Raw genomic sequence first — 115,343 nt, 5'->3', positions numbered from 1 at the left:
GTGAAGATTTAAATCACACCGGCGCACATAAAATTAACCATTGCTTAGGCGAAGCTTTACTTGCCAAATATATGGGAAAAACCAAAGTCATTGCAGAAACGGGCGCAGGACAGCATGGTGTTGCACTGGCAACGGCGTGTGCATTAGTTGGTATTCCATGTGAAATTCATATGGGGCAAGTGGACATTGAGAAAGAACATCCCAATGTGGTCAAAATGAAAATTTTGGGTGCAAATCTAATTTCAGTGACGCGTGGAACTGCCACGCTGAAAGATGCGGTAGATAGTGCTTTTGAGGAATATCTCAAAAATCCAAAAGACTATATTTACGCGATTGGTTCAGTGGTCGGTCCACATCCATTCCCAATGATGGTACGTGATTTCCAATCTATTATTGGTGATGAAATTAAAGTGCAGACGCATGAGCGTTTTGGTGCAAATCCTGATTATATCGTGGCATGTGTCGGTGGTGGATCAAATGCTTTAGGTGCATTTACTGCATTTTTAAATGAACCAAATGTAAAATTGGTGGGCGTTGAGCCAGCGGGTTTAGGTTTAGATACTGATATGCACTCCGCAACATTAACTTTAGGTAAGCCAAGCCAGATTCATGGTATGGCATGCTATGTCCTTGAAGATGAGAAGGGCGAACCACTTCCTGTACATTCAATTGCTTCAGGTTTGGATTATCCTGGCGTCGGTCCTCAGCACAGTTTGCTCAAAGATTTGGGACGTGTGGAATACAGCACGGCAACCGATCAAGAATGTTTAGATGCATTTATGACGTTATCACGTGTTGAAGGGATTGTGCCTGCTTTAGAAAGCTCACACGCAGTGGCATGGGCGATTCGTGAAGCGGCTCAACTTCCGAAAGATACCAAAATTGTGGTCAATTTATCTGGACGTGGCGATAAAGATGCAGACTATGTTGCAGCTAAGTTAGGACTGAACTAGTTTTCAATATACAAAAATCCCGAATTCGTTCGGGATTTTTGATTAAAATGCTAAAAATGTGATGTTTAAATCATTTCATTGTCATTACAATTTAAAAATAAGTGTGAAATTTTATTCAATTTTTACCCTGAAATATACTGCTGTAGCTGTTCAATCAATTTGTGTTGATCCTCCATCGCGGCTTTGACTAAATCACCAATCGAAATGAAACCGACCAGTTTATCTTGATCAATGACGGGTAAATGTCGTAAATGACGATCTGTCATCAATTCCAAACATTGATCTACAGTATGGCTTGAACTTACCGTAATGACATTGGAGGTCATAATTTCATTGACCGTGGTGTTAAATGAGGTTCTTTCCATGAGGGTGATTTTACGCGTGTAATCGCGCTCAGATAAAATCCCGACAACACGATCTTCATGCATGACAACAAGCGCGCCGATGCCTTTTTCAGCCATTAAGGTAATGGCTTCTAAAACAGTCGCATCTGGGCGAATACGATAAATCTCTTGGTGTAATTTTTCTTTTAAAACTTGGGCAACAGTCGTCATGGGTCTGGTTTCCTTATGTTTATTATTGGTCCATAGTGCATCTGTCAGGTGTTGGGATGCTTCATATTATAAATACCACGATCTTTAACTAAAGTGCAGTCTTGGCGTTGAAAAAAAGAAGTGTGTCATTTGTAAAGGGGTGAGTTTGAGTTTTTGATGCTTTGATGTATACAGTGCGGGAATAACATCTAAGCGTTCTAGCGTGGGTAATAGCGCGTGATTAAAGTCATCGGCACGGATTTTTCTCACCGTATAATTGGGCCAATGTTGCTTGGCATATTTTTCTGCTTGAACAGGGCTCAGCCAAAATGGAAAGATCGCATCACCTTGATCTCGGGTCATCGCCCATCCATCTTGATATAATCCCCATAACACACCGCAATACATCATCGACTTCAACAGGGTTATTTTTAAAAATAAATCTTGAGAGATGGGTTTATAGGTTGCTATAAATTTCATGGTTTATTTTTAATAAATATCAGAGATAATTTATTGTAAAAGCTTCTGCTGTGATGTGTGTTTGAACTGTGAAAAGCTTTGCAACAAAACGTAAATTTCTTTTCATTTATCAATCAATAAGGTTAAAAAAACGCCACCTAGGTGACGTTTGATCATGCTTGTAGTGTGGCAAGATTTTGCCAGTATTGCGCTTTGAGCGAATCGCGTTCCACACGGAAACCTTGATAATAAAGTTCAGCTAAAAATAGCGCTGCTTTACCATGTCCAGCACGTGCTGCAGATTCGAGTTGTGTGACTGCGTCTGCAAAATTCATTTGAGATTGAATTGTATTGACTGCATCAGCATACACATGCTCTAAGTCATGTTGAGGGAGTGTATTCATCATAAGTTCTCCTTAGTTTTAATTATGATTACAGGATGGGTCACTTGACCTAAAAAGTACTCTAGCAGAGTATTATTAAACTAATATTACAAAATAATGGAAAAGTCAACTATCGTTGGTTTTATTTTTGGCTTCAGTGTAGTTTACATGATTAAACGATATGCAAATACAATAATCATTAAGATATAAATAAGCTAATCCATAAATAAAAGGAGATTGCCATGACAAGAACACTCGATGGAATTCAGTTTGATATGCCGCCAACCGCAGGTCAAATTATTGCCTTGGCGCAAGATCATCGTCATAAAATCCATAATGCAATCTATGAAAAAGACGTTCATTTAGGTAACTTTACTTTGGCACAGCGTATTGAAGTTTATCATTTCACTCGCGATCTAGATGTAGAGCAGCGTGCCCAGTTCTACAAAATTTATAATGATGAACTCGCCCGTAGTGCCGAAGAGGATCCTTTACATCCAGAGCAGGCGGAAGCAGGTCTAAGTGTCTTTACCATTTTCATCGTATTGGCATTTATCGTCATGATTTTATGGTTTGCGGTAGTACGTACCCACATTTCTTAATGACTAAGCTAAATTATAGACAAATTCTCATCCTGACTTGAACTTCATGAGTGAGATACATACACTACTTTTAACTTGAGGTAGTGTATGTCTTTCAATATTGAAAAAATGAATGCGTTTTTTTCAAAATTAACGCTAGAACAAATTTATAACAGTGTTATTGTTTTTATTGTCGTGTTGATTATTGCCATGGCGAGTGTTGCTTTATTTCGTCCTATTTCGGCTCATCAATTTCGCCAAGCCTTTGCTTTATCGCAACAATATAATTTGCCACAAACCCAAGATTTAGCAGCGCATTTGGTGCAACAGCAGCACATGACGCGTGGGCAATACCTTAAATTAATGCAAGCCTATCAACAAGAATCAACGCGTGCAAATCAGCTACCGCCTATTCAAGAAGACTGACAAGAATTGAATGTATCACTTAACGTGGGGTGGTATGGCTCGTATTTAAATTTTGTTGCAACATGGTTCTTAATGCATTTTGATCTAACTCACTCGTCAGAATCACTAAATTCAAACGCGCTGGTTGTATGTGGGTTCGAACTGCTTTTTGTACATCCTCAGCAGTAATTTTGCTTAAACGTTCAGCATATGCTGATAAATAATCGTTTGGCTCATTGTAAAAGCCCATAGAACCTAATACGGAGTTCATGCTGGCATTGCTGCTGTAATAATTAGGGAACGAACGCAACATGCCCGCTTTGGTTTCGGCAAGTCTTTGAGCATCAATGGGTTCATTCACAAACTTAATCATGGCTTGGTGTGCAACCTGAATGCTTTCCAAAAGCTGATCTTCACGAGTAGAAAACTTTAAGCTAAAAATGCCAGGTGCTTGGCTAAATACAAAGGAACTATAAGCGCTATAGGCTAGACCGCGTTTTACTCGCAGTTCTTGCATTAACACACTATTAAATCCTCCACCGCCAAACATCCGATTGGCAATATCTAAAGCCAATTTATCTTTTGTCGCGCGAGCGGGTCCAATATGTCCCATAGTGACATAGGCTTGGGATGCACTGTACGGAAAATGTCGAATCACAAAATCCGTGTTCGCTTGAGGTTGGCTTAAATCCTGAGCCGCTTGACCTTGTCGAATGCCTGTTGAAATTCGTTCTGAGAGAGCGAGTGCCTGTTTTGCTGTTAATTTGCCCGTAATGGCAATATTCATATTTTGCGCCACCAAAAATTGATCGCGGAATTTTTTAAGATGTTCCGATGTGATTTTTTTAGTGCTGCCGATGGTGCCAGAAATCGGTTCAGCATAAGGGTGCGCACCGTATACAGTACGATAAAACTGAATATCCATTAAACGGCTTGGATTTTCCTTAAGCTGTTTTTGTCCTACTTGTGTATTACTCACCACCATGCCAATGCTGTGTGGTTTAAAGGTCGAATTTTTTAGAACTTCAAGCAGCATATTCAGTGCCGTTTCAAGCTTTTTCGGATCGGAAAGCTTACGCAAACGTACCACAAACATATCGCGATAACTTTGTACGCTAAATTGTGCACCCGTTTCATCAAAGACTGCTGCAATTTGTTGAGCTGTATATTTCTGTGTACCTTCGCGCATCAGTTTTGCTGCCATGGTCGAAAGGCCAGATAAACCGGATTCAATCTCGCCATCACGTGCTGCACCTGCATCAAAGGTCAGTTGAATATCAACCATGGGTAAATCTTGGGTCTCAACAAAGAGCGTGCGAACGTTGTGACGATTTTTTAAATCGTGTACCAACGGAGCTTGCGCTTCAGCATTCAGGGTCACTGATTTTAAACTTTGTAAGCTCTTCATACTCTGTAGTTGAGTAGAGGGATCTTCGGTCGGTTCATCGGTATGTAAGTCGATTTCTGCCCACGCGTTTGAATAGAAAGAAATGGTGCAGATAAGAGCAAGTTTCTTTATATACAACATCGTCTTGCTCCCTATTTGGGTTTGGTTTCAGGCATTTCTGGCACAATATAAAGCGTACTCAGATTCTCTCGTACCAAATAAGTATTGGCAACGCGCTGAATATCTTGGCTACTGACCTTTTCGAAGTGTTGCGGTAGTTGATCCATGAGACGATAACTTAATCCATTCACTTCTAAATTTCCGATCATTTTCGCTTGAGCTGCCAGATCGTCCTGACCATAAATTAAATTGGCGATAAAGCGTGTGCGAATACGTTCAATCTCTTGCCGAGAAATAGAAGCGGTTTTTAACAAATCAATTTGCTGTTGAATCGCTTGCTCAGCAAATTGAATGCTGATACCAGGCGCAGGCAGTGCTGAAATACTCAATAATCCATCACCGCGACTATAGGGATCATAAGCCACACTGACCGAGGTGAGTACTTTACGATCTCGCACCAAGCGCTCTTGCAAGCGAGATGAAATGCCACTGTCGAGTAAACTACGAATAATACTGAGGGCATAAGCATCTTGTGGATTTTTGGCACTGCCGATGCTTTTGGTATTCCATGTCATATACAAGTTTGGGACTTGAATATTGGTTTTGATTTCCATATGCCGATAGCCAAGCCGCTCAAATTCAAGTACATCATTGCGTTGTGGTGTCGGTCGCGCTGGAATATTGCCAAAGTATTTTTGTACCTGTTGTAGTGCTTGTTCTGCATCGACATCGCCTACGATGACCAAAATAGCATTATTAGGGCTATACCAATCTTGATACCATTTCTTCACATCACTTAATTGGATGTTATTTAAGGTTTTCATGTGACCAATCACAGGTTGACGATAGTGACTGGTGGGATAACTGATCCATTTAAAGCGTTCAAATGCACGTGCACGAGGATGATCTTCGGTGCGTTGCCGACGTTCTTCCATGACGACCTTTATTTCAGGCTCAAAGTCTTGTTGACGCAATACCAAATTGGTCATGCGATCTGCTTCAAGTTCCAATGCCATGGGGAAATACGCTTTAGGATAAAGTTGATAATAATTGGTGTAATTATTGGATGTTGCCGCATTGATACGACCGCCGTAGATGCGACTTAATCGGGTAAATTCATCATTGGGAACTTTGCTTGTCCCTTTGAACATCATGTGTTCAAGCACATGGGATACACCTAAGACATTGCCTGATTCATCATTGCTGCCGACTTTATACCAAATATGTGTCATCACCATAGGCGCACGATGGTCTTCCCGAATAATCACTTTTAAACCATTGTTGAGTGTCGTTTCAAACATTGTGCGAGAGAGTTCTGATTGCACCTCAGCCTGGATGCTCGAATTCAAGACGGATAATGTGATGAAACCCAAAGACATGATACTTTTCTTGAATAGATTTGATTTTGTTTTGATTGTTATAAGATATTTGCGCACGTATGCTTCCAAAGAAGGGAACAAAGTATTATTGCTTTATTTTTCAGAAATATGTTTATGAAAGCAACAATTGCGTGTTGTTTTTTAGTGTAGTACTCACGCTTTTGCTTTGTTGGCTCAAAAGCAGAGAACTTATGATAGAATTCGGTTTTTTAACGTGATGCTTTTCAAGGATTCGGCATGCAACAACAATCTAATGGGCAAAATAAATTTTTGATTGATGCTGATATCGGAGATGACGATGTCACATTGCCAGGCTTACCTGCGATTAATGTGCCTATTATAGAAACACCGAAGCAAGCAGTGGTAGAAACTGCACCAGTTGCTCAAGTCGCTGAGGCTGACAATGAACAACCTGAAGCAAAAGGTGGTTTCTTTAGCCGTATGAAAGAGGGTTTAACCAAAACCCGTAAAAATCTTGCAGACGGTATGGTGAATATCCTCATCGGTGGTAAAGAAATTGATGATGAATTATTAGAAGAAGTTGAGGAACAGCTTTTAGTCGCAGACATTGGTGTTGAAGCGACCAAAACCATCATTGCCAATTTAACCGAACGTACGGCACGTGGTGATTTGATTTACTCGCACTCATTGTATAAAGCCTTACAAGAAGAATTGGTGGCTTTACTTGCCCCACGTGTGAAACCTTTACATATTGATCCAAACAAAGCACCTTTTGTGATTTTGGTAGTGGGTGTAAATGGTGTGGGTAAAACCACGACGATTGGTAAGTTGGCGAAACGCTTACAAGGTGAAGGTAAAAAAGTCATGTTGGCGGCGGGTGATACATTCCGTGCTGCAGCGACTGAACAATTACAAATTTGGGGTGAACGTAACAACATCTCTGTGGTTGCTCAAGGGCATGGTGCAGACTCTGCTTCTGTGATTTTTGATGCATTTGAAAGCGCACGTGCCAAAGGTGTGGATGTTCTTATTGCAGATACAGCGGGTCGTTTGCATAACAAAAGTCACTTAATGCAAGAATTGACCAAAGTAAAACGTGTCATGCAAAAAATTGATGCGACCGCACCACATGAAGTGATGTTAGTGGTTGATGCTGGTACAGGTCAAAATGCCATTAACCAAGTTGAAATGTTTGATGAAGCAGTTGGTTTAACAGGTTTAACCATTACTAAACTTGATGGTACTGCAAAAGGCGGCGTGCTCTTTAACATTGCAAGCCGTACGCATGTTCCGATTCGATTTATTGGTGTGGGCGAGAAAATTGATGATTTACGTCCGTTCTCTGCTAAGTCATTTGTTGCTGCATTATTTGAAACAGACAATAAATAAGCGATAAAAATTGCCAAATAAAAAAACTTCGCCTATGCGGAGTTTTTTTATTTTATAGCTTTGGATATTTCGCAGTGATACGTGTCTAATAGTTTGCTCATTCAAACTAAATTAAACGCTTTAACATATCTATTTTTAAGAAACCATTTATCAAAAATATACAAATCAAATTTTAAATTCTCAGCTTATTGTTCTATATATAAAACACTTCGTTATAGAGATGAACCTGTGAAAAACAATCCATTCACGTACTATAGCGTTATCGATTGATCAATAATCAAAATACAGAGGTTGAATCATGGCTTTTTTAGAGCAAATTAAACAACGCCGTACTATTTATGCAATTGGCAAAAATGTAAATGTAGATAAATCTGAAATTGAAAGCACCATTAAAGAAGCAGTACGTCAAAGTCCGTCTTCATTTAACTCGCAAACATCACGTGTTGTGATTTTATTTGCTGAAGCCCATGAGCAGTTTTGGGGTATTGTGCGCGAAACCTTAAGAAAGATTGTTCCTGCTGAAGCCTTTGAGGGTACCAATGCAAAAATTAATAGCTTTGCTGCAGGTTATGGCACAGCGTTGTTTTATGAAGATCAAGCAGTTGTAAAAGGTTTACAAGAGCAATTTGCTTTATATGCTGATAATTTCCCAATTTGGTCAGAGCATTCATCAGCGATTGCACAATTTGCAACTTGGACAGCATTGGCTGAAAAGGGTATTGGTGCATCTTTGCAGCATTACAATCCAATTGTAGATGAAGAGGTTGCGCAAACTTATGGTGTGCCTGATAATTGGAAACTTCGCGCACAATTGGTCTTCGGGTCAATTGAAGCACCGGCTGGTGATAAAACCTTTATGGATGATAGCGAACGTTTTAAAACCTTCGGCTAATCCAAATGATAAAAAAGGAGCATTGTTTGCTCCTTTTCTTATGATTGAAGTTTGAAATTATTCCGCTAGATCGTAAGTCGCATAAAAAATGGGATGAATATCAGAATAAGTGCTAGCCGTGATTTGGATTGCATCGGTGCTTTTGTCATATTATTGTCATTCAAGGGCTGCATAGTGCGACCCAACTTACATCATCAAAATGAGTGATTAGAATGAAATTACGAATTCTTGCAACAGTGGCAGCATTTTGCAGTATGACCCCTGTTTTTGCGGCAGTAAATTTGACGGTGCCAGAAGAAATAAAAATCATTGCTGTTAATGAGCAGGAAGTCAGTGCTTCTATTCTACGTGCGAATCAAGCTTATCAATTAGATGCAGGATCAAATTCAATTCGCGTTCGTTATCAAGAATACTTTGAACATTGGGATAATTCACATGATATTTTAAAATCAGGTGTAGTTACGATTAAAACGCCCGAATTAAAAGAGGGTGAAAGTTATCATTTAGCTTTGATCAATGCACCTAAGAACTTTGAAGATGCGCAAAAATTTAAAGATCAGCCTGTTGTTGCTTTGTATGATGCGAAAAATCAGTTGTTGGTGCAGCAATCTGGTGCCAACGATGCTGCTAAACCTTGGTTTCAAAATAGTCTTGTTGGTAAAACTGTAGATTTAACAACTAAAACAACAGCACCAATTAATCAACCTGCTGCAATTTATACTCAACCAGTCGTACCGATTGCTCAAGCGGCACCAACGACAACAGTAAATATCACAACGACAGATCAACAGCTCATTCAGCTTTGGCAAAAAGCCAGTAAAGCAGAACGCCAAAAATTTATGTCTTGGTTAGGCGCTCAATCTCATTAAACCAACAAAAGTATTAAGTCTTAAGCAAAGTCAAAAAGGATTGGTTGAGACCAGTCCTTTTATTTTAAGTCATATTAATAAATCAATAAAATTACAATTTAGGGTTTATAAACCTTATAAAACGGCATAAAAATACTAAAAATAGATAAAATGGATTAAAAAATGAACGTACACATCATTTTTTATGATTATTATATGAAAAGGGCTTGCGCTACTTTGGAAACTGTATAGAATACGCAGCATCAAGACGTTACAGCGAAACGCACTAAGTGCTGAGTTGTTAATGAAATGGTTTTAATCTTAATACTGACGAAGTATTAAGAAGATCATTAAGAGATTATGAAGAACAACTTGTGTGGATTTTTACTGATTGATTGATCGAAATTATTTTCATTGATTGATGGTAGAAATTACTCGAAGTTTATTTGAGAAATATTTGTCAGAAAATTGATGAGCCAAGATTGGTAGCCTTTAAGCTACTACTGATTTTAAACTGAAGAGTTTGATCATGGCTCAGATTGAACGCTGGCGGCAGGCTTAACACATGCAAGTCGAGCGGATGAAAGTAGCTTGCTACTGGATTCAGCGGCGGACGGGTGAGTAATACTTAGGAATCTGCCCATTAATGGGGGACAACAGTTGGAAACGACTGCTAATACCGCATACGCCCTACGGGGGAAAGCAGGGGATCTTCGGACCTTGCGTTAATGGATGAGCCTAAGTCAGATTAGCTAGTTGGTGGGGTAAAGGCCTACCAAGGCGACGATCTGTAGCGGGTCTGAGAGGATGATCCGCCACACTGGGACTGAGACACGGCCCAGACTCCTACGGGAGGCAGCAGTGGGGAATATTGGACAATGGGGGGAACCCTGATCCAGCCATGCCGCGTGTGTGAAGAAGGCCTTTTGGTTGTAAAGCACTTTAAGCGAGGAGGAGGCGCCCTAGACTAATACTCTAGGTGCGTGGACGTTACTCGCAGAATAAGCACCGGCTAACTCTGTGCCAGCAGCCGCGGTAATACAGAGGGTGCGAGCGTTAATCGGATTTACTGGGCGTAAAGCGTGCGTAGGTGGCCAATTAAGTCAAATGTGAAATCCCTGAGCTTAACTTAGGAATTGCATTCGATACTGGTTGGCTAGAGTATGGGAGAGGATGGTAGAATTCCAGGTGTAGCGGTGAAATGCGTAGAGATCTGGAGGAATACCGATGGCGAAGGCAGCCATCTGGCCTAATACTGACACTGAGGCACGAAAGCATGGGGAGCAAACAGGATTAGATACCCTGGTAGTCCATGCCGTAAACGATGTCTACTAGCCGTTGGGGTCTTTGAGACTTTAGTGGCGCAGCTAACGCGATAAGTAGACCGCCTGGGGAGTACGGTCGCAAGACTAAAACTCAAATGAATTGACGGGGGCCCGCACAAGCGGTGGAGCATGTGGTTTAATTCGATGCAACGCGAAGAACCTTACCTGGTCTTGACATAGTAAGAACTTTCCAGAGATGGATTGGTGCCTTCGGGAGCTTACATACAGGTGCTGCATGGCTGTCGTCAGCTCGTGTCGTGAGATGTTGGGTTAAGTCCCGCAACGAGCGCAACCCTTTTCCTTATTTGCCAGCGGGTTAAGCCGGGAACTTTAAGGATACTGCCAGTGACAAACTGGAGGAAGGCGGGGACGACGTCAAGTCATCATGGCCCTTACGACCAGGGCTACACACGTGCTACAATGGTCGGTACAAAGGGTTGCTACCTAGCGATAGGATGCTAATCTCAAAAAGCCGATCGTAGTCCGGATTGGAGTCTGCAACTCGACTCCATGAAGTCGGAATCGCTAGTAATCGCGGATCAGAATGCCGCGGTGAATACGTTCCCGGGCCTTGTACACACCGCCCGTCACACCATGGGAGTTTGTTGCACCAGAAGTAGCTAGCCTAACTTAATTGAGGGCGGTTACCACGGTGTGGCCGACGACTGGGGTGAAGTCGTAACAAGGTAGCCGTAGGGGAACCTGCGGCTGGATCACCTCCTTAACGAAAGATTGACGATTGGTAAGAATCCACAACAAGTTGTTCTTCATACGATGTACCTGAGGGTCTGTAGCTCAGTTGGTTAGAGCACACGCTTGATAAGCGTGGGGTCACAAGTTCAAGTCTTGTCAGACCCACCATCTGCAAGCAAGCAATTGCAGAGTACAGAGATCAGAATCATTGATCTAAATGATAAGCTGGGGACTTAGCTTAGTTGGTAGAGCGCCTGCTTTGCACGCAGGAGGTCAACGGTTCGACTCCGTTAGTCTCCACCAAATTTCAAGACAAGAAAAGCATGCTTTTCCTTGAAATTTAGGCAAGAAGCTACGCTTCGCGCAGTATGTGATCATACGGTGCTGAGGTTGATTAGTCCTTGAGCTATCAAGTGTTTAGATCCTAGAGATTAACAAGTATAAGCGTTATGATACGCGCACTTGGTAATCTCTGTGATTTATCACAGTTGCTACGATCCGATGAGGACGTAGATAATCATTAACAGAATATATTTGAGTTGAAATAAATTGTTTAAGGCTCATTAAAAACAAGATTAGAAAGCAATTTCTAGTTGAGTGATTGATGAGAAACTAGCGATTAACTGAATCAAGCGTTTTGGTATATGATTTTGATTGAAGCTGTACAGTGATTAAAATTCACAGTACTTCGAACTGTATGTTGAAGGTGCTCCTTGTAGGTACCGTCGACTGTTTGGGGTTGTATAGTCAAGTAATTAAGTGCATGTGGTGGATGCCTTGGCAGTCAGAGGCGATGAAAGACGTAATAGCCTGCGAAAAGCTCCGGGGAGGCGGCAAATATCCTGTGATCCGGAGATGTCTGAATGGGGAAACCCACTTACCATAAGGTAGGTATTGCATGATGAATACATAGTCATGCAAGGCGAACGAGGGGAAGTGAAACATCTCAGTACCCTTAGGAAAAGAAATCAATTGAGATTCCCTTAGTAGCGGCGAGCGAACGGGGATCAGCCCATTAAGTTACATAAGCTTTAGTGGAACGCTCTGGGAAGTGCGAACGTAGAGGGTGATATTCCCGTACACGAAAGGGCTTATGTAATGATGACGAGTAGGGCGAGGCACGTGAAACCTTGTCTGAATATGGGGGGACCATCCTCCAAGGCTAAATACTCCTGACTGACCGATAGTGAACCAGTACCGTGAGGGAAAGGCGAAAAGAACCCCTGTGAGGGGAGTGAAATAGATCCTGAAACCGCATGCATACAAGCAGTGGGAGCCGGCATTGTGTCCGGTGACTGCGTACCTTTTGTATAATGGGTCAGCGACTTACATTCAGTAGCAAGGTTAACCGAATAGGGGAGCCGTAGAGAAATCGAGTCTTAATAGGGCGTTTAGTTGCTGGGTGTAGACCCGAAACCGGGTGATCTATCCATGAGCAGGTTGAAGGTTGGGTAACACTAACTGGAGGACCGAACCCACTGTCGTTGAAAAGCCAGGGGATGACTTGTGGATAGGGGTGAAAGGCTAATCAAACTCGGTGATAGCTGGTTCTCCCCGAAAGCTATTTAGGTAGCGCCTCGGACGAATACCATTGGGGGTAGAGCACTGTTTCGGCTAGGGGGTCATCCCGACTTACCAAACCGATGCAAACTCCGAATACCAATGAGTACTATCCGGGAGACAGACTGCGGGTGCTAACGTCCGTAGTCAAGAGGAAAACAATCCAGACCGCCAGCTAAGGCCCCAAAATTATAGTTAAGTGGGAAACGATGTGGGAAGGCATAGACAGCTAGGAGGTTGGCTTAGAAGCAGCCACCCTTTAAAGAAAGCGTAATAGCTCACTAGTCGAGTCGGCCTGCGCGGAAGATGTAACGGGGCTAAAACTATATGCCGAAGCTGCGGATTTGCAATTTATTGCAAGTGGTAGGGGAGCGTTCTGTAAGCCGATGAAGGTGGATTGAGAAGTCTGCTGGAGGTATCAGAAGTGCGAATGCTGACGTGAGTAACGACAAAACGAGTGAAAAACTCGTTCGCTGAAAGACCAAGGGTTCCAGTCCAACGTTAATCGGGGCTGGGTGAGTCGACCCCTAAGGCGAGGCCGAGAGGCGTAGTCGATGGGAAATTGGTTAATATTCCAATACTTCTGTGTAATGCGATGAGAGGACGGAGAAGGTTAAGTCAGCCTGGCGTTGGTTGTCCAGGTGAAAGACAGTAGGCATGCATCTTAGGCAAATCCGGGGTGCTCTATGCTGAGAGTTGATAGCAAGCTGTACTTGTACAGCGAAGTGGCTGATACCATACTTCCAGGAAAAGTCTCTAAGCTTCAGTTACACAGGAATCGTACCCGAAACCGACACAGGTGGTCAGGTCGAGTAGACCAAAGCGCTTGAGAGAACTCTGCTGAAGGAACTAGGCAAAATGGTACCGTAACTTCGGGAGAAGGTACGCTGTCGACGGTGACGGAATTTACTTCCTGAGCGGTTGACAGCCACAGAAACCAGGCCCCTGCAACTGTTTATTAAAAACATAGCACTCTGCAAACACGAAAGTGGACGTATAGGGTGTGATGCCTGCCCGGTGCTGGAAGGTTAATTGATGTGGTTAGCGCAAGCGAAGCTATTGATCGAAGCCCCAGTAAACGGCGGCCGTAACTATAACGGTCCTAAGGTAGCGAAATTCCTTGTCGGGTAAGTTCCGACCTGCACGAATGGCATAATGATGGGGGCGCTGTCTCCAGCAGAGACTCAGTGAAATCGAATTCGCCGTGAAGATGCGGTGTACCCGCGGCTAGACGGAAAGACCCCGTGAACCTTTACTGCAGCTTGACATTGAACTTTGATCTTACTTGTGTAGGATAGGTGGGAGGCTTTGAAGTCGTGACGCTAGTTGCGATGGAGCCAATCTTGAAATACCACCCTGGTAATATTGAGGTTCTAACTCTGCTCCATAATCTGGAGCGAGGACCATGTCTGGTGGGTAGTTTGACTGGGGCGGTCTCCTCCTAAAGAGTAACGGAGGAGTACGAAGGTGCGCTCAGCGTGGTCGGAAATCACGCGTAGAGTATAAAGGCAAAAGCGCGCTTAACTGCGAGACCCACAAGTCGAGCAGGTACGAAAGTAGGTCTTAGTGATCCGGTGGTTCTGTATGGAAGGGCCATCGCTCAACGGATAAAAGGTACTCTGGGGATAACAGGCTGATACCGCCCAAGAGTTCATATCGACGGCGGTGTTTGGCACCTCGATGTCGGCTCATCTCATCCTGGGGCTGAAGCAGGTCCCAAGGGTATGGCTGTTCGCCATTTAAAGAGGTACGCGAGCTGGGTTTAGAACGTCGTGAGACAGTTCGGTCCCTATCTACCGTGGGCGTTGGAAATTTGAGAGGATCTGCTCCTAGTACGAGAGGACCAGAGTGGACGAACCTCTGGTGTACCGGTTGTGACGCCAGTCGCATCGCCGGGTAGCTATGTTCGGAAGGGATAACCGCTGAAAGCATCTAAGCGGGAAGCCTACCTCAAGATAAGATTTCCCAAGGACTTTATGTCCTCTAAAGAGCCGTTGAAGACTACGACGTTGATAGGTTGGATGTGGAAGTGCAGTGATGTATGAAGCTGACCAATACTAATTGCTCGTGAGGCTTGACTATACAACACCCAAACAGTTGGTGTTGTAGTCGAAATCACTACAAAACAACTTGATTTAGTTTGAAAGCTAAGTAAAATTAAGCAACGCATCGATACTCAAATATCTCTGTTAATAACTCTTTTGACCAAAGCTAGGCATGCGAAAGCAACTAAGACCATAGCGAGTAATCATAAACAGTTGTGCTGGCGACAATAGCAAGAGTGAACCACCTGATCCCTTCCCGAACTCAGAAGTGAAACCTCTTAGCGCTGATGGTAGTGTGGGATTACCCATGTGAGAGTAAGTCATCGCCAGCTCATTAATTCAAAAACCCCCTCAATCAATAGATTGAGGGGGGTTTTTCTTTGTGGGGAGGAAAGTTAAATTTATAATAATAGTTCTAAAATGATTATAAAAAAGGCTCTAAATAGAGCCCCTTTAATTTTGACATTTATAATGCGCTTTTTAAAGCTTTCTGATGTTGTTTAACTTGTTTAGCATAACGTTTACCTTGTTTACGCATTTTACGATTATTTTCATAATTTGAAGGTCCAACATTATAGTAGCCTAGCGCTTTTTTCATACTACCAGCTGATTGCTCATATTTTGCCAAAATAAAGCTGCCACAATTTATATTAATGGTTTCATCATAGAGATCACCTGGGCAACTTTGCTGCCAATATCTTGGCATAACTTGAGTAAGACCTACAGCACCCGCATGTGAGCTAACTTGACTGCGATAGCTTGACTCTTGACGGATCAGTGCAGCCATAGTGAGTGGGTCAATATTATATTGCTGACTGCTTTGTATAATCAGTGGAGACACACGTTGCGCTGTCGTTGCAGGAACGCGATAGGCTTTTTGAATGCCTGTGGCTAATTTACTCGCACGTTTTTCAATTGAGCCACCGCCTAAGGATGAACATCCAAATAAGCTCGATAGTGTGGCAATGACAACTGTTGATTTTAAGAAAGAAGATAAGCTTAATTTTTTAGACATCGGACTAAAAGTTGTTAATTTTTGAGTGAGCAAAATAAATCCAAGAGCATCAATTTTTCAAGATAGTAGTTAGCCTAACCGATAGCGTCAAGTATGAAAGCGTAAGCATGTTCATTCGCTTAACTTTGAATAGTGAAATCCTTAATTTTGATGAAGATACTTAGCTTTAAATAGCCTAAGTATCTTATGTGTTTAACCACTGTTATTGAATCAGATTTTTGCTCATCCAAATTTCACATGCCGCACTATGTCCCGTGTTGCCCATCGGATGGCTTAAATGAACAAACCCAAGCTTTTCATACAGTTTGACTGCTTGCCAGAGTGATTTTGTGGTTTCCAAATAGATCTGATTAAAATTTTGCTTTTTAGCAAATTCAAAGGCTAAATGAAGCAGTTTCTTTGCGAAACCGTGTTGGCGTATTTCAGTTAAAAAATACATTTTTTGTATTTCTAGCGTATATTCATCACCTTTTAAAGGGGCGATACCACCACCGCCAAGAACTTGGTCATTTTCATCGACGATAACCCAATATTGTGAATGCTCTTGATCATAGACTTCAAAAAGTTGATCTAAGATAGTATCGCCGACAGCGAAACCGGATTCTGCAGCCAGACCAAACTCTACTGAGACTTCACGGATAATACGAGCAATTTGAGGATTGTCTTCGTGACGAATAGGACGAATTGAAAACATAATGGCATAAAACAAAATAACGATGAATTTTTATAGCTAGAAATACTTTAAAAATCAATCGTTATTAAATGCTTTATATTCAATTTAAGTGCGTTTTATCAAACTATTTTAACTCACTAGAGCTTTTACCGAGTTCACGACGAGCAATGATGAGTTGTTGAATTTGTTGTGTGCCTTCAAAAATATCAAGAATTTTTGAGTCACGTGCCCATTTTTCCAATAACTCATTTTCGTTATAGCCAACACTCGCAGCAAGCTCGACACACTTTAAGGTAATTTCATTAGCAACACGACCTGCTTTTGCTTTGGCTATAGAAGCTTCGCGTGAGTTGGGTTGGCGGTTATCTGCCATCCAAGCAGCTTTTAACATGAGTAAGCGTGCCGCTTCCCATTCCGCTTCCAGGCGATAAATTTGCGCAGCAAGATGAGAGGTCTGTAAATAAGGCGTTGCATAATGTTCATCAAGTTGATCGTTGAAAATTTCCTTAATACGCTCTAAAGAGGCTTTTGCACAGCCGACTGCCATGGCAGCCACAAGTGGACGGGTGTTATCAAAAGTTTCCATCACACCAGCAAAGCCTTTAGCAACATCAATTTCGGCATTGCCTAATAGATTGGCAGCAGGTACACGGCAATCAACAAAGCTAATCGCAGCGGTATCTGATGCTTTAATACCAAGCTTGTGTTCTAGACGTTCAATGGTCATGCCGGGTGTACCTTTCGGTACAACAAACGATTTGATCGCAGCACGTCCTAACTTTTTATCTAAGGTTGCCCAAACTACGACAGAGTCAGCGCGTTCACCTGAGGTCACAAAGATTTTTTCACCATTGAGGATGTAATCATCACCATCTTTGACTGCTGTGGTACCAATCGCTGCTGAATCTGAGCCGCAATTGGGCTCCGTGATTGCCATTGCTGCCCATGTGCCATCGAAACGTTTAAGCTGCTCATCATTAGCCACCGCTGCAATCGCTGAATTACCTAGACCCTGACGTGGCATCGAGAGAAGTAATCCAGTATCGCCATAGCACATCTCCACAATACTCAGAGCTGTGGACATATTGACACCATTTTTATTCGAATTATCCGTATCGCCACGTTTATTGACGGCTGCACCGGCATTCATGCCATCACTGCCTTGGTTCATGCCATCGACGACAGCAGCAAGCATATCAAGTTCTTTTGGATAGGCGTGCTCGGCTTTGTCATATTTCCGTGAAATAGGGCGCAGTACATTGAGTGCAACTTCATGTGCTTGATCAATCAATAATTTAAATTTTTTCGGATTTTGTAAATTCATGATTTTGTCCTTTTTATTGTTGATTAAGCATGTAAGCCTGAATGTACGATAGCCGTTGCACGTAAATCACGATACCAACGTTCGACTGGATGCTCTTTGGTAAAGCCATGACCTCCTAAAATTTGTACACCATCTGTCCCTATTTTCATTGATTTTTCTGCGCATAATAAACGTGCCAAATAGGCTTCACGATGAAAAGAAGCCTCTGTTTCTGCCAAACTTGCGGCATTTAGCACCAACATACGCATGGCATCAATTTCAATCGCCATATCAGCAATCATAAATGCGACACTTTGACGATGCGAAATGGGTTCACCAAAAGCAGTCCGTTCATTAGCATATTGAACACAATATTCTTTGATGGCTTCACAGCTACCAATCGCCATGGCGCACCACATTAAATTGCCTAAATCAACAAATTCGGTGTAGTTAAAATCGACATCGCCTAAGCGTTGGGCAGGGCTTTGTTTAAATTGCAGCGTGGCTGTTTCGGCTGCTTTTAGTCCCATTGCCGGTGATTTTTTGAAGCAGATACTTTCATTGCGTTTCACTACAAAGACATCAGCTCGCTCATCTAACATTGCACTGACAATATAAAGATCAGCAATTTCAGCGAGCATGACTAAGGTTTTTTCACCCTCAATAAAGTATTGACCCTCTTTAAGATAGGCTTTAGTTTTCAATGCATAAGGATTAAAAGCGGGGGTTTCTTCTTGAACGGCAAAGGTGGCTTTAAGTTCTGGATTTTCTGAAAATGCGTGTAGATATTCTGCTTGAATCGCATCCGATCCCCATTGGGTGAAGGCATTAATTGCACTAAAAGTTGAGAGTAGTCCTGCTGTAATACTAAAATCGCCTTTGGCTAAGCTCTCAGCGATCAGAATATTACTCACTTTATTCTTTTCAGTTGCTACACCACCAAATGCCTCAGGTAAAGCATAAAAATTTAAGCCGAGGTCGGTGAGGTGTTGCCACAAGGTTTCTGGGAATTTTTCTAAATGATCAGCATCGTGCGCGAGTGGGTAGATCACTTCCTGCGCAAATTGACTCATTGCATCAACGGTCATTTGTTGCTCTTCATTTAAGCTTAAATCGAACAAAGATTTCGATTGCGGTGTAAGGCGTTGTTTAGCGTTGATGGAGTTAGGTTTTAGCCATTTTTGAGTTTTACTTAAAGTTTTAAAGCCTGCTTTAGAGCCTTGATAGAGTGAATTTTCAACAAATTTGCGTAATTTTAGCTGATCGAGCAGATCACTACTTGCAAGTTTGGTGAGTAAGGATAAACCGATTCCTTGTGCTTTATTAACCATATTTGTCATTATTGTTCCCTGAATATCTTTTAATTCTGATGATCATGCTGACACGATCATCCTTAAAAAACCATGTCAGGATTGACGGCTTTTATTGGCATAAAATAAAGATTTAAAAGAAGTATTAATATGTTTTAAGTATATGAATACTATGTTTATTATTAGGTGGTAGGTGGAAATTTAAATAAAAAAATTGACCTGAATGACAAATCAAACAGATCAATCTTTAAAGAAAAAAATTTTGAATAATTAAATATAGGGTTTAATCATAGCGCGGACATTAGTTTTCGCATCGATGACTGTCATAAAGGTATACGCACCAATAAATTTACGGCTAATAAACATAAACTCTTTCGGTGGAACACTGAAATAACGTGAAGCCATGGATTTTGAAGCCTGTTGAATCACACGACTATGCAATTGGCTTTTCTTCCAATCATAGCGGTCCTGTTCAAGCATCACACCAGCAGGAAGTTCTTGATTATTCAAAGGTGAACTAAAGGCTTCGGTCGCTAATAAGAACACTTTTGCCATATCGGGTTTAATGCTTTGTGGAATGGAATCAAAAAAGTCATATCCCGTCATGGCTTTGACCATTAGATCAGCATCGTGATGATAACCTGCTTTAAGCAAATTACGCGCCACGCTTAACAGGTGTGCGTCAAATTGACGAATAGCACCGAAATCAAGCAGAACAATTTGATCCAATGCTTGTTCAGCGCTTGCTAAACGGACCAAATAATTGCCAAAATTTGGATCTGTCTGCATTTCGCCCCATTCAAAAATTTCGCGTACGGCAATTTCTAAAGAAGCTTCACCCAGTTGATTGCGACGTTCTTGTGGTAAAGACAACATCACAGGGCTATTGATCGGTACACCACGTTCAAAGGTCATGCATAGCACACGCGCAGTTGAATATTCATCAATAATACTTGGCACGATGTAACGTGGATCATTTTCTAAGCGCTGTGTAAAACGACGAGTCGTGGCTGCTTCAATGTGATAATCCACTTCACGATGCATCATTTCACGCACTTCATCAAACCACTGATCAAATTCACGGGTTTGCGGCACAATACGCGTCAATTTCAGCATGTTTTTAAACAAACTCATATCTGAGTCAATGGCATCTGCCACACCCGGATACTGAATTTTTAAAACCACCTCTAGACCATCGGATTTACGCGTCGCGCGATGTACCTGAGCTAGAGAAGCGGTTCCTAAAGGCTCATGGTCAATGACTAGATCATCGAGTTTTGAACCTAATTGGCTTTGCAATTGCGTTTTAATTGCCGGCCATGCCAATGCTACAGTTTGGTTATTTAGCGTATTGAGCGCTTGAGTGACTTCTTCTGGTAAAAAATGCTCGCCATACAGCGCCATCATTTGACCAATTTTGACAATCGAACCTTTGAGTTTGCCAATTTCTGAAACCAAGTAATCGGCCTGTTGTTTCATGGCTTTTTTGCGTTTTTTTTCTTTTTCTTCTTCATTTGAGAACATAGACGTCGCGTTCGATGCTGCCCAACGTGTGCCTGCCAAAAGGGATGCTTTCGCGATTGATAAGCGTCGATCCATAGAGGAGGTTTTCAATTGTTTAAGCTTATCGTTCTGATCTGACATGTAAACTCAATCCTTTCTCGGCATTTCGCAGAATAAATCAATAAATCATTGTAGCGGATATTAGCGTGTCTTCACGTATTAAAAAAGTTTAAGACACTGAATTTATAGTCAAGATGTACACGCTCTATTCAAAGCAGACCATCTCAGCGATAGGATGACATGTGATATTGAATTTTTAACGTGGTTTTTTGCTGCAACTGTTGCTTATTTGTTCGGATATGTTGAGTAATCAGTTGCTGAACGCGGTCATGTGCAAAGCCAAGTGCATAACCTTTGACAATAATAATACTGGGTAAGCTAAAAAAGACATATTTGGCATCTTCTTCTGAGGGCTGATCAAACACACCGAGCGCTTGCAGGGTCTGTTGTAAGACCCGCTTTTCTTCTGCAACGTGCTGAGAGGTCTGATCATTCCAATAGCTTTCGCGCATTGCCATTAAATTGTTGTGTTTATAGCTCATTTCAACTTCATCAATCTAGACTCTCAAATGTAATGGGGGTCATGGACTAAAAATAAAGTCCTTAGACCAATGCATTATTTGTAAGTTATTGTTTATTCGTATAATTATATTTTAAAAAACACATATGGATGTTTGATTGTTAAATAAAACTTTGTTATTGGGGATGCTGAGTCTATCGACCAGTATTTATGCCAATGATTCATTAAATGAATTAAATAATCTGCTCACATGCCGTGCTTGGCAAAATACCGAGCAACCCGTACTACGTTTATTTGATCACAGTATGGATGTCACGGTTCGAGATCAAAAAATGCGTCAACAGCTCAAAAAAGATTTTAAAGACATCAGTCCAAATGTTGATGACGATGCTGAAGGTAGTCTGATCTATGAATTTAAAGCCATAAGTGCAACTCAAAGAATAAAAGGCTTTAATTTTTCTGACTTCCATGGATATGGGCATTACCTGAACGTACAAATGACCGGTGATATTCATGCACATCAGCAGCAGCTTGAAACCGCTCAATATCGGTTTAAAAAATTACCGCAGTCTCAACTAAAAAAATTACCACATCCATTTTCACCCATGGCAACAGTGAAGGGAAAAGAGGTATATGCCGACTATATGTATCTCATGTCTAAAAATATCGAAGGGGTGATGTACTACGTTGCACTTTATCCATCGGTGACGCAGCCAACCCAATATATCGCGCAATGCGGAGTAACCTTATCATGATGAAAAAAATTCTATGTGCAGCAAGCTTAATGTATGCCAGTCACGTCACTGCCGCTGTTTTTGATTTGACTGCACAGTTGAGTCCTAGACTCGAACAAGGCTGTCAGTCACGTGGCATTGTATTTGATTTTTATGACGAAATTGATGATGAAATGCACCTAAAATCAAGCTTTAAGAACCAAGTGGCGCAGCACATTGAAGATGGTAGTCAAACATCTTGGGGTGATAAATATGTCTTGAAAAATGCACAGTATCGCGGTGTTAAAGTGAAAAGTATCGAGTTTGTGACAGGTCGTTCCAAAGATCGAACACAATGGATCGTCTTTGATATTCGTACGCCAGAAGCCAAAGCGAAATTTAATCAAATTAAGTTTAATCGTTCTCAGCAACCACATATGGCACCAGAAATTGAAAAGACCAGTAAAGAAGCAACGGTCTATTGTTATATCGGCAATCCTTTTGGATAAAAGGCTATAAATCCATGTGCTTTAATGATTTAAAACTGATTGTTAAAGCACAACAAGCATGTGATACAGCAGCAAAATGAGAATTTTGCATGGATTTTATGATTGGTTTTTGACACGATTTGATAAAGCATTAGAAAAATGCCGATGACTCAGGTAATATTCGCATATAAATTAAACAGCTTATTTTTTGATAAATTCAGCCTTTTAGGCACAGGGGATTGTATGCGTTTGGTCGGATTTAGTATGCTTTTACTGCTTGGTTCATGTTTTCAAGTACATGCTGCCACAGGGTATTCACGAGAATTTATTCAATGTATGAATGCATCGCGTGGCGTTGCTGATCAGGCTGAAAAATGTTTAAAAAGTGAGCAAAATGATCATGCTAAATTACTACAGCAAAATTATAAAAAGTATTTAAAAGCCAATCCAACACGCACTGAGCAAATTCGTAAAGAGCATAAAATTTGGGAAGTTCGACGTGATCAGCGCTGTAAATCTTCTAATACAGGCAAATATGCGCATGTACAAGTTGCAGAATGCAAGTTAGCCATGACTATTGAACAATCGAATCGTTATGCATCACGCTCATTTGTACCCAGTAAGCGTTAATTGAGCAGATTATCTCGTGTAGATTTGATGGTTGTATCTACAGCTTAAATTCTTCAAAAAATGATGCGTGTGAGATTCATGGAACAATTCGTATTTTTCATGCGTTCAGCATTATCAATGGGCTAGAAACAGGGTATTATAAGGCGTTTTAAAAATGACCTTGGAGACGCCCTACGTGGATCGACCGACTATTAGCCCTGAACATATTCAGGAAGCCGCTGAAAACCTAAGCACAATTCGTGATTTTATCCGCTTTGGTGTCACAGCATTACGTCAATATGATGCGCACTTGGGTCAAGGTACAGAAGATTATGTTGCTGAAAGTTCAGCACTTGTATTACAAACCTTGTCTTTGGATTGGAGTGCAAATCCAGAAATCCTAGACTCAAAATTATTGCCAAGCGAAAAAGCGGAAGTATTAAGCTTGCTTGAGCGCCGTATTAACGAACGTATGCCAACCTCTTATTTATTAAACTTGGCATATTTTGATGGCAAACCATTTTATGTAGATGAACGCGTATTGATTCCACGTTCACCGATTGCAGAATTGATTCAAAACCGTTTCGCACCTTACTGCTTAGATGAAAATCATGAGCCACGTGAAGGGTTAAATAACTTACCTGAAAATCCTGCACCGAAAATGCCACGTCGTATTTTAGATATGTGTACAGGTTCAGGTTGTATCGCGATTGCTTTAGCTTATGCATTCCCAGAAGCAGAAGTTGATGCGACAGATTTATCAAAAGATGCTTTAGAAGTCGCACAAATTAACTGTGAACATCATAACCAACAGTTCAATGTAGCATTGCTAGAATCTGACTTATTTGAAAAAATTCCTGCTGAAAATCAATATGATTTGATCGTATCGAACCCACCGTATGTGGATGCAGAAGATATGGCAGATTTACCAGATGAATTCCATCATGAGCCTGAAATGGCACTTGCTGCGGGTCAAGATGGCTTAGATTTAGTTCGTAAAATGTTGGCGCAAGCAGCAGATTACTTGACTGAAGATGGCTTAATCGTGATTGAAGTAGGTAATTCTGAGTGGGCAATGAAGCAGAACTTCAATACCGTTGATTTCTACTGGTTGCAGTTCCAAAAAGGTGGTTCAGGTATCTTTGCATTAACTGCACAGCAATGCCGTACGTATCGAGATCTATTTATTCAATCTATTCAAGCATAAGGAGTCGTAACACATGGCAGGTAATAGTATAGGGCAACTGTTCCGTGTAACGACTTGTGGTGAATCTCATGGCGTTGGCCTTATGGCGATCGTTGATGGCGTGCCACCAGGGATTGAACTTTCAGCAACCGATTTGCAAATTGACTTAGACCGTCGTAAGCCGGGCACGTCAAAATTTGCGACTCAGCGTAAAGAGCCGGATGAAGTCGAAATTATCTCTGGGGTTTTTGAGGGTAAAACCACAGGGACATCAATTGGTTTATTGATTCGCAATACAGATCAAAAATCAAAAGATTACGGCAATATTGCACAAACATTCCGTCCAAATCATGCGGACTATACTTATACCCATAAGTATGGTTTCCGTGATTATCGCGGTGGTGGTCGTTCAAGTGCACGTGAAACTGCAATGCGTGTGGCAGCGGGTGCAATTGCCAAGAAATTTCTCTTTGAAAAATTCGGTATCGAAATTCGTGGTCACGTGACGCAAATCGGCACTGAAAAAACAGAAAAAATGGATTGGAACGAAGTACCGAACAATCCATTTTTCTGTGGTGATGTGGATGCTGTACCACGTTTTGAAGCCCTTGTGACTTCATTGCGTGAGCAAGGCACCAGTTGCGGTGCAAAGCTTGAAATCATTGCATCCAATGTGCCAGTGGGTTGGGGTGAGCCTGTATTTGACCGCCTTGATGCCGACATCGCCCATGCGATGATGTCAATTAATGCAGTCAAAGGCGTAGAAATTGGCGATGGTTTTGGTGTGGCGGAGCAGTTCGGTCATGAAAGCCGTGATGAACTGACGACTGATGGTTTCTTAGCGAATCATGCCGGTGGTATTTTGGGCGGCATTTCGAGTGGTCAAGATATTCGTGTCGCGATTGCACTCAAACCAACCGCTTCAATTACGACTCCGGGCAAAACCATTAATTTGGATCGAAAAGATACTGATGTGTTGACCAAAGGTCGTCATGATCCATGTGTGGGTGTCCGTGCGACGCCTATTGCAGAAGCAATGTTTGCAATTGTGCTAATGGATCACTTTATGCGTCATCGTGCGCAAAATGCCGATGTGGTTGCGCCATTCGAGCCGATTTAAGCGTAAATATTTATAATATGATTCAGATTAAAGTCAGACTTCGGTCTGACTTTTTTGTGCCCAATCGTTTGGAATGGTCTTGCTCTTTTTTTAGTGTGTTCGCGAGAAATGATAGAGAGAAATGCAAACGAATCTTCATCAGTGTCATAGTTAGAATAAGCATAAAATTCACATTTTATGATTCACAAAAATAATCACAAACCTTTGAAAGACTTATAATTTCAATAAAAAGCCTTTAATGATGGTGGCTCAGCGATCGAGATGCTATAACAATACAGTCTTGTATATGTCGATACGGCATATGCCTCGTGGTTTAGAGTTTAAACATGATCCAGATTGTTATCGCTGCATTATTTCCCCTCATTGCACTCATCTCCTTTGGTTATTTACTTCAGAAAAGCAATTGGCTTGATGTCGGATTTTGGCGCGCTGCAGAAAAATTAAATTATTATGTACTTTTTCCTGTCATGCTGTTTTTGAATCTGGCGCATGCGGATATTGCGTTAAAGTCAATTCAGCAGGTGAGTTTGGTCGCGATCACCATCATGCTCAGCATGACTGCGATGCTGTATGCTTTTAAAAAATATCACAATATGGGCTTTGCACGCTTTGGTGTCTATGTGCAAGGCATTTTAAGGTTTAACACGTATATTGGCTTAGCAGTGGTCAGTAGTTTATTTCAGTCTGCTGGCATGACCATTTTCGCTATTTTACTGGTGCTGTGTATTCCCTTAGTCAATGTCATCTCGGTTTTAGCATTGACGCATCATGATAATTTAAAAATATCAAAAGTGCTGTTGAGCTTACTGAAGAATCCGCTGATTGTAGGCTGCATTTTAGGGGGAGTTTATAACTTTTCTGGGCTAACCATGTGGACAGGGATTGAGCAATTTATTGAGTTGCTTGCCATTTGCAGTTTACCACTTGGATTAATGTGTGTTGGCGCGGCTTTGCAGTTTCATAAGCTACATCAAGATATTAAACCGATTTTATTGAATACGGTGCTCAGATTATTATTGATGCCACTTATTGCTTATGCATTATGTCGCAGCTTTGCGGTGTCGCTGCTTGTGACTCAAGTCATGGTGCTGTTCTTTGCATTACCGACAGCATCTGCTTCTTACGTGCTGACACGTGTGTATGGCGGAGATGCTGAGTTGATGGCAAGTATTATTAGTTTGCAAACGGTGGTGGCTGCGTTTACTTTGCCATTGGTGTTAACGCTGCTAATCTAAAGATTGACGGAGTTTGATAGATTAATCATACAGACGGTAAATGCCGTTAAATCGTTCACAGCCTTGTTGTGAACTACTCACAGATAAAATGGCTTTTTCATAGTTAAAGTGATACTTGCAATCATTTTCATTGTTGGTGATTTCCGCTTTTTCATCCGGGGTGGTATAGGCTAGAAAAGGAATCGTTTGGGTTTCAAGTCGATTTTTAGGGCTACGATAAGCCGTTCCTTCAATCTTGATTTTGTCTTTACCCAGTTGATGAACCTTAAGATGTACCGCAGGTCGGGCAATCTTGCCATTTTCATATTTTAAATAATGCTGCGTTAAACTTTGATTCAATGAAATAAAAATGTTGATTTCATCTAAGCGCGATTCAAATTGTTGCTGAAAACAGGCAATTTTTTTGCATTGATTTAAGCGATACGACCAGAGTTGCTGGGTGTCTTGCAATAAACGCAAAGGCGCATCGGTAATTAAATAAGCGGTAAAATATTGTTCTGATAATTTAACTCGAAAGTCTTCAAGCTGTGGTGAACATCGCATTTGAGCGGACGTCGCTGTACACAGTTCTTGATTTGCAAAGCTTGTTGGTGTCGAAAAAAAGCCTAAACCAAACAAAAGCCCAGTGATTTTCAACATATTTATATCAGTTTTCAGCCACATGATCGCTTATACTTTCTATTCGTTTCGAATGTGCTAACTATAGCGAAATCGAAACGCTGTGTACAAGATTTCAAACGGTTATATTTCAAAGGATAAGACAGTGGTTGCACAAATTCGTATTGGTCAAGGTTTGGATGTGCATGCATTTGAAGCAGGTGATTTTGTTACTTTAGCCGGTATTCAAATTCCACATACGCACGGACTCAAAGCGCATTCTGATGGTGATGTAGTTTTACATGCCTTAGCAGATGCCTTATTGGGCGCTTTGGCTTTGGGTGATATTGGTCAGCATTTCCCTGATACCGATCCCAATTTTAAAGGGGCGGATAGTCGTGTGCTGTTAAAACATGTTTATCAACTGATTTTAGATCGTGGTTATGTGCTCAATAATGCTGATATTACTGTGGCATGTGAACGGCCAAAATTGGCACCGCATAATTTAGCGATGCGTCAATCAATTGCAGATGTGTTAAACGTCGAGGTGACACAAATTAGTATCAAAGCGACGACCACTGAAAAATTAGGCTTTACGGGTCGTCAAGAAGGAATCATGTCAACAGCGACTGTATTGATTTCTCATGCAAAATGATCAGGGCTAATGAGCGAGCGCTGTAATTCTTGGGTTGCTTTACGACCTTGAAGTTGTAGGGCAACGGCATGGATTAAACCCGTCCATGTGGCGTTAGGTTCCCAAATTTGATGCAATAGTTCTTGCGCCGTTGGCATGTCCATATCCATATAATATTGACGATATAAATACATCAAACTACTGACATGAAAATTCTGGCTGCAATGCACCCAAACACTTTGTTGCTCAACCAAATGGTCGATCATATCTAATACCAACAAACATTGATCGTCTGATGGGGTTTCCCATGAAATGGGCAATTGGATGTAATTTAAGCCTAAATCAAGGCAAATTTTATCTTCATGTTCTAAATATTGTTCTGTATCACTGACCGCCACATTAATGATGGTAGAAATGCCATATTCTTTAATCAGTTTTAATTCTGCTTTCGTCGGCTGAGCTGAGCTAAATAAATGCTCATGGATAAATTGAAAATTTTCAATATGACTGAGTGCAGTTTCAATTTCATTCATCAGATAAAATTTTCCTATCGTTATAATACAAACGCCATCTTATCGATGGCGTTTGCGTGATACTTAGCGGTTTGGAAGAATATCCTTCAGACCGTTATGCATATCCAGCAAGGTTTTTTCAGTGGTTTCCCAATCGATGCATCCATCGGTCACTGATTTGCCATATTCAAGATCACATAAGTTGGTCGGAATATCCTGACGACCACCTTTTAGATGACTTTCTACCATAATACCAACAATTGACTTATTTCCATCAACAATTTGTTCTGTAATGTTTTTTAAGACCAATGGTTGTAGATACGGATCTTTGTTCGAGTTAGCATGACTGGCATCAATCATAATTTTGTTGCTGACTTTTGCTTTGGCTAAAGCAAACTCTGCATCTGCCACTGAACCTGCGTCATAGTTTGGTTTGCCATTACCACCACGTAAAACCACGTGTGCATACGGGTTACCCGAAGTACGAATGACAGAGACTTGACCTTGATCGTTTAAACCCAAGAAGCTATGTCCATGTTTTACCGATTGCATCGCATTGGTTGCAACAGTTAAACCACCATCTGTGCCGTTTTTGAAGCCCACAGGTGATGATAGACCCGATGACATTTCACGATGCGTTTGGCTTTCCGTAGTACGTGCGCCAATTGCTGACCATGAAATCAGATCTTGATAGTACTGTGGTGAGTTTGGATCGAGCGCTTCAGTCGCACACGGTAAGCCCAATTCATTCAATTCGAGTAATAGTTTACGACCAATACGTAAACCTTTTTCAATATTGAACGAGTCATTCATGTCAGGGTCGTTAATAAGACCTTTCCAACCCACAGTGGTACGTGGCTTTTCAAAATAAACACGCATAACGATATACAGTGTATCTTTGACTTGTTCGCTTAACACTTTCAGACGTTGTGCATATTCATGCGCTGCGGCTGTGTCGTGGATAGAACAAGGACCAATCACCACAAATAAGCGTTTATCTTCACCATCTAAGATTTTACGAATCGTTTCACGACCATTCAGTACGGTTTGATAAGCAGTATCAGTCAAAGGTAACTCTGCTTTTAAATCAGCAGGGGTTACAAGTGGAATCATGCTTTGGATATTCACATCATCGATATCGGATTGTGAAATAGTTTTTGACTGTAGTGTATTCATTGCCGTCACTGGTTCGATCATACAAAAGGTTGTTTAATAGCCCGAATATAACATGAATGATGCGTCACTTTGTTATAAAAAAGATGAATAAATCTTTGAAAAAAAAGTGATGAATCGTATAGTTAAATTAAACGGACTGCGATTTTTCAGCTTGAATCATCATGGCAGATTCTACTGATTGAGCCGGTTTTGATTTCACAGGATTCACAATAAAGTTCACGCCTAAACAGAATAAAGTCACGCCTAAAATCTTACGGATCAGTTTTTCAGGCATACGTGAACTCAATAAGGTTCCGACAATAATCGCAGGAATTGAGCCCAATAATAACCAGCCGAGTAAGACAAAATCGACGTTACCTGCACTCATATGACCCAGACCTGCCACTAAAGTCAGCATCACGGCATGTACCACGTCTGAGCCAATAATTCGAATCATCGGTAAATTGGGGAACATCAAAATGAGTGCCATAATGCCGAATGCGCCTGCACCGACAGATGAAAGCGTCACGAAAACACCAAGCACAATTCCCATGATAATAATTAAGACACGTTTATCTTTGGCTTGTTGTTTGACCTTGTCCATATCTAAGCTGAGGTCAGAGAGTTCTTGCTTACGATGTTTATTAAAGAAGCGTTCAATGTGAGTGCGCATTAAAATGGAGATCCCAGTCAGGGTCAACATAAAGCCCAAGACCATCGTTAAAGTGGCTTTATAGTGGGTTGACTGACTTAAATAGTGCTCAAGTACCCAATGCGTCGCAAAAGATGCGGGAATACTGCCCACAGCTAACCACAGCACAATCGGCCACACGATATTCATTTTTTTAGCATGCACTAATGATCCACAGAATTTAGAAATAGCGGCATACAACAAATCTGTTCCAATTGCGATATGGGGTTCGACACGAAGCAGTGTAATTAAAATGGGGGTCATCAAAGAACCACCACCGACACCCGTTACGCCCACACAAAAACCAACCAACACACCCGCTAAAATAAACTCGATGGAACCCAACATGTATATCTATGCCAATATCTAAAAACGCGGATATCTTATGACTTTTAAAGATAAGTCGTTGTCTTGATTATAGAATTGCTTATGCAAAAAAAAGATAAAGCAGAACTGAAAAGATATTTTTCCAAAGGTTTTTGGACTCTAATTTTTAGTAGGAAACTGAACTTAAGATCAGAAAATGCAAGGTAATCATTGGGATTGAGAGAACGATATGGATGCTCGTGAATAAATAGAGAATGCTATTCAAATGATGATTGTCATTAAAAAGTTTAAAATATCCTAAGCTCTTTCATACAAAAGTATCTTCATAGAATGACTATGATAAAATTAAAGCTGTATGAGATATTTAAAAGGGAATTCAATTGCAAAATCGGAAACTTAAAATCGGAATCGTGGTCGGCGAAGTATCAGGTGATACACTAGGAGCAAAACTGATCCGTAGTTTTCGAGAGCAAGGCATTGATGCAGAATTTGAAGGGATTGGTGGGCCACAAATGCTCGCTGAAGGCTTTAAAAGTTATTATCCGATGGATATTTTATCGGTGATGGGCATTGTCGAAGTTTTAAAAGATATTAAAAAGCTTTTTGCTGTACGTGATGGTCTTGTGGAGACATGGAGCAAAGACCCCGTTGATATTTTTATTGGTATTGATGCACCTGATTTTAATTTACGGTTGTCAAAAAGCTTAAAACGAAAACACCTACCGATTAAAACGGTGCAATATGTCAGTCCATCGGTATGGGCGTGGCGTCAAGGACGCGTACATGGCATCAAAGCCACTATTGATTTGGTTCTGTGTTTATTCCCATTTGAAAAAGCGTTCTACCAGAAATGGCAAGTGCCAGCAGCTTTCGTGGGTCATCCTTTGGCAGGACAGTTACCTCTAGAAAATGCCCTTGATGACGCCAAGCAAGAACTCGGATTGGATTTGCAGCAAAAACATATTGCGCTGTTGCCCGGAAGTCGCCGTGGTGAGATTGAAAAATTAGGGCCATTGGTGCTCGATGCTGCGCAAATTTTGCATCAAAAATATTCGAACTATCAGTTCTTGATTCCTGCGATTAATGATGCACGTAAACAACAAATTGATGCACTGTTACAGTCTTATCCGCAGAGCCTTCAAGATCAGATCCGGGTCCTTGAAAATCGTGATACTGAATCTAAAATTGGTCGTCAGGTGATGAATGCCTCCAATATCATTGCCTTGGCATCTGGCACAGCAACACTAGAAGCCATGCTATTGCACCGTCCGATGGTAACCTTCTATAAGCTGAATTGGCTCACTTATCATGTGGTGAAATTCTTAATTAAAATTCCATATTATTCTTTGCCGAATATTATTGCAGGCAAAAAAGTGATTCAAGAATTGATCCAAGCCGATGCCACACCTGAAAAATTAGCAGCTGAAATTGAAGCTTTAATGCATGTAGAAACCGCACAGATTCAAGCCATGCAACATATAACAATGCATAAGCAGCTGCTTGCAGGCAATAGTGAAAATCCAGTCGATGCGATTCTCAATATTCTATAAATAGCCTAAGCTAATCTTTAAATAATATGTGATTGTTGCCGATATTGACTTGGCGTCATCTGAAACTGTTTTTTAAAACTTTGGCTAAACGCAGTTTCAGAACTATATCCAACCCAATGGGCAATCTGTTGCACGCTAAAGCCACCATTTCTTAAATATTGAGCCGCTAAACGTAAGCGATGCTGCTGTAAATACGCCAGTGGCGTTTCGCCCACAATTTGGGTAAAAAGCTGCGCGAATTTAGAACGTGACATGTGACATTGTTCTGCCAACGATTCGACGGTCCAACTTTGTTCAGGTTGCCCATGAATTGCAGCTAAGGCATTAGAAAGCTCAGGATGTGAAATCGCACTGAGCCAAGTGTGATGATGCTCAAGACTTAAAATATAATCCCGCACGCATTCAATCAGTAAAATACTGACCAAATGATCTAAGATTTTATCGCGTCCTGGGCGCGTACTTAGGGTTTCTAAAGCCAAAAATTGCAAACCGACTTGTAACCATTCGGGTGCGGTTGCATCAGAAATATGCTGGATATGAAGATAATGGGGCAGCGCACTGAGTAAGGGTTTTGCCATGTGGACATCGAGCTTTGAGCGAATCGCGAGAATAAATGTGCGTTCAGATTGCTCATCATGCTGATTTAACTCAACCGTTTGTTGCGCGTGGCTCTCAAAAAAGGCATTAATGGCAATAGAGGTCTGAAAGTCCGACATACGCGGGCAAAAAATCTGATGCCTTTTACCTGCAGGGACTAAAAATAAATCGCCTTGCTCTAAAGGAATGGCATCGCATTCTGCAAATTTTAAATCTGCCTGACCATGCAGTACCACATAAGCCAACATCGAGGGCTCATTGTCATAGTGAAATGCACATTGATGATGCGCATTTAAATAAATATATTCAGATTTTGCCAAATGAATATCATCAAAAATTTTACTTAAGGCATCCATTTCTTCAATTCTTATTTGATTTTCGTGTTTAAATTCAATGCTATTCTACTTTTATCTGTCAGCAAAGGACAGAATCAAGCCAAATGTGACAAGGACGCTGACATAGCTAATTTGGACGTTTAAAACTGTTTTTGCATGCCCAAATATTGAACTATAACTGCAGGGTATCATAAAACAGGAAGGTCGCAATGAATGCTCCTGCACAAATAACAAAACTTGGAATGCAGCCGGATGCTGCACGTATGCAAGGCGCGAAGATTGATAAAAAACGCTTTGGTTGGTTACTGAGCCCCGGCTTACCCGTGATTGGTATGGGTATTTTGGCAGGCTATCATTTTGGTCCGAAAGCCACCAAAAAACTCTTTGCTTTGGGTGGACCATTATTACTACACGTGGTTATTCCAACATTGGATGCCTTGGTCGGTGATGATGAAAATAATCCAAGCGATGATGAGATCAAAGTTTTAGTTGATGATCCTTATTATGATCGTATCGTCAAAATGTTTATTCCACTACAAATGGCAGCCAACGCATTTGCAGGCTATGTGGTGACACGTAAAGAGGTCTCTTTATTCGATCAAGTTCTATTGGGTATTTCGATGGGCGCAATCAATGGTGTTGCAGTCAATACCGCACATGAACTCAGTCATCGACCGCAGAAAAAAGATCATTATTGGTCTCATGCTACGCTTATGCCATTGGTGTATAACCATTTCAGGGTCGAACATCCTTATGGACATCATAAACGTGTGGCGACACCAGAAGATCCAGCATCTTCACAAATGGGTGAATCCTTCTATAAATTTTGGCCGCGTACCGTTTTTGGGGGCATTAAATCTGCCATTGAGATTGAACAACGCCGTCTGAAACGTAAAGGTTTAGGCTTCTTTGTGAAGGAAAATGAATTATTCCATGGTTGGGGTATGAGTGCGGCGTATCATACTTTGATGCTCAAAACGTATGGCAAGAAGGTCATTCCTTACACCATTACCCAAGCTTTTTACGGCATTTCTTTGTTTGAAATTATTAACTATATTGAACATTATGGCTTAAAGCGTACGCTAAAGGCGGATGGAAAGTACGAACGTACTTTGCCTGAGCATAGTTGGAACAATAACAATATTGTGACCAATCTATTTTTATATCAGTTGCAACGTCATTCCGATCATCATGCGTTTCCGAGCCGACCATTTCAAGCACTGCGTAACTTTAAAGAAGCACCCGTATTACCGAGTGGTTATGCGACCATGTTGATTCCGGCATTAATCCCACCGTTATGGTATAAAATGATGGATAAACGTGTTGTTGCACATTACAAGGGTGACTTAACACGTGCCAATATTCATCCGGCAAAACGAGAAGAAATTTACCAAAAATATGGGATTGCATCCTAAATTAAAAAAGCGCCTTGATGGGCGCTTTTTTATTATGCAGTTATTTTCTGTGTGGCATGTCGTCCATGTAAGACGTAATACAATCCAATACAGATGAGGGATGCAATCGCGCTGTACATATACAACTGGCGATAATCAATAAAGTCTAATGCCATTCCAATAAAGTAAGGTCCAAAACCAAGACCGGCATCAAGGAAAATAAAGAAGGTAGATGTCGCAAATCCCATGCGGTCTAGCGTGGTACTTTTCACTGCAACCGTTTGACATACAGATTGCACATTGCCATAACCGAGTCCCAATAAAGCAGCGCAGATGAGTAACATCGTGGAACTTTCTGCTTGGCTTAACAGATATAACGCAATCGCCATGACCAAAAAAGCAGGGTACATAATGATATTTTCGCCTTTACGATCCATCAATGGACCGGTAAATGGACGAGAACATAAAATCGCAATTGCATACATTAAAAAGAATAAAGATGCTGCCTGAACCAAATCAATTTCTTTGGCATAAAAGTTGACGAAAGACAGTACACCTGAATAGCAGATGGATGCAAAAAGCATAATTAGTGCAATCGGAAGTGCTTTTATTTCAATGAAATGTGAAATGAAACTCGGCTTATTGCTAGTAGTGGTGGGTTGAGAATTTTTATTGCCTTGTAAACTATTGGGAATATTCACCATAAACGCGACAAGAAGACAACTGATTGAAACAAGCGTTGAAAGGGTGAAAATGGCAGTATAGCCGACATGTAGCATCATCCAAATCGCTAAGAATGGTCCAATGGCTGTCCCTAACGTGCTACTCATACTGTAATAGCCAATCCCTTCACCACGACGTTTTGGCGGTAAAATCTGTGCAATGACTGTACCGAGTACCGTCGATGCCACGCCCATCATAAAGCCATGGAAAAAACGGACAAACAGTAATGCGCCAACGCTCATATGAATAAAATATAAGCCTGAGAAAATCAAAAAGCCGCTTAAACCAACAATAAGTGTGGTTTTACGACCAAAACGATTCAGAAATTTACCGACCAGTAAACGACCAATCAGTGTGCCGACAATAAATAAACCTGAAACCAAGCCCGCTTGCGCCGTAGAAGCATGCAGTTCTGCCACTACATAACCGACAATCACCACAACCAACAGATAAAAAACCAACACCAATTGGAAATTCATCAAACTGACCAGAATAAAATTACGCGTCCATAATGCAGGTTGCTGCTCATTCATGGATAGGCTCCTTTCTGTGTTGAAGTGAATTTAACAGTTGCGAAATAAATTGATGGCTTTGCTTCAGTTCAGACCGATCAAATGGCTTTAACAGCTCAACTTCTAAATCGTCGATCTCTTGTGAACACTCTTGAAAGAGCTGCTCACCAAATTCAGATAGGCTCAGTTGTTTTTGACGCTTATCTGGCAATGGAATCTGTTGAATACAGCCCAAATCAGTTAAATGATTTAATCTTTTGGTCACAGCGGGCTTTGAAATCGACAGCTCTTTGGCAATATCGAGTGCAGTACAATCTTTATTTAGATGAAGAATGACCAAGGTTTGCCAAAGTGAGTAGTTGAGTTGATGGGGGAGTAAAACGGTATTAATTTCATCACTCATTAAGCGTGCACAGCGCAATAATGTGAAACGAAACCGGGAGGACATATCCAAAACTAATTAACCAGGTTAACTATAATGTGCTAAAGATACGCCTAAGCGTTAAATTGATCAATAAGCACACATATAAAATTATGTAACGGCTTGTGGATCAATAGCTTAAAATATGTAGAGCAATCTATTTCTGTTTTCGATAAGTGCTTGGACGCATGGGTTTAGTGCCATGCCATAAACCTTTTTTCTGTTTCTTGGCTTTTTCTTGTAGTCCCATCATATATTTCAAGCGATTGGCATCTTTGATGTAATCTTCATAGACCCACGCAGCACCACGTTTGACCATTTCTTCATTGATATTTGTACCAAAGCGATAAATCACACCTACACAGCGACCATAACGATCAATATCGGTAATGTGTACCCGAATAAGTTTGCCACCAATTAATTTGCTCACCATTTTTTGTGATTCTTTACCGTAAGCTTGGCTCGATTCAGGGGCATCAACATAGGCAAAACGAAGCTTGGTTTCAGAGCGACGTACATTAAATCGGTAGCAGGTGAGGGTATCACCGTCACTAACTGCTTTCACGCGGCACCAATATTTTTTACCTTTTTTAAAGGGCTTAAATAAATCTCTTAAAAATACCGTGATTTTATTGACGACATAAAAAACAAGAACAATAGCCGCCAAAACCAAAATGATTTTTGCAGCAAGCGGGAGTGTAAGCATAAAAGATCACTGTCCAAAATATTGAACAAAAAAGAGTGATCAAATTTTAAATGACATCCTTAAACCACAGCGGTTATTAAATCAGCGGATACACCGTATTTGTAGATTAAAGCAACAATTGGTGTCAAATCGTCCGTATAAAATAGCCTAAGTGGGAAACTACCATCATTAAAATAGCCTAAGCAAAAATTTTATAAATTTCGCTTCGCAAAAAATCATGTCTTTTATTTAATTTTAAATCTCTCAACCAATACATTCCTAGACTTAAGATAGGCAGTTCAACAGGAACTTCAAAAATATTGAGCTTTTTAGCTAGAGGTAGATACTGAATTACACTCTTTGGCACAGTTAAAATCGCTTCTGGATAGTGCTGCAAAATTTGCAGGGCGGTTGAATAATGTTGGCAACGTAAAAAAATATTTCGATTCAGTTGTTTACGCTGCAAATAGACATCTTCGACCAATACACCTGTACGCCGAGATGAAACCCCAATATGCGATGAAGAAAAATAAATTTGCTGATTCATGTCTTTTTGTTGTGTACAGACCACAAAACGATCTTGAATGAGTGCATCAAACTGTAATTGATCACTCACCATATTTTCTAAATCGATCACAAAATCAATTTGCTGTGTACACAGTTCAGCAAGCATATTTTTACGATCTAATTTGGCACTGATTAATTCGATATCTAAATGAAGTGAATGAAAGTGTTGAACCAATTGGGGGAAAATCATCGGTTCAATTTCATCATGTACCGCAATACGCAATTGTTTAATTTGATGAGGATCAAAAGTTTGCTGCGGAATAGAAATCTGTTGTAAAGCTCTTAGTGCCTGAACCACTTGAGGATAGATCTGTTCAGCGAAAGGGGTTGCTACCATCTGATGCCCAGATCGAATAAATAATTGATCTTGTAAAAGATGTCTCAAACGATTTAAGGCATGACTTGCAGCCGACTGGCTCACATTTAGTATTTGCGCTGCTTTTGAGATATTTTTCTGTTCATAAATACTGATAAAAACAGGATATAAATTAATATCAATTTTGTAAAAAAGGCTCAGGTCTACCAGGTTTTTATCATGAATAGTATTCATAGTACTTTATAAAAAATAATCATTTTATGCATAGTAAATTTCAGGTTATGGTGCTGTAAAGGATTAAATATAAATATTAAGGGTCATATGATGTTTGAATTATCAACACGTGCACAAGACTTTGTTGAACGCACTCAAAAATTTATTCATGATGAAATTGAACCAATTGAAGCTGAATTTTGGCATGACGTACATGCGCAAAATTCGGGTGGTAATTGGACCACATGGCAATGGCCAGAAACGCTTGAAACATTAAAAGCCACAGCCAAAGCAGCAGGGCTTTGGAATATGTTTTTACCCTGTCCTGAATTGGGTCAAGGACTCTCTGTCCAAGAGTACGCACATATTGCCGAGTTAACAGGACGTAGTCTCATCGCACCCATTGTATTTAACTGCAATGCACCAGATAGCGGAAATATGGAAGTCCTTTGGCGTTATGGCACTGAACAGCAAAAACAACAGTGGCTTATGCCATTATTGGAAGGAAAAATTCGTTCCGTTTTTTGTATGACTGAACCTGATGTTGCATCAAGTGATGCCACGAATATGCAAGCGACGGCGATCATCGACGGCGATGAAATTGTATTGAATGGTCGTAAATGGTGGTCGTCAGGTTTAGGTGATCCCAATGCCAAAATCATGATTTTTATGGCACATACGCCAGACGAAAGTAAAGATCGACATCATCAACACTCGATGGTTCTTGTTCCAATCGATACTGTAGGTGTCAAAATTGAACGTATGCTGCCTGTGTTTGGTGATTATGATGCACCGCATGGCCACGGCGAAGTGAGTTTTACCAATGTCCGTGTACCACTCAGCAATTTTATTGGTGGCGCAGGGCAAGGCTTTGAAATTGCCCAAGGGCGTTTGGGACCTGGTCGTATTCACCATTGCATGCGTTGCATTGGCGCAGCAGAAAAATCCTTAGAACTGATGATTGACCGTGGGATGAGTCGTACTGCATTTGGCAAAGAAATCCTGAAACTGGGTGGTAACTTAGAACGTGTTGCAGAAGCACGTGTTGCAATTGATCAAGCACGTTTATTGACATTGTATGCAGCATATAAAATGGATACCTTCGGCAATATGGCTGCCTTAGCCGAAATTTCAGCCATTAAAGTCGTTGCACCAAGTGTGCTTGAAAAAGTAGTCGATATGGCTATTCAAATTCATGGTGGTGCAGGGGTTTCACGCGACACACCACTGACAGGTTTCTTTGCTCAAGCACGTGCCTTACGTTTAGCGGATGGTCCTGATGAAGTGCATAAAGGCATGATTGCAAAAATAGAATTGGCAAAACGAGGCTACAGCACACGTCGTCAAAAATAAGATTGAGTCATATACGTATACGCATGGCAAGTCAGGATTTGCCATGTTATAAACTTAGATAGTACAGAATTGAAAAGATTAAATAATTTATAAGATTTAGGAAGAACAGCATGTCAGTGATTGATCTTGGTGGATCGGTACGTGAGGGTGAAGAACTCGATGTTCGTGCAGTTGGTAATTGGTTGATTGAACACGGCGAAGAAATTTCAGGACCAGTCGAAGTCACTCAATATTCAGGTGGTGCTTCAAATTGGACCTATCGTTTAAAGTATGAAAATGCCGATTATATTTTGCGTCGTCCACCAAAAGGCACAAAAGCCAAGTCAGCACATGATATGGCACGTGAATACCATGTACAGCGAACGCTTGCTGATTTTTATCCTGTCGTACCTGAAATGGTATTACTCTGTCAGGATGAATCTATCATCGGTTGTGACTTTTACGTCATGAAACGCATTGAAGGGATTATTCCACGAGCAAATTTACCAAGAGAACTTAATTTTAATGAAACACAAGTGCGTGAGTTGTGTACCAATGTTCTCGATAAACTTATTGAGTTACACCAAGTGCCTTATGAAGGCACAGATTTAGAGAAACTCGGTAAAGGTGGAGGCTATTGCCAGCGTCAAGTCGAAGGTTGGGATGCACGTTTTGATAAAGCCAAGACCATCAATGTACCATCCTTTAAATACGTCCGAAATTGGCTCAAAGAACATATTCCTGCTGACTCAAAAACCTGCATTATTCATAATGATTGGCGTTTTGACAATATCATCTTAGATCCAAACCATTCGACTCAAGTCATTGGTGTATTGGACTGGGAAATGGCGACTTTGGGTGATCCACTGATGGATTTAGGTTCAGCACTTGCGTATTGGGTCGAAGAGAGCGACAACGCGATTTTTAAAGCGACACGTCGTCAACCCACCCATTTAAAAGGCATGTTCACGCGTAAAGAAGTTGTGGATTATTATCTTGAGAAAACAGGTTTGAATCCTTCAAATTGGACTTTCTATGAAGTGTTTGGTGTTTTCCGCTTAGCCGTCATCGCACAGCAAATTTATTATCGTTATTATCATAAGCAAACCAATAATCCTGCTTTTAAGGACTTTTGGATTGTCATTCACGCCTTACACATTCGTGCGCTTAAACTGATTGGACAACAAAAGCTTGAAGCCAACGAAGTCGCACAAAAATATATCGCCAAATTTAAAGAGTTAATGCCAAAATGACCACCATCTATTTAGTCCGTCATGGTCAAGCATCTTTTGGTGCTGAAAGTTATGACAAACTTTCTCCGAATGGAGAACAACAAGCCAAACTTTTAGGTCAATATTTGGATGACATCTTAAAAGAAGCACCTTATGTTGTCGCAGGTTCGATGCAGCGTCATCAGCAAACCGCAAAAATTTGTTTAGCTGAATGCTTTCCCGAAAGTGAGATTGTGACCATTCCTGCTTGGAATGAGTTTAATCATCAGCAAGTTTTTGCCCAATATGAACCACGTTTTAATCAGCCTGAATTACTTAAAGCGGATGTTGCACAGCACGAAAACCCACGTGCCTATTTAAGCAAAATTTTTGAAGGTGCCATTGAACGTTGGACGGGTGGGGATTATCACCATGAATATGAAGAATCTTGGCCTGAATTTAAGGCACGTGTCGAAAATGGTCTGCAACATCTATGTGATGAATTGGCAAACACGCAGCCACGTTATGCCGTGGTATTTACTTCGGGTGGCGTCATTTCGGTTGCCGTTGGAAAATTATTGGGCTTAAGCCCTGAAAAAACCTTTGCATTGAATTGGGCAATTGCCAATACCAGTTTAACGACACTACGCTTAGTTGGAAATGAAGCACAATTATTGAGTTTAAATGAACATCATTTTATAAAAGCAAAACAACCTGATTTATTGACATGGATTTAATTGCAATAAGAATGAAAAGGATAAAAGCATGGCAAAAACAATATTAATTACAGGCGCAAGTTCAGGCATTGGTGCGGGAATGGCACGTGAATTTGCCAAAAAGGGCTATAACCTTGCGATCTGCGCACGTCGTATGGAACGCCTTGATGCATTAAAACAAGAATTGGAAAGCCAACATGGTATTCAGGTTATTGCTAAAACTTTAGATGTCACCGATTACGATCAAGTGTTTGAGGTATTTCGTGCTTTTAAAGCAGACTTTGGTCAATTAGATCGCGTTATTGTCAATGCGGGTGTGGGGGAAGGACGTCGTATTGGTAAAGGCAACTTTGCCATTAATAAAGCCACGGTTGAAACCAACTTTATTTCTGCATTGGCACAATGTGAAGCTGCCGTAGAAATTTTCCGTGCACAAAATGCCGGACATTTAGTCATGATTTCATCCATGAGTGCCATGCGTGGTATGCCAAAGCATTTGACCGCATATGGTGCAAGTAAAGCAGGCGTTGCGCATTTAGCAGAGGGGATTCGTGCAGAATTACTGCATACACCGATCAAAGTGACGACTATTTTCCCCGGTTATATTCGTACCGAAATTAATGAAGGTGCACAAAAACTACCGTTTGAAGTCGATGTGGAAACTGGTTCGCGCTTATTGGCTGCTGAAATTGAAAAAGCGCCCGTGAAAGCCTATGTACCTAAATGGCCGTGGTTACCGCTTGGTTTAGCGATGAAAATATTACCGCTAAAACTAGTAAATAAATTAGGTTAATGTTTGATTGATTCAAAAGCTCCGAAAGGGGCTTTTTATTTTTAAAAACCTAAATAAATCATATCAATAAGTATCAAAAATCCGTAAAAACTAATAAATCAAAACTTTAAATATGCAGACATCACATAGCCAAAGCTTTCCTGATTGTCATTGCTGAAACGGATCTTTTTCCATAATGTATTTTCATCTGAGTAGACGTTCACAATGGCATGTTTAGGCAATTCAATTAGCATATCACTTTGAATATCAGGCTTGATGCGTAACGTCACTTTTGCCGTCGTTTTGGCTTGGGCAATACCATTCATCCATTCCACAAAATTCGCCAAATATTGCGGTGCATTTATTTCAACAGGATTGATAGACAGCAGAATAAACATCAACTGAATGAGATATTGCTTATAGCGCGAAGTATCAGCATTGGCAAACCTTGGGCTAATATAGTTTGGATCTATTTGTTTTAACGTATTTGAATGGATGACAAGCTGTTCATTCCATATGGTTTGAAAACTCGAAAATGTCTGCTCTAAGTTTTGCTGTTGCTGTACATAATCATGAAATAAACGTTGAGTTTGCAAACGAATCAAGGGGCGCTGTGAGAGCAATTCAAAGTTCTCACGTAAATCATTTTGCTGTTGCTCAATACTTGGTTGCTGCCGAATTTGCTGAAAAATCTGCTGTGCATTGGTACGAAATTCAAGACTATCATTCTGTTTTTGAATGCTTTTGAGCCAATTCGAAGCAGTTAAAGTATTGGCTTTCTTTGGAGGTATCGCTTTATTTGTTGTCATTGTCTTGGCTTCTTCATCCCATGTATAAATAAGATTAGAAGCTTTGCTATGAATAATAAATATAAATATTGTTAAAAATCAGGTATATGTATTATGAATTGGTTGGTTAAAATCACCATTAATGTCGAGCCAATCGCATTTTCTTTTATCATTTTATTCTTTTTGGAATCTCACGAATTTCTCCACAATTCTCAAATACAATATCAAACGATAATCAATCTCATATAAAAGAGAATCCTTATGAAAAAAATTGCGCTTGCTATTGCAACACTATTAACGGCGATCACTGTTGTACATGCAGCACCCGACGCGAAGCGTCCAGATATGTCTAAACTCTGCCAAGGCAAAGCACTGAATAGCAAAGTTGTATCAAAGCATGGTGATCGTACGATTGAGGGAAGCTGTCAAATTGGTTTTAAAGCCAATAATCCTCAAGCATTAGAACGTGGTGCAATGCGTAATCCTGCGGTTCAAAATACTTGTAAAGGTAAAGCAAAAGGAACAGCTGCTGTTGTCAAAGTAGATGGTAAAAATATCGCGGGCAAATGCGACATCACTTTTAAACCCAATATGCGTCGTTAATGGCTCATGAGATATTCAAAAGTCCCGTTTATTGGGGCTTTTTTAATCCAGATAGCGCTATTTTTGTCATTAAGATGTTCTATTTTTAACAAATTTATAAGGATTAATTAAGCAGCATTTATAAATTACACGACCATTTACTGCATAAAATATCCATTCTTTTTTAAACTGAGCATTTAAATGTAAAAAGCGCTCATTCCTTATGCATACTCGCTCAAATCTAGAATTTTGATCTTCTTTTTTTTTCAATTTCCTTTAATGTACAACTGTCTATAAATTAAAGGTTGTCCCTATGTCATTATCTTCAGAGATGACTGATCAGCAGCGAATTTCTAAGGTCAGAAAAGTTGTGATGCAGGCCGGCGATGATCTCCGTGAGCGCTATCCAATACTCAAACATCAAAATTTCATCGGTGCGAGTATATTGGCTTTTGCGTGGATGGGCATGATTGCGACAGCTTTAGCTTATATTTATGGACATATTCATGCATGGCTGACTATTCCTTTAGTTGCGATTTTTGCTTCATTAACTCATGAACTTGAACATGATTTAATTCATTATATGTATTTTAAGAAAAGACCATGGGCACATCATTTGATGTTAGCACTGGTATGGCTGGCGCGCCCCAATACGATTAGTCCGTGGACACGTCGACGCATGCATTTACATCATCATAAATACTCAGGTACTGAACACGATTTAGAAGAACGTGGCATTAGTAATGGTATGCCTTGGGGAATACGTCGCATTTTAGTGATTAGTGACCAACTCATGTCTGTGTATTTACGCCCAATACAGATGTTCAAAATGATTCATGCATATTTGGATAAACAACCAGAAAATTGAACGTAAAACCGTCATGCTTTCACAATTGCTCGGCTTTATTCCGCTCAGTTTTATCTATTATGGCTTGATGTATCTATTTGCGATCTATCATATTGCGAATGCGACAACAGCGATGTTTGGCTACGACGTATTATGGGCAGCAAGCATTATTAAGGTAATGCCTATTGTGAATCTATTGGCAGTCATTTGGATTTTACCCAATTTCGTACGTTCTTTTAGTTTGCAGTTTGTCAGTTCCAATATGCACTACTATGGCGATATTGATCCACGTAATGTGATTAAACAAACCCAAGTCTTAACACCGTGGTGGCTGACACCATTTCAAATTTTCTGTTTTAATTTTGGTGCAACCCATGCGATTCATCATTTTGTGGTGAAAGAACCATTTTATATTCGTCAGATGACCGCAAAAACGGCGCATAAAGTGATGAAAGAAGTCGGGGTACGCTTTAATGATTTGGGTACATTTAAACGGATGAATCGTTGGAACGACATTAAAGCCAAATAAAGCTATTTTTAAAATCCCACTTTATGTGGGATTTTTTTATATCTGTTAATGAATACATCCCAATTTACGCATTTTCATATAAGCATTCATTTGGATGACAAGTCTTTGATTCAAAGATAGAATCCAACTGAACCATCCATGCATCTGAAATCATGTTATTAAAGCTCTCGACCATTGCACTGCTTCCTATTCTTATTATTCAAGGTTATCAAGTGAAGAAAAAGACACCTGTATTGCCTGAACCGCAAGGTGCACGTGAAGGGCATGTTGGAACAGGACCAGTGCTTTCCATTTTAATTGTTGGCGATTCTGCTGCTGCCGGTGTTGGGGTTGAACATCAAGCAGATGCCTTATCAGGCGCTCTTTTAGAAGAACTAGCAACAAAATTTGAAATCACATGGAAGCTGCATGCAAAAACTGGCCATGATTCTGCAAAAATCATTCAAGCCGTGAAGCAACTTGAACAACAACATTATGATGTCGTTGTTAGCTCAGTAGGGGTAAATGACGTCACTAAACTGATGTGTCCCAACCAATGGATAAAGAAACAGCGTGAACTTTATCGATATGTTGAACAGCAATTTACTCCACAATTGATCATTGCCACGGGTGTGCCACCTATGGATATGTTTCCGGCATTACCTAATCCTTTAGCTTGGTTGTTTGGTCAATATGCGAAAAAAATGAATGAAAAATTAGCAGAATTAGTCCGTGAAAAGTCGAATATGCAGTGGATAGAATATGATATTGAACAATATCAGCAACTCAATTTAGACATGGCAAGTGATGGATTTCATCCGAGTAAAGCGGTATACGCGCTATGGGCAAAAGCGGTGGCAGATAAAATTACATCGTATGATTAAGCGATCTAGATATATAACATTGCAGAAAATCAACATTGCAGTCGCCTAACTTTTGCTACATTCATTGTCTATGCGTACTTAACGAGATCAATCTCATGAAAGCCATTGCAATTGTTAGTTTAGTTTTAATGTTGGGTTTAACCGCGTGCCAAAAAAGAGATACTGATACCAATCAACAAGATCAGTCCACAACACCACATTCCATGGATCAAGATAAATAAGCAGCAGCTCATCCAAAGCAGGGCTTTATTTTAAAGAAATGACATCTCATTTTTCTTTTAAATAATGTTTAAATATATCTAATTTAATTAATGATGCATCGTATCAATGACTGAAATTGCGATTGAAACGCATCCGTTAGAACCATTTACACCTGTGCATGCCAAGCTGCTTATGCTCGGTAGCTTTCCACCTGCTGAATCGCGATGGAAAATGCGCTTTTACTATCCGAATTATCAAAATGATATGTGGCGGATTTTTGGTCTTTGCTTTTTTAACAATAAAGACTACTTTTTAGATATCGCCAATAAAAAATTTCATCAACAAAATATTCGTGATTTTTTGAATGAAAAAGGCATCGCCATTTTTGATACGGCGTACCAAATTAAACGTTTAAAAGGCAATGCTTCAGATAAATTTTTAGAAATAGTCACGCCTACTGACTTAGACATGCTACTGAAGAAAATGCCTGAATGTAGCCATATCATGACAACAGGTGACAAAGCCACAGATACTTTAATGCTAAGTATGTCTTTAGATACCTTGAAGCCGAGTATTGGTCAAAGCACTGAAACTTATTTTGCCAATCGCAGGATCAACTTGCACCGTATGCCGTCTTCATCAAGAGCATATCCTTTAAAACTTGAGCTAAAAGCTGCAGCCTATCGAGCTTTATTTAAAGAAATCGGATTGCTTTAAAACTTTATGTTTCCTGAGTCATTTGACGCAAATCATCCAATAGATTCTATGAAAAGTATTCGAATGCTCTTTAGAGCCAGCATATCTATGTGATAGAACGCATCATATCTAGCCATCGTATTCAACATAATCCCACAAATTTAAACGTGCTTTAATTTCTTTACGAATATGAGGCAGTAAAGGCAATAAAGTACCGTCAATCCAAAGACTTAATACTTGTGAAGAAATCAATTGTTGCTCGTCATCCACCAATTGAGCGCTTTTTACCACGACCAATGTTTCTTCACAGGCAGCCGTTTCAATACCTTTGAATAAAACTTGCAACTCAAAACCAGTGTCTTGAATGAGCCATTCGAGCTCAATCTGAATATTTTGATTCGATTTTAAAACGACTTGACCTTCAACGACCTCTGAATCCGATAAACAATTATGTTCAACACGAACTTTGGCTAAAAACCATTCTTGCTCGGCAAGTTCATTTAAAGTTTTATAGGGTGTGAGAATATCACTGAGTTTAAACTGACGATTGAGATCAAAAAATTGCATGGGAGATGGGCGAGAATAATCGCAAAATACATGAAAAGTGTAATTTTAGAGCAATATGCCGCTCAGGTAAAATCTTTGCAGGTTTTGAGTTCATTTAAATATAATAAGAGCTATCTAAAATGATGACTCCCTTCATCAAGATAGAGTCATATTCTAATCATAGTGGAATGGATGATACATAAGCGATTATTGTTACTACAAGTAAAATTCATCCATCTTCGCAATGATATTGTCATTACATCATCCATTCAAATGGGGTTTTTGCAACCGTATGAATGATCCAACGTTGAAATCGGGTCGTTTCAGGTTCATGAGTTAGTATCTTTACTGTGCCATTTTTTTGATGATCAAGCCAAATAATCTCATCTTTATCATTGAGTTTGAGTTCATATGCCACTTGCGGTAAATAGCGATTTAAATTGGCTGAAATTTCATTTTGTAATTGATCAGATTCCACTACCAAACCGACTTCAGTATTCAGATAAGCTGAGCGTGGATCAAAATTAAACGATCCAATAAACACCATCCCATCCACATCAAAAAATTTCGCATGTAAGCTCGAACTGTTTTTGTTTTTCGCTGGAATAATATTGCCGGTCATGCGCTCATACCATGTTCGCTCACCACGCTCAATATAAGGTTTAAATTCCCAAAGCTTAACGCCATTTTTGAGCAGTTGTTTACGGTATTTTTGGTAAAAGGCATGTACAACCGCTACGTCATTCGCCATAAATGAATTGGTTAAAATTCGAATATCAATACCATTTTTTGCACGTTGGCTTAAATAGTCCGCACCCCATTGGGTTGGAACAAAATAGGCAGACACCAATTCAAGGTGATGTTTCGGTTCACCCATCAAATTCAGCATTTGGCTATATATACGCTCCGATTTTGCCGCATTATTTCGAATTTTATTGGGATGATCCGCAACAAAATGGGCTTTTGCCCACTGTATTGGTCGTTGTTCAAGGTGATTGGCTAATTCTTTTTCAGCCATATCAATACGTTTCTTGAGTGTTTTTTGAGAACCACGTGCATTTATAAAAAACTTACGTAATTCGACCAAATGACGTGAATTTTGCGGCGTACTGATGAGCCCATTAATTTGATAACTTAAAGGGTCATTCCAAAATTGCCAAAAGCTTTGATTGGCGGCTTTCACCGCTTGACCGGCAAAGAAAATATCTACATCAGTAAACTGAAATTGATAACTGGCATCGAAGTACTCACTGCTAATATTACGTCCACCTGTAACAGCAACCGCGCCATCGGCAACAATGAGTTTATTATGCATGCGATGATTGATATGTTTAAAACGCAGTGCATAATCTAGTACACGGAAATCTCGAAAGTAATAGGGATTAAAAATTCTGATTTCGATATTGGGGTGTTGGCTTAAAGCACTTAATTTTTTATCGAGTTGATTGCCATTTTGATCATCAATAAGTAAACGAACTTTAACGCCACGATCTGCGGCACTGAGTAATTGGCTTAGCATTAAATTGCCAATATAGTCATCTCGCCAAATGTAATATTGTAAATCGAGGGTATATTTCGCATGATTAATCAAATAAAGACGCGATGATATACTCATAAAGCCATCAAAAAGCGGTAAATAAGCCGTTTGTCCTAAAGCAAATTTTTGACGTGACTCATTTTGAGTAATCCAATGCTCAGTCTGCATTTTTGTTTCAGCGGATTTTTGTGCTGTGTTGGCAGCTAAATCACACCCCGATAATAGAAAAACTAAACATGTCAGATAAGTGAGCATGCAAAACTTCAGTTTTGTCATTTAAGTTCCGTAAGTTAAGGACTTTTTCTTCGTTATATTTTGATGTTAATGGTTGAATCAAAGAATAGAAAGCGGTTACTGTTAGTCATCTGTTAACACAGCAAACAAAGGAATTATTTCGATGAAATCACGTGCAGCCGTCGCATTTGGTCCAGGTCAGCCATTACAAATTGTTGAAGTGGATGTTGAGCCACCTAAAGCGGGTGAAGTGCTGGTTAAAATTAGTCATACAGGGGTTTGCCATACAGATGCATTTACCTTGTCAGGTGAAGATCCTGAAGGTGTATTCCCGGCAATTTTGGGGCATGAAGGTGCAGGTGTTGTGGTTGAAGTCGGTGAGGGTGTGACAAGCTTGAAGCCAGGTGATCATGTGATTCCACTTTATACAGCTGAATGTGGTGAATGCTTATTCTGTCAATCAGGTAAAACAAACCTGTGTACCTCTGTACGTGCCACTCAAGGTAAAGGTGTGATGCCAGATGGTACAACACGTTTCTCATATAATGGTCAACCAATTTATCACTATATGGGTTGTTCAACCTTCTCTGAATATACCGTTGTTGCTGAAGTTTCATTGGCAAAAATTAATCCTGAAGCGAACCATGAGCACGTGTGTTTGTTAGGTTGTGGTGTTACTACAGGCATTGGCGCAGTACATAACACTGCAAAAGTTCAAGAAGGAGACTCCGTTGCAGTCTTCGGTTTAGGTGGTATCGGTCTTGCGGTTGTGCAAGGTGCGCGTCAAGCCAAAGCGGGTCGTATTATCGTTATTGATACCAATGCCGATAAATTTGAGCTAGCGAAACAATTTGGCGCAACAGATTTCTTAAATCCAAAAGACTATGACAGACCAATCCAACAAGTGATTGTAGAAATGACAGGTTGGGGCGTTGACCATTCATTTGAATGTATTGGTAATGTTGACGTGATGCGTTCAGCACTTGAATGTGCGCACCGTGGTTGGGGACAATCCGTAATTATTGGTGTAGCAGGTGCAGGTAAAGAAATTTCAACACGTCCATTCCAATTGGTGACGGGTCGTAAGTGGATGGGTACAGCATTTGGTGGTGTGAAAGGTCGTTCACAACTTCCAGGTATGGTAGAACAATCAATGAAAGGCGAAATTCAACTTGAACCTTTCGTGACGCATACTATGCCACTTGAACGTATCAATGAAGCATTTGATTTAATGCATGAAGGTAAGTCGATTCGTACCGTCGTTAATTTTAAAGATTAATTAAGTTGGAAGACATAAAAAAACGGGCATTCAGCCCGTTTTTTTATTGGATAGATTAAGCTGTCGCTTGAAGCACGGCTGCAATTGAGTCAGCAACATAATCAATATTACTTAAATTCAGTCCCGCGGCACACATACGACCACTACGAACCAAATAAATACCGTATTGTAATTTTAAGATATCTACTTGTTCAGCACTTAAACCCGTATAGCTAAACATGCCTTGTTGTTTGACCAAATAGCTAAAGTCGCGTTCAGGCAACGCTTGGCTTAATTTTTCATTTAAAAGGTGACGCATTCGAATAATACGTTCACGCATTTCAGTCAGTTCAGCCTGCCATTCTGCAGTGAGTTCAGCATCATTCAACACATTATTGACAAGTAAGGCACCTGTGGTCGCTGGACTTGAATAAATACGGCGCACAGTCGCTTTTAATTGTCCCAATACGGTTTGCGCTGTCGCTTGATCATCACAAACAAAGGTTAAACCGCCAATGCGTTCGCCATAAAGCGAGAAGATTTTAGAGAACGAATTGCTGACAATAAAATTCATGCCAGCACGATCTAAAGCACGAATTGCATACGCATCTTGCTCTAAACCTTGACCAAAACCTTGATACGCAATATCGAGGAATGGAATTAAATCACGTTGCTTTAAGACTTCGATCACTTGATCCCATTCGGCAGGGACTAAATCGGCACCTGTGGGGTTATGGCAACATGGATGCAATAATACAATGCTCTTGGCAGGCAATTGGTTTAAGCATTCAAGCATAGCTGCCACATTGACACCATTGGTATTGGCATCAAAGTACGGATAGAAATGAGATTGAATGCCAGCGCCATTAAAGATCGCAATGTGGTTTTCCCATGTCGGTTGGCTCACCCAAATGTCCGATTCAGGGAAATATTTTTTCAGGAAATCCGCGCCCACTTTCAGTGCGCCTGAACCACCTAAGGTTTGAATGGTTACAGCACGTCCATCACGACGTGCAGGACTATCTTCACCTAAAACAAGGGCTTGTGTTGCTTGATTATAAGACTTCAAACCATCCATCGGTAAGTAAAGTTTAACCTGATCATTGCTCGGCTCAATATTTTTATATGCCGTTTTTATGGCATTGAGCTGAGGAACAATATTGTCTTCGTTATAATAAAGACCAATACTCAAATTCACTTTTTGCGTGCGTTCATCTTTACCAAATTCTTCCATCAAAGACAGAATCGGGTCACCTGCATAATGATCTACATGTTGAAACATGAATGCATCCTTCGTTATATATTAAACAAATCAAGCCTTTGGAACTGATTGTATCTTATCTTTTAATGCCAATTTGGTGTTCGTTATTTTGCGATTTTTGAAAAAATAAGCAATCGTTAAAATAGAAATCCAGATCGGAAGCATCATCACCGCAACGCGCATACCTGGTGTTTGGCTCATAATGACTAAAATGCCAAACATAAAAATAATGCAGAGGTAGTTACTAAACGGATAGGCAATACTTGGAAATAGCGTTGGGGTCTGCGTTGCATGCATATGTTTTTTAAACTTTAAATGGGTATAAGAAATGACGACCCAATTAATCACAATCGCGGCAACAACCAGCATCATCAGTAAGCTAAAGGCTTTTTCTGGAAATAAGTAATTGATTAACACACAAATTAAAGTAAAGAATGCCGATACCATTACGGCATTCACTGGAATACCACGCAGATTAATTTTACTTAAAAATTTCGGTGCATTGCCTTGTTGTGCCAAGCCGAGCAGCATGCGACTGGTACAATAATTCGTACTGTTATATACAGAGACCGCAGCCGTCAGTACCACAAAGTTTAAAATGGTCGCAACGGTTTGACTGCCCAAAGAATCAAAGATCATGACAAAAGGACTACCACCTTGTGCCATTTGGTTCCATGGATAAAGCGACAAAATAATCACTAAACTTAAGATATAGAAGAGTAGAACGCGGTATACAATTTGGTTCACTGCTTTCGGTAAAGTTTTTTGCGGGTTTTCAGTTTCCGCAGCTGCAATGCCGACTAGTTCAATACCGCCAAAGGCAAACATGATCATCGCCATTGCCATGACCAAACCCATCACACCATTCGGGAAGAAGCCACCTAACTCCCATAGGTTTTGTAGACTTGACTGTGTGCCACCGCTACCACTGGCCAATAAATAACTACCAAAGGCAATCATGGCAATAATTGCCACAACTTTAATAATCGCGAGCCAAAATTCCATTTCACCAAATAATTTAACGTGAAGTAAATTAATCACATTAATGAAAATAAAGAAGCCGAGTGCAGAAACCCATGTCGGGATTTCAGGCCACCAATAGTGAATATAAAGTCCGATAGCACTGAGTTCTGCCATACATACTAAAATGTTTAAGACCCAATAGTTCCATCCCGACATAAAACCGGCAAATTTGCCCCAGTATTTATAAGCAAAATGGCTAAATGAACCACTTACAGGTTCTTCAACAATCATTTCACCGAGTTGGCGCATCATTAAAAAAGCAATTAAACCGGCAATGGCATAACCTAAAATAACCGACGGACCTGCCAATTTAATGGTCTGTGCAATACCGAGAAAGAGTCCAGTACCGATTGAACCACCGAGGGCAATCAATTGAATATGTCGATTACTTAAACCTTTTTTCAGGTTTCCTTGTTCTATCTGCTGCATTTTTATCATCATCCATGTTGGATCGTGCTTATTTTGAAGATGAATGAATTTTCTTTGTTATTTTTATTCATCGACACACAATCAAAAATTAGTAAAAGGCAATTCATCAGATGCAACCATCCAATGCGCATACAGAGCGTATGCACATTGAAGGTCGTATAATTTAAGAGATTAAAACAGGATTAAGCGTTGGAAATATCAAGTACGCCACGTTTGATTTGATCGCGCTCAATTGATTCAAACAGCGCTTTAAAGTTACCTTCACCAAAACCATCATCATCTTTACGTTGAATAAACTCGAAGAATACTGGACCGAGCATATTTTGAGAGAAAATCTGTAACAGCAGACGCTTTTCTTCGCCTTCGGTATTGCCATCAAGTAAAATGCCACGTTTTTGCAATTCTTCTGTCGGCTCACCGTGATTCGGTAAACGCTCAGGCAACATATCATAATAGGTGCTTGGCGGCGGCGTCATAAATTGCGCACCTAAAGCCTTTAACTTATCCCATGTGCCAATCAAATCATCGGTAATAAAAGCAATGTGCTGAATCCCTTCGCCATTAAACTCATTGAGAAATTCTGCAATTTGCCCATTTCCTTTGTCGGAATCTTCATTCAATGGAATACGAATTTTACCATCCGGGGCAGTTAAGGCTTTTGAGGTTAAACCCGTATATTCACCTTTAATATCGAAATAACGAATTTCTTGGAAGTTAAAGATTTTTTCATAGAAATCTGACCAATATTGCATACGACCTTTATAGACATTATGGGTCAAATGATCGATTTCTTTTAAACCCGCACCGACAGGATTGAGTTCTACATCATCAAAGAAAATAAAATCACTTTGATAAATATCACGATCGACTAAGAAAATCGGTGAGCCACCAATCCCTTTAATGGCTGGGATATTCAGTTCCATTGGGCCAATTTTCGAATACATTGGTTCTGCACCAAATTCGACGGCTTTATTAAACGCTTTTGCTGCATCTTTGGTTCTAAAACCCATTGCACATGCTGAAGGACCATGTTCTTTAAAGAAGAACGCAGCATAAGATTCAGGCTGATAATTGAGAATGATATTGATATTACCTTGGCGCCATAAATACACATTTTTAGATTTATGTTTTGCGACTTTACTAAAACCAATGGTTTGAAAAATTGCATCTAGTTCTCCATCTTGAGACACGAATTCGATAAATTCAAATCCACAGAGCTCTAAAGGGTTTGCTAGCTTATTCATACAACATCCTCATTATTTTTTAAGCAATCCTATTGCCTATTTTTAAACAATTTCACAGTTCAACAGATGAATCTATGTTTAAAAAAGATCTTCATTTTTGATGACAGATCCATCTGCCAATACTTTTATGATTCATTTAGTTCTTTCTTGATATGAAATCTAAGAAAGTATGATCAAGTTATTTTTTCATCATACTGAGGCTTTATTTTTATTCAATACATAAATGGATTACGAATAGCGTAATTATGTGGGTTTGTTCTTTTAATCATAATATAAAGTAATGATATTTATAAAATAATGTTTTTAGTGTTGACTTAAATGACACAAACATAGATTGTAACTTTTTGTAAAATATTTATTTTTTAGCATATTTATCTAAAAATGGATAAATTTCATTCATTTAATATCCGGTAAAAATTCTGATCAGCAGCTGTGTTTGGCAATATATGCGTTAAACCTTAAATTTAGAAAGGTTTAAAATCGCCTCATCTTTTTTGTTTAGAAAAATTTAAACAGCAAATGAGTCTCGAATTCGCCCAAAAAAACTTAGAGTTGAGTTGTTAGAAATCATGATGCCGAATAGATCGATGTTGTTATGGAATACGGCAGCAGAATGAGCTTAAGTAGAAGTCATGAGCATTGATAAAGCAAAGTTGTATCACTCATAGTTTTATATTTTGTATAAAACTATTGTCAAAGCTGCGAATACAGCGTATTTTATTTTTTAGAGATAACCATTTGAACAAATTCACATGTTAAAGCAATCACTTCAAACTAACGCGTATTATTTTTGGCAATTTAGATAGTTGCCTGAACGTGTTCGGGCAGAGAAAAGGTTGCCCACCAAGTTAATACCTGATCGGCAACCCTGGTCAGGTTTTTTTATGCATGTGATTTATAAATATTTTTTGGAGACAGCCATGACAACTTTTAACTACTTTTATTTTAGCAACTTTTATTGGTCTTACTTTAACAAGGTGATGAACCTCGCAATGCAGCTACAAAGACCCATAACGCTCAAATAAAAGTATGGACTGTATGATCAGTCCCAAGGAAAGAAAGACATGAACACTGTAAATACTTCAAAACAAAATCAAACAGAAATCACATTAGCTGTACCAGAGCAGTTGAAAGCACAATTGCCACTGTCTCCGCAATTGGCGCAACACATTGCTCATCAACGACAAAGCATCCAAGATATTTTAGATGGCAAAGATCATCGCCTGTTGGTGATTACAGGTCCATGCTCCATTCATGATGAAAAATCCGCACTTGAATACGCAGAAAAATTAAAACAATTACAACATGACGTATCTGATCAAATCTTATTGGTGATGCGTGCATATATTGAAAAACCGCGTACAACCGTTGGCTGGAAAGGTTTCCTTTACGATCCAAATCTAGATGGTTCTTCAGATATGCAATTAGGGCTAGAACGTTCACGTGCCTTGTACCTAAAAATTATTGAAATGGGTTTACCAATTTCCTCAGAAATTCTAAGTCCAATGGCAACTGCATATTTCGATGATTTATTAAGTTGGGGGGCGATTGGCGCGCGTACCAGTGAATCACAAATTCACCGTGAAATTTCAAGCCATATGCCATACAGCATTGGCTTCAAAAATGGTACGGATGGTTCGATTCAAATTGCACTTGATGCGATTCAATCTGCTTCACATTCCCATCAATTCATGGGTCTGAGCCAATCAGGTTTACCGAGTATTTTAAATTCGGCAGGTAATCCGAAGGCACATTTAATTTTACGTGGTTCAAATACCGGACCCAACTACGCCTTAGCTGAAATTGAAAAGATCAAGGTAAAATCTCAAATGGAATTACCTGCATTAGTGATTGATTGCAGCCATGGCAATAGTGCGAAAGATCCAATGCAGCAGCCAGAAGTATTGGCACGCATTGTGGCTGAACGGTCACACAGCAATGTACGCGGTGTGATGCTAGAAAGTCATTTGGTTGATGGCAATCAAAAAATATCAAACAATATGACATATGGTCAATCTGTCACAGATGGCTGTTTAGGTTGGGAAAAAACTAAAACTTTACTGCTCGATACCGCAGATTTACTTCGTGTTACAGCATTAAAACGTAGTGCGTAACATGTTAAAATGGCTTTCCTTGGGGACATGCTGAGGAAAGCCTTTTTGTGCCCATAAAAAAATAAGATAAACAACAATAAATGCCTTCATTACTTGATCTAATTCACATTTAAAATAAATTATTTTCTTTATAAATCAATTCTATTTGTCTGTTTTACTAAAACCCTGCACAATGAAATAAATAAGATATTTCCATAGATTACTCATGTATTTGAGCGTCTAGGATGTGCAGATGAAAAGGATAAATCATGTTTACAGCAGAACTATTAGAAGAAGCACAACGCTTTATGCATCATATGCTAACCAAAGTGGTTGAATACGGCGGTTCGGATCTGTTTATCACGGCTGATTTTCCACCCAGTATTAAGCATCAAGGTTTGATGAAACCTTTCGGGCAACAGACATTGACCGCGGAGAAAACCAAGCTATTTGCCTATGGTTTAATGAATGAACGGCAACGTAAAGAATTCGAAACAGAGCTTGAGTGTAATTTTGCGATTACCGTTCCCGGTGTATCGCGTTTTCGCGTGAATGTGTTTCAACAACAGTTGAATGTAGGCATGGTGATTCGAACCATTACTGCAGAAATTCCAAATTTTCAAAAACTTAAACTTCCAGAGTCACTTAAATCCGTAATTATGGAAAAACGTGGGTTAGTACTTGTTGTCGGTGGCACGGGTTCAGGTAAATCAACCTCACTGGCTGCCATGATCGACTACCGTAATGAAAATTCAGCAGGACATATTATTACCGTTGAAGATCCAGTCGAATACGTACATAAACACAAAAAGTCGATGATTACGCATCGTGAAGTGGGCGTCGATTGTCATTCATGGCATAACGCACTGAAAAACACCTTACGTCAAGCACCTGACGTGATCTTGATTGGTGAGATTCGCGATACTGAAACCATGGAACATGCAATTGCTTTTGCTGAAACGGGCCATTTATGTTTAGGAACGCTACACTCAAATAATGCAAATCAAACTCTTGATCGGATTATTAACTTTTTCCCAGAGGAACGCCGTAATCAATTATTGATGGATTTATCATCGAATATGAAAGCGATTATTTCACAGCGTTTAATTCGGACAGAAGATGGCCAAGGGCGTCGTGCTGCTATTGAAATTATGCTGAATACCCCCCTTATTTCAGATTTAATTCTCAAAGGCGAATTCCATGAGCTAAAAGGTATTATGTCAAAGTCACGTGAATTGGGCATGCAAACCTTTGATCAGGCACTCTTTGATTTATATAACGAAGGTGCAATTTCTTATGAAGAAGCCTTACGCAATGCCGATTCGACCAATGAATTAAGGTTGCAGATCAAACTCAAAGGGCAAAGAAGGCATGCTTCGCAAGATGCAGCAGCGACCGCCTTTACGATGTATGAAGAACCTAAAAAAGAAGAAAACGAAGACGAAAACCAAGAATCTGCTTAAATAAAAGGGACGCATCGCGTCCCTTTTATCATTTTAAGGTGGTTTAGACTAGGTCGCAGGACGTGCTTGCACAAAGAACTTAAAGTAGAAGACACTGATTAAACTTAGAATGCCACAGCAAATATAAGCAAAACTATAACTTTGTGCTGCAATCATGAGCCCGACCACCGTTGAACCAATCGCAATACCCAAATCATATAGCGTATAGAAAGTCGATGTAGCATGTCCAATTCGATGTTTGGGTGCACGTTGTAATGCAAGGGTTTGAATACACGGCTGTGCACTACCAAAGCCCAAACCAATAAACACGGCTGCAATCAAGAAGCCTGTCAAAGTTTCAATTTGACTTAAAATAAACAAGCCAATACTAAAGGCAATCAGTGCTGGATAAATCACATATTGTGGACCTTTTTGATCGTAAATTTTGCCGGTAATTGGTCTTAAGCTCATCATAGAAAAAGCAAATACGATGAAAAAGAGTCCTGCATATGGCATCAGATTTTTTGAAGCAGCAAAAGGGGCAATAAATGACATGATGCTGGCATAAGAAAATGAAATCAGCATGGCAAGTAAAGCAATCGGCACTGCCTTTTTCTCAACAAAATGGCTGAGTTGAAAAATAGAGCCAGAGCTCTGTACTTTCTTCGGTTTTGAAGGCTCTTTAATGGGAATAAAGAAGCAAAAAATAAAGCCAAAAAGCACCATCGCAGCGAGTAAAGCCGTAATGTTCAAATAACTGAAATACTGAATTAAACTTAAACCCAAGAAGGGACCAAGGACAATGCCTAAATTAATTGACATGACGAAATAACCCATGCCTTCGCCTTTACGTTTTTCAGGAATAAACTGATTCACGACGGGAACGACCACGGTTGATAAGATACTGAACCAAATGCCGTGTATAAAACGAATAATCAGTAACAGCGTAAGGTTATCTGCAAGCAAATAAGCCAACGAGAATAAACTAAAAAAAGTCTCGGAAAGAATTAAAGTTTTACGTACACCAAATTTTTCAATGATCAAACCGCTAAATGGACGTACGATAATCGCTGCCGCCATAAACAAGGTCATAGCAAGACCAGCTTCAGTGAGCGTACCACCTAAATCATTTAAAATATAAACAGGGAGAATCGTGGTTTGTGCAAAATAAAAAATAAATAAAAACAGGTTATTGGCTAAACAAAGTATAAATGACTTTGTCCACAACGGCGCTGATGAGGCGTTCATAGGAGTCCTAAAACGTAAGGTGATACGCTAGAAATAAAATCATGCGGCATGTCATTGTTGTTTTGACCACAGATTTATTTACGCTGCGAGAGAATTAAAAGCGGAAAAATATTTGAAAAGTATAATAATAAATCGATTTAAAATCAATTTTTATACAATTTACCCTATTTGAGCATATTTCAGCGATAAAAAAACCAGTCAAAAGACTGGTTCATTGACATGATCTCTTAGAGACCCGCTTCATAATCTGTATTGGAAAGCAGTGCTTCAACATCAGCAATATTGTCAGGTTTGATTTTATAAATCCAACCTTTGCCATACGGATCATCATTAATAAAATCAGGATCATCTTCTAAATCTGGATTGATCTCAACCACAGTGCCTGAAATGGGTGCATGAATATCCGATGCTGTTTTAACAGACTCGACCACACCCGCTTGTTCACCCACCGTAATATGTGCGTTTAAGTCAGGTGCTTCGACATAAACCAAATCACCGAGTGCATCCTGTGCATGGTCTGAAATACCCGTAACAACAAGATCACCTTCGATACGTACCCATTCATGTGTACGTGCGTACTTTAATTCTGAAGGATGATTCATGGATAACTCCCGAAATTACTAAAGATTATTTTTGAGATGATTTATACCTTCTTTTGCGCTAAAACAAAAGGCTTATCCATGCTTATAAATAAGGATCTTTACGCCAATTGCTTGGACTACGACCGCTCCAACGTTTAAATGCACGACTAAAATTCGCCACATCACTGTATCCGAGTTCATCGGCAATTTGTTCAAGGGTGAAATCGGTACGTGAGAGTAATGACGTGGCATGGCGATAACGTACTTCATCCACTAAAGTTGAAAACGATGTACCTTCCGCAGCCAATTGGCGTTTTAAGGTGCGGTCTGACATATGCAAACGTTCGGCTACATTTTCAATGCTTAAATAGTGCTGCTCGGAATGGGTCAAAATATCACGCACGCGCATGGCAATACGATGACGTTCACCCAGTGCTGAAAGTTCTGCTTCACATTGATTAATAGCAATTTGACTGGCAATTGGATCGGCATGTACCAATTTATTCATTAAATAGCTTTTATCGAAACTCAGCAGCAAATGCGGTTGTTCAAAACGAAATTGATGGTAGGGCAGTTTTGCCATAAAGCGATCAAAGCCTTCTGGCTTTTTAAAGTCAAAATCAATGTCACCACTGGCATTTTCAATCCCTGTAATCGCGCTCGACATTGTGATCATCCCGATAATCAAGGCGATAGAAATCTCGGTACGTAGTGGTTCAAGCAGAACATCCGTTTGTAATTGAACACTGGCTTTCGCACCAAAGGTAGAAAAAAACAGCTGTAAAAATGGCATACGTAACTGTACAAAACGGTTTGCAAGTACTAAAGCATCTGTAATGTCTTTTGCGGTCATAATGGCATAGCCAATGAAGCCATGAATTGAGATCCGCATTTGCGTACCCAAGTGATAGCCTAACGTTGGCTCACCAGTAAGTTTCAAGGCATGTTTAACAAGCTCATTGGCAACAGGGGTTGGAATACGATAGTCAGGGTCAGCCAATTGTTCGCTATTTAGACCAAACGGTGTAAATAAAGATTCATCGTTATAGCCCCAGCGGGAAATAACATCGAGAAGTAAAAGACCATAAACACCGGGAATACCTTGGTCTTGACGAGGAACAATTGTTTTCATGCGCGATCCGTTGCAAGTGCTCAATTTTTTTATTTATAAATTTATACTGTCATGAAACAGTTTATTTTTGAGTTAAAATTGTCAGACAATACGTTTTAGATTGTCTGCGTCACTCAAGCAGATTAGCTTGATTCATAGAGGAAAATCAAACTAATTTGCGCTAAATTCTCGTTTAAACACAAGAATTTTAGTCGAAGATTGCAATAAAACCTCATCTTTTTGATTCAAAGCTTGTGTCTCATAGGTCACAATTCCTCGATCAAGCTTTCTTTTAGAGGGCTGAATATCGCTAATATGCACATGAACTCGGATTTCATCATGGGCACGTGTCGGTCGAGGCCAACGTAAATGTGACTCTGAACCAATTAATCCATAAGCCACTGGAAAACATTCTGTCCATAAACGCATGACCACAGCTGCTGTATGCCAACCGCTTGCTGCTAAACCTTGAAAAATCGGATGTTGCTTAGCTGCTTCTGCATCGGTATGGAAGACTTGCGGATCATAGCGTTCTGCAAAATCCAAAATTTCATCTAAAGTCATCACATAACGTCGACTTTCAAATACATCATTTAAGTTCAAGTCTTCCAAATACAACATTCACATCATCCTTGTTTAATCTATGATTCAATTAAAAATCCGCCAGTTTGGCGTTGCCAAAGCTGCGCATAAATTCCATTTAATGCGACCAATTCGTCGTGCGTGCCTTGTTCCACAATGCGACCTTGATCCAGCACAATCAAACGATCCATTTGCGCAATAGTCGACAGTCGGTGCGCAATGGCAATCACGGTTTTATTTTGCATTAAGTCATCCAAACTATTTTGAATGGCTGCTTCAACTTCCGAGTCTAAAGCACTGGTCGCTTCATCTAAAATTAAAATCGGTGCATCTTTTAAGAAGACACGGGCAATGGCAATTCGTTGGCGTTGTCCACCAGACAGTTTGACGCCACGTTCACCAACATAAGCCTCATAACCTTTTTTACCGCGTAAATCGGTTAAATGTGGAATAAATTCTTCAGCTTTGGCTTTACGCACAGCTTCATACATTTCTTCATCTGAGGCATCAGGACGACCGTATTTAATATTTTCTGCCACGCTGCGATGCAATAAGGACGTATCTTGTGTGACGAGGGCAATATTTTTTCGCAAACTGTCTTGGGTTATATCTTCAATATTTTGCCCATCAATGAGAATACGACCTTTGCCTAAGCTGTAGAAATTTAATAAGAGTTGAATCAGGGTCGATTTACCCGCACCAGAGCGTCCAACAATCCCAATTTTTTCGCCCGGTCGAATGGTTAAGTCAAAATTCTGAATAACATTTTTATCGTTATAAGCAAAGCTCACTTGATCAAATTTAATTTCACCATGAGTGAGTTTTAAATCTTCTGCACCCGGTTTATCTTGAATATTAATCGGACGTCCCAGTGTTTTCATACCATCTTGAATGGTACCGACATTTTCAAACAATGCAGAGGTTTGCCACATCATAAATTCAGCGATGCTGTTGAGCTTTAGCACCATTGCTGTAGTTGCTGCAATAATACCGAGCTGGGCTTGTCCTTGCATCCATAGCCAAATGGCAGTGCCGAGAACGCCACCATATAACACCACACTCAAACACAAAATTGTGATTTCATATTGTGCACCTAAACGCATTTGCTTATGGACTGTAACCATAAATTCTTGCATAGACAATTTGGCATATTGGCTTTCACGTCCCGCATGCGCAAATAATTTTACCGTTTGAATATTGGTATAAGCGTCAGTAATACGACCCGTCATCACAGCACGTGCATCGGCTTGCGCATTAGAGATTTTGCTCAATTTTGGAATAAAATACAGCGCGGCACTGACGAATAAAATGAGCCAAATAAACAGCGGCAGCATTAAATAAGGTGAGATAGCACCCAATACAATATTAATTGTGACGAAGTAAATCAGCACATACGCCAACATATCGCCCAGAATGACCCAAAACTCACGCACAGCCAAAGCGGTTTGCATGACTTTTGCCGATAAACGTCCTGCAAAATCATTATGGAAAAAGTCCAAACTTTGCTTCAGTAATAGATTATGAAATCTCCAACGCAGACGCATTGGGAAATTACTGTATAAAATCTGATGCTTTACGATAGATTGCGCGCTAGCGAAGAAGATATTCGCAAATAGGATGATGGCGAGTAGGGTTAAGTTGCTAGCATGTTGATCTAAAAAAGTTTCAGGTTGGCTTTTACTGAGCCAATTGACCAAATCACCAATTTTCGCATACAGCAAAGCCTCAAACGTTGCTGCACCTGCGGTACACAACACCAAAATCAGCAAATAACGGCGTACACCTGTTGCTGCCTGCCAAACAAAGGCAAAGAATGTTTTAGGTAATGGTTGGTTGAGGTTTTGCGTAGGATAGGGATCTACCAGATTTTCAAACCATTTAAACATGCGGAAAATACCTTTGCTAGACAGCGATGATGAGGTCAATCTTTCAATGTACTTTAATTCAAAATGAATATCTGTTCAGTCATCAATATATTTACGGATATCCACTATGCCAAATAGGCGATACTGTAAAAGTGACGTATAAGAAAGTATGGGTGAAAGAATAAACACAGTATGGCGATTTCTAAGGATGGTTGCTTATAAATTGTACAAGTTTTTGATAAATATAACTTAATTAGAACATTTAGATACAGACAAGTTATATAAAGCATACTTAAAAAAATTCATGAGCTGCTATCTTAATCGCACTCCAAAAATAAAAAAACAATGATATAGATATGTGTGAAAGCCTGCTTAGTTTGGGAGAGTTAAGCAGGCTTTATTTTTAACTAAAATCTAATGACGAATATTAATTGATGCAAATAATGGCTTTCGAGCCATCATTTCTGCCTCAAAACATTACCACATTAAATCATCAGGAATCACATATGCTGCGTATGGATCTTCTTCATCTGTGGTTTGTTCATTCTTTTCAGAATTATTCACAATAATGAAGCCTTCCATTTTCGCATTAATACGATCGGCAAGGGCTTTCGGTAAAATTGCATAGCTTTCATTGTCTCGTGCAATTACCAGACTCCCTGCAACCAATGCATTATAAATTTGCTGATTGAGATAAATCTTTTTAATTTTCTCATCAATAAATTGATAAGAAATTTCGCCGTCGGTATCGCGAATTTTATGCTGCTGAATCATTTGCATAATTGCGGCTTTCAACTCTTTTTCTTGCAAAAGAGCTTTTTTCTCTTGCTCAATGGCATGATCTTTTGCCAATTTCTCTTGTTTGGCTTTTTCAATATTGGCTTTAATTTCAGCCTCACTGCCGTCACCAGTACGTTTTTCATGTACCGCTTGTTTAGACAACTTTTTCGCTTTTTTGTTATCGACCAGACCCGCTTTCAGCAACTGCGCCTGTAATGCATTTTTAACCATAATATTTTCCAAAACTAACTGTGTTGATGTCGATAACGTAAATAAAAGATCCAATAAATCAGGCTTAAGCTAAAGCCGAGCAGCACTGGAATCAAGAATGCGTTTAATTTTAATAAAGGATAAATCCAACTGGCAAGGATTCCACCCATTAAAAATCCAAAAAAGATCAATAAATGCAGGGTAACACGTTTTCTATCGACTTGAAGTCCACGTAGGCGATAACCAAGTGCCAAACCTAAATCAGTGAGTACACCTGATAAATGTGTGGTGCGAATGATCGCACCTTGATAATGACTGATCATGGCATTTTGTACACCCATTGCCACACATGCAAAAAGTAAGGCATAACGCGGAAGAACGGGAAGCAATAGCCAACAAACGAATATAAAAAAAGCCACTAAACTTAAGGGAGATCCATAACGGAGCCCTAAGTGAAAGTGACTATTTCCAATAATAAACCCGCTTAAGACTGAGCCTATGATATAGCTCAGAATAACCAAAACAAGGAATATAACAAATTCAAGATTACCGTCGAGCAGCGCCATACCTAACATACTGACATTGCCTGTCATATGTGAAACGGATTGATGCAAAACGGTAATTAAACCCAGTACATTGATCATGCCCGCATTCAGCGAAAGGAAAAATGCACCGAGTTGTACCCATAACGGTAAACGTTGTAATGGCATAACTTTAATATTGAAAAATAATTTTATTTTTCAATATATGATTATTTTTTAGCAAGATCTACTGCAGCAGTAAACAAAACATCAGTTGATGAATTGAGGGCAGTTTCTGTTGAGTCTTGAAGCACGCTAATCACCATACCAATCGCAACCACTTGCATGGCTACATCAGTTGAAATGCCAAACAGACCACAAGCAACTGGAATGAGAAGTAAAGAACCGCCGGCAACACCTGAAGCACCACATGCTGAAACAGTCGCGACCACTGAAAGAATAAGCATGGTCGTGAAATCAACATCAATGCCTAGCGTATACACAGCCGCTAATGACAAAATGGTAATGGTCACAGACGCACCTGCCATATTAATAGCAGCACCGAGTGGAATTGCGACACTTGATGTAGATTCCGATACACCCAAACGTTTTGCTAAATCCATATTCACAGGAATATTAGCCGCCGAACTACGGGTAAAGAACGCAGTAATGCCGCTTTCACGTAAACAAGTCAACACCAATGGGTAGGGGTTTTTGCGCGAAACAATGGCCACCATAAACGGATTGATCACCAGTGCCACAAATGCCATCGTACCAATCAATACAGCAAGTAGATGTGCATAGCTTGCTAAAGTATCTAAGCCCGCTTCCGCAAATGTCACGGCCACTAAACCAAAGATACCTACCGGAGCAAAACTAATCACCAGACGAATCACATGGTTAATGGCATTCGCTGCATCATTTAAGCAGATTTTAGTGGTGTCTGATGCATGACGGAAAGCAATCCCTAATGCGACTGACCACGCTAAAATACCAATAAAGTTAGCTTCAGCAATTGCAGTTACTGGGTTTGCGACAAAACTTAGAAGTAAATTTCTTAAAATTTGAACCAAGCTGCCCGGTGGCTGGAAATCACCTTGAGCAGCAGCATCGAGGAATAATGTACTTGGGAATAAAATACTGGCAATGACAGCACTTAAGGCAGCAAGGAACATGCCTGCGCCGTACATATACATAATTGGTTTTATTTTATCGTTGCTCTGACCCACTTTAAAGTTCGCAATGGATGCTAAAACTAAAATGAAAACTAAAATAGGCGCGACAGATTTCAGTGCTTTAATGAATAAATCACCAAGCAAACTTAGGTTTGGTGCAAATTCTGGAAAGAAGATTGCGACAGCAACACCAAGAATAATGGCGATAATAATACGGGAGACTAAACTCATACGCGTAAGAGCAGAGAACATAAAGTTGCCTTGTTGAAATTACGAGGGCTAATTCGGAAAAATTTCGACTATTTTATACTTAAATATCAATTGGCTTAAAATATATTTTTAGATAAAATCTAAGCTTATGAAAATAAAGATATTAATTTGAGATAATACACGTTTAAATGATTTAAATTTAATCAAAATAGTTGATTTTTATTACAAATTTAACATTTTCCGTTTATCACTATTTTGAAATTAAATGCCATTTTAAAAGTGATAAATTCATTTTATATCACGCTTAAAAGCGCAATAAAATACGTCAATTCGCTTTAAAAAATGGCAATAGAAGTCATATTTTCAAATACTGTAATCTTTATTGTGTTCAAAAATTTCTGGTGAAATATCTTGAATAGCTTGGAAGTGGGTTAAATAAATACGACCACTTAAATGTGTAAGTAGTTTTGAGCCTTGTAAATGATCCATCACTGGACCTTTGACTTCTGCAAAATGTAATCGAATATTCAATTTTGATAATTCAGCATTTAAATCTTCCAACATTTCTAAGGCGCTTAAATCAATCGCGCTGATACTTGAACAGTTTAAAATCACATGCTTGATATCATTGGTACGACTCAGCTGATTAATTAAATAACCTTTTAATGCGTTAGCATTTAAGAAAGTTAAATTTTCATCAATACGTAATGATAGAACATGTGCAGAGGTCATGACCTGATGTCGTTGAATGTTACGGAAATGCTGTGTACCTTCAACCAAACCGACCACCGCCATATGTGGACGACTGATCCGCCAAAGCATCAAGATAAATGTCGAGACAATTCCAATCATCAGACCGGTCGAAATATCAATCAGCACGACACCAAAGAAGGTAATCCACATGGCAATACCATCTGCTCTGGAGTAGCGCCAAGCATCAATAAAAGGCGAAAAGTCGACGAGTTTCCAAATGGAGACAATAATGGTCGCCGCTAAAATAGTTAACGGTAAATCTTCAAAAAAGTCAGTAAAAAATAAACTAACCACAATAATCAGCAATGAAGACAAAATCCCTGCCATCGGTGTTTTAGCACCAGCATCGGCATTCACCACGGTACGCGACAAACTTCCCGTTACAGGGAAAGCAGAGCTGATGCCCGCACTGAGATTCGCCACGCCTAAAGCAATGAGTTCTTGGTTACTATTGAGTTGGCTGCGTTGTTGTAAGGCAGTGGCTTGAGCAATAGACAATGATTCGACAAAACTAATCATCGCAATCATGGTTGCACCGGGCAATAACTGCATAACCAGTTGCCAATTCCAATGTGGCAATCCTAAAGGTGGAAAACCAGATGGAATGAGACCGACCGTTTGAATCCCTTTTTCACTTAAACCGAAAAATAGTACGGCTGCAATACCGCAACCCACTAAGAGCAGTGGAATGGCACGTACCAAATATTCGGTTGAGCCAACTCGGTTCAATACAGCTTGTGATTTCAGTAGTTTTGGCACATAGATCAAAAGCAAAATAGACAGCAAACCAAAGGCAAGGCTGGGCCAATGCATGAGATGCACATATTGAATACTACTCTGAATAAATTCGATGAGATTATTGGCATTTAAGGGAACAGCGACCAAAAATTTTAATTGTCCCAATGCAATAAGCAGCGCGGAAGCAATAATAAAACTTTTAATAACAGGATGGCTGATCAGTTGAATCAGGAAGCCAAAACGACACACCCCAAGCAAAAAAGAAATGATCCCGACCATGAGTGCCAACAGCATGGCTGCTTCAATATAAACCGGAGAACCGACCTCAAACAGTGGATTCAGGGTGGCAAAAGTCATCATTGAGATAATGGCAACGGGACCAATCGACAGAGTGGTACTCCCCCCGAGCATCGCGTAAACCAACATGGGGAGGATGCTGGCATAGAGTCCCATAATTGGGGGGAGACCTGCCAACATCGCGTATGCCATGCCTTGTGGGACGAGCATTGCCACCACAATTAAAGATGCCAACGCATCAGATTTGAATTTGACCGAATTATATTGGCTTAGCCATGCCCAAGCAGGCAATTTATGGAATATGTTGGGCTTAAGGTCAGGCATATCACGGTCTAAATCACAAATATAGATATATTATGCATAAAAAGTGCTAATAAGTCTTGGATGAAATCGTGCTGAGCTGTATGAAATAAATTTCAAAAGCTGATATGAAATACTTTCAATACAGAAAATTAAAAGTATAAGATGTAATTAAATCAATAAATTAGAATTATGATGCTTGATCTAAACGTGTTTTCTCTGCTTGTTGACCATACAGTTGGCATAAGGTATGTAACAGCACAATCATATGCTGATCTTTAATAGCGTAATAAATTTGCTTGCCATCACGACGCGTAGACACGACATCACTTTTACGTAGAATCATCAATTGTTGTGACAGTGTCGGCTGTTTAATTCCCGTAATCTGTTCAATTTGACTCACATTTAATTCAGCTTTGGTGAGATGGCACAAAATATTCAGTCGATCGTTATTGGCAAGTGCCTTTAACATGCAGAGCACAAGATCAGAAGAACCACCCATAGTGGTGATTTCGAGATCATTTTTCATTGCGATATCCAAACGGTAAAAACTGCCTTTTGATTATAGGTGGCACTTGCTTTCACACATTGCCAAAAGTGCCCATTTTTAATGGCTTTTTGTGAATTTTAATATCAAGAAAAATTATATCTTTATACAAGATTGAAACGCCTAAATGACGATTTAAGGCATATAATTTAAGTCATCAAACATATATGTTTATGCGCGTTTGCTATTAAGGCGGCACAAATATTCGCTTTGATTGTACGATGCGCCATCATCTTAAATATAGAAGATTAGGGATATTGACATGACCACAGATTCAGCTTTTCCAACACCTAGTAATTTGGGCATCGCGGTATATAACAATAATGCCGAAGCCATTGGGAATACACCTTTGGTACGAATTAACCGTGCCATTCAAGGTGGTGCAACTGTTTTGGCTAAAATTGAAAGCCGTAACCCGGCATTTTCAGTAAAATGCCGTGTCGGTGCAGCACTCATTGCGGATGCTGAAAAGTCTGGTAAGTTAAAACCGGGCATGCATATTGTTGAACCGACCAGTGGTAATACGGGGATTGCTTTAGCATTTGTTGCTGCTGCAAAAGGGTATGATATTACATTGACGATGCCTGCTAGCATGAGTATTGAACGCCGTAAAGTGGTTAAAGCATTGGGTGCGAATCTGATTTTGACAGAACCTGCAAAAGGCATGAAAGGTGCAGTCGATGAAGCGGTTCGCCTTGTGACTGAACAGCCTGAAACTTATTTCTTGCCACAACAATTTGAAAACCCAGCCAATCCTAAAATTCATGAGCAAACCACAGGTCCTGAAATTTGGGAAGCAACTGGGGGTAATGTTGACATCCTAGTGTCTGGTGTCGGTACAGGCGGTACAATTACGGGTATTTCGCGTTACTTTGAACAAGTCAAAAATAAAGCAATTTATTCAGTGGCTGTCGAACCCGCTGAGTCTCCTATTATTGGTCAAGCGAAACGTGGTGAAACGTTGACACCGGGACCGCATAAAATCCAAGGTATTGGCGCAAACTTTATTCCGGGTAACTTAGATTTATCTTTGGTGGATGAAGTGATTGCCATTGAAAGTACTGATGCAGTGGAATGGGCGCGTAAAACAGCGACTCAAGAAGGAATTTTGGTCGGTATTTCAAGTGGTGCGGCAATGGCAGCAGCGGCTCAATTGGCAGCGCGTCCTGAAAATGCAGGCAAAAACATTGTGGTTATTCTTCCTGATGCCGGTGAGCGTTATTTATCTTCAATTTTATTTGAAAATATTTCTGCCGAATAATGGTGTCTTGACTATTCTAAAAGCCTGAGCCTGTCTCGGGCTTTTTTATGTCTATCCGTGAATCAGACTTGACCTTCCCATACAGGGAAGGTTTAAGCTAGTAGGATACTCAGATGAATTTAGGATGAGCACATGCCACACAGCACGACAGCACAAATATTCGAGCAATCGATTGTCATTGAGGGCATGAGCTGTGCATCTTGCGTGGCACGTGTCGAAAAAGCCTTAAAAAAAATAGCGGGGGTGACTGAAGCTCAGGTCAATTTAGCCACCGAAAAGGCCCATATTCAAAGTACGCATCTCATTGCTCTCTCAGAGATCATTCAATCTATCCAAAAAGCAGGTTTTAATGTTGCGACGACTCAGCTTGAGCTCAATATTGTCGGCATGAGTTGTGCATCTTGTGTGGCACGTGTCGAAAAAGCATTAAATAAAGTCAATGGTGTGATTTCCGCCGAAGTGAATTTGGCAACTGAAAAAGCCCATGTTCATATGCTGAGTCACATTGAAGCGAGCAGTCTCATCAAAGCCATTCAAACATCAGGTTTTGATATTCAGTATGATTCAATCGAACTTTCTGTAGAAGGTATGAGCTGTGCGTCTTGTGTAGGACGTGTGGAAAAAGCACTTTTAAAAGTGACCGGTGTGACTCGAGCCAATGTGAATCTTGCGACGGAACAAGCCATTGTTGAAGGTTCTCATCTATTGGAAGAAGAATTAATTAAAGCCGTTGAAAAATCTGGATTTACCGCAAAAATAAAATCTCAAGATCAAAAACAGCAAATAAGCCTTCAAGCAAAAAGAGCCAACGAAGCAGACAGCTTAAAGCATGATTTTTATATTGCATTTTTTTTAGCGTTACCTGTATTTCTTTTAGAAATGGGCGGGCATTTATTTCCCGCATTTCATCATTTTATTGCCCATACGATTGGCACACAAAATAGTTGGTATCTGCAGTGGATCCTCACCACACTTGTGCTTTTAATACCGGGACGGCGTTTTTACCAGCATGGAATTCCAGCATTGTGGCGGCGAGCGCCCGATATGAATTCACTTGTGGCGATTGGCACACTAGCAGCTTATAGCTTCTCATGTGTGGCGACATTTTTCCCGAACGTATTACCTATAAGTACCGTGCATGTGTATTTTGAGGCAGCCGCGGTGATTGTCGCTTTAATTTTACTTGGGCGTTATTTGGAAGCCAAAGCCAAAGGCAAAACATCACAAGCGATTCAATATTTAATCGGTTTGCAGCCTAAAGAAGCACGGGTAAAACAGGGCAATGATTGGGTCAATTTACCTGTCTCTGAATTAAAGCAAGGCATGATCATTGCCATCAAACCTGGTGAGAAAATTGCGGTAGATGGTGAAGTCATTGCAGGAGAAAGCTATGTTGATGAAGCCATGATCAGCGGTGAGCCACATGCTGTATTCAAGCATCAGGGCGACCAAGTCATTGGCGGTACAATCAATCAAAATGGTAGTTTAGACATCCGTGCCACCCGAGTGGGGCAAGACTCAGTGCTTGCACATATTATTCAAATGGTCGAGCACGCCCAAGGCGCAAAGTTACCCATTCAAACCATGGTGGACAAAGTCACCTTATGGTTTGTCCCTGTGGTGATGGGCTTAGCACTCTTCACTTTTATTCTATGGTTTATCTTTGGTCCAGAACCGAGTTTCAGTTATGCCTTGGTCAACGCCGTTGCCGTGTTAATTATTGCCTGTCCATGCGCCATGGGCTTAGCAACACCGACTTCGATTATGGTTGGAACAGGACGCGCCGCTGAACTGGGTGTTTTATTTCGTAAAGGTGATGCCTTACAACGCTTGCAACAAAGTCGTGTCGTTGCGGTAGATAAAACAGGCACATTAACTGAAGGTAAACCTGAACTGACTGACCTAGAAATCATGCCTGATTTCACCGCAGAATATGTATTACAAATAGTCGCCTCAGTGGAAGCTAAATCAGAACATCCCATTGCACATGCCATTGTGCAAGCAGCAAACACACAAAATATCAAACTCTTAGACGTGACCGAATTTAATGCCATCACGGGTGCGGGCATTCAGGCAAAGGTGCTGGATGTACACATCTATATTGGTGCAGAAAAACTCATGCAGCAATGGGGTATTGATGTCAGTGCTTTCAAAATACAGGTACAGCAATGGGGTGAGTTGGCGAAAACCCCGATTTATGTAGCGATTGACCAGCAACTCGCAGCGATCATTGCGGTCTCCGATCCCATTAAAAGTACCACTTATTCAGCCATTCAAGCGCTGCATGCTCAAGGTTTAAAAGTCGCCATGATGACAGGTGACAATGCATTTACAGCCCATGCCGTTGCCAAACAACTTCATATTGATCATGTGGTTGCTGAGCTTTTACCACAACAAAAAGTTGACGCTGTCAGTGAGTTACAACACACGTTTGGTGTAGTGGCATTTGTCGGAGATGGCATTAATGATGCACCCGCATTGGCACAATCCGATGTGGGTATTGCTGTCGGGACAGGAACAGATATCGCAATTGAAGCCGCAGATGTGGTGTTGATGTCAGGTAACTTACAACAAGTCGCGACTGCGATTGCCATCAGTCATGCCACCATGACCAATATCAAACAGAATCTATTTTGGGCTTTTGTTTATAATATGGCGTTGATTCCAATTGCCGCAGGGATCTTATATCCATTCTTTGGCATTTTACTGTCACCCATGTTTGCAGCCGCAGCCATGGCATTGTCATCAGTTTTCGTCATCTCGAATGCTTTACGATTAAAACGCTTTAACCTCGCTCGTTTTAAGGAGCAAGTATGAATATTGGTCAGGCGGCAAAACAGTCAGGTTTATCTGCCAAAATGATTCGTTATTATGAACAGATTGGATTACTGCCTGAACCCGAGCGCACGAATGCTGGTTATCGCATCTATCATGATCAAGATCTACAACGGTTAGGTATTATTCAGCAAGCCCGTCTATTGGGTTTTTCTTCCGAACAAATGAAAGATTTGTTGACGCTATGGCAAAATAAAAATCGTCAAAGTAGTGATGTCAAAAAATTAGCCGAAAGCCATATTGAATGGTTACAAGCAAAAATTGCAGAAATGCAAAGAATGGTCGAAATTCTTCAGCAATCAGTTGATCAATGTGCCGGAAATGAGCAAGCGGAATGTCATATTCTCAATCACATTGAACAGGGCAATGAATGATCGTATTCAATTTTAAACATAGACTTGGAGCTTAGAAGTGAAATTACGTATTGATAATATGACATGTGGTGGTTGTGCGCGAAGTGTAACTGCAACCATTAAGGAATTAGACCAAAACGCAGTGGTGACAATTGATGTCGCGACTAAATTAGTCGACGTTGAAACCCAGATCAGTCAAGATGACGTGATTGCAGCATTAACGGAAGACGGTTTCCCACCAGTGACTGCGTGATTTGATAAAAGCCTCATATGAGGCTTTTATTTTCTGGGGTGATTTTCTCTGGCGTCATGAGGGCTTGATTAATATAGAGCTTAATTAATCGTTCTCGAGAACCTATTGATTTTTGATAATGAGTTGAATTGAGCAATAAAGCTGCACCATGGGTGACGGTCCAAATATAAGAGAGATAATCTCGAATAGACATGGCACTTTCTAAAGAAACCAAATATTCACTGGTCATGTCTTTAATACGCATAATGCGTTCTTCGCGCACTTGATATAATTCTTGGAATAACTCTTTCAGATTTCTTTCATTGTTGGTTAATCTTTCTTCAATACTATGCAATAAAATCGTTCGATTAGAATTAAGCATATGATAAAGCATATATTGCGATACATAATTTTTAATATCGTGATGATATTTTTTGGATATTTCTAAAATTCTTTTTTCATTAAGAATAATCAGCTCTAAATATAATTGGTTTTTACTCTTAAAATGTTTATAAATCGTTCCTTTTGCAATATCTAATTCATTTGCTAACTCACTCAAAGTAATATCTTGATTATTGTCAAGCAATAAGCTTTCAGCCATGGAGAGAATCTTTTCTTTACGCTGAATAAAGTTTTGTTGCCTTACCGTGGTCATTGTATTGTTCCAAACGTTGAGAAAGTGAACAAGTTGAGCTTATCGAATATTTTAGATCATGCATATAAAACTAAGGTCGTGAAAATCACTTAGTGTTGTACTTTAAATCATCATTTGAGTGATGTTAAAAGCTAAATACTGTTTTAAATAAATACTTGTCAAGAAAGTTGAACCCTAGAGGTCAATTTTCTTAAATAACATTCCTTTTTTAGTTTAAATATTCTATTGTCATGGCATTTTAAAGTATCTGCTTTTCTGAATGAGTTGAATTTTCAGTGTTATATTTTTTAATATTTCGATTGAAAATTAATCATTATATTGAAAATTATTTCTTTGATTTAAAGTGGACTTAATTACAAGAAATCACAGGGATATATCGTTTTTCAGCAGAATTAGTAGATACTAAGGGTATATATTTTAAAATGAGCTTTAAAATAGATTACACCGAGTAAAACAATATATAGCTTGAATGTTTATGGATAAATATTGTTCAAAATAAATGCTTTGATTATGTCAAAAAAGCATGGTCATGCGTGAGTCACAACCTTCAATAGGAATTAAAAAATGCCGGTTTATAATGCTCCTCTAAAAGACATGGATTTCATTTTAAATGATGTGTTTAAAGCTGAACAATTTTGGCAAGGGAATGAAAATCTTGCACATTTAGATATGGCAACGGCGAATGCTATTTTAGAAGAGATGGCAAAATTCTCAAAGAACGTCATTTTAGATTTAAACCGTCCAGCAGATGAAGAAGGTGGTGCTCAGTTTAAAAATGGTGAAGTGACTACACCTACTGGTTTTAAAGCAGCCTTTAAGCAATTCGCCGAAGGCGGTTGGGTTGGTTTAGGTGCAAGTGAGGAATGGGGCGGTCAGAACATGCCGAAAATGCTCACTGTGCTTGCCGATGAAATGATTTGGAGTACTAACCCATCATTCATGCTATATCCACTTTTGACTGTGGGTGCAGGTATGGCAATTAACGACCGAGCTTCACAAGCGCAAAAAGAAACCTATTTACCAAAATTCTATACCGGTGAATGGTCAGGCACGATGTGTTTAACTGAGCCACATTCAGGTACAGATTTAGGTTTGATTAAAACCAAAGCTGAACCCAATGCGGATGGTAGCTACAATGTGACAGGCACTAAAATTTTTATCACTAGTGGTGAACATGATTTATCTGAAAACATTGTGCATTTAGTCTTAGCAAAAACACCTGATGCACCCGCAGGTTCACGCGGTATTTCTTTGTTTATTGTGCCAAAATTTAATGTGAATTCAGATGGTTCATTGGGTGAGCGTAATGCCGTGAGCGCAGGTTCAATCGAACATAAAATGGGTATTAAAGGCTCATCTACATGTGTGATGAATTTTGATGGTGCCAAAGGCTTTATGGTCGGCAAGGAAAATGAAGGACTTGCTGGCATGTTTGTCATGATGAACTATGAACGTTTATCGATGGGGATTCAGGGGATTGGTGCGGCTGAATTTGCTTATCAAAATGCGGCGCAATATGCCACTGACCGCCTACAAGGTCGTGCCTCAACAGGTGCAAAAACACCGTCAAAACCCGCAGATAGTATTTTAGTGCATGGCGATGTGCGCCGTATGTTATTAAACATTCGTGCCAATAATGAAGCTTCTCGTGCATTTGCAGTTTATGTCGGTCAACAATTGGATATCACCAAATATTCAACCAACCCTGAAGCAGTACGTAAAGCAACCGACCGCGTGGCATTACTGACACCGATTGCTAAAGCATATTTAACAGATAAAGCTTTAGATGCTGCTCTTGAAGCACAAATGTGCTTTGGTGGGCATGGCTATATTCGTGAATGGGGCATGGAACAATGTATTCGTGACTTACGTATCTCACAAATTTATGAAGGCACCAATGGCGTTCAAGCCATCGATTTAATTGGTCGTAAAACCACAAAATGCCAAGGCGCTTATATTGCAGAATACATTGCAGATATCCGTGAATTTGCCCAAAGCATGGACGATACTTTAAGCCTTAAAGCAGCAACGTTGAATGTGTGCCAACAGCTTGAAGATTTAACCACTTACATCGTGGAACAAGCCAAACTCAATCCTGACTTTGCCAACTCTATTGCGGTCGATTATTTACATGCAGTGGGCTTGCTCAGCTTTGTCTATATGTATGCACGCATCAGCCAAGCTGCAGCAGCGAAAACAGATAGCTACTTCCAAAATAAGTTGGTTCTTGCCGACTACTATGTTGCCAAAGTTCTGCCTGACTTAACGGCACGTATTCAGCGTATTCAAGCCGGTGCAGATTTAGTCATGCAACTTCCTGAAGCATATTTCACAGCTCAAGCTTAAAAAGAGCCCCATACAAGGAACACATTGGAAGGTCATGTACTTTCCAATGTTATAAAACAAATAATAGAAATGGATGAAATTCAAATGATTGTCATTGTAGATGCATTACGTACCGCAATGGGTGGTTTTCAAGGTGCACTTTCAAGTTGTACCGCCCCAGATTTAGGCGCTGTTGTCATTAAGGCTGCTGTTGACCGTGCGGGTTTAGCACCCAATGATATTGATGAAGTGATTATGGGCTGTGTATTACCTGCCGGTTTAAAACAAGGTCCAGCACGCCAAGCAATGCGTCAAGCAGGCTTACCCGATTCTACTGGCGCAACCACCATCAATAAAATTTGTGGTTCAGGGATGAAAGCGGTGATGCAAGCAGCAGATGCCATCAAAGCTGGATCAGCAAAGATTGTAGTGGCTGGTGGCATGGAGTCGATGTCAAATGCGCCGTATTTGATGGAAAAAGCCCGTGCCGGTTTACGTATGGGGCATGGCAAAGCCACAGATCACATGTTCCAAGAGGGCTTGGAAGATGCAGAAACAGGTCTGTCAATGGGTATTTTGGCTCAAGAGATGGCAGACAAGAAAGCCTACACGCGTGAACAACAAGATGCGTATGCCATTACTTCATTAAACAAAGCTGTTACGGCAGTAAATGACGGTTTCTTTAAAGCGGAAATTGTGCCTGTAACGGTCAAATCACGTCAAGGTGAGGTGGTGGTTGAGCAGGATGAACAACCTTTAAATGCCAAAGCAGACAAAATCCCAACATTACGTCCTGCATTTAAAAAAGACGGCACAATTACAGCTGCAAATGCCAGCTCAATTTCTGATGGTGCATCTGCACTTGTGGTGACGTCAAACGAGATTGCATTAGCGCTTGGTTTAACGCCGCTTGCCAAGGTTATGGCTTATGCAAGTCACTCGCAACACCCATCAGAGTTTACTATTGCACCTGTGGGCGCGATTGAAAAAGTATTAAAGCAAACAGGTTGGGATGTAAAAGATGTCGATCTTTGGGAAGTGAATGAAGCTTTCGCAATGGTCACGATGGCAGCGATGGATGCCTTTGATCTTGATCCCGAAAAAGTAAACATCAACGGTGGTGCATGTGCGCTTGGTCATCCGCTAGGTTCATCAGGTTCACGCATTGTCGTGACTTTGATTCATGCCTTAAAACGTACAGGGGGCAAAAAAGGCATTGCAGCACTGTGTATTGGCGGTGGTGAAGCGACAGCCATCGCTGTTGAATTGATTTAAGCGCAAAAGCGACATTTTTTAGATAAGCCCATCTTTTATGCTTTTAGTGCGCTAGGAGCATCAACCATTGAGCTGTTTATTTTTGAGATTTTGTTATGACAGGTTTAGATCGTATTCGTTTCCTCCCGCTGCACGATAAAGTGGTTTCGGCAGAAAAAGCCCTTGAATTGATTCACGATGGTGATGTGGTGGGTATGAGTGGTTTTGGTGGTGCAGGTGAGGCCAAAACAATGCCTTTAGCACTTGCGGAATATGCCAAGACCCATCCAATGAAAATTACGCTTGCCACAGGTGCCAGTCTCGGCAATCGTATTGATGGTAAGCTGAGTGAATCAGGTGCAATTGAACGCCGTTATCCCTATCAAGCCGATCCGATTCTGCGTAAAGCCATCAATGCTGGCGAAGTGATGTATATCGATCAGCATTTATCTGAAATGGCAGACAATATTCGTCATAAAAACTTGGCAGGGATCAATGTTGCCATTGTAGCTGCGACTGCAATTACTGAAGATGGACAAATTATTCCCACGGCGTCTTGTGGCAATTCTGCGAATTTCATCGAAATGGCAGATCGGGTGATTATCGAAATTGATACCACCATCAGTCCAGTATTGGAAGGCGTACATGATATTTATGTACCGAAAACCCGTCCAAATCGTGGTCCAATTCCACTCATTCAATCAAGTGATCGTATTGGAAGCATTGGCATTCACATTGCGCCTGAAAAAATTGCTGCAATTGTGATGAATGAAATCCCTGATACCTCTTTTGGTATGGATCAACCAGATGAAGACACTTTAGCCATTGCCAAACACTTGATTCATTTCTTTGAGCAAGAAGTTGCATTAGGGCGCTTACCTGAAAACTTGGGGCCTTTACAATCGGGTGTCGGTTCAGTTGCCAATGCCGTCTTTGCTGGCTTTGAGCATTCAAGTTTTAGTAATTTGCAGATGTATTCAGAAGTTTTGCAAGACTGTACCTTCCAATTGATTGATTCGGGCAAAATGACCTTTGCATCAGGTTGTTCAATGACGCTGACCGATGCATGTGCGGCACGTGTCCTTGGTAATTTTGATCAATACAAAGATAAGATTGTGCTACGTCCGCAAGAAATATCTAATAATCCTGAATTAATTCGTCGCTTAGGGATTATAGCGATTAATACGGCTTTAGAATTTGATATTTATGGCAATGTAAATTCGACCCATGTCACGGGTACCAAAATGATGAATGGTATTGGCGGTTCAGGCGACTTTACCCGTCATGCACATATCGCGATTTTTGTGACAAAGTCTTATGCCAAAGGTGGCGCAATTTCGTCAGTTGTACCGATGGTAGGACACACGGATCATACTGATCACGATGTCGATATTTTAGTGACAGAGCAAGGTTTAGCAGACTTACGTGGTTTAGCACCGCGTGAACGTGCCCGCAAAATTATTGATATTTGTGCGCATCCTGATTATCGCGATGCCCTCAATGATTATTATGATCGTGCTTGTCAGCAGGGTGGTCAAACCCCACATTTGCTGAGAGAAGCATTGTCATGGCATGCGCGTTTTGAAGAGTTGGGTACGATGAAAATCGCTTAATACATAATCATTCCAATAAAAAACCAAGCCTATCTTCAGGCTTGGTTTTTTATTGCTGTTAAATACAACTCTGTTATTTAAATACTTTATCTAAAACATGCCGATGAATAAATCGAAGTTTATCTTTTACCGTTTCTGTAAGCTTAAATGGATAGGCATCTTCCAAACCCATGCTTCTATTTAGTGCATTTAAATTGAATGTTAAGGTAATCCAATTTTCTAAAATATGTTCAAAATCTTGACCACCAATCGGGCATTCTTTAAACGACATACTCGCTAAAGTCGTACCATTTCCATCCACACGTAACCCAGCATAGTACGCGGTTTCAAGTGTTTCCATAATATGTAAATAATGTGCCCATGTTTCTGCCCAATCCTCCCAAGGATGGGAAGTGGCATAAGTGCTAATAAACCGTTCTTGCCAATCTTTTGGCGCACCATACTCATAATGCCGTTTCAATGCTTCTGAATAACTTTGACGTTCATCTCCAAAATATTGGCGAAACTCATCCATCAGTTCAGGTTGTAAAAATTGCATAATATTCAGGTAGTAGTGCCCACTTTCGTGGCGAAAGTGCCCCAATAAGGTGCGATAATTTTCACCCATATTGACGCGTGTGGTTTCACGATAGACCACATCTGCCTCAATCGCATTTAAAGTAATAACACCATTGGCATGACCGGTTAAAACTGGTTTTCCATCCATGGGCATTAAAAATTCATAACTGAGCCCAAAGCGATCATCGGGTGTTTTTTTGGGTTGAGGCATCATATACATGCGCTGCGCCAAATATAAAAAACGTCGCTTGGCTTCCTCTAAACGGCGCCAATACACAATGGCATCTTGCATTTCAAGGTTTGGAATGACGGTAGTGAGTTGGCAGGATTCACAATAATCTTCATCTGAAGACAGTGGGATCATCCAGTTACAGACTTGATAATGGCTGTAGTTATAGCAAGGCTTATAGTCATGATTTTTATACGCCGTATTTTGTGCTTGCCAAACGGTCTCACTCTTTTTTTGAAAGGTGCCCATATCTCGTTCAGTGGCAACAAAGCCAATCGGGGCATGACAATGTTGGCATCTTGAATCTAAAAAGAAGATTTGCTGCTGACATTGTGCACATTCAAAATACTTCATTGCAGAATCCTTTTCACTCATTGCACAGCATTTATTGCTATAGAAATGAATTAAACATATAAAATAAAATGCGTTTAAATTTAAATTTTTACATTATTTATCAATAGATTAAATCTAAATCTGTTGTTTTTAACATCATAAATCCATGCTGATAGTTTAGCCTGAGTTAAAGATACAGCGTGGATGAAATTACAATATCTACAAAAATCAACGAACAAGAATAGATTGGCACGATAAATGCTTTATTTTGATGCAAGTTTTAACCACAAACAGCTGAATGTTCCAAAATGGAATAGATGTGATCTAAATAAGTGCTCAAGGATATTCATGAAAATTTATACACAACGCTTAGATCAAATTGATAGCCAATTACCGATCGATTCAATTGAACTCAACTTCGATACACGACAAAAAAGCCGTTTTCGTGCCACTTTAAAAAATGGCAATGATATTGGTGCAGATTTACCACGTACTGGTATTTTGCGAGGTGGTTCATTTATTGCTACAGAGTATGGCGATATTTTAAGAGTTGATGCAAAAGCGGAGCAGTTGATGCAAGTGACCAGTGATGATTCATTTGAGTTACTTAAAGCCGCTTATCACTTAGGTAATCGACATGTACCTCTCATGCTTACTCCCACAGCACTTTATTTTGAGCCTGATCATGTCTTGGCTGAAATGGTGGAAGGTTTAGGGCTTCAAGTTAAATCGATTTTACATCCTTTTGAGCCTGAAAGTGGTGCTTATGCGCAGCATCAACATGAGCATCGTTTAAGTCCAATTAAAGTGTTGCATCATGTCAGCCATTAAAGCCGCTCAGCTTTTAAATTTACTTATGCTGTCATCAACTGCTTTACCTGTCGGCGCATATTGTTATTCGCAAGGGGTAGAAAGCGCCATTGATCGCGGCATGATTCATGATGAAGCATCGAGTATCGAATACTTTAATGAAGTACTTGAATTGCTGCTGGTACGCTTCGAACTGCCGATTTTAAAACGGCTCATGCAAAACTTTGCTGATGATGACGCATTTTTTTACTGGGCAACCCTGTATAGAGCCAGTCGTGAAAGTGCAGAACTTTTAGCGGAATCACAACAATTGGCATTTTCTTTAAATGCTTGGATTCGCGATGTGCTGAAGCAACCAGTCAAAGTCAAAAAGCAACTGGGTTATGTCCCTGTCTATGCACAGCTTTGCGGTGAATTGAATCTCAATGTTGATGAAGTACTGACCGCATATGCATTCGCGGTGCTTGAAAATCAAGTGCTTGCGGCAGTTAAAACTGTTCCACTTGGACAAATGAGTGGACAGCGGATTTTATGGCATTTACATCAAGTGATTCCGACCGCTATCGAAAAAGCCTTGGCACTTAAAGACGATGAACTCAGCAGTGCATTACCTCATTACGCCATGCTCAGTATGCAGCATGAAACACAATATTCACGCTTATTTAGATCTTAATATTAGGGAAATAAAACATGTCAGAACGTAGTCCTTTACGCGTTGGAATTGGTGGTCCAGTGGGCTCAGGTAAAACTGCATTAACCCTGAACTTATGTCAGGCATTACGCCATAAATATAACATGGCAGTCGTGACCAATGATATTTATACCAAAGAAGACTCTAACTTTTTGACCCGCAATGAAGCCATGGAACCTGAGCGCATTGTGGGTGTAGAAACAGGTGGATGCCCACATACTGCAATTCGTGAAGATGCCTCGATTAATTTGGCTGCAATTGACGACTTATGTGAGCGCTTTGAAGGTTTAGAACTAATTATTATTGAAAGTGGTGGAGATAACTTGGCTGCGACCTTTAGCCCGGAGTTATCTGACTTAACCCTGTATGTCATTGATGTCGGTGGCGGTGAAAAGATTCCACGTAAAGGCGGACCGGGGATCACCAAATCAGATCTATTGATTATTAATAAAACGGATCTTGCTCCGATGGTGGGTGCCAACCTTGATGTCATGGATCAGGATGCCAAACGGATGCGTGGGGATAAACCTTTTTTATTCTCCAATATGAAAACAAAAGATGGGCTTGAGCAAATTATTGAATTTATTGAGAAACAAGGCTTATTTAAATCTTAATATCTCATATTGAAAATACGCAAAGCAGTCGTAGCACATAGGTCGATTTATGAATAGCGCCGTTGAGACATCTCACCATCCACCTTGCAAACTTTGGTTTGCACGTCTAGAGCTAGGTTTTGAGTTGGATGCAAGCCAGCAACGCAGTGTGCTTCAACATCGAAAGCATGAAGGTCCTGTACGTGTTCAAAAAATGTTGTGGCCAGAAAAAACTGGGGTTTGTCACGCCATTATTGTCCATCCACCCGCGGGGATTGCCGGAGGTGACCACTTAAGTTTTGATATGAATATTGGCGCATCGGCACATGCGTTAGTGACAACACCGGGGGCTGGGAAATGGTACAAAACCAATCTCAAACAAGCCTATCAACATATTCATATTCAAGTGGCTGAGCAGGGCATTTTTGAATGGCTGCCACAAGAAACCATGCTGTTTGATGGTGCACATGCACATACGTCCACCACCATTCATTTGGATCAAACTGCAAGTTTCATTAGTTGGGATATGTTGGTAATCGGACGTCAGGCACGCTTGGAGGAATTTGCACAAGGCAGTTATCACAGTCGCTTTTTTCTCTATCGTGAGCAAAAGTTATTGGTGACAGATCAGCTTCGTTTTGCAGGTAATGATCGCTGGTTAAAGTCTTGCTTAGGCATGAATGGACATGCGGTCATGGGCAGCTTATGGGCAGTTGCACCAGAGCAATACCGCAATAGCCAAGTCTTAAAAGCACATCTTGAACTTGTCCGTGAACTGATTATGCGTATGGATATACGTGTCACAACAACACTCCTTGATGATGTTATTTGTGCCCGTTACTTAGGCGATGATGTCCGCGCTTGTCATGATGTTTTTGCTGCGATACGTGCTCGATTGCGTAAATACTGGTTTGGTTTAGATGAAGAATTTCCAAGAATTTGGCGGACTTGAGCCTTGAAGTCCCTCTTTAAAAAGAGGGGTTTGGGGAGATTTTAACAATCCCTCCTGACCTCCCTTTCATAAAGGGAGGAATACAAACTTGCACAAATCTTGCTTACAGATCATAGAAATAATTAGGAAAGAGATATGGAACTCAATCCCACTGAAAAAGACAAAATGTTAATTTTTACCGCAGGACTGGTGGCGGAGCGTCGTAAAGCACGTGGCTTAAAGCTGAATTATCCTGAAGCCATTGCTTTTATTTCTGCAGCATTGCTCGAAGGCGCACGTGATGGCATGTCTGTAAGTGAATTAATGCATTACGGTACGACCTTGTTAAAACGTGAAGATGTCATGGACGGAATTCCTGAAATGATTGCTGAAGTTCAAGTCGAAGCGACATTTCCAGATGGTTCCAAACTCGTCACTGTGCATCAGCCAATTGTATAGGAGTAACTGATGATTCCCGGGGAAGTTTTTACAGCAGATACTGACATCGAAATGAATGTAGGGCGTCAGGTGATCAAGATTACTGTAGCCAATACAGGAGATCGACCCATTCAAATAGGCTCACATTTTCATTTTTTTGAAGCCAATGATGCTTTAAGTTTTGATCGTGATTTAACGAAAGGCTATCGTTTAAATATTGCAGCAGGCACAGCGGTACGTTTTGAACCGGGGCAAAGCCGTGATGTAGAACTGGTTGCACTGGTCGGAAAACGCGAAGTTTACGGTTTTGCCGGTCGTGTGATGGGTAAATTGGATTAAACAATGATTCGACAAGCAACTACACAGGATTTAAATCAAATTGTAGCGCTTATTCATCCATTTATTGATGACTTTGCTGTGGATGATGAAGGACGTGAAAAGTTTAATCTGCAAATGATTCTACAGCTTATAGAACATCCTGATATTCATTATTTTGTATATCTACAAGCAAATGAAATTGTGGGGGTGATGGCATATCGAGAACCTGCGCATATTGTCCATTTCTTTGTTAAAGAAATCCAACAAGGTCAGGGCATCGGTCGAGCACTGTGGAATCATATGCAGGCGGTTATGGACACAGTAGATACACAAATCATCACCGTGAATTCAAGCTGCTTTGCAGAGAAAATTTATAGAAAAATGGGCTTTGAATCGGTCAGTGATGTGATTGAAGCGCATGGTTTAAGATTTATTCAAATGCAAAAAAATCAAATGCATGAACACAAGGTATAGGATCGAAAAATTATGAAAATGTCACGCCGTGCCTATGCGGAAATGTTTGGTCCAACCGTTGGGGATCGTGTTCGTTTAGCCGACACAGAGCTTTTTATTGAAGTAGAACAAGATTTCACGACTTATGGTGAAGAAGTTAAATTCGGTGGCGGCAAAGTCATTCGTGATGGGATGGGGCAGTCACAACTTTTAGCCGAAGATGTTGCCGATACCGTCATTACCAATGCTTTAATTGTCGATTGGTGGGGCATTGTCAAAGCTGATGTGGGGCTGAAAAATGGTCGTATTTGGAAAATTGGCAAAGCAGGTAATCCCGATATTCAACCCAATATCACCATTCCTTTAGGGGCAGCGACCGAAGTCATTGCCGGCGAAGGGCAAATTTTAACAGCAGGCGGTGTCGATACCCATATTCATTGGATTTGTCCGCAGCAAGTTGAAACTGCACTGATGTCAGGCATCACGACCATGATTGGTGGGGGTACAGGTCCTGCGGCAGGTACATCAGCAACGACGGTTACACCGGGACCTTGGCATATCTCCACTATGCTACAAGCCATTGATGATTTACCCATGAATATTGGTTTACTCGGTAAAGGAAACTTAAGTTTGCCCGATCCGATTCGTGAACAGATTCGCGCGGGTGTGGTTGGTTTGAAATTACATGAGGATTGGGGTTCAACACCTGCAGCCATTGATAACTGTTTAAGTGTTGCAGATGAATTTGATGTTCAAGTTGCCATTCATACTGACACACTAAACGAAAGTGGCTTTCTAGAAGAAACTTTAGCGGCATTTAAAAATCGTACCATTCATACCTATCACACAGAGGGTGCAGGTGGTGGACATGCACCCGATATCTTAAAAGCGATTGGTCAATCCAACGTATTGCCATCTTCAACCAATCCAACCCGTCCTTATACCATCAACACCATTGATGAACATTTAGATATGCTGATGGTTTGTCACCATTTAGATCCTGCTATTTCGGAAGATGTGGCTTTTGCAGAAAGTCGAATTCGTCGTGAAACCATTGCTGCGGAAGATATTTTGCAAGATTTGGGTGCAATCGCGATGATGTCATCAGATTCGCAAGCGATGGGGCGTGTCGGTGAGGTCGTTATTCGAACGTGGCAGACGGCGCACAAAATGAAGGTTCAACGTGGTGCATTGGAAGGTGACAACGCTGCTCATGATAATAATCGCGTTAAACGCTATATTGCCAAATATACGATTAACCCTGCGATTACCCATGGTTTAAGCCATGAAATTGGTTCTGTCGAAGAAGGAAAATTAGCAGACTTAGTACTTTGGAAACCTGCTTTCTTTGGGGTAAAACCATCGATGATTATTAAAGGCGGAATGATTGCCGCTGCACCGATGGGTGATATTAATGCTTCTATTCCAACGCCTCAGCCTGTGCATTATCGTCCGATGTTTGGTGCGAATGCGCGTGGCGTGCATAACACCTGTATTACGTTCTTATCTCAAGTGGCTATTGATGATGGTGTCCATGAAAAGTTGGAGCTGAAAAAGCTCATTAGTCCATGTAAGCACACGCGTAATATCTCCAAAGCCGACATGAAGCACAATGATTATTGTCCTTTGATGGAAGTCGATCCTGAGATTTATGAAGTGCGTGCGGATGGCCAGTTATTGACGTGTGAACCTGCGGACGTGTTGCCAATGGCGCAAAGGTATTTTTTGTTTTAGTAATCTCCCTAAATCCCTCTTTGGGAAAGAGGGACTTTCCTCCCTTTAATAAAGGGAGGTTAGGAGGGATTTTACCTCTCCCTGACCCTCTCCTTAAAGGAGAGGTAAAAACAATCAATTTAAAAAGAGGTATATTCCTTCTCCCTTTGGGAGAAGGTTAGGATGAGGGGAATAATTAGGAGTTTTAAATATTATATAATCAATAAAAATGGTGAATTATATTGAAAATGTACAATAAAAGTGGACTAAAACATACGTTTAATACTGAAAAAGTATTTGATGAATTTGTTGAATCTGTAAGTGGGTTTTGATCAAGAATACCATAGAAGGGAATCCTCAATTTGAAAATGCAGACTATTACTTCAATAACCAAAATGTAATCATTGAATTGAAAAGTTTGCAGTCCGATTTTGCGGAAATTAATCAATTATCTCCTAAGGTTGAGAAGCAATTGATGAAATGGTTAGAAAAAGGGGAATTGAATTTTCCAGCGCTATTTAATTTAAGCTTATTAACGAATTGGCAAAAGAGAAAAATTTTCCAAATTAAATATGAACCTATACGCAGAACTTTAAAAAAAGCTAATAGCCAAATTAAATCAACAAAAAAATTTTCTAAAAATATAGAGGCTCATGGTATCGCTATTTTAATTATCGATGGCGTTGAAAGTGTCGAATTTAATGAGCTTTTCGAAGCAATTTGTTTTTTGTTATATAAAGAAGAATTTTCCTGTATTGACGGTTTTGTACTCATGACTATGAATACTTATATTGATATAGGTAATCAAATAGCCAACCAAGTATGGGCACCTGCATATAAGCAAGAAAATAACACTCATTTGGCTAATTTTGTAAATTATCTGGGAAAAGAATGGGGGGAATTCTTTCAATTAAAAACTGGGAAGTTTGAAAATGAAGTAATTCAGGCAGATGATTACAATATTTTAAAAAATACTACACATGTAAGATGATTATCCAAACTTTCTGCTATTAACTTTAAACCCTTTTTTAATTAGTCATCTCCAACTCAAAAGCATAAAATTTAGTGACGAATGAAGTACAAATAGTGATATGCCAATGAGTTGGATCTTGTTTACCTTAATGGCTGCATTTATGCAGGCATGGCGTAATGCATTTCAAAAACAACTAAGTTCAACTGTCGATGTCTGGGGCGTAACGCTAGCCCGATTCTTATTTGGTTTTCCGCTGGCATTTGCCTATATCGAATGGCTCTATCACGTACAACCTGTCGAAGGTGTGGTGCATTTCACCCCGAAGTATTGGATGTATATTTTCATTGCAGGGGTAAGCCAAATTTTAGCTACGGTATTGATGGTACAACTCTTTAAACAAAAGAACTTTGCCATTGGTGTTGGACTTGCCAAAAGTGAAGCCATTTTAGCTGCAATTATTGGTGTTATTTTTCTCTCCGATCATCTTTCCTTTTTAGCATGGATTGGTGTTTTGATCGGGGGTTACGCCGTATTTTTACTGAGTAAAGGCAATCAAGTTACAGGTTTATCAAGCAAAACATTAATGATCGGCATTGGGAGTGGCTTAAGTTTCGCCATTACCTCACTTTTGGTACGTGAAGCCAGTTTAGAGCTGAGCAATTTACCATTTATGCATCGTGCTTCATGGGTGTTGGTGTCCGTGATTGGTTTTCAATGCATAACCATGTTGCTTTATCTCAGTCTATTTAGCCGAAAAACCTTAGTCGCGATGTGGCAACGCATAGGACTGACGCTAAAGGTGAGCATCTGTAGCTTTATGGCATCACTTGGTTGGTTCACTGCCATGAGTATGGTCAGTGTGCCTGTAGTTAAAACCCTAGGTCAGATCGAAATTCTATTTAGCTTAATCATTTCCGCTTACTTCTTTAAAGAAAAATTAGCCCGCGCAGAGCATTGGGGTTTAGCCTTAGTGGTTATTGCTGCAATGTTAGTCATTTGGGCATAAATACGTGGATGATGTTACTAGCAGGAGTGCATCTGCATATTCAACAATATTAAGCTTTCCAAAATAATTGACTCAATTGTCACAATTAGATACTTACAAACCTTTCATTCCTTGCTACATTCAAAGCATGAAAACCATTTTATAGATCACACCTTGTATCTATATATAAAAGTTTAAATATAATTTCAACCAATTAAAAAATGGATAAATAACAAATAAATAGGAGTATAAGCATGCTTGGTAATATGATGTTTCAACCGCTATTGATTAGCAGCATGATTGAACATGCGGGTCGTTATCATGCCGATACTCAAGTCATTTCTAAAAATACAGATACCAATATGACCATCACCAATTGGGGTGAGGTTCATCAAAATTCGAAACGTTTTGCCAACGCGTTATCTGCTTTAGGATTAGCCCATGCCGATCGTGTGGCAACCATTGCATGGAATAATCATCGTCACTTAGAGTCTTGGTATGCCATTTCAGGCAGTGGCTTGGTCTGTCATACCATTAATCCACGTTTATTCCCCGAACAATTGGTCTTTATCATTAATGATGCATCCGATCGCGTAGTGTTATTTGATAAAACGTTTACGCCATTGATTAAAGCGGTGAAGCCACTTCTTACTAAAGTCGAGCATTTCATTTGTTTAGATGCAGCAGACGACGCAATCCGTGAAGCCATACCAGAAGTGAAATTCTATGATGATTTGATTGCAGAGCAGCCAGCCACATTTGATTGGCCATTACTCAATGAAAATGCCGCGAGTTCGCTCTGTTATACCTCAGGCACCACAGGTCATCCAAAAGGTGTGTTGTATAGCCATCGTTCAACTGTATTGCATAGCTATGGCATTATTATGCCGGACTCACTTAATCTATCAGCACGTGAAATTATGCTGCCTGTTGTGCCGATGTTCCATGTCAATGCATGGGGAACACCGTATGCCGCAGCGATGGTGGGATGTACATTGGTGCTGCCAGGACCGGGTTTAGACGGCGCGAGTTTAGTGAGCTTAATTGATACCTATAAAGTATCCGTGGCGCTTGGTGTTCCGACCATTTGGCAAGGCTTAATTGCAGCAGCCATGCAATCAGGTTCAACACTTGAAAGCTTGAAACGTAATGTCGTAGGCGGTTCTGCATGCCCACCATCAATGCTCAAAACCTTTAAAGAACAATTTAATTGCGAAACGATTCACGCATGGGGCATGACGGAAACTAGTCCTTTAGGCTCAGCGAACCAAATTAAAGCCAAGCATTTAGGCCTTTCAGAAGAAGAACGTTTCAATCTTCGCTTATCGCAAGGTCGTCCGCCATTTGGGGTCGATTTACGCTTAACCGATGCTGAAAATGGCACACATGAAATTGCACGTGATGGCGTCACCACGGGTAACTTACAGATTAAAGGATCATGGATTTTAAACAATTATTTTGGCAAAGAAGAATCAGCACTGACTGCAGACGGATGGTTTGATACTGGTGATATTGCCACTTTAGATGCCGATGGTTTCTTAAAAATTAGCGATCGCTCTAAAGATCTTATTAAATCGGGCGGTGAGTGGATTTCATCGGTTGATTTAGAAAACATGGCAATGGGACATCCTGAAATTGCGATGGCTGCGGTCATTGCAGCTGAACATCCGAAGTGGGACGAACGTCCGATCCTCATTGCCATTAAAAAGCCTGAATCACAATTGACTGAAGAGGAAGTTCTCGAGTTTTACGCAGATAAAGTTGCGAAATGGCAGATTCCAGACAAGGTCATCTTTGTTGATGCTATTCCTTTAAGTGGAACAGGCAAAATGCTGAAAAAAGATCTGCGTGAGCAATTTGGGCGTGTCTTACTCGAATCTTAACCGCTGAACAATTGTTCTTTATTCTGATGCAATGTGAAAGACCTCAATATGAGGTCTTTTTTATGCAGCACGCAACAGCGCAATATTGTTAGACAATCTAAGTAAAAATTATCATTTATTGAACAATTTGACCTCTATTGACATGGTGTGTTTACAAAAACAGTCTATTCTGAACCTAAACAATAATAGACAGTTGTACATTAATTACTGTCGCTAATTTGGGGGCAAGACATATGACAAGTTTGAATACATATAAGCCTGAATGGGTACGCGAAGATTTCATCGATTTCGTTGCTGAAAAAATACATCCAACATGGGCATTTAAGAAAGTCAAAGCTGAAATCATAACAATTCAAGCCGTCAGCCCAGATTTCTTTAAAATTCAACTGCGCCCGAATCAAAATTTCAAAGCAGCCAGCTTTCAAGCAGGTCAAAGTATCGCTGTTACGCTGCGTATTGGTGGTGTTCGTCATCAACGTCATTATTCAGTCGTGACCATTTTAGAAAATGGCGATGTGATTATTGCGGTTAAACAACAAGGCAAAGTGTCGCGTATGTTAAGTGCATTATCAGTTGGTGTTGTCGTTGAAATATCGCAACCGCAAGGTGACTTTGTACTGAAATCAAATGCACGTCCGATGCTGTTTTTAGCCTCGGGCAGTGGGATCACGGCGATTTATTCTTTATTACAAAAAGCGGTGGCACAAACCAATCAAGATATTGATTTAATTTATTTTACACGGGATGATGCATTCCATGCAGAGTTAAAAACTTTAGCGTTGGTTTCACCGCATTTCCGTTATCATCATATTAATACGCTAGAAGAAAAGCAGTATTTAACCCAAGCGTTGCTCAAGAAACTCATTGCTGATTTCACGCAATGCGAAATCTATGCCTGTGGTTCAACAGGCATGATGCAAAGTGTTGAAAAGATCATGCGCAAATTTGAAATGAATGATCATTATCACAGTGAATTTTTCCAAATTGTGGTGGATGAATCGCTTGAAGCACAGCCCGTGCAATTTTTAAGATCTCAGCAAGATTTTCAAGCCAAAAGTAATTTGTTAGAAAGTGCAGAGCAAGCAGGATTAAAACCAGCGCATGGTTGTCGCATGGGCATTTGCAATACCTGTTCGTGTACGAAAGTCAGTGGTTCAGTCCGTAATGTGTTAACAGGTGAAATTGATCACGAAGAAAATACGCCGATTAAACTGTGTATTTCTCAAGCCATCAGTCCTGTTGTAATTAACTTATAAAAAGAATGAGGTGATCGCATGAACATGAGTATCCAGTTAAATCCGAACAGTAAATCTAAATTTCTAACCCCAGAACAAACCCAAGAGCTGGGTGAAAAAATTGAAGCCATCCGTCGTGAAGTGATGGATGATCTAGGTGAAAAAGATGCGAATTATATTTATAAAATTCGTGATTTCGTTCGCTATAGTGAGATTGCATCGCGTGGGATGTTGATGTTCGCGGGTTGGTTGCCGCCAGTCTGGTTGTTAGGCACAGGCTTACTTGGTATTTCTAAAATTGTCGAAAATATGGAACTTGGTCACAACGTCATGCATGGACAATTTGACTGGTTAAATGATCCCTCATTAAATGGTACAACCTACGACTGGGATACAATTGCTACGGGTGATGATTGGAAATATACCCATAACTATATCCATCATACCTATACCAATATTGTGGGTATGGATCACGATGTTGGCTATGGTTTGGTACGTGTCAGCGATGCACAAAAATGGGAACCCCGTTTCCTATTTAATATTCCACTCGGCATTCAATTGATGGTGTTCTTTGAATGGTACGTCGGTCTACAACGTCTGCATTTAGAAGATGCTCTGGTCTATAAAACTAAAACATGGAAACAAGTTTGGGAAGAGGCTGCGCCATTACGCAAAAAAATGCGCCGTCAGGTGGTGAAAGATTATGTGTTTTTCCCACTGATTGCAGGACCAAACGCGATTCCTGTATTTGCTGGAAACGCCGTTGCCAATGTCATCCGCAGCCTTTGGGCATCTGCTGTGATCTTTAATGGTCATTTCACTGAAGATGCAGAAAACTTTGAACTTGATAATGTGGATAATGAAACACGTGCTGAATGGTATGTCCGTCAGATTCGTGGTTCAAGTAACTTTACTGGAACAACATGGTTGCATATTTTAAGTGGTAATTTGAGCCATCAAATAGAACATCATTTGTTCCCTGATATGCCTGCCAACCGTTATGCAGAAGTTGCGCCTAAAATTAAAGCACTGTGTGCTGAATATGGACTGAATTATAACGAAGCAAGTTTTATGAAACAGTTCTCGACAGTCTGGGTGCGCTTAGCAGAATGTTCATTGCCAAATGATTGGACAGCACAGGTAAAAGACAAAGTTTCAACAGCGAAATCTTTGGTTCAAGGACTGAAAGCGAAGTTCTTATAAGCGCTATCTATTCAATTTAAAACGTGTCTATTTAAGTTGAAGTCATCCTCAATAGGTCTTAGGTCTATTGAGGATTTTTTCATGCTGATGAAAGCTGTTTGAACTTACATAATTGATTCAGATCTCATCTTGATCATCCAAACTAACTTATTGTACTAATTAGACAATCAGCAGCTAAGGTCTCCATGAACTGATGTCAGGAAATCATTCGCATGAGCATAGTCATGCAGTCGTCACAGAACAAAACAGTAAAAAGTTGATGTTTGCCTTGGGGCTCACACTCAGTTTTTTAATTGTAGAAGTCATTGCAGGATTTATCACACAAAGTTTAGCGCTACTTTCAGATGCGGCGCATATGTTTACCGATGCAGCCGCCTTAGCGATTGCACTTGCTGCCATTAAAATCGGTAAAAAACCTGCCGACAATAAAAGAACCTTTGGCTATCAACGTTTTGAAATCCTCGCAGCACTTTTTAACGCATCCATGTTGTTTATGGTCGCCATCTATATTCTTTATGAAGCTTATCAACGTTTAAGTCAGCCGCCTGATATTCAAAGTATAGGCATGATGATCGTGGCAGCGATTGGTTTAATTATCAATTTAATTTCGATGCGTATTTTGGTTTCAAGTGCCCAAGACAGTCTAAATATGAAAGGCGCGTATTTAGAGGTTCTGAGTGATGCGCTCGGTTCGGTTGGCGTGATTATTGGCGGAGCCGTGATTTATTTTACCCAATGGATGTGGGTCGACACCGTGATTGCTGTGTTGATCGGTTTTTGGGTATTACCACGCACATGGCTGCTACTTAAGCAAAGTATTAACATCTTGTTAGAAGGTGTACCTGATGAGATTGATATCGAGGTTTTAAGACAAGATTTGTTGGCATTAGAGGGCGTAGAGGGCATTCATCAACTGAAAGTCTGGGCGATTAGTTCTCAAAATGTTCATCTTACGGCACATTTAATAGCACCTAAAGTCCCACAAAAACAGTTGTATCAACAGGCTGTTACATTGCTATCCAACAAACATCACATTACCGATATTACTTTGCAAATTGAAGAGGATCATTGTCATTTACATGAGTCTAATCATGCGCATACAGATCATCATCATTGAGTTTGTATCAAGCCTAGATCAGCGTTGATTGAGTTAAAGAACATAAAAACTGATCTAGGCTATATCTAAAAATTATAATATGTATAAAATACACACAGAATTCATTTCAAATAATTTTTAAATTATGTGTACTTCATCACAATAAATATTGAGTGACACTGTGAACCAAATGATTCAAAAACTCTCCCAATACCGTTATAGCTTAAGCTTTATCGTTATTTTTTTCACTATTTTGGCGGCAGCTTGGTTTGGTATCTTTACCCGTCCATTGTCTTATTCGGCATTTTTTTGGCCTGCAAATGCAATTTTGTTAGGCGTATTGATTCGTTATCCTTTTTTTCGGAATATCTCATCAATCATCGGTGCTGCATTGGGCTATATAGGTGCAGATTTATTCATCGGTAACACCTTTTTACTCACACTATCGCTCACCGTGATTAATTTTATTTCCGTCTTAGTTGCACTGTATTTTTATCTATACTTCTATAAAAATCAAACCTTTGTGAATAATAAGAAATTCATGCGTAATTCATTCCCACTTTTATTTTCTACCATTATTGGGAGCTGTTTTTGTGCATGTTTAGCCGTGAGCGTTTTGCCCTATGTGCCACATACTTTTTTGGGTCATGAGCAACCATTATTAAATTTTCTATACTGGTGGAGTGGGGAGTTATTTAATTACATTTTGATCTTACCGATTTTAATTAGCTTTCCCGGATTAAGAAAATTAGCGCGTATGTGGTTCTATCACCCTGAGGCATTTAAATGGTCTGATTTAAAAATCATTTTACCCTTTATTGCAGTAATGATTTCATGCGTTTTAACCCATTATTATTTTGCACCGGGAGCATTGTTCTATCCACTTGCCACCCTCATGTGGGCAGCGGCGGTTTATAGTTTATTTAGTATCTCTATCATTACTATGCTGACCTGTCTCACGCTCTACAATAGTTTGTCATCCATGTATCTAAGCAGTGTCGATCATACCTTTATTTATCCAATGATTTCTATTCGTGTTGGTTTAATCATTTTAGGCATTACCACTTTATATATTTGTGTGATGAACTTATACCATCGAAAAATATTTCGTGAAATTGAGCATTTAGCAGGACATGATAGCCTGACCAATGCCTTAAACCGCCGTAAATTCATGTATTTGGCAAGTAAATTATTGAGTCGCCAACAGGTCTATCCAGTCACCATCATGATGCTTGATATTGATCATTTTAAAACACTCAATGATCGCTATGGTCATGCCAGTGGTGATTTAGCATTGCAAACATTTTCGAGCGGTGTACATGCATTATTACGCGCCAATGATTTATTTTGCCGAATCGGTGGTGAAGAATTTGCGATTTTTCTACAAAATACGGATGCATCACAAGGCGAAAAAATTGCTGAACGTATTCGGCAGCAAATTTCTGATTTAAAAGTAGAAACGCCTGCATATGGCATGATTCAAATGACGGTCAGTATTGGCTTAGTCAATGTCAGTCAAAATAAATATGAATTACAAGCATTGCTGCAGTATGCCGATCAAGCCTTGTATTGGGCTAAACAACAGGGGCGAAATCAAGTCAAGGTTTATCAGTCACTAGATGCGCCTCAACCAAAGATAGAAAGTATTGAAATCTTGGAATAGGAAAATGATATTTCAAAAGATTATTTTAATAAGACCTGCTATACGAAAATTTACATCCGTTTCATGACTGATGACTAATATACATAGAGATATTGGCAGATAAAGAATACGCGATGAGAAATAGACAGATGAGGAAACCAAACGATGTTCAATTTGATAATTGGACACCACAACACGATAGCTATCTCATTGAGAATAATGATTTAGCAATGGACATTTTAAAACAAACCTTACCATTTAGTGATGAAGAGATTATGGCAAGGCGCAAAGTGTTGGGCTTGGTCACACGTATTCGACAATTAAAAAAATTAAGGCATTTCTGAGCTCTTAATCCATACAGTAAAATATATTTTTGATTTGATTTAAAAGTCTTTTTCCATATGAAATAACATTGATTCTTACCCAACGTGATACTTATTAGCAGCTTCGATACAGACCATGAACGCAAAATAAAAAAGTAGCGTATTACTTACACAAAGAGTGAAAAAAATAACAAGGACGTGGTGCGTTTTAAAATAATGTGATCAGTGTACTTATTAAACATTACCCATAATGCACAATAAAAAATTCAAGCATTTTCAAGACGTATGCTGAGTGCATTTAGGCGATGTGAGATCACTTTATTATTTTAATGTACTGCTTATGTGTTAAGGAATAGGATCATGAAAAAAAATCCACAGACCAGCCAAGTGGCAGGAACCGATAGTCTGGATAAACAAAATATAAATGAGAAAAATAAACAACTTGATTTAAATCGAAGCGATGCTTCAGAACAGGCACTGACCACCAATCATGGGGTTAAGATTGCAGATAATCAGAACAGCTTAAAATCGAGTGTACGTGGTTCAACATTACTCGAAGATTTTATCTTACGTGAAAAAATTACCCACTTCGATCATGAGCGTATTCCAGAACGGATTGTACATGCGCGTGGTGTGGGCGCACATGGATACTTTGAAGCTTATCCGGGGAATGAAAAATTTACTAAAGCAGGTTTTTTAACCAATACATCGGTTCAAACGCCGATTTTTGTGCGTTTTTCAACAGTTCAAGGACCACGTGGTTCAGCGGATACTGTTCGAGATATTCGCGGTTTTGCCATTAAATTCTATACACAAGAAGGTAACTTCGACCTAGTAGGGAATAACGCACCAGTATTCTTTATCCAAGATGGTATTAAATTCCCAGACTTTGTACATGCCGTAAAACCTGAACCACATACTGAAATCCCAACGGGCGCATCTGCACATGATACCTTCTGGGATTTTGTCTCTTTAGTACCAGAGTCAGCACACGCCGTTATGTGGGCAATGTCAGATCGTGCGATTCCTCGTAATTTAAGATCGATTCAAGGTTTTGGGGTTCATACCTTCCGTTTAATTGATGCCAATAATAAAGCGGTATTTGTGAAGTTCCATTGGACACCAAAACAAGGCTGTGCGCAGTTAGTTTGGGACGAAGCACAAAAGTTAGCGGGTAAAGATCCTGATTTCCATCGTCGTGACCTTTATGAAGCCATTGAAGCGGGCAATTATCCTGAATGGGAACTGGGAATACAGGTGATTGCTGAAGCAGATGAGATGAAGTTTGATTTTGATCTACTCGATCCAACAAAACTGATTCCTGAAGAACTTGTTCCGGTGACGCCAATTGGTAAATTTGTCCTAAATCGAAATATCGATAACTTCTTTGCAGAAACAGAACAGGTGGCATTCTGTCCGGGACATATTGTGCCGGGAATTGATTTCACCAATGATCCATTATTACAAGCACGATTGTTTTCTTATACCGATACGCAATTAAGCCGTTTAGGTGGACCGAATTTCCATCAAATTCCAATCAATAAGCCTGTTTGTCCATTCCATAATAATCAACGTGATGGTATTCATCAGCATACGATTCATCGTGGACAAGCTGCATATCAACCGAATTCTATTGATAATAATTGGCCTGCTGAAACACCGGCTGCCGCAGAAAATGGCGGATTTGAAAGTTATCAGGAACGCATTGATGGACATAAAATTCGTCAACGTAGCGAATCGTTCTCAGATCACTTTAGCCAAGCACGCTTATATTTCCAAAGTCTCGCACCACACGAGCAAAAGCATGTGGTCGATGCCTATGTCTTTGAGCTGAGCAAAGTAGAACGAGTGCATATTCGCGAACGTGAAGTCTTAGAGGTACTGTGCAATATTGATCTAGATTTGGCACAACAAGTCGCAGATCAATTGGGCATTAAAATTCCTGCAAATGCACAAAAGAATAAACAAGCTTCTGTTCAAACATCGGCTAAATTATCTTTAGAAGCATTTAACCCTGAAGATATTAAAGCTAAAAAAATTGCAGTCTTGGTTCATGATGATGTGAATCAAAGCAATATTGATGCGATTCAGGCTTGGGCAAAAGCTGAAGGTGCTGTTGCCGAAATTTTAACGCCTAAACCTGCTCCTGTACTCAATACAGATAAAGCCGAAGTCCCATCTGATGGTATGCAAAAAGCAGAACCTTCAATTGCTTATGATGCAGTGATTATTGTAGATGGTGATAACTATGATGTGGCCATTCAAGATGGTGTGACCAAGCATTATTTACTTGAAGCGTATAAGCACTTAAAACCAATTGTGTTTTTAGGTGATAAATCTCAACTGCTTGATGATTTAAATCTTGTAAAAGATGAAGGTACATTGGCAGATCAAGACTTTAGCGCGGTGAAAGATCACTTTAAAAAGTTGATTCGCTTACATCGTATTTGGGCACGTGAAGCTGCAGCGGAAGCGATTCCTGCATAATTTTTATATTCGCGTCTCCAGTTAAGCTACGGAACAGTTCAGATTGTTTCGTGGCTTTTCAATTTATTGACAAAATAGAACATTTAAAAAACCAATTTTTCTTCAATATAGATGAATAAACAACCGACTTAACAATAATAGAAGAGGAGCCAAGATGGATCTTGATTTGGTTCTTGAACAGTTATCTCGTGATTGGGATGCTCGTGCATCAGATTTAGAACAAAACATTCATGACGCATTATTTGAACTCATCCCATATTCAGATGAAATTCCATATCCCGCACAAGGGAATACGCTAAAGCGTTGGCAAATATTAAGCCGAGTCGCTGGCATTAATTTAAGCCTTGCCAAAATTTTTGAGTCACATTTAGATGCATTAGCCATATTAAATGAAACGGGTCATGCCTTTGAAACGGCTAAGCATGAGTTGTGGGCAGTTTGGGCAGCAGAAGGCGCTTCGCCACCTTTAACATTACAAGATGGACATGTCTCTGGTGTAAAAAATTGGTGTTCCGCTGCCGATTGGGTCAATCATGCAGTCATGACTTATCGAGACGCAAAGCAAAACTCACAATTACTGATGGTTCATTTGGCTGAGTCTGGTATTCAACAACAATTCAATGATTGGCACGCTGTTGGAATGCAGCATACACATACGGCTCAACTCCAATTTGATCATGTCCCAATTGAACTGATAGGTGAACCCAATCTTTATTTAACACGTGCAGGATTTTGGCATGGTGCAGCTGGCGTTGCCGCATGTTGGTTTGGTGCAGCACAACGTTTAGCACAATATCTACACGAGGCAACAGTACATAAGCCTCACGCCTATAAATACATGTATTTGGGTGAAATGACGTCCCATATGTTCGCTACACAAGCACTTTTTTATCAAACAGCGCAGTTGATAGATGCTGAACCTGAAAAAACACATGAATTACAGATTCGAGCGTTAAGAGCGAATGTCGAAAATACCGTATTAAAAGTATTAGAGCTCACAGGCAAAGCATTAGGTGCGGCGCCGTATTGTAATCATGCAAATTTTGCGCAATTGGCTGCGGATCTCCCCGTATTTATTCGACAAAGTCATGCGGCTTTTGATTTAGAACGAATTGGTGAATTAGCATTGCAGGAGCATGGTATATGGATACTATAGATCATCCTCTTGTGGGTGATAGACTCATTTATGGTGAGGGTACATCTGTCGATCTTTGGCAGAATGGTTCTTTCTTAAATGAATTGAACGCTTTTGAGCCACATTCGTTTTTTGCAAAAAATAGTCGTGTTTGTCTAATTGCACCTCATCCTGATGATGAAATTTTAGGTTGTGCAGGGTTAATTCAACAACTTGATGCATTGGGTCTTGAGATTATTCTCTTTGCAGTCACCAACGGAACCGCGAGCCATCCAAATTCTGACATATATAGCCGACATCAATTAAATAAAGTGCGACCGTATGAAAGCTTAGCTGCACTAAAAAGCTTAGGGCTTCAGCACAATATTCAACGCATTGAGCTGGGTATTCCAGATGGGGAAATTTATAGTCAAAAACGATCTTTGGAAGAAAAACTTTGCAGTCATTTAAAACCTCATGATGTCTTAATCACAACTTTTGAAAAAGATGGTCATCCTGATCATGAGGCATGTGGTCAGGTGGTAAGACAAATTGCGCAAACCTTATCATTATCATATTTACAGGTCTTGATTTGGGCATGGCATTGGGCGAAACCACAAGATGCACGTATTCCTTGGGATAATGCACTTAAATTAACCCTTAGCCCTGAACAATTAGAGCGCAAGGCATTAGCTACAGCTTGTTTTGAAAGTCAGCTTATGCCAGATCCAAGTACTGGGCAAGCAGCGATTTTATCGAAAACCACCTTAGATCGATTGTTACAGCCATGGGAGGTTTATCTTCATGGAGACTAACAAATCAAATTACGATCATGATTATTTTGATGCCTTGTATGCGGTGAATGAAGGTGACCCATGGCAATATGAACAACGTTGGTATGAGCAACGTAAACGTAACATAACGTTAGCAGTTTTACCGAATGCTCAATTCAGTAATGCGATTGAGATGGGTTGTAGCAATGGCGTGTTAAGTGAGCAACTCGCAGCACGATGCCAAAAATTATACTGTCTAGATGCCAATCAGATAGCGGTTTCATTGGCTAAACAGCGTTTACAACAGCATCGTCATGTAGAAGTCATTCAAGGCATTATCCCGCAAGACCTGCCACAGCAAAAATTTGATCTGATCGTATTAAGTGAGGTGCTGTATTACTTAGATCAGACTTCACTTTTACAGGTGATTGAATGGTTAAATACCGCGTTAAATCCAAATGGGTCAATATTAGCCTGTCATTGGCTTCAGCCCATTCAACATTTTGAAATGAATGGGCAAGCGGTACATACCTTACTGAAAGAAAAGTTAAGCTATCCGCATTATCTGCAATTAGGAGACGCAGATTTTTTGTTAGATGTATGGCGTCAGACTCAAACCTCTATTGCGGATGAAGAGGGACTCATATGAAGAAAATTGGTGTCGTTATTCCTGCATGTAATGAACAAGATGATATCGAAAATTGTTTGCACGCAATTGCTCAAGCGAAATTGAATGTATCGAAATATCATCATGTAGATGATTTACCCGAAATTCAGGTATTGGTAGTTTTAGATTGTTGTACAGATCAAACCTTAGATAAGGTAAAGAACTTGGAGATTGACTATCTTGAATGTGATTATGCTTGTGTAGGTAAAAGTCGGCATTTGGGCATTCAGGCATTAATTGCGCAAGAGTGTGATTGGCTGTGTTGTACCGATGCTGACTCAATGGTTTCTACCCATTGGTTTAATACGATGCTACTGACGCCTTTAGCCGATATGATTTGTGGTATTGTCGAATTAAATGCATGGCAACATTTAAGTGCGTATACACGTCAAAGCTATGAGCAGCATTATCAAGATAAAATGCATCATCGACATATTCATGGCGCAAATTTAAGTTTTAGCGCTAAGACGTATCAAAGTTTAGGTGGCTTTAAAGCAATGCCTTGTCATGAAGATGTGGATTTAGTGCAACGTGCCGAACAGCAAGGCTTAAATATCATTTGGTCGAATAAAGTACGTGTGCAAACCAGTAGCCGTTTAAGTTCACGTGTTGAGCAGGGTTTTGCACATTTTTTACAAAAATTAGAACAGCAAGCCCTGCAAAATGAGACTTTAAATCTAGCTCGAAAAATAATTTAAACTATAAATATTATTGAATCAAAAGCTTGCTTATTTTGATTAAAAAAATGCTGGAAAAGTATTCCTTTTGAAATAAAAGCGACTATAATTTGCGCAATTAGACCCTATGTAACGTATTGTAATTGAATCACGTTGCATAGGGTTTTTCTATGGATTACGGGTTATGGATGCCTGCAATTTACTTTTGATGCTGGCTGTACTATGTTTTCACGACTCAATCTTCATGCTTTTCAAAACTTTCAATATTCTACTTGGCAAAAAATCGCGACTGCGCTGTGCTTTTTTAGTCTTGGCTTTGCAACAGCAGCATGGGCACCCATCATTGCCTATGTAAAGAAACGTTTATTTCTGAGTCATTCAGATTTTGGGTTATTGTTATTGGGCGCTGGTATTGGCTCTATGATTGCAATGCCTATTGCAGGAAAACTCGCACATAAATTTGGCTGTCGCCCAGTGCTTGCTGTGACTCTATTTGCGTTTATGTTCATATTACCTATGTTAGCCATGAGTCCAACTGTTTGGATCTTAGCCAGTGCTTTATTTTGTTTTGGTGCGAGTGCAGGGGCTTTGGGTGTTACGGTAAATCTGCAAGCATCACAATTAGAAAAATATAGCCAAAAAAATATGATGCCTGTATTTCATGGAATCTGTAGTTTGGGTGGGTTGGCAGGTGTACTTGGTATTACAACCTTACTGAGTTTTGGATTTACGCCTCTTGTGAGTATGCTTATGGTCAGCATCGTGCTCGTGATGATTGCATGTTGCGCCGTCCCATTTTGCCTAAAATCACAACAACAAGATTCGGTTATATCTGTAACAGATCAGCCTACGAGTAAATCACGTCCAAATCTTGCGATTATTAGTATTGGACTTATCTGTTTTATTGCATTTTTATCAGAAGGTGCAGCCATGGACTGGAGTGGGATTTATCTCAATACACGATTTAAAATTGATCCAGCTCATTCAGGTTTGGCATATAGTTTCTTTGCTGCACTCATGGTGGCAGGTCGCTTAAGCGGGCAGTGGATCGTGCAACGTTTAGGTGAAAAAAATACAATTTTAATCAGTGCGATATTGGCATGTTGTGGCATGGCAACCGTGGTCATTGCACCAGTTTGGCAAGTGGTTTTGCTAGGTTATGCCATGTTAGGTTTAGGCAGTGCTAATATTGTTCCACTCATGTTTTCTTTTGCTGGTCGTCAAAAAGCATTAGCATCACATGTTGCGTTATCTTACGTGTCTTTATTTGCGTATACCGGTTCTTTAATGGGACCTGCTATTGTTGGATTCGGTGGAGATATTTTTGGACTGTCCACCGTGTTTATGGTGGTGGCTGTTGCACTCTCTGGCATTGCATTTTTGTATCACATGATTCATGCCCATGAACCTGTCTATGAAAATGAAGTCGAGCATCATAATCAAACACCAGCATAATGCTGGTGCTTGTCAATATCTTGGTATATTTCTTTTAAATAGATAAGTTTATTGCATCATAGCGCGCTGCTTTATTTCTTGGCAGATAGATGACGCTTTGACCAGAACGATTTAAATCACCAATAAAATGATTGCGCCATTGAATAATGTCAAAATCCTTCAACCCTTGAAATAAAAGTTTATAGCGAGCTAGACGCTCAGATGGCGGCATATGAATCGCTTGATTTAATGCCTTCATCATGCTTTTCACATTAAACGGATCGACGATAATGGCTTCTGGCATATGTTCAGCAGCCCCAGCATATTTCGATAAGATTAAAACGCCAGGATCTATCGGGTCTTGCGCTGCAATATATTCTTTGGCAACAAGGTTCATACCATCACGGATAGAGTTGACCCAACAAATATCCGCATGACGATATAAATGCATCAATTCATGGTGAGCGATCGCTTCAAAACTACAGCTAAAAACTGGGCTTTCTGATTCTGCATATTTTTGATTGAGTTGATCAACCTTGGCTTTAAATGTGTCATATAAAGATCGATAAGTATCGACATCTAAACGGCAAGGACAAGCAATTTGTAATTGGCGAACTTGGTTTTTCATGTCAGGATAATGTTTATAGAACGCATCAAAAGCAGTTATTTTCTCAAGTAAACCTTTGCTGTAATCAATTCGATCCACTGAAATAATATTTTGAATATTCGGGTTGTTAAGATCAGAAAAAGGAAGCGCTACATCAATACTGTCAGCAGCACGTTTTTGAAGCGCCGTCGGGTGTACACCAATCGGGTAACAGTTAATCTTGATCTGACGTGTTTGATCGGATAATGTATTTGCATCGTGCGCTTTTAGTCCCAATGTTTGTCTTAAAAAATCAAAACAATATGTTTGATCATAGTCTGTTTGTAAACCCAATAAATCATATTGCGCTAAATGCTGCGCTAATTCCTGGTAAGGTTTAACGCTTTTCCACTGGGTTCGTTCGGGAAATGGAATATGTAAAAAGAAGCCAATTCGATTTTTCATTCCCAACTGACGACAATAGTGCGCAACGCTTAGGAAATGGTAATCATGAATCCAAATAACATCTTCAGATGACGCAATTTTATTTAAGTGTTGAGCAAATTTTAAATTTACATCTTGATAGATTTGATATTCATGGGCTTTAAATTCGATATATTTTTTCTGTTCATGCATGAGTGGCCATAGAACGCCGTTGGCAAATCCACAATAATAGCCCTGATATTCCGCTTCACTCAGCGCACAAGTATGGTACTCCACATTTTTTTCATGAATGATGTCAAATGTATCTTGTTTCTCTGTGCTTTGTTCACCATTCCACCCCATCCAAATACCACCGACACCATTTAAAGCATCTTCTAAAGCGACTGCTAAGCCACCGGCTTGCTGTGAATCAGGATGAGGTAGGCTCACGCGATTAGACAATACAATGAGTTTTGACATTTGATTCTCCAATGATGTGTTGTTGTACTTTTAATTCTTTAAATAAATCCTGTAGAAAGCATCCAACTGCTGTGACATTTTTTAAGCGAAATTTCGCTTGGCTGAGTCCTGAACCGACTTTGATTGAAATTCCATGATGTTGATTAATGACCTCAAAACCAGATTCATCTGTCAAATCGTCACCAATAAAAATAGGGCAAAGATTTAGATCGTCGGATTGAGATAAAATATGTTGTATCGCGATGCCTTTATGACAGCCTTTGGCGACCAATTCAAAAACGTATTTTCCTGACTTCAGTTCAAAGTCATCATAATGTTCAAGGCATTGTTTTATAATATTTTGTGCAAAGCTTTCGAGTTGAGGATGCTCACGAAAATGTAAAGCAATGGAAAAAGGTTTTTCCTCAATTCGTATGGGAATTTTTGTGTCAATCGCTTCACGCAAATATGTTTTTAGTGCATTAAATTGTGTATGGTTAAAATGAATTAGATTTTGTGTTTGCTGTTGATGATAAAGCTCAAGTCCATGCGAAGCAGCAATATTCCAGTCAAAAGGGGAGATCAAGTGTTGTGCTTGTTGGATGGATCTTCCCGTGACTAAAAAAAGATCAATGATTTGATTTAAATGTTCAATTGTTCCTAATATTTCAGGTGCGATAAAACTTTGTTCGGGGTCAATATGAAACTCTGAGATTGTGCCGTCAATATCGAGAAAAAGAATAATTGCTAAACCGTCAGATCTCGATCTTTTCTTATGTAAATCCACCATATGACTTTTAATAAAATCTATGATGTTTCTATCGGTTTCCATAGTTTTATGTTCCAGTTCATCACTTACAAGTGATCAATAAAAAAGTAACGCTCCATCTAGATTATGATCATGTAATATTCACATGATTGAGTATTGGTATAACATTTTCTCGACTTGATAAATTGGTATTGAGAGTAATGAAACATTTCAACCATCTAAGTTAACGTTGAAACATCATGAAATATTTTTTTGGAAATAACTAAGTCTTTAATTTTCATCATCATGATAAAGAGGTGAATACAGATGATGAGTAGATATAGATTATTAGAATACTACAGCAGCTTTAATGTTTTAAGCGAAACAGATTTCCTAAATTTATGCAGTACAATTCCATATCAAAATAGAAGATGAAAATAGCATGCTTATTTGGGCGATCATTGGATGATGTAGAACTTCAATATATCCGTACAAAACCAACCTTATAATTTATCCCATCAATTTATGAATGAAGATACAAGGCGACTGGATATGAATATTTAATAATATTACATTTAACATAATATACATTATACGAAATCAAATATATTCTTATATCTGTTGATATGTAATATGTTGCTCAAGCAGCAAATTCTCCCCAAACAAAAAAAGAGCTTAAGAAGCTCTTTTATAAAAATTCAGCCAAGTTAGTTTAAGAAGCTTTTGATTTTCTCAATTACGACATTTGGTTTCTCTGCGTGTAACCAGTGTCCTGTACCTTCAACCATTTCAATTTTGTGCTGACTAAACTGTTCAGCAATTGCATTTAAGTGTTCGGGTTGAGAAATATAATTTGAGTGTTCCCCACGTAAGAATAAGCTTGGCTTTTCAAATGGCTGAATACTTTCCCACTGCATGATGTCCGTATAATGCTCATGCAAGGCTTTTACGTTAAATAACCATTGTCCTTGATTAAAAGATTTTAATAAAAATTGAATCACCATATCTTCTGAAATGAAATTTTTCATAATATTTGTCGCATCAAGGCGTGACCTGACATTTTCTTTTTCTACTGCAAATAAGGCTTTAAAAATTTCAGTATGTTGTTGTTTTACATATGAATATGGTGATATATCCAAAACCACTAAAGATTCAATTTGTTCTCGTGCAAGATCTGCAATTTTCATGGCAATTTTTCCGCCCATCGAGTGCCCAACAACAATAAATTGTTTTATTTCTAAATGGCTTAGCGTCTCTAAAACATCATTTGCCATCATTTCATAATTAACTTCATCACTATGCCCTGATCGACCATGGTTACGAACATCGATTTGAATGACAGCTCTAGTTTCTGCAAAATGACGCGCTAACATGCCCAGATTACTTAAACTACCGAATAAACCATGAATAAAAACCATGGACGTTTGTGTTGAATTAGATTCACTATATTGATAGTTAAGCAGCATTTTTGAGAATTCCGTGATTTCATTTCTTTGTAAAGATAGATTGGGTCTAATGGAAATTAATCAATTGATGTTAAAATATTTAAAAATTTGCTTAGGCTATTTATATGGGTGATTTTTAGGAAAGTATCAGAGAATTTATAGGGATTATTCTTGATCGATTAATCGTGTAGATCTTTGAAAGATTCATTTATTTTTTTCTCTAAATTTCAATCATAAGACATGACTATTGCTTGTTTAAAATTCCTTACATTGTTGTGCTTTAGGTTTATTTGCAGATGAATATGAGTTGTTGGAGTTGTAGTCTATTGATGAGCTAATAAGGATCTGCAAAGTAAATAGAAACTTCATTAAATAGATCTTCATTTGTGTTAATTCAGCAGATAAAATTTAAGCCAATGCCCTATCCCGTATAAGTCTTAAATATTAAATTGCTTAGGCTATTTATAAATATAGATTTAGATAAAAGCCTCACCGCTACACATCTTTTAACTAAAAGTTTCACTCTAAAATAATTGTAAGAAAAACAAGATTGTTCACTTAATATTGATAATAATAAAATTAGTGAGATATATCCTCGGGGAAAATCCATAGAAAATGATTTATTGTGAAGATGTTCTACTTACTATTCGTATTTTCTTTTGAGTTTTCATTGAATAAGTTGGCGCAAAACACCTGTGTTGTCATGCCAGACTGAGTCAAACTCTCCTCCTGACGTTTTAGAAAATTCGTGGCAACCATGTGCATCATATTTGCCATATTTAAGTGGCTATTTTCTTCAGAGGTTGTTTTGATATTTTGGTAGGCATTCAGACGCGCACAAAAGGCTTTACGCTGTGTCGACGCATCTGAATGCGAATCAGGTTCATCCAAAATCGGTTTGGTTTCATTGACAATATCGGTCTGCACTTCAATAAACTGATCATATTCAGCTTGAGTAAGTGTGGCCGCATAAACGGGCATCGTCGCTATAGCCGCGCAGAAAACACCGAATTGAAATAAACCTAAGTTCATTTAAGCGTCTTCTTTCCAGACATCTTCATAATCATCACCATCGATCATAAAGCGGAAGCCTTGCTCGAGCGCAAGGTATGGAAGCACGTCAGGAATAATATCTTGCAGCTCACGCACGGTCATGGTTTCAAAGTCATCTTCATTTGACACTTGTTCACCACCATAAATAAACCAACTGATATTTTCTTCAGTCTCTGGTTTTTTGCGAATGCCCACGATTGGGTCTTGATCTAAGGTTTTTACAGCCACAGCAACGACATCATCCCCACTTACTTCTACATAAGCAGAACCCACTTCTTCACATAGAAGTTTTTGTTCAGCGATTAATTCTTGTAAGGGAGATAAATTTTGTGTGCTCTTTGACATATTGTCGTTACTCGTAGATTTTAAATCCTGAGTAGTTTAGCGTAATTTTTATCGTTCTGAATGTTGTTTTGTCGAAATCTCAGGATTAACTGCTCTCAATGGAAGAGCAGTTAATGTGACACTTTTATTTAAATGTTTTGAAGCGAACATCGTCTGCGATGTAATCTTTAGCACGTGCTTCGCCTTCAACCGAACCAAATACCAATTGTGCACGAAGTTTCCAGTTGGCAGGAATATCCCATTCGTTATGCACTTGTTCGTCTACAATTGGATTGTAGTGCTGTAAAGAGGCACCTAAACCCTCAGTGTGCAATGCAGTCCACGTTGCAAATTGAGCAATTGCAGTTGAGTGTTCAGCCCAAATTGGGAAATTCTCTGCATACGATGGGAAACTGTCTTGTAAACCTTTAATGACATCAAGATCTTCAAAGAACAAAACTGTACCCACACCTGCTGCAAATGTTGCCATTTTCGCTGTGGTTTTTGCTGCACTTTCTTCGTCTTTTGCATAGTCTTTCAGTTTGTCAGCAACAAGGCCCCAAAAATTTTCATGCGCTGCACTAAAAAGAATCACAGCACGTGATGATTGCGAATTAAATGAAGATGGACTTTGCTTAATTGCGTTTTGAATCAAATCAGTGAGGTATTCTGGCGTCTGTTCAACGTTCTTGCCAATGGCATAAATGGTACGGCGTTTAGTAATTAAATCTAAAAACTGATTCGACATTTTTAAAAATCCTTGGATATATCTTCGGGAAAATTGAAACCTTTACGTTTATTTGTGTAGTAAAACTTAATTTACTTTTTCACGTTTTATAAAGCATAAATGGTGTGTATACCTTATGAAAAAATACATGCAATAGCCATGCTCATTTCGGTATAACTTTATCAAAATACTGAATATATTCTTATTTTTTGATCAAATTATCTGCTTTTAGCATCACACGACGGCGCACTAATTTATTTTGGAGATATAAAAAATCCCCCAATATTGGAGGATCTATTATTTTAACTATACAGTATTAAAATTTGGCATTTAAGACGTTTGCAGACACTTTCGATTTCCACAAGTCACGTAATGTTGGTAAGTAGAATTTCTCACCAAGATCCACCAGTTCAGCATCAATCAAACCGTGAATATCGTGCATAAATAAGTAATCAAGCTCTACTGTGCTCAATTTCATATGTTTCTTTTGATATTCTTTACGTTTCTGCTGCGATGTTTTAATCATTTGGTCTGCAAAGGCTTTGTCTTTGTACTGGCTAATTGCATTTAAGCGCAGCTCGATAATGCCCCAACCTGTCAGTAACATTTGGAATGTCTCAAAATCTTGAGTCGTCGATTCCCATGACATGTCTTCCAAGTTTTCATTTTCTGGAAGCACAGGTAAAAGAAGTTCCATAATGGATGGGAAAATCTTTTTAAAATTCAAAATAAATTTAACAGGATGCTCACCTGGATAATCTTTGAATTGCACCTTTTTTTGAACATCTGTTAAATAAACATCAAGCATTGAAAATTTCCGTAGAGTGGTTGCTGCACAAAGGTTTCATCAAAAATGGTAGATGAAATTTAGCAACAATGAATAGCAATGTGTATTCTAGCAATTATAAAAAGTTATTCAAAGTTATTTGAAATTCTCACTATAATTGGATATTTATATTAATTACTAACATAAGCATCGATTACTTTTAAACTTAACTTATTACTTGGTATGAAATTTTGAAAAAATAAGATTATTAATAAAATTTATTTTGGCATTAGTATTCGCGCTCGCTCTTGCATGGTTACCACTTTTAACGATGAACTCATTTCTCCCTTCTTTCGGAGATAATATGGCTACAATTTTATCAGCCACCGCTACTTTTTTTGCTGCTTTTGTGGCAATCATACTTTATACAGATTGGCGAGCACCTCAATATTTACAGAAAATATCTTATGAAAGCAGAGAGATTTTTAAAGTCTCACGTCAGTTAAAATTAAAAGCAGATCAACTATTAGAATTAGTTAATACTCGTCTAGCAACGACTAATTTAAACAACGATAATACTGACAGTTTAAAATATAAAAGTATCATCAAAAATTTACTTGATGATATCGACGACTTAGCGAATTTATTAGTTATGTATAAATAGATCTCTTTCATAAATCAAAAAACGATCAATCTTTTGCTGATTATTTGTACCGAAGAATTTTATATATTCATGCATAATCTGCGGATGAAATACATTGATTTGAAGAAGCTTTCTGAAACACAGTTTAAGCGATATACAGGCATCAGTTTTTCAACCTTTGATTTAATGGTTGAACAACTGAAAATGCATGTCCCGACTAAAGGTAGACCACCTAAGTTAAGTGTAGAAGATCAGGTTTTACTCTGTCTGAGCTATTGGCGTGAATACCGAACTTTATTCCATGTCGCAACAAGTTATGGCGTGTCAGAGCCTACTGCTTCAAGAATCGTCCGCCATGTAGAGGATTGTCTAATCAAGTCCAATCTATTCAATTTACCGAAGAATTTGCCTGAAGGCGAAGGTATCGACTGGAATGTGGTGATCGTAGATGCCACAGAAATTCCAATACAAAGACCTAAAAAAACAGAAGAAAAGCTATAGTGGCAAGAAGAAGGCACATACTTTTAAAGTTCAAGCCATTATCCATTATAGAACTCGGCAAGTTCTGAGTTTATGCACGAGTCGTGGTGCTGTACATGATTTCGAGCTATTCAAACGCAATTTAAATCAGGTTCCTAAAGGGTCTTTTATCCTTGCAGATAAAGGCTATCAAGGGATTTACGCAGTGTATCCAAATAGCTTACTGCCTCTTAAAGCAAAGAAGCGCTGCAAATTACATCCCGAACTAAAAGTCTACAATCAAGAAATCAATAAAAGAAGAATTGAGATTGAGCATGTATTTGGCAGTTTGAAAACCTTCAAAATCCTTACCGAGCGATATCGCAACCGCGGCAAAAGATTAGGCTTAAGATTCAATTTAATTGCTGGAGTCTACAACATGGAGCTGAGTAAAAAATGACTTATGAAAGAAGTCTAATATAATTTCAATTCTAAAATTTCCTTTGAGAATGAACACTTGCTTAACATAGAACCATTTTATAAATCACTAACAGAACTACATCAAACATTAAGTACCCCACATTACATAGAGGATTATATTTCCTCTGCAAAACAAGTTATTGAGTATGTAAAACTAGGTGATTTCGAGGAAGACATAAGAAATATAACTATCAATCTCATAGATATAATTTCAAAATTTCACGTCGATTTGCTTAAAAAATAGAAATTAAATATAAAAAAGCCCTCAATTGAGGGCTTTTTTACTTAGCAATCACTTCACATTTGCTGAAACCATCTTCTCAGGTCTCACGACTTCATCAAACTGTTCAGCCGTCACAAGCCCAAGTTCAATAGCCACTTGTTTGAGGGTCTTATTTTCCTTATAGGCAGTTTTTGCGACTTTGGCAGCATTTTCATAACCAATGACGGGGTTTAAAGCAGTGACAAGCATTAAAGAGTCATGCAGATAATGATCAATTTTTTCACGGTTCGGCTCAATCCCGACGGCGCAATGATCATTAAAGCTATTACAAGCATCGCCCAAGAGTTGAATCGACTGTAATAGGTTGAATGCAATCACAGGCATAAACACATTTAGCTCAAAGTTACCCGAAGCACCTGCCACATTAATGGTGGTGTCATTACCCAACACTTGCGCCACAACCATGGTCATGGCTTCACTTTGAGTTGGATTGACTTTGCCCGGCATAATACTAGAACCCGGTTCATTTTCAGGGATGCGAAGCTCACCTAAACCACAACGTGGACCACTTGCGAGCCAACGAATATCATTGGCGATTTTATTAAAACTCACCGCTAATGTTTTCAAAGCACCCGATGCAAAGACAGCAGCATCACGACCTGCAAGCGCTTCAAACTTATTGGGCGCCGTGACAAAAGGAAGTCCTGTCAGTTTACTCAGCGTTTCAGCCGCTTTAACCGCGTAGTCTGGATGCGCATTTAAACCCGTACCCACAGCCGTTCCACCTAAAGGTAACTCATATAAACCTTCTAACGCTTGATTCAAACGTTTTAAACCATGATCAAGCTGTGAGACATAGCCACTAAATTCCTGACCCAGTGTCAACGGCGTTGCATCTTGTAAATGGGTACGTCCGATTTTCACAATATCGGAAAAGGCTTCAGACTTAGCTTGTAAGGTGTCACGTAATTGTTGAACAGCAGGAATTAATAATTCATTCATTTGCAAACTTGCCGCGACATGGATCGCTGTTGGAAATGAGTCATTGGTCGATTGCGCGCGATTAACATGATCATTCGGATGTACAGGTTTTTGTGAACCCAACGCATTACCGAGCTTTTGATTGGCAATATTGGCAATGACCTCATTACAGTTCATATTACTTTGTGTACCTGAACCCGTTTGCCAAACCACCAAAGGAAATTGACTGTCCCATTTTCCTTCAATCACTTCTTCCGCTGCACCTACAATATACGTGGCAAGCTCATCAGGAATTTGTTTCAGTTCAGCGTTAGTCATTGCAGCAGCTTTTTTTACCAAGCCCATGGCACGAATCATCGGACGTGGTAAGCGCTCCTGACCAATTTTAAAGTTTTGCAAACTACGTTGAGTTTGTGCCCCCCATAGTGCTTCGCTTGGTACTTCTACCTCACCCATGGTGTCATGTTCAATACGTGTTTGCATATGTACCTCTAGATGTTGAATAAATAGATTTCCTTATGTCTTGAGCTTATGTGATTTAATAGATGATGTAAATGATATTCATTATCATTAGTTTCAATCTCGCTTATTGTCCGCGCAAAGTGTTTTGATAAAAGCGCCATTCATCTTCAAGCATTTTTCTTAAGGGCTGGGTCGGCTGCCAATTGAGCTGCGCTTTTGCTTTTTCACTACTCGCACCTAACTGATCAAGCTCCACACCTGAGTAATACAGCGCTTCTTCTGTACGGATACTCACTTGGGTCACTTCTGCCACTTCATCAAGTAATTTTTGAATAGATGTTAATTCACCGGCAATATTAAAGGCTTCACATGCCGATTGTTGTTGGCTTAACCATTGTAAGGTCTTAAAGACTGCATCACAGGCATCTAGGACATGTAAGAAACTGCGTTCTGTGGTTTTATCTGCGGTATTGGCTTGCCGACGCAACTCAATACTGTCACGTTGTAATGCACCAACTTGTAATGCGAGTGGAATAATATTTTTCGGCAATGGCGGTACCCATTCTCCAAGTACGCCATGTTCAAATGCACCCGCGATATTAGAGAGCCTTAAAATCGCAATTTTCCATTCGTTATCCGTATGTGCGGTATCACGAATGATTTCCTCAACCATTTGCTGAGACTTAATATAAGGATTGGGATAAGTGTAGTTAAATTCTTGATCTTCTTGCAGGTCTGTACCTGAATGCCCATACACTGCCAAACTTGATAAATGCACCAAATGTCGCACACCGGTACGCTGCATCGCACGCATAAGACTCATAATACAACTAACATTATCATTGTAATATTCAAGCGGTTTAAGTACGGATTCTTCGAGTGATTTAAAACCTGCTGCATGAATCACCGCTTGAATGGAATGCTGCTCAAAAACTTTATTCAGCGCAGGTGTATTACGGATATCCGTTTTAATAAAAGGCACATACATGCCAGAAATAAATTCAAGTCGTTCGAGTGTCTGTAGGCTTGCATTGGATAAATTATCCACCACAATGACCTCTAATCCTTGTGCCAAAAGACTTAAAGTAATATGTGAACCTAAAAAGCCTAATCCACCGGTCACTAAAATCATTGTTTATCAACTCCGTTTCAAAATCAGTGGTTTATATCTTATTGGTGTTTTTTTGGTGTTTAAACTGACTTATCCACAGACTTTAGAAACGTAAAAACCGGCTTAAAATTTCTTTTGAGCCGGCTAATCTGCTCAATAAGTATAGATCATTTTACAGAGTGAAAAAATAGTGATTGTTGTGCTTGTGAATAGTTAATGTATCTCTTAATAAGCAACCACTTAAAAAGACGATTTTTATTTATCTGAATGGATCTTAATATAAGCATCCACTTTTGCAGCACATTCAGCACCAATCTCTAAACTCTCAACATATCGAGTGAGTAATTCACCCATGGTGTTGTCTTTGAGTGGCTGATACTCATCACAGGGCTTAAGGAGGCTTGCGGGTATTTGCGGCAATGCGGGCACGTTCCGCGATTGACATGCCTGCGTCATCAAGCTTGCAATCACGATAGATAATGTTAGTAGTGACTTTTTGAGTTTCATGTTTTATATCTCGAAATTCAACTTTGATGTTATTGCGCTCAGCTTCCAGTTCATTCTCAACAATGAATACTTTGGCTCGCCATGCGTCAATTGTAGATTGATATGCACTATTTACTTTGTTGATGCGTTCAACACAGGCAGCATCTGCGCTGTTAAATTTGGCTTTCCAATGTGAAGCTCGCCATGTCTGCACACCAAAGCCAATAAGTGCAAGTAATAAAAAAGCCGTCAATACAATGATGACGGCTTCATAAAATTTAGCGATGAATGTTTTAATCATAGCGCCACCCGCTGTGAGATCCATCCAAAGAAAAATTGCTCTTGGCTTGGGTTGCGTTCAGTGATTTCGATATAGCGATTACCCTGCATGATATTCAAGACTTTCCACAATGTCTTTTCACCCTCTTTACCACGCTTAGATAAAAAGGTTTTTAATGCATTTAGGGTTGCTGGGCCATATACACCATCGACTGCTAAATCAGACCAGCCACCTTTGCCTTGGTTGTTGAGTAAATTCAAGGCACGCTGCAAGGTGGGTTTAGCAAAACCAACACCACAGTTCACACCAGTATCTAGTAATTCTTCAGCAATCAATGGGCTAATATTATTTACTTGGTCAAAACGTGGCTGAATCCAATATTGCTTTCGATAAATATCACGCGCTAAAGATTCGGGCAGGTCTTTCATATTGCCTTTATAGCCATTTACCCGAGCTACTGATTCAGTAATACCGTATTTGGTAGCGCCACCACGGTCAGCTGCAATATTTACATAACCGCCTTCGCGCTTGATTAAGTCGTTAAGAAATTGCTCAATATTCACTTTTTCCATTCCTCTTTAAATTCACGCAAAATATCTAAAATTGTTCGACCTTCACGTTGTTCAATTAAATTAAACACCCAACGCACAACGGCCCAACCCGGCAAACCACAAGCAAAGAAAAACCCACCAAGGGCAATCATCCCCCAAATATCAGTAACCCATTGATGTAATGAAAATTTCACAATAATGAAAGCCCCACCTGCCAAACTAGAAACGATCGTGCAGATCAAGCCAGTAACCCATTCTTGCGGTGATCGCGGCAGACGCATCATGAGAACAACTGTTGCGACCATTAATATCGCCAACGATGTGACAATAAACATCCCATAAAATTTTAAAAATGCAGCAACACTACTAGAGACCGGCTCCATTTACTTCCCCTAAATTTTGGCAATAAAAAACCTGATCTAATTAAAGATCAGGTTTGATGTGGGTTTGCTGGTTAATTACTTGAGTTATTCAATATTTGTTCAATTTTATCAATACGTCTACGCTGATAAGTCATTTCTACAGCCAAGCATTCTTCCATGCGTAGCATATAGATTTCGCCTGCTCCTTTCTTTTTTAGAACTCCCTTTATTGTCTTATGATGGTTCGCTTCATTAACAAACATATGTCTTGTAATGCGCACCGAACCC

At 39.7% G+C, this 115,343-nt stretch carries 109 protein-coding genes, 2 tRNA genes, 3 rRNA genes and 1 pseudogene (1 of these 115 cut by a window edge); 64 read left to right on the top strand and 51 right to left on the bottom strand.

The window, feature by feature from the left end; translation table 11 throughout:
* Positions 1 to 953, top strand: the 3' portion of a protein-coding gene (gene trpB, locus GFH30_RS07050; RefSeq protein ID WP_153371551.1) for a tryptophan synthase subunit beta. Its footprint begins 256 nt before the window's first position; the window shows 953 of its 1,209 coding nt (coding positions 257-1,209); its start codon lies beyond the left edge, outside the window; its stop codon occupies positions 951 to 953.
* Between the two features lie 122 nt (positions 954 to 1,075).
* On the opposite strand, the gene GFH30_RS07045 is transcribed toward trpB, so the two are convergent.
* The 3 genes from GFH30_RS07045 to GFH30_RS07035 form a co-directional block, all read right to left on the bottom strand.
* Positions 1,076 to 1,507, bottom strand: coding sequence for a CBS domain-containing protein (locus GFH30_RS07045; protein ID WP_153371550.1), 432 nt, complete (start codon positions 1,505 to 1,507; stop codon positions 1,076 to 1,078).
* Between the two features lie 84 nt (positions 1,508 to 1,591).
* Positions 1,592 to 1,966, bottom strand: a complete 375-nt coding sequence (locus GFH30_RS07040) for a DUF2750 domain-containing protein (protein ID WP_153371549.1) — start codon at positions 1,964 to 1,966, stop codon at positions 1,592 to 1,594.
* Positions 1,967 to 2,118: 152 nt separating this feature from the next.
* Complete coding sequence (locus GFH30_RS07035; protein ID WP_153371548.1) at positions 2,119 to 2,352, bottom strand: SEL1-like repeat protein; 234 nt, start codon at positions 2,350 to 2,352, stop codon at positions 2,119 to 2,121.
* A 218-nt stretch (positions 2,353 to 2,570) separates the two neighbouring features.
* Between GFH30_RS07035 and GFH30_RS07030 the strand changes: the two genes are divergently transcribed.
* Together GFH30_RS07030 and GFH30_RS07025 are read left to right on the top strand one after the other, a co-directional pair.
* A complete protein-coding gene (locus GFH30_RS07030; RefSeq protein WP_153371547.1) occupies positions 2,571 to 2,930 on the top strand; it encodes a hypothetical protein in 360 nt (119 codons plus the stop codon).
* Positions 2,931 to 3,017: 87 nt separating this feature from the next.
* Complete coding sequence (locus tag GFH30_RS07025; protein WP_153371546.1) at positions 3,018 to 3,335, top strand: hypothetical protein; 318 nt, start codon at positions 3,018 to 3,020, stop codon at positions 3,333 to 3,335.
* Between the two features lie 19 nt (positions 3,336 to 3,354).
* On the opposite strand, the gene GFH30_RS07020 is transcribed toward GFH30_RS07025, so the two are convergent.
* Together GFH30_RS07020 and GFH30_RS07015 are read right to left on the bottom strand one after the other, a co-directional pair.
* Positions 3,355 to 4,842, bottom strand: coding sequence for a M16 family metallopeptidase (locus GFH30_RS07020; RefSeq protein WP_153371545.1), 1,488 nt, complete (start codon positions 4,840 to 4,842; stop codon positions 3,355 to 3,357).
* An 11-nt stretch (positions 4,843 to 4,853) separates the two neighbouring features.
* On the bottom strand, positions 4,854 to 6,200 hold the full coding sequence (locus GFH30_RS07015) for a M16 family metallopeptidase (protein WP_153371544.1): 1,347 nt from the start codon (positions 6,198 to 6,200) through the stop codon (positions 4,854 to 4,856).
* Between the two features lie 237 nt (positions 6,201 to 6,437).
* On the opposite strand from GFH30_RS07015, the gene ftsY reads away from it, so the two are divergent.
* The 8 genes from ftsY (at position 6,438) to rrf (ending at position 15,245) form a co-directional block, all read left to right on the top strand.
* Positions 6,438 to 7,550 carry a signal recognition particle-docking protein FtsY gene (ftsY, locus tag GFH30_RS07010; protein WP_153371543.1) on the top strand — a complete coding sequence of 371 codons (1,113 nt, stop codon included), beginning with the start codon at positions 6,438 to 6,440 and terminating at the stop codon, positions 7,548 to 7,550.
* A 298-nt stretch (positions 7,551 to 7,848) separates the two neighbouring features.
* Positions 7,849 to 8,442, top strand: a complete 594-nt coding sequence (locus tag GFH30_RS07005; RefSeq protein WP_153371542.1) for a nitroreductase family protein — start codon at positions 7,849 to 7,851, stop codon at positions 8,440 to 8,442.
* A 212-nt stretch (positions 8,443 to 8,654) separates the two neighbouring features.
* Positions 8,655 to 9,311, top strand: coding sequence for a DUF2057 domain-containing protein (locus GFH30_RS07000; protein ID WP_153371541.1), 657 nt, complete (start codon positions 8,655 to 8,657; stop codon positions 9,309 to 9,311).
* Between the two features lie 490 nt (positions 9,312 to 9,801).
* Positions 9,802 to 11,339: ribosomal RNA gene (locus tag GFH30_RS06995) — 16S ribosomal RNA — on the top strand.
* Positions 11,340 to 11,399: 60 nt separating this feature from the next.
* Positions 11,400 to 11,476 (top strand) — tRNA-Ile (locus GFH30_RS06990).
* A gap of 59 nt (positions 11,477 to 11,535) precedes the next feature.
* A tRNA-Ala gene (locus tag GFH30_RS06985) sits at positions 11,536 to 11,611 on the top strand.
* A gap of 442 nt (positions 11,612 to 12,053) precedes the next feature.
* Positions 12,054 to 14,950, top strand: a 23S ribosomal RNA gene (locus GFH30_RS06980).
* A 180-nt stretch (positions 14,951 to 15,130) separates the two neighbouring features.
* Positions 15,131 to 15,245, top strand: a 5S ribosomal RNA gene (gene rrf, locus GFH30_RS06975).
* Together the 16S, 23S and 5S rRNA genes with 2 tRNA genes alongside form the textbook arrangement of a ribosomal RNA operon.
* 134 nt (positions 15,246 to 15,379) lie before the next feature.
* Here the strand turns inward: rrf and GFH30_RS06970 are convergent.
* The 6 genes from GFH30_RS06970 to GFH30_RS06945 all read right to left on the bottom strand — a co-directional run bounded on the left by GFH30_RS06970 (position 15,380) and on the right by GFH30_RS06945 (position 21,319).
* Positions 15,380 to 15,928, bottom strand: a complete 549-nt coding sequence (locus tag GFH30_RS06970; protein WP_153373393.1) for a lytic transglycosylase domain-containing protein — start codon at positions 15,926 to 15,928, stop codon at positions 15,380 to 15,382.
* A 202-nt stretch (positions 15,929 to 16,130) separates the two neighbouring features.
* Positions 16,131 to 16,622 carry a GNAT family N-acetyltransferase gene (locus GFH30_RS06965; RefSeq protein ID WP_153371540.1) on the bottom strand — a complete coding sequence of 164 codons (492 nt, stop codon included), beginning with the start codon at positions 16,620 to 16,622 and terminating at the stop codon, positions 16,131 to 16,133.
* 103 nt (positions 16,623 to 16,725) lie between these two features.
* The gene (locus tag GFH30_RS06960; RefSeq protein WP_153371539.1) at positions 16,726 to 17,925 is read right to left on the bottom strand and encodes an acyl-CoA dehydrogenase family protein; all 1,200 of its coding nucleotides are present in this window, start codon (positions 17,923 to 17,925) and stop codon (positions 16,726 to 16,728) included.
* A gap of 23 nt (positions 17,926 to 17,948) precedes the next feature.
* Positions 17,949 to 19,244 (bottom strand): acyl-CoA dehydrogenase family protein, encoded by a 1,296-nt coding sequence (locus tag GFH30_RS06955; protein ID WP_153371538.1) that lies wholly within the window; start codon positions 19,242 to 19,244, stop codon positions 17,949 to 17,951.
* Positions 19,245 to 19,484: 240 nt separating this feature from the next.
* Positions 19,485 to 20,858: an ABC1 kinase family protein gene (locus GFH30_RS06950; protein WP_153371537.1), complete on the bottom strand. Its 1,374-nt coding sequence runs from the start codon at positions 20,856 to 20,858 to the stop codon at positions 19,485 to 19,487.
* 143 nt (positions 20,859 to 21,001) lie between these two features.
* Positions 21,002 to 21,319 carry a hypothetical protein gene (locus GFH30_RS06945; RefSeq protein ID WP_153371536.1) on the bottom strand — a complete coding sequence of 106 codons (318 nt, stop codon included), beginning with the start codon at positions 21,317 to 21,319 and terminating at the stop codon, positions 21,002 to 21,004.
* Between the two features lie 136 nt (positions 21,320 to 21,455).
* Between GFH30_RS06945 and GFH30_RS06940 the strand changes: the two genes are divergently transcribed.
* The 6 genes from GFH30_RS06940 (at position 21,456) to GFH30_RS06915 (ending at position 26,648) form a co-directional block, all read left to right on the top strand.
* Positions 21,456 to 22,052, top strand: coding sequence for a hypothetical protein (locus GFH30_RS06940; RefSeq protein ID WP_153371535.1), 597 nt, complete (start codon positions 21,456 to 21,458; stop codon positions 22,050 to 22,052).
* Positions 22,049 to 22,519 carry a hypothetical protein gene (locus GFH30_RS06935; RefSeq protein WP_153371534.1) on the top strand — a complete coding sequence of 157 codons (471 nt, stop codon included), beginning with the start codon at positions 22,049 to 22,051 and terminating at the stop codon, positions 22,517 to 22,519. The genes GFH30_RS06940 and GFH30_RS06935 overlap by 4 nt, the downstream gene beginning before the upstream one ends.
* A gap of 144 nt (positions 22,520 to 22,663) precedes the next feature.
* The gene (locus tag GFH30_RS06930) at positions 22,664 to 23,128 is read left to right on the top strand and encodes a lysozyme inhibitor LprI family protein (protein ID WP_171501465.1); all 465 of its coding nucleotides are present in this window, start codon (positions 22,664 to 22,666) and stop codon (positions 23,126 to 23,128) included.
* A 175-nt stretch (positions 23,129 to 23,303) separates the two neighbouring features.
* On the top strand, positions 23,304 to 24,314 hold the full coding sequence (gene prmB, locus GFH30_RS06925) for a 50S ribosomal protein L3 N(5)-glutamine methyltransferase (RefSeq protein ID WP_153373391.1): 1,011 nt from the start codon (positions 23,304 to 23,306) through the stop codon (positions 24,312 to 24,314).
* 13 nt (positions 24,315 to 24,327) lie between these two features.
* The gene (gene aroC, locus GFH30_RS06920; RefSeq protein ID WP_153371532.1) at positions 24,328 to 25,413 is read left to right on the top strand and encodes a chorismate synthase; all 1,086 of its coding nucleotides are present in this window, start codon (positions 24,328 to 24,330) and stop codon (positions 25,411 to 25,413) included.
* A 326-nt stretch (positions 25,414 to 25,739) separates the two neighbouring features.
* On the top strand, positions 25,740 to 26,648 hold the full coding sequence (locus tag GFH30_RS06915) for an AEC family transporter (protein WP_153371531.1): 909 nt from the start codon (positions 25,740 to 25,742) through the stop codon (positions 26,646 to 26,648).
* A 21-nt stretch (positions 26,649 to 26,669) separates the two neighbouring features.
* Here the strand turns inward: GFH30_RS06915 and GFH30_RS06910 are convergent, their stop codons facing one another.
* Positions 26,670 to 27,311, bottom strand: a complete 642-nt coding sequence (locus GFH30_RS06910; protein WP_153371530.1) for an A1S_1983 family putative colistin resistance protein — start codon at positions 27,309 to 27,311, stop codon at positions 26,670 to 26,672.
* A gap of 100 nt (positions 27,312 to 27,411) precedes the next feature.
* On the opposite strand from GFH30_RS06910, the gene ispF reads away from it, so the two are divergent.
* Complete coding sequence (gene ispF / locus GFH30_RS06905) at positions 27,412 to 27,900, top strand: 2-C-methyl-D-erythritol 2,4-cyclodiphosphate synthase (RefSeq protein WP_153371529.1); 489 nt, start codon at positions 27,412 to 27,414, stop codon at positions 27,898 to 27,900.
* Here the strand turns inward: ispF and GFH30_RS06900 are convergent.
* The 3 genes from GFH30_RS06900 to GFH30_RS06890 form a co-directional block, all read right to left on the bottom strand.
* Positions 27,888 to 28,412 carry a protein tyrosine phosphatase family protein gene (locus GFH30_RS06900; protein ID WP_153371528.1) on the bottom strand — a complete coding sequence of 175 codons (525 nt, stop codon included), beginning with the start codon at positions 28,410 to 28,412 and terminating at the stop codon, positions 27,888 to 27,890. The two genes, ispF and GFH30_RS06900, sit on opposite strands and share 13 nt — an antisense overlap.
* Before the next feature lie 63 nt (positions 28,413 to 28,475).
* Positions 28,476 to 29,567: a 3-deoxy-7-phosphoheptulonate synthase gene (locus GFH30_RS06895; RefSeq protein ID WP_153373389.1), complete on the bottom strand. Its 1,092-nt coding sequence runs from the start codon at positions 29,565 to 29,567 to the stop codon at positions 28,476 to 28,478.
* 127 nt (positions 29,568 to 29,694) lie between these two features.
* On the bottom strand, positions 29,695 to 30,585 hold the full coding sequence (locus GFH30_RS06890; protein WP_153371527.1) for a sulfite exporter TauE/SafE family protein: 891 nt from the start codon (positions 30,583 to 30,585) through the stop codon (positions 29,695 to 29,697).
* Positions 30,586 to 30,944: 359 nt separating this feature from the next.
* Here GFH30_RS06890 and lpxB point away from each other — a divergent pair, with 359 nt between their 5' ends.
* Positions 30,945 to 32,114 (top strand): lipid-A-disaccharide synthase, encoded by a 1,170-nt coding sequence (lpxB, locus tag GFH30_RS06885; RefSeq protein WP_153371526.1) that lies wholly within the window; start codon positions 30,945 to 30,947, stop codon positions 32,112 to 32,114.
* Between the two features lie 17 nt (positions 32,115 to 32,131).
* Here the strand turns inward: lpxB and GFH30_RS06880 are convergent, their stop codons facing one another.
* Positions 32,132 to 33,067: an AraC family transcriptional regulator gene (locus tag GFH30_RS06880; RefSeq protein WP_153371525.1), complete on the bottom strand. Its 936-nt coding sequence runs from the start codon at positions 33,065 to 33,067 to the stop codon at positions 32,132 to 32,134.
* Positions 33,068 to 33,255: 188 nt separating this feature from the next.
* On the opposite strand from GFH30_RS06880, the gene GFH30_RS06875 reads away from it, so the two are divergent.
* Positions 33,256 to 34,461 (top strand): alkane 1-monooxygenase, encoded by a 1,206-nt coding sequence (locus tag GFH30_RS06875; RefSeq protein WP_153371524.1) that lies wholly within the window; start codon positions 33,256 to 33,258, stop codon positions 34,459 to 34,461.
* Between the two features lie 32 nt (positions 34,462 to 34,493).
* Here GFH30_RS06875 and GFH30_RS06870 read toward each other — a convergent pair whose 3' ends face one another.
* The 4 genes from GFH30_RS06870 to GFH30_RS06855 all read right to left on the bottom strand — a co-directional run bounded on the left by GFH30_RS06870 (position 34,494) and on the right by GFH30_RS06855 (position 37,898).
* Positions 34,494 to 35,696: an MFS transporter gene (locus tag GFH30_RS06870; protein WP_153371523.1), complete on the bottom strand. Its 1,203-nt coding sequence runs from the start codon at positions 35,694 to 35,696 to the stop codon at positions 34,494 to 34,496.
* A complete protein-coding gene (locus GFH30_RS06865; protein WP_227551467.1) occupies positions 35,689 to 36,123 on the bottom strand; it encodes a MarR family winged helix-turn-helix transcriptional regulator in 435 nt (144 codons plus the stop codon). Before GFH30_RS06865 ends, GFH30_RS06870 begins: the two co-directional genes overlap by 8 nt.
* 130 nt (positions 36,124 to 36,253) lie before the next feature.
* Entirely contained in the window at positions 36,254 to 36,802 is a 549-nt protein-coding gene (locus GFH30_RS06860) for a thermonuclease family protein (RefSeq protein ID WP_153371521.1), read from the bottom strand.
* A 178-nt stretch (positions 36,803 to 36,980) separates the two neighbouring features.
* On the bottom strand, positions 36,981 to 37,898 hold the full coding sequence (locus GFH30_RS06855) for a LysR family transcriptional regulator (protein ID WP_153371520.1): 918 nt from the start codon (positions 37,896 to 37,898) through the stop codon (positions 36,981 to 36,983).
* Between the two features lie 90 nt (positions 37,899 to 37,988).
* Between GFH30_RS06855 and GFH30_RS06850 the strand changes: the two genes are divergently transcribed.
* From GFH30_RS06850 to GFH30_RS06835, 4 genes are all read left to right on the top strand, one after another.
* A complete protein-coding gene (locus tag GFH30_RS06850; protein ID WP_153371519.1) occupies positions 37,989 to 39,230 on the top strand; it encodes an acyl-CoA dehydrogenase family protein in 1,242 nt (413 codons plus the stop codon).
* Positions 39,231 to 39,340: 110 nt separating this feature from the next.
* Positions 39,341 to 40,462: a phosphotransferase family protein gene (locus GFH30_RS06845; RefSeq protein ID WP_153371518.1), complete on the top strand. Its 1,122-nt coding sequence runs from the start codon at positions 39,341 to 39,343 to the stop codon at positions 40,460 to 40,462.
* Positions 40,459 to 41,157, top strand: coding sequence for a histidine phosphatase family protein (locus tag GFH30_RS06840; protein WP_153371517.1), 699 nt, complete (start codon positions 40,459 to 40,461; stop codon positions 41,155 to 41,157). The genes GFH30_RS06845 and GFH30_RS06840 overlap by 4 nt, the downstream gene beginning before the upstream one ends.
* 28 nt (positions 41,158 to 41,185) lie before the next feature.
* Complete coding sequence (locus GFH30_RS06835; protein WP_153371516.1) at positions 41,186 to 41,929, top strand: SDR family oxidoreductase; 744 nt, start codon at positions 41,186 to 41,188, stop codon at positions 41,927 to 41,929.
* Positions 41,930 to 42,027: 98 nt separating this feature from the next.
* Here the strand turns inward: GFH30_RS06835 and GFH30_RS06830 are convergent, their stop codons facing one another.
* Positions 42,028 to 42,717: an SH3 domain-containing protein gene (locus GFH30_RS06830; protein WP_153371515.1), complete on the bottom strand. Its 690-nt coding sequence runs from the start codon at positions 42,715 to 42,717 to the stop codon at positions 42,028 to 42,030.
* 240 nt (positions 42,718 to 42,957) lie between these two features.
* Here GFH30_RS06830 and GFH30_RS06825 point away from each other — a divergent pair, with 240 nt between their 5' ends.
* The 5 genes and pseudogenes from GFH30_RS06825 to GFH30_RS06810 all read left to right on the top strand — a co-directional run bounded on the left by GFH30_RS06825 (position 42,958) and on the right by GFH30_RS06810 (position 46,435).
* On the top strand, positions 42,958 to 43,299 hold the full coding sequence (locus GFH30_RS06825) for a hypothetical protein (RefSeq protein WP_153371514.1): 342 nt from the start codon (positions 42,958 to 42,960) through the stop codon (positions 43,297 to 43,299).
* A gap of 292 nt (positions 43,300 to 43,591) precedes the next feature.
* Positions 43,592 to 44,654 (top strand): annotated as a pseudogene (locus tag GFH30_RS06820) (fatty acid desaturase).
* Positions 44,655 to 44,806: 152 nt separating this feature from the next.
* Complete coding sequence (locus GFH30_RS06815) at positions 44,807 to 45,517, top strand: SGNH/GDSL hydrolase family protein (RefSeq protein WP_153371513.1); 711 nt, start codon at positions 44,807 to 44,809, stop codon at positions 45,515 to 45,517.
* Between the two features lie 95 nt (positions 45,518 to 45,612).
* Positions 45,613 to 45,738, top strand: a complete 126-nt coding sequence (locus tag GFH30_RS13445; RefSeq protein WP_227551464.1) for a hypothetical protein — start codon at positions 45,613 to 45,615, stop codon at positions 45,736 to 45,738.
* A 106-nt stretch (positions 45,739 to 45,844) separates the two neighbouring features.
* Complete coding sequence (locus tag GFH30_RS06810) at positions 45,845 to 46,435, top strand: uracil-DNA glycosylase family protein (protein ID WP_153371512.1); 591 nt, start codon at positions 45,845 to 45,847, stop codon at positions 46,433 to 46,435.
* Positions 46,436 to 46,543: 108 nt separating this feature from the next.
* Here the strand turns inward: GFH30_RS06810 and GFH30_RS06805 are convergent, their stop codons facing one another.
* Together GFH30_RS06805 and GFH30_RS06800 are read right to left on the bottom strand one after the other, a co-directional pair.
* Entirely contained in the window at positions 46,544 to 46,981 is a 438-nt protein-coding gene (locus GFH30_RS06805) for a hypothetical protein (RefSeq protein WP_153371511.1), read from the bottom strand.
* A 235-nt stretch (positions 46,982 to 47,216) separates the two neighbouring features.
* The gene (locus tag GFH30_RS06800; RefSeq protein ID WP_153371510.1) at positions 47,217 to 48,773 is read right to left on the bottom strand and encodes a phospholipase D family protein; all 1,557 of its coding nucleotides are present in this window, start codon (positions 48,771 to 48,773) and stop codon (positions 47,217 to 47,219) included.
* 121 nt (positions 48,774 to 48,894) lie between these two features.
* Between GFH30_RS06800 and GFH30_RS06795 the strand changes: the two genes are divergently transcribed.
* Positions 48,895 to 50,010: an S-(hydroxymethyl)glutathione dehydrogenase/class III alcohol dehydrogenase gene (locus GFH30_RS06795; protein WP_153371509.1), complete on the top strand. Its 1,116-nt coding sequence runs from the start codon at positions 48,895 to 48,897 to the stop codon at positions 50,008 to 50,010.
* Between the two features lie 55 nt (positions 50,011 to 50,065).
* Here GFH30_RS06795 and GFH30_RS06790 read toward each other — a convergent pair whose 3' ends face one another.
* The 3 genes from GFH30_RS06790 to hppD all read right to left on the bottom strand — a co-directional run bounded on the left by GFH30_RS06790 (position 50,066) and on the right by hppD (position 53,946).
* Positions 50,066 to 51,271, bottom strand: coding sequence for an amino acid aminotransferase (locus tag GFH30_RS06790; protein WP_153371508.1), 1,206 nt, complete (start codon positions 51,269 to 51,271; stop codon positions 50,066 to 50,068).
* 30 nt (positions 51,272 to 51,301) lie between these two features.
* On the bottom strand, positions 51,302 to 52,702 hold the full coding sequence (locus GFH30_RS06785; protein ID WP_153371507.1) for an amino acid permease: 1,401 nt from the start codon (positions 52,700 to 52,702) through the stop codon (positions 51,302 to 51,304).
* Positions 52,703 to 52,884: 182 nt separating this feature from the next.
* Positions 52,885 to 53,946 (bottom strand): 4-hydroxyphenylpyruvate dioxygenase, encoded by a 1,062-nt coding sequence (gene hppD / locus GFH30_RS06780; protein ID WP_153371506.1) that lies wholly within the window; start codon positions 53,944 to 53,946, stop codon positions 52,885 to 52,887.
* Positions 53,947 to 55,010: 1,064 nt separating this feature from the next.
* Between hppD and GFH30_RS06775 the strand changes: the two genes are divergently transcribed.
* Positions 55,011 to 56,060: a 3-deoxy-7-phosphoheptulonate synthase gene (locus GFH30_RS06775; RefSeq protein ID WP_153371505.1), complete on the top strand. Its 1,050-nt coding sequence runs from the start codon at positions 55,011 to 55,013 to the stop codon at positions 56,058 to 56,060.
* Between the two features lie 248 nt (positions 56,061 to 56,308).
* Complete coding sequence (locus GFH30_RS06770; RefSeq protein WP_153371504.1) at positions 56,309 to 57,502, top strand: PilT/PilU family type 4a pilus ATPase; 1,194 nt, start codon at positions 56,309 to 56,311, stop codon at positions 57,500 to 57,502.
* Between the two features lie 48 nt (positions 57,503 to 57,550).
* Here the strand turns inward: GFH30_RS06770 and GFH30_RS06765 are convergent, their stop codons facing one another.
* The 10 genes from GFH30_RS06765 to GFH30_RS06720 all read right to left on the bottom strand — a co-directional run bounded on the left by GFH30_RS06765 (position 57,551) and on the right by GFH30_RS06720 (position 68,381).
* Positions 57,551 to 58,729 carry an MFS transporter gene (locus GFH30_RS06765; protein ID WP_153371503.1) on the bottom strand — a complete coding sequence of 393 codons (1,179 nt, stop codon included), beginning with the start codon at positions 58,727 to 58,729 and terminating at the stop codon, positions 57,551 to 57,553.
* Between the two features lie 227 nt (positions 58,730 to 58,956).
* Entirely contained in the window at positions 58,957 to 59,331 is a 375-nt protein-coding gene (gcvH, locus tag GFH30_RS06760) for a glycine cleavage system protein GcvH (RefSeq protein WP_153371502.1), read from the bottom strand.
* Positions 59,332 to 59,413: 82 nt separating this feature from the next.
* Complete coding sequence (locus tag GFH30_RS06755) at positions 59,414 to 60,442, bottom strand: AraC family transcriptional regulator (protein ID WP_153371501.1); 1,029 nt, start codon at positions 60,440 to 60,442, stop codon at positions 59,414 to 59,416.
* A gap of 150 nt (positions 60,443 to 60,592) precedes the next feature.
* Positions 60,593 to 61,042, bottom strand: coding sequence for a MaoC family dehydratase (locus GFH30_RS06750; protein ID WP_153371500.1), 450 nt, complete (start codon positions 61,040 to 61,042; stop codon positions 60,593 to 60,595).
* 20 nt (positions 61,043 to 61,062) lie between these two features.
* Positions 61,063 to 62,889: an ABC transporter ATP-binding protein gene (locus tag GFH30_RS06745; RefSeq protein ID WP_153371499.1), complete on the bottom strand. Its 1,827-nt coding sequence runs from the start codon at positions 62,887 to 62,889 to the stop codon at positions 61,063 to 61,065.
* A 456-nt stretch (positions 62,890 to 63,345) separates the two neighbouring features.
* A complete protein-coding gene (locus GFH30_RS06740; protein ID WP_153371498.1) occupies positions 63,346 to 63,879 on the bottom strand; it encodes a DUF2058 domain-containing protein in 534 nt (177 codons plus the stop codon).
* A 14-nt stretch (positions 63,880 to 63,893) separates the two neighbouring features.
* Entirely contained in the window at positions 63,894 to 64,568 is a 675-nt protein-coding gene (locus tag GFH30_RS06735) for a YoaK family protein (protein ID WP_153371497.1), read from the bottom strand.
* Between the two features lie 41 nt (positions 64,569 to 64,609).
* Positions 64,610 to 65,806 (bottom strand): serine/threonine transporter SstT, encoded by a 1,197-nt coding sequence (gene sstT / locus GFH30_RS06730; protein WP_153371496.1) that lies wholly within the window; start codon positions 65,804 to 65,806, stop codon positions 64,610 to 64,612.
* A gap of 321 nt (positions 65,807 to 66,127) precedes the next feature.
* Positions 66,128 to 67,876: a SulP family inorganic anion transporter gene (locus tag GFH30_RS06725; RefSeq protein ID WP_153371495.1), complete on the bottom strand. Its 1,749-nt coding sequence runs from the start codon at positions 67,874 to 67,876 to the stop codon at positions 66,128 to 66,130.
* A gap of 166 nt (positions 67,877 to 68,042) precedes the next feature.
* On the bottom strand, positions 68,043 to 68,381 hold the full coding sequence (locus GFH30_RS06720; protein WP_153371494.1) for an ArsR/SmtB family transcription factor: 339 nt from the start codon (positions 68,379 to 68,381) through the stop codon (positions 68,043 to 68,045).
* A 280-nt stretch (positions 68,382 to 68,661) separates the two neighbouring features.
* On the opposite strand from GFH30_RS06720, the gene cysK reads away from it, so the two are divergent.
* From cysK to GFH30_RS06700, 4 genes are all read left to right on the top strand, one after another.
* Positions 68,662 to 69,660, top strand: a complete 999-nt coding sequence (gene cysK / locus GFH30_RS06715) for a cysteine synthase A (protein ID WP_153371493.1) — start codon at positions 68,662 to 68,664, stop codon at positions 69,658 to 69,660.
* 132 nt (positions 69,661 to 69,792) lie between these two features.
* Positions 69,793 to 72,477 carry a heavy metal translocating P-type ATPase gene (locus tag GFH30_RS06710; RefSeq protein WP_153371492.1) on the top strand — a complete coding sequence of 895 codons (2,685 nt, stop codon included), beginning with the start codon at positions 69,793 to 69,795 and terminating at the stop codon, positions 72,475 to 72,477.
* On the top strand, positions 72,474 to 72,869 hold the full coding sequence (gene cueR, locus GFH30_RS06705; RefSeq protein ID WP_153371491.1) for a Cu(I)-responsive transcriptional regulator: 396 nt from the start codon (positions 72,474 to 72,476) through the stop codon (positions 72,867 to 72,869). The genes GFH30_RS06710 and cueR overlap by 4 nt, the downstream gene beginning before the upstream one ends.
* 37 nt (positions 72,870 to 72,906) lie before the next feature.
* Complete coding sequence (locus GFH30_RS06700; protein WP_153371490.1) at positions 72,907 to 73,101, top strand: heavy-metal-associated domain-containing protein; 195 nt, start codon at positions 72,907 to 72,909, stop codon at positions 73,099 to 73,101.
* A gap of 13 nt (positions 73,102 to 73,114) precedes the next feature.
* Here GFH30_RS06700 and GFH30_RS06695 read toward each other — a convergent pair whose 3' ends face one another.
* The gene (locus GFH30_RS06695; RefSeq protein WP_153371489.1) at positions 73,115 to 73,735 is read right to left on the bottom strand and encodes a TetR/AcrR family transcriptional regulator; all 621 of its coding nucleotides are present in this window, start codon (positions 73,733 to 73,735) and stop codon (positions 73,115 to 73,117) included.
* 564 nt (positions 73,736 to 74,299) lie between these two features.
* Between GFH30_RS06695 and GFH30_RS06690 the strand changes: the two genes are divergently transcribed.
* From GFH30_RS06690 to GFH30_RS06680, 3 genes are all read left to right on the top strand, one after another.
* Complete coding sequence (locus tag GFH30_RS06690) at positions 74,300 to 76,081, top strand: acyl-CoA dehydrogenase C-terminal domain-containing protein (RefSeq protein ID WP_153371488.1); 1,782 nt, start codon at positions 74,300 to 74,302, stop codon at positions 76,079 to 76,081.
* A 78-nt stretch (positions 76,082 to 76,159) separates the two neighbouring features.
* Positions 76,160 to 77,335 carry a thiolase family protein gene (locus GFH30_RS06685; protein WP_171501041.1) on the top strand — a complete coding sequence of 392 codons (1,176 nt, stop codon included), beginning with the start codon at positions 76,160 to 76,162 and terminating at the stop codon, positions 77,333 to 77,335.
* Positions 77,336 to 77,430: 95 nt separating this feature from the next.
* The gene (locus GFH30_RS06680; RefSeq protein WP_153371486.1) at positions 77,431 to 78,927 is read left to right on the top strand and encodes a succinate CoA transferase; all 1,497 of its coding nucleotides are present in this window, start codon (positions 77,431 to 77,433) and stop codon (positions 78,925 to 78,927) included.
* A 73-nt stretch (positions 78,928 to 79,000) separates the two neighbouring features.
* Here GFH30_RS06680 and GFH30_RS06675 read toward each other — a convergent pair whose 3' ends face one another.
* Positions 79,001 to 80,068 carry a zinc-binding metallopeptidase family protein gene (locus GFH30_RS06675; protein WP_153371485.1) on the bottom strand — a complete coding sequence of 356 codons (1,068 nt, stop codon included), beginning with the start codon at positions 80,066 to 80,068 and terminating at the stop codon, positions 79,001 to 79,003.
* A 327-nt stretch (positions 80,069 to 80,395) separates the two neighbouring features.
* Between GFH30_RS06675 and ureE the strand changes: the two genes are divergently transcribed.
* From ureE to GFH30_RS06565, 22 genes are all read left to right on the top strand, one after another.
* A complete protein-coding gene (ureE, locus tag GFH30_RS06670; RefSeq protein WP_153371484.1) occupies positions 80,396 to 80,878 on the top strand; it encodes an urease accessory protein UreE in 483 nt (160 codons plus the stop codon).
* Positions 80,865 to 81,530 carry an urease accessory protein UreF gene (locus GFH30_RS06665; RefSeq protein ID WP_153371483.1) on the top strand — a complete coding sequence of 222 codons (666 nt, stop codon included), beginning with the start codon at positions 80,865 to 80,867 and terminating at the stop codon, positions 81,528 to 81,530. Before ureE ends, GFH30_RS06665 begins: the two co-directional genes overlap by 14 nt.
* 17 nt (positions 81,531 to 81,547) lie before the next feature.
* Entirely contained in the window at positions 81,548 to 82,162 is a 615-nt protein-coding gene (gene ureG / locus GFH30_RS06660) for an urease accessory protein UreG (RefSeq protein ID WP_153371482.1), read from the top strand.
* A gap of 49 nt (positions 82,163 to 82,211) precedes the next feature.
* Positions 82,212 to 83,093, top strand: a complete 882-nt coding sequence (locus GFH30_RS06655) for an urease accessory protein UreD (RefSeq protein ID WP_153371481.1) — start codon at positions 82,212 to 82,214, stop codon at positions 83,091 to 83,093.
* Between the two features lie 135 nt (positions 83,094 to 83,228).
* Positions 83,229 to 83,531 carry an urease subunit gamma gene (ureA, locus tag GFH30_RS06650; protein WP_076753618.1) on the top strand — a complete coding sequence of 101 codons (303 nt, stop codon included), beginning with the start codon at positions 83,229 to 83,231 and terminating at the stop codon, positions 83,529 to 83,531.
* A 9-nt stretch (positions 83,532 to 83,540) separates the two neighbouring features.
* Positions 83,541 to 83,849, top strand: coding sequence for an urease subunit beta (locus GFH30_RS06645; protein WP_153371480.1), 309 nt, complete (start codon positions 83,541 to 83,543; stop codon positions 83,847 to 83,849).
* Between the two features lie 3 nt (positions 83,850 to 83,852).
* Complete coding sequence (locus GFH30_RS06640; RefSeq protein WP_153371479.1) at positions 83,853 to 84,302, top strand: GNAT family N-acetyltransferase; 450 nt, start codon at positions 83,853 to 83,855, stop codon at positions 84,300 to 84,302.
* 12 nt (positions 84,303 to 84,314) lie between these two features.
* Positions 84,315 to 86,015: an urease subunit alpha gene (gene ureC, locus GFH30_RS06635; protein WP_153371478.1), complete on the top strand. Its 1,701-nt coding sequence runs from the start codon at positions 84,315 to 84,317 to the stop codon at positions 86,013 to 86,015.
* Between the two features lie 307 nt (positions 86,016 to 86,322).
* Complete coding sequence (locus tag GFH30_RS06630; RefSeq protein ID WP_153371477.1) at positions 86,323 to 86,985, top strand: hypothetical protein; 663 nt, start codon at positions 86,323 to 86,325, stop codon at positions 86,983 to 86,985.
* Between the two features lie 100 nt (positions 86,986 to 87,085).
* On the top strand, positions 87,086 to 87,973 hold the full coding sequence (locus tag GFH30_RS06625) for a DMT family transporter (protein ID WP_153371476.1): 888 nt from the start codon (positions 87,086 to 87,088) through the stop codon (positions 87,971 to 87,973).
* A gap of 233 nt (positions 87,974 to 88,206) precedes the next feature.
* Complete coding sequence (locus GFH30_RS06620; protein WP_153371475.1) at positions 88,207 to 89,835, top strand: long-chain-fatty-acid--CoA ligase; 1,629 nt, start codon at positions 88,207 to 88,209, stop codon at positions 89,833 to 89,835.
* A 233-nt stretch (positions 89,836 to 90,068) separates the two neighbouring features.
* Positions 90,069 to 91,091, top strand: coding sequence for a flavin reductase family protein (locus GFH30_RS06615; protein WP_153371474.1), 1,023 nt, complete (start codon positions 90,069 to 90,071; stop codon positions 91,089 to 91,091).
* An 18-nt stretch (positions 91,092 to 91,109) separates the two neighbouring features.
* Entirely contained in the window at positions 91,110 to 92,273 is a 1,164-nt protein-coding gene (locus GFH30_RS06610; RefSeq protein WP_153371473.1) for a fatty acid desaturase family protein, read from the top strand.
* Between the two features lie 193 nt (positions 92,274 to 92,466).
* The gene (locus tag GFH30_RS06605) at positions 92,467 to 93,390 is read left to right on the top strand and encodes a cation diffusion facilitator family transporter (RefSeq protein WP_153371472.1); all 924 of its coding nucleotides are present in this window, start codon (positions 92,467 to 92,469) and stop codon (positions 93,388 to 93,390) included.
* A 169-nt stretch (positions 93,391 to 93,559) separates the two neighbouring features.
* The gene (locus tag GFH30_RS06600; protein ID WP_227551623.1) at positions 93,560 to 95,032 is read left to right on the top strand and encodes a GGDEF domain-containing protein; all 1,473 of its coding nucleotides are present in this window, start codon (positions 93,560 to 93,562) and stop codon (positions 95,030 to 95,032) included.
* 128 nt (positions 95,033 to 95,160) lie between these two features.
* Positions 95,161 to 95,355, top strand: coding sequence for a hypothetical protein (locus GFH30_RS06595; RefSeq protein WP_227551461.1), 195 nt, complete (start codon positions 95,161 to 95,163; stop codon positions 95,353 to 95,355).
* Positions 95,356 to 95,694: 339 nt separating this feature from the next.
* Entirely contained in the window at positions 95,695 to 97,821 is a 2,127-nt protein-coding gene (gene katE / locus GFH30_RS06590; RefSeq protein WP_153371470.1) for a catalase HPII, read from the top strand.
* 154 nt (positions 97,822 to 97,975) lie between these two features.
* Positions 97,976 to 98,977, top strand: coding sequence for an acyl-CoA dehydrogenase family protein (locus GFH30_RS06585; RefSeq protein ID WP_153371469.1), 1,002 nt, complete (start codon positions 97,976 to 97,978; stop codon positions 98,975 to 98,977).
* Positions 98,965 to 99,750, top strand: coding sequence for a PIG-L deacetylase family protein (locus GFH30_RS06580; protein ID WP_153371468.1), 786 nt, complete (start codon positions 98,965 to 98,967; stop codon positions 99,748 to 99,750). Before GFH30_RS06585 ends, GFH30_RS06580 begins: the two co-directional genes overlap by 13 nt.
* Positions 99,740 to 100,357 carry a class I SAM-dependent DNA methyltransferase gene (locus tag GFH30_RS06575; RefSeq protein ID WP_153371467.1) on the top strand — a complete coding sequence of 206 codons (618 nt, stop codon included), beginning with the start codon at positions 99,740 to 99,742 and terminating at the stop codon, positions 100,355 to 100,357. The genes GFH30_RS06580 and GFH30_RS06575 overlap by 11 nt, the downstream gene beginning before the upstream one ends.
* Positions 100,354 to 101,073, top strand: a complete 720-nt coding sequence (locus tag GFH30_RS06570) for a glycosyltransferase (protein WP_153371466.1) — start codon at positions 100,354 to 100,356, stop codon at positions 101,071 to 101,073. Before GFH30_RS06575 ends, GFH30_RS06570 begins: the two co-directional genes overlap by 4 nt.
* 201 nt (positions 101,074 to 101,274) lie before the next feature.
* Complete coding sequence (locus GFH30_RS06565) at positions 101,275 to 102,507, top strand: MFS transporter (RefSeq protein ID WP_153371465.1); 1,233 nt, start codon at positions 101,275 to 101,277, stop codon at positions 102,505 to 102,507.
* 34 nt (positions 102,508 to 102,541) lie between these two features.
* Here GFH30_RS06565 and GFH30_RS06560 read toward each other — a convergent pair whose 3' ends face one another.
* The 7 genes from GFH30_RS06560 to GFH30_RS06530 form a co-directional block, all read right to left on the bottom strand.
* On the bottom strand, positions 102,542 to 103,975 hold the full coding sequence (locus GFH30_RS06560; protein WP_153371464.1) for an alpha,alpha-trehalose-phosphate synthase (UDP-forming): 1,434 nt from the start codon (positions 103,973 to 103,975) through the stop codon (positions 102,542 to 102,544).
* Entirely contained in the window at positions 103,950 to 104,786 is an 837-nt protein-coding gene (gene otsB / locus GFH30_RS06555) for a trehalose-phosphatase (RefSeq protein ID WP_153371463.1), read from the bottom strand. The genes GFH30_RS06560 and otsB overlap by 26 nt, the downstream gene beginning before the upstream one ends.
* Positions 104,787 to 105,409: 623 nt before the next feature.
* Positions 105,410 to 106,168, bottom strand: a complete 759-nt coding sequence (locus GFH30_RS06550) for an alpha/beta fold hydrolase (protein ID WP_153371462.1) — start codon at positions 106,166 to 106,168, stop codon at positions 105,410 to 105,412.
* Between the two features lie 615 nt (positions 106,169 to 106,783).
* Complete coding sequence (locus tag GFH30_RS06545; RefSeq protein WP_153371461.1) at positions 106,784 to 107,179, bottom strand: hypothetical protein; 396 nt, start codon at positions 107,177 to 107,179, stop codon at positions 106,784 to 106,786.
* Entirely contained in the window at positions 107,180 to 107,545 is a 366-nt protein-coding gene (locus tag GFH30_RS06540; protein WP_153371460.1) for an immunity protein Imm33 domain-containing protein, read from the bottom strand.
* 124 nt (positions 107,546 to 107,669) lie between these two features.
* Positions 107,670 to 108,272 (bottom strand): nitroreductase family protein, encoded by a 603-nt coding sequence (locus GFH30_RS06535; protein ID WP_153371459.1) that lies wholly within the window; start codon positions 108,270 to 108,272, stop codon positions 107,670 to 107,672.
* 295 nt (positions 108,273 to 108,567) lie between these two features.
* Positions 108,568 to 109,059, bottom strand: a complete 492-nt coding sequence (locus GFH30_RS06530; protein WP_153371458.1) for a hypothetical protein — start codon at positions 109,057 to 109,059, stop codon at positions 108,568 to 108,570.
* Between the two features lie 322 nt (positions 109,060 to 109,381).
* Between GFH30_RS06530 and GFH30_RS06525 the strand changes: the two genes are divergently transcribed.
* The 3 genes from GFH30_RS06525 (at position 109,382) to GFH30_RS13360 (ending at position 110,579) form a co-directional block, all read left to right on the top strand.
* On the top strand, positions 109,382 to 109,681 hold the full coding sequence (locus tag GFH30_RS06525) for a hypothetical protein (RefSeq protein ID WP_153371457.1): 300 nt from the start codon (positions 109,382 to 109,384) through the stop codon (positions 109,679 to 109,681).
* A gap of 84 nt (positions 109,682 to 109,765) precedes the next feature.
* A complete protein-coding gene (locus tag GFH30_RS13365; RefSeq protein WP_067731471.1) occupies positions 109,766 to 110,161 on the top strand; it encodes a transposase family protein in 396 nt (131 codons plus the stop codon).
* Positions 110,109 to 110,579 (top strand): transposase family protein, encoded by a 471-nt coding sequence (locus GFH30_RS13360; protein ID WP_196779980.1) that lies wholly within the window; start codon positions 110,109 to 110,111, stop codon positions 110,577 to 110,579. Before GFH30_RS13365 ends, GFH30_RS13360 begins: the two co-directional genes overlap by 53 nt.
* 312 nt (positions 110,580 to 110,891) lie before the next feature.
* Here the strand turns inward: GFH30_RS13360 and fumC are convergent, their stop codons facing one another.
* The 6 genes from fumC to GFH30_RS06495 all read right to left on the bottom strand — a co-directional run bounded on the left by fumC (position 110,892) and on the right by GFH30_RS06495 (position 115,076).
* Positions 110,892 to 112,286 carry a class II fumarate hydratase gene (fumC, locus tag GFH30_RS06515; RefSeq protein ID WP_153371456.1) on the bottom strand — a complete coding sequence of 465 codons (1,395 nt, stop codon included), beginning with the start codon at positions 112,284 to 112,286 and terminating at the stop codon, positions 110,892 to 110,894.
* Positions 112,287 to 112,389: 103 nt separating this feature from the next.
* Positions 112,390 to 113,397 carry an NAD-dependent epimerase/dehydratase family protein gene (locus GFH30_RS06510; protein WP_153371455.1) on the bottom strand — a complete coding sequence of 336 codons (1,008 nt, stop codon included), beginning with the start codon at positions 113,395 to 113,397 and terminating at the stop codon, positions 112,390 to 112,392.
* 234 nt (positions 113,398 to 113,631) lie between these two features.
* On the bottom strand, positions 113,632 to 113,832 hold the full coding sequence (lysC, locus tag GFH30_RS13545; RefSeq protein WP_455550320.1) for an Rz1-like lysis system protein LysC: 201 nt from the start codon (positions 113,830 to 113,832) through the stop codon (positions 113,632 to 113,634).
* The gene (locus GFH30_RS06505) at positions 113,768 to 114,163 is read right to left on the bottom strand and encodes a hypothetical protein (RefSeq protein ID WP_153371454.1); all 396 of its coding nucleotides are present in this window, start codon (positions 114,161 to 114,163) and stop codon (positions 113,768 to 113,770) included. Before GFH30_RS06505 ends, lysC begins: the two co-directional genes overlap by 65 nt.
* Positions 114,160 to 114,705 (bottom strand): glycoside hydrolase family 108 protein, encoded by a 546-nt coding sequence (locus GFH30_RS06500; RefSeq protein ID WP_153371453.1) that lies wholly within the window; start codon positions 114,703 to 114,705, stop codon positions 114,160 to 114,162. Before GFH30_RS06500 ends, GFH30_RS06505 begins: the two co-directional genes overlap by 4 nt.
* The gene (locus tag GFH30_RS06495; RefSeq protein WP_153371452.1) at positions 114,702 to 115,076 is read right to left on the bottom strand and encodes a hypothetical protein; all 375 of its coding nucleotides are present in this window, start codon (positions 115,074 to 115,076) and stop codon (positions 114,702 to 114,704) included. The genes GFH30_RS06500 and GFH30_RS06495 overlap by 4 nt, the downstream gene beginning before the upstream one ends.
* Between the last annotated feature and the right edge of the window lie 267 nt (positions 115,077 to 115,343).

The organism is Acinetobacter wanghuae (assembly GCF_009557235.1).
Lineage (GTDB): Bacteria > Pseudomonadota > Gammaproteobacteria > Pseudomonadales > Moraxellaceae > Acinetobacter > Acinetobacter wanghuae.
The sequence above is the reverse complement of the archived record's forward strand: the minus strand, read 5'-3'. Positions and strand labels throughout refer to the sequence as shown.

What these genes read in the sequence shown, in the direction of transcription:
- GFH30_RS07045 (WP_153371550.1), bottom strand. Translation starts at nt 1,507, where the DNA reads ATGACGACTGTTGCCCAAGTTTTAAAAGAAAAATTACACCAAGAGATT.
- GFH30_RS07040 (WP_153371549.1), bottom strand. Translation starts at nt 1,966, where the DNA reads ATGAAATTTATAGCAACCTATAAACCCATCTCTCAAGATTTATTTTTA.
- GFH30_RS07035 (WP_153371548.1), bottom strand. Translation starts at nt 2,352, where the DNA reads ATGATGAATACACTCCCTCAACATGACTTAGAGCATGTGTATGCTGAT.
- GFH30_RS07030 (WP_153371547.1), top strand. Translation starts at nt 2,571, where the DNA reads ATGACAAGAACACTCGATGGAATTCAGTTTGATATGCCGCCAACCGCA.
- GFH30_RS07025 (WP_153371546.1), top strand. Translation starts at nt 3,018, where the DNA reads ATGTCTTTCAATATTGAAAAAATGAATGCGTTTTTTTCAAAATTAACG.
- GFH30_RS07020 (WP_153371545.1), bottom strand. Translation starts at nt 4,842, where the DNA reads ATGTTGTATATAAAGAAACTTGCTCTTATCTGCACCATTTCTTTCTAT.
- GFH30_RS07015 (WP_153371544.1), bottom strand. Translation starts at nt 6,200, where the DNA reads ATGTCTTTGGGTTTCATCACATTATCCGTCTTGAATTCGAGCATCCAG.
- ftsY (WP_153371543.1), top strand. Translation starts at nt 6,438, where the DNA reads ATGCAACAACAATCTAATGGGCAAAATAAATTTTTGATTGATGCTGAT.
- GFH30_RS07005 (WP_153371542.1), top strand. Translation starts at nt 7,849, where the DNA reads ATGGCTTTTTTAGAGCAAATTAAACAACGCCGTACTATTTATGCAATT.
- GFH30_RS07000 (WP_153371541.1), top strand. Translation starts at nt 8,655, where the DNA reads ATGAAATTACGAATTCTTGCAACAGTGGCAGCATTTTGCAGTATGACC.
- GFH30_RS06970 (WP_153373393.1), bottom strand. Translation starts at nt 15,928, where the DNA reads ATGTCTAAAAAATTAAGCTTATCTTCTTTCTTAAAATCAACAGTTGTC.
- GFH30_RS06965 (WP_153371540.1), bottom strand. Translation starts at nt 16,622, where the DNA reads ATGTTTTCAATTCGTCCTATTCGTCACGAAGACAATCCTCAAATTGCT.
- GFH30_RS06960 (WP_153371539.1), bottom strand. Translation starts at nt 17,925, where the DNA reads ATGAATTTACAAAATCCGAAAAAATTTAAATTATTGATTGATCAAGCA.
- GFH30_RS06955 (WP_153371538.1), bottom strand. Translation starts at nt 19,244, where the DNA reads ATGACAAATATGGTTAATAAAGCACAAGGAATCGGTTTATCCTTACTC.
- GFH30_RS06950 (WP_153371537.1), bottom strand. Translation starts at nt 20,858, where the DNA reads ATGTCAGATCAGAACGATAAGCTTAAACAATTGAAAACCTCCTCTATG.
- GFH30_RS06945 (WP_153371536.1), bottom strand. Translation starts at nt 21,319, where the DNA reads ATGAGCTATAAACACAACAATTTAATGGCAATGCGCGAAAGCTATTGG.
- GFH30_RS06935 (WP_153371534.1), top strand. Translation starts at nt 22,049, where the DNA reads ATGATGAAAAAAATTCTATGTGCAGCAAGCTTAATGTATGCCAGTCAC.
- GFH30_RS06930 (WP_171501465.1), top strand. Translation starts at nt 22,664, where the DNA reads ATGACTCAGGTAATATTCGCATATAAATTAAACAGCTTATTTTTTGAT.
- aroC (WP_153371532.1), top strand. Translation starts at nt 24,328, where the DNA reads ATGGCAGGTAATAGTATAGGGCAACTGTTCCGTGTAACGACTTGTGGT.
- GFH30_RS06915 (WP_153371531.1), top strand. Translation starts at nt 25,740, where the DNA reads ATGATCCAGATTGTTATCGCTGCATTATTTCCCCTCATTGCACTCATC.
- GFH30_RS06910 (WP_153371530.1), bottom strand. Translation starts at nt 27,311, where the DNA reads ATGTGGCTGAAAACTGATATAAATATGTTGAAAATCACTGGGCTTTTG.
- GFH30_RS06900 (WP_153371528.1), bottom strand. Translation starts at nt 28,412, where the DNA reads ATGAATGAAATTGAAACTGCACTCAGTCATATTGAAAATTTTCAATTT.
- GFH30_RS06895 (WP_153373389.1), bottom strand. Translation starts at nt 29,567, where the DNA reads ATGAATACACTACAGTCAAAAACTATTTCACAATCCGATATCGATGAT.
- GFH30_RS06890 (WP_153371527.1), bottom strand. Translation starts at nt 30,585, where the DNA reads ATGTTGGGTTCCATCGAGTTTATTTTAGCGGGTGTGTTGGTTGGTTTT.
- GFH30_RS06880 (WP_153371525.1), bottom strand. Translation starts at nt 33,067, where the DNA reads ATGGATGCCTTAAGTAAAATTTTTGATGATATTCATTTGGCAAAATCT.
- GFH30_RS06875 (WP_153371524.1), top strand. Translation starts at nt 33,256, where the DNA reads ATGAATGCTCCTGCACAAATAACAAAACTTGGAATGCAGCCGGATGCT.
- GFH30_RS06870 (WP_153371523.1), bottom strand. Translation starts at nt 35,696, where the DNA reads ATGAATGAGCAGCAACCTGCATTATGGACGCGTAATTTTATTCTGGTC.
- GFH30_RS06865 (WP_227551467.1), bottom strand. Translation starts at nt 36,123, where the DNA reads ATGTCCTCCCGGTTTCGTTTCACATTATTGCGCTGTGCACGCTTAATG.
- GFH30_RS06860 (WP_153371521.1), bottom strand. Translation starts at nt 36,802, where the DNA reads ATGCTTACACTCCCGCTTGCTGCAAAAATCATTTTGGTTTTGGCGGCT.
- GFH30_RS06855 (WP_153371520.1), bottom strand. Translation starts at nt 37,898, where the DNA reads ATGAATACTATTCATGATAAAAACCTGGTAGACCTGAGCCTTTTTTAC.
- GFH30_RS06850 (WP_153371519.1), top strand. Translation starts at nt 37,989, where the DNA reads ATGTTTGAATTATCAACACGTGCACAAGACTTTGTTGAACGCACTCAA.
- GFH30_RS06845 (WP_153371518.1), top strand. Translation starts at nt 39,341, where the DNA reads ATGTCAGTGATTGATCTTGGTGGATCGGTACGTGAGGGTGAAGAACTC.
- GFH30_RS06840 (WP_153371517.1), top strand. Translation starts at nt 40,459, where the DNA reads ATGACCACCATCTATTTAGTCCGTCATGGTCAAGCATCTTTTGGTGCT.
- GFH30_RS06835 (WP_153371516.1), top strand. Translation starts at nt 41,186, where the DNA reads ATGGCAAAAACAATATTAATTACAGGCGCAAGTTCAGGCATTGGTGCG.
- GFH30_RS06830 (WP_153371515.1), bottom strand. Translation starts at nt 42,717, where the DNA reads ATGACAACAAATAAAGCGATACCTCCAAAGAAAGCCAATACTTTAACT.
- GFH30_RS06825 (WP_153371514.1), top strand. Translation starts at nt 42,958, where the DNA reads ATGAAAAAAATTGCGCTTGCTATTGCAACACTATTAACGGCGATCACT.
- GFH30_RS06815 (WP_153371513.1), top strand. Translation starts at nt 44,807, where the DNA reads ATGTTATTAAAGCTCTCGACCATTGCACTGCTTCCTATTCTTATTATT.
- GFH30_RS13445 (WP_227551464.1), top strand. Translation starts at nt 45,613, where the DNA reads ATGAAAGCCATTGCAATTGTTAGTTTAGTTTTAATGTTGGGTTTAACC.
- GFH30_RS06810 (WP_153371512.1), top strand. Translation starts at nt 45,845, where the DNA reads ATGACTGAAATTGCGATTGAAACGCATCCGTTAGAACCATTTACACCT.
- GFH30_RS06805 (WP_153371511.1), bottom strand. Translation starts at nt 46,981, where the DNA reads ATGCAATTTTTTGATCTCAATCGTCAGTTTAAACTCAGTGATATTCTC.
- GFH30_RS06800 (WP_153371510.1), bottom strand. Translation starts at nt 48,773, where the DNA reads ATGACAAAACTGAAGTTTTGCATGCTCACTTATCTGACATGTTTAGTT.
- GFH30_RS06795 (WP_153371509.1), top strand. Translation starts at nt 48,895, where the DNA reads ATGAAATCACGTGCAGCCGTCGCATTTGGTCCAGGTCAGCCATTACAA.
- GFH30_RS06790 (WP_153371508.1), bottom strand. Translation starts at nt 51,271, where the DNA reads ATGTTTCAACATGTAGATCATTATGCAGGTGACCCGATTCTGTCTTTG.
- GFH30_RS06785 (WP_153371507.1), bottom strand. Translation starts at nt 52,702, where the DNA reads ATGCAGCAGATAGAACAAGGAAACCTGAAAAAAGGTTTAAGTAATCGA.
- hppD (WP_153371506.1), bottom strand. Translation starts at nt 53,946, where the DNA reads ATGAATAAGCTAGCAAACCCTTTAGAGCTCTGTGGATTTGAATTTATC.
- GFH30_RS06775 (WP_153371505.1), top strand. Translation starts at nt 55,011, where the DNA reads ATGAACACTGTAAATACTTCAAAACAAAATCAAACAGAAATCACATTA.
- GFH30_RS06770 (WP_153371504.1), top strand. Translation starts at nt 56,309, where the DNA reads ATGTTTACAGCAGAACTATTAGAAGAAGCACAACGCTTTATGCATCAT.
- GFH30_RS06765 (WP_153371503.1), bottom strand. Translation starts at nt 58,729, where the DNA reads ATGAACGCCTCATCAGCGCCGTTGTGGACAAAGTCATTTATACTTTGT.
- gcvH (WP_153371502.1), bottom strand. Translation starts at nt 59,331, where the DNA reads ATGAATCATCCTTCAGAATTAAAGTACGCACGTACACATGAATGGGTA.
- GFH30_RS06755 (WP_153371501.1), bottom strand. Translation starts at nt 60,442, where the DNA reads ATGAAAACAATTGTTCCTCGTCAAGACCAAGGTATTCCCGGTGTTTAT.
- GFH30_RS06750 (WP_153371500.1), bottom strand. Translation starts at nt 61,042, where the DNA reads ATGTTGTATTTGGAAGACTTGAACTTAAATGATGTATTTGAAAGTCGA.
- GFH30_RS06745 (WP_153371499.1), bottom strand. Translation starts at nt 62,889, where the DNA reads ATGTTTAAATGGTTTGAAAATCTGGTAGATCCCTATCCTACGCAAAAC.
- GFH30_RS06740 (WP_153371498.1), bottom strand. Translation starts at nt 63,879, where the DNA reads ATGGTTAAAAATGCATTACAGGCGCAGTTGCTGAAAGCGGGTCTGGTC.
- GFH30_RS06735 (WP_153371497.1), bottom strand. Translation starts at nt 64,568, where the DNA reads ATGCCATTACAACGTTTACCGTTATGGGTACAACTCGGTGCATTTTTC.
- sstT (WP_153371496.1), bottom strand. Translation starts at nt 65,806, where the DNA reads ATGTTCTCTGCTCTTACGCGTATGAGTTTAGTCTCCCGTATTATTATC.
- GFH30_RS06725 (WP_153371495.1), bottom strand. Translation starts at nt 67,876, where the DNA reads ATGCCTGACCTTAAGCCCAACATATTCCATAAATTGCCTGCTTGGGCA.
- GFH30_RS06720 (WP_153371494.1), bottom strand. Translation starts at nt 68,381, where the DNA reads ATGAAAAATGATCTCGAAATCACCACTATGGGTGGTTCTTCTGATCTT.
- cysK (WP_153371493.1), top strand. Translation starts at nt 68,662, where the DNA reads ATGACCACAGATTCAGCTTTTCCAACACCTAGTAATTTGGGCATCGCG.
- GFH30_RS06710 (WP_153371492.1), top strand. Translation starts at nt 69,793, where the DNA reads ATGCCACACAGCACGACAGCACAAATATTCGAGCAATCGATTGTCATT.
- cueR (WP_153371491.1), top strand. Translation starts at nt 72,474, where the DNA reads ATGAATATTGGTCAGGCGGCAAAACAGTCAGGTTTATCTGCCAAAATG.
- GFH30_RS06695 (WP_153371489.1), bottom strand. Translation starts at nt 73,735, where the DNA reads ATGACCACGGTAAGGCAACAAAACTTTATTCAGCGTAAAGAAAAGATT.
- GFH30_RS06690 (WP_153371488.1), top strand. Translation starts at nt 74,300, where the DNA reads ATGCCGGTTTATAATGCTCCTCTAAAAGACATGGATTTCATTTTAAAT.
- GFH30_RS06680 (WP_153371486.1), top strand. Translation starts at nt 77,431, where the DNA reads ATGACAGGTTTAGATCGTATTCGTTTCCTCCCGCTGCACGATAAAGTG.
- GFH30_RS06675 (WP_153371485.1), bottom strand. Translation starts at nt 80,068, where the DNA reads ATGAAGTATTTTGAATGTGCACAATGTCAGCAGCAAATCTTCTTTTTA.
- ureE (WP_153371484.1), top strand. Translation starts at nt 80,396, where the DNA reads ATGAAAATTTATACACAACGCTTAGATCAAATTGATAGCCAATTACCG.
- GFH30_RS06665 (WP_153371483.1), top strand. Translation starts at nt 80,865, where the DNA reads ATGTCAGCCATTAAAGCCGCTCAGCTTTTAAATTTACTTATGCTGTCA.
- ureG (WP_153371482.1), top strand. Translation starts at nt 81,548, where the DNA reads ATGTCAGAACGTAGTCCTTTACGCGTTGGAATTGGTGGTCCAGTGGGC.
- GFH30_RS06655 (WP_153371481.1), top strand. Translation starts at nt 82,212, where the DNA reads ATGAATAGCGCCGTTGAGACATCTCACCATCCACCTTGCAAACTTTGG.
- ureA (WP_076753618.1), top strand. Translation starts at nt 83,229, where the DNA reads ATGGAACTCAATCCCACTGAAAAAGACAAAATGTTAATTTTTACCGCA.
- GFH30_RS06645 (WP_153371480.1), top strand. Translation starts at nt 83,541, where the DNA reads ATGATTCCCGGGGAAGTTTTTACAGCAGATACTGACATCGAAATGAAT.
- GFH30_RS06640 (WP_153371479.1), top strand. Translation starts at nt 83,853, where the DNA reads ATGATTCGACAAGCAACTACACAGGATTTAAATCAAATTGTAGCGCTT.
- ureC (WP_153371478.1), top strand. Translation starts at nt 84,315, where the DNA reads ATGAAAATGTCACGCCGTGCCTATGCGGAAATGTTTGGTCCAACCGTT.
- GFH30_RS06625 (WP_153371476.1), top strand. Translation starts at nt 87,086, where the DNA reads ATGCCAATGAGTTGGATCTTGTTTACCTTAATGGCTGCATTTATGCAG.
- GFH30_RS06620 (WP_153371475.1), top strand. Translation starts at nt 88,207, where the DNA reads ATGCTTGGTAATATGATGTTTCAACCGCTATTGATTAGCAGCATGATT.
- GFH30_RS06615 (WP_153371474.1), top strand. Translation starts at nt 90,069, where the DNA reads ATGACAAGTTTGAATACATATAAGCCTGAATGGGTACGCGAAGATTTC.
- GFH30_RS06610 (WP_153371473.1), top strand. Translation starts at nt 91,110, where the DNA reads ATGAACATGAGTATCCAGTTAAATCCGAACAGTAAATCTAAATTTCTA.
- GFH30_RS06605 (WP_153371472.1), top strand. Translation starts at nt 92,467, where the DNA reads ATGTCAGGAAATCATTCGCATGAGCATAGTCATGCAGTCGTCACAGAA.
- GFH30_RS06600 (WP_227551623.1), top strand. Translation starts at nt 93,560, where the DNA reads ATGATTCAAAAACTCTCCCAATACCGTTATAGCTTAAGCTTTATCGTT.
- GFH30_RS06595 (WP_227551461.1), top strand. Translation starts at nt 95,161, where the DNA reads ATGAGGAAACCAAACGATGTTCAATTTGATAATTGGACACCACAACAC.
- katE (WP_153371470.1), top strand. Translation starts at nt 95,695, where the DNA reads ATGAAAAAAAATCCACAGACCAGCCAAGTGGCAGGAACCGATAGTCTG.
- GFH30_RS06585 (WP_153371469.1), top strand. Translation starts at nt 97,976, where the DNA reads ATGGATCTTGATTTGGTTCTTGAACAGTTATCTCGTGATTGGGATGCT.
- GFH30_RS06580 (WP_153371468.1), top strand. Translation starts at nt 98,965, where the DNA reads ATGGATACTATAGATCATCCTCTTGTGGGTGATAGACTCATTTATGGT.
- GFH30_RS06575 (WP_153371467.1), top strand. Translation starts at nt 99,740, where the DNA reads ATGGAGACTAACAAATCAAATTACGATCATGATTATTTTGATGCCTTG.
- GFH30_RS06570 (WP_153371466.1), top strand. Translation starts at nt 100,354, where the DNA reads ATGAAGAAAATTGGTGTCGTTATTCCTGCATGTAATGAACAAGATGAT.
- GFH30_RS06565 (WP_153371465.1), top strand. Translation starts at nt 101,275, where the DNA reads ATGTTTTCACGACTCAATCTTCATGCTTTTCAAAACTTTCAATATTCT.
- GFH30_RS06560 (WP_153371464.1), bottom strand. Translation starts at nt 103,975, where the DNA reads ATGTCAAAACTCATTGTATTGTCTAATCGCGTGAGCCTACCTCATCCT.
- otsB (WP_153371463.1), bottom strand. Translation starts at nt 104,786, where the DNA reads ATGGAAACCGATAGAAACATCATAGATTTTATTAAAAGTCATATGGTG.
- GFH30_RS06550 (WP_153371462.1), bottom strand. Translation starts at nt 106,168, where the DNA reads ATGCTGCTTAACTATCAATATAGTGAATCTAATTCAACACAAACGTCC.
- GFH30_RS06545 (WP_153371461.1), bottom strand. Translation starts at nt 107,179, where the DNA reads ATGAACTTAGGTTTATTTCAATTCGGTGTTTTCTGCGCGGCTATAGCG.
- GFH30_RS06540 (WP_153371460.1), bottom strand. Translation starts at nt 107,545, where the DNA reads ATGTCAAAGAGCACACAAAATTTATCTCCCTTACAAGAATTAATCGCT.
- GFH30_RS06535 (WP_153371459.1), bottom strand. Translation starts at nt 108,272, where the DNA reads ATGTCGAATCAGTTTTTAGATTTAATTACTAAACGCCGTACCATTTAT.
- GFH30_RS06530 (WP_153371458.1), bottom strand. Translation starts at nt 109,059, where the DNA reads ATGCTTGATGTTTATTTAACAGATGTTCAAAAAAAGGTGCAATTCAAA.
- GFH30_RS06525 (WP_153371457.1), top strand. Translation starts at nt 109,382, where the DNA reads ATGGCTACAATTTTATCAGCCACCGCTACTTTTTTTGCTGCTTTTGTG.
- GFH30_RS13365 (WP_067731471.1), top strand. Translation starts at nt 109,766, where the DNA reads ATGAAATACATTGATTTGAAGAAGCTTTCTGAAACACAGTTTAAGCGA.
- GFH30_RS13360 (WP_196779980.1), top strand. Translation starts at nt 110,109, where the DNA reads ATGCCACAGAAATTCCAATACAAAGACCTAAAAAAACAGAAGAAAAGC.
- fumC (WP_153371456.1), bottom strand. Translation starts at nt 112,286, where the DNA reads ATGCAAACACGTATTGAACATGACACCATGGGTGAGGTAGAAGTACCA.
- GFH30_RS06510 (WP_153371455.1), bottom strand. Translation starts at nt 113,397, where the DNA reads ATGATTTTAGTGACCGGTGGATTAGGCTTTTTAGGTTCACATATTACT.
- lysC (WP_455550320.1), bottom strand. Translation starts at nt 113,832, where the DNA reads ATGACGCAGGCATGTCAATCGCGGAACGTGCCCGCATTGCCGCAAATA.
- GFH30_RS06505 (WP_153371454.1), bottom strand. Translation starts at nt 114,163, where the DNA reads ATGATTAAAACATTCATCGCTAAATTTTATGAAGCCGTCATCATTGTA.
- GFH30_RS06495 (WP_153371452.1), bottom strand. Translation starts at nt 115,076, where the DNA reads ATGGAGCCGGTCTCTAGTAGTGTTGCTGCATTTTTAAAATTTTATGGG.